This window comes from Metasolibacillus sp. FSL H7-0170, assembly GCF_038593115.1.
GTDB lineage: Bacteria > Bacillota > Bacilli > Bacillales_A > Planococcaceae > Metasolibacillus > Metasolibacillus fluoroglycofenilyticus.
Window position 1 is genome coordinate 2,838,872 of record NZ_CP151964.1, and the last position, 115,343, is coordinate 2,954,214.

Here is a 115,343-nt window from a genome sequence, read left to right on the forward strand (position 1 = left end):
ATATGTCTGAAATAAGTGAGCTTGTACAACGGAGATTTAACTTTCAATCCGTTAGCTCCTGTTTTTTATACGGAGCAGGTCCGAGCTTTCAAGATGCGCTAGAAATGATAAAGAAAAGGGATGCGAAGCAGCTATTCATCGTTCCTTATTTATTGTTTTCAGGTTTGTTAAGCAAGGGGATTGAAAAAAATATAAAGGAGCTACAAGTCGATAGTTCGCATGTGATTTTATGTGCTAGCTTAGGCTACGACGAAAATGTTCGTCAAGTGCTGCTAGAACGGGTACGGGAGCTATTGAATGTGTGAGGAGGGGACATCTATGTCAAAGCAAAAAAGCAATAGTGAGGCTACATTTGAAAGCATTAAAGAAATGCTCGAAACGATAAAGTTTGGAACAATTACACTCATTATTCAGGACGGACATGTTGTTCAAATTGAAAAAAATGAGAAGATTCGTTTGAAATAATTAATTAACCGTAATGATAATTCGTGAGGTGGGAAACTTGACTTTACAAGTATTGAACAGCCCTTTTAATGAGGAGCAAGTAAAACAATTAAATACGCTATTACCTACATTAAATGACTACCAAAAAATTTGGCTAACAGGTTATTTAAGCGTTGCACCCGCTACAGGTGTAGCCGTTGCAGTAGCAGAAGAGGTAAAAGCGATTGCAGCAGAGCCGCAATCAGCAACCATTTTATACGGCTCTCAAACCGGCAATGCACAAGCTTTAGCCGAAAAGCTCGGGGCGGAGTTAAAAGAGGTAGGAGTAGATGTGAAAATTGAATCGATGTCAGCCTTTAAGCCAAATCAGTTAAAGAAGCTAAATAATTTATTGATTGTCACAAGTACGCATGGTGAGGGAACGCCACCAGATAATGCGATTCAATTGCATGAATTTTTACACAGTAAGCGAGCGCCGAATTTAGAGCATGCACAGTTTTCCGTATTGGCACTTGGTGACAGCTCCTATGAATTTTTTTGCAAGACAGGTGCTGACTTTGATGAGCAATTAGAAAAGCTCGGTGCGAAGCGTATTATACCTCGGGTTGACTGTGACCTTGACTATGACAGCTTAGCAGCACAGTGGATTGAGGATGTGAAAAAAGCACTAATTACGACAAGTCCACAAACTGCTTCAATACAGGCAAATACGGAGACAAAAGAAGTTAAGAGTTCGAAGTATTCAAAAAGTAATCCGTTTTATGCCGAGGTGCTTGAGAAAATTAATTTGAATGGGCGTGGTTCAAATAAAGCGACGTATCATATCGAACTTTCGCTAGAAGAGTCAGGTCTGACCTATGCACCTGGAGATAGCATAGGTATTTTACCTGAAAACGATGAGCAGCTTGTCGGAATATTAATCGAAGCACTTGGCTTCAAGCAAACTGAAATTGTAACGGTTGAACAGCAATCTATAACTTTAGCCGAGGCACTACAAAAAAAGCTTGAAATCACTGTATTATCAAAGCCATTGCTGCAAAAAATTCAAAACTATACGCTAAATCGAGATTTTGCAGCGCTTGTGCAAGATGATAAATGGAAGGATTATGTGTATGGACGTGATTTATTAGACGTAGTACAAAGCTTCGGGCCGTTTTCATGGAATGCACAGCAATTTATTGAGTTGCTACGCAAAATTCCAGCACGTTTATATTCCATTGCCTCTAGTCAAGCAGCCAATGAAGAGGAAGTACATTTGACAATTGGGAAAGTAGGCTATGACAAGGATGAGCGTAAGCGTCTTGGCGTGTGCTCAGGTCAGATTGCAGAGCGCGTTGAGGTCGGTCAAAAGCTACCTATCTATATCCATTCCAATCCGAATTTTAAACTGCCACAGAATGATGCAACACCGATTATTATGATTGGTGCTGGTACAGGAATTGCACCGTTTCGCTCATTTATAGAGGAGCGTGCAACGCGTGAGGCACAGGGCAAGGCATGGCTGTTTTTCGGTGAGCAGCATTTTGTTACAGATTTCTTATACCAAACAGATTGGCAGCGCTGGCTACAGGAACAGGCATTAACTAATTTAACAGCAGCATTTTCACGTGATAGTGATAGAAAAATTTATGTGCAGCATCGTTTACAGGAGCATGCGAAGGAGCTATTTGAGTGGATTGAGCAAGGCGCTGTTATTTATGTATGTGGTGATGAAAAGACAATGGCAGCAGATGTTGACCAAACGATTCATGCAATTATTGCTGAACAGGGCGGTAAAACGGCTGAGCAGGCAGTGCAGTATGTAAACGAGCTAAAGCAACAGCAGCGCTATCAACGAGATGTTTATTAAAAGGAAATGAGGTTGAAATAATGACTGAGAAAATAGTATTACCGCCACAGCCTGGTAAGCCAAGTGATGTGGAGCGTATAAAGAGTGAAAGTAATTATTTGCGCGGCACATTGGAAGCGACAATGCAAAATCCTTTAAGCTCAGGTATTCCAGATGATGATAATCGTTTAATGAAATTTCATGGTAGCTATTTGCAGGATGACCGTGATGTACGCAATGAGCGTCAGAAGCAGAAGCTCGAGCCAGCCTATCAATTTATGGCACGTGTGCGTACACCAGGAGGAGCTGCGACACCAGCACAATGGCTCATAATGGATGAGATGGGCAGAAAATATGGCAATGGTTCATTAAAGCTGACGACACGACAGGCTTTTCAAGTACATGGCATTTTAAAATGGAATATGAAAAACTATATGCAGGAAATTCATGAGGCATTATTAGACTGTATCGCGGCATGTGGTGATGTTAATCGTAATGTGATGTGTAATGTCAACCCGAATCAATCACAGCTACATGAGGAAGTGTATACATGGTCTGCTAAATTAAGTGAGCATCTATTGCCGAAAACAAATGCCTACCACGAGCTATGGCTAGATGGTGAAAAGGTTTATGACGGGCAAGAAAAAGAAGTAGAGCCAGTGTACGGCGCACTTTATTTACCGCGTAAATTTAAAATCGGTATTGCCATCCCTCCAAGTAATGATATTGATGTTTTTTCACAAGATATCGGCTTTATTGCTATTGTAGAAAACAATCAGTTAATCGGCTTTAATGTCGCTGTTGGTGGTGGTATGGGGATGACACATGGCGATACAGCTACTTATCCGCAACTAGGACGATTAGTCGGCTATATTCCGAAAGAGCGTTTACTAGAAACAGCAGAGAAAATTTTGACGATTCAACGCGATTACGGAAACCGCTCGGTGCGTAAAAATGCTCGTTTTAAATATACAATTGATGCGCGCGGGCTAGATTGGTTTAAGGAGGAGCTTCATCAACGCTTAGGCTGGAAGCTCGGTGATATCCGTCCATATACATTTAAGCGCACAGGAGATGAATATGGATGGATTAAAGGGGAAAACGGAAAATGGCATTTTACGCTATTTATCCAAAATGGGCGCGTTCGTGATTTTGAAGACTATCAGTTAATGACGGGACTACGAGAGATTGCTAAAGTGCATACTGGTTTATTCCGCTTAACTCCAAATCAAAATCTGCTTATCGCTGATGTAACACCTCAAAAAAAGCGAATAATTGATGCTTTATTGAATAAATATAAAATTACAGACGGTGCTCATTATTCAGCTCTTCGTCGCAATTCAATTGCTTGCGTGTCGTTGCCAACATGCGGTTTAGCAATGGCGGAGGCAGAACGTTATTTACCAACATTAATAACAAAAATTGATGGCATATTAGAGGAGTTTGGTTTACTTGAAACGGAAATAGGCATTAGAATGTCGGGCTGTCCAAATGGTTGTTCAAGAGCTGCAATGGGAGAAATCGGTTTTATCGGAAAAGGGCCAGGTAAATATAATTTATATTTAGGAGGCGATTTTACCGGTCAACGCTTAAATAAAATTTATCGAGAGAATATAGGCGAAGAGGAGATCTTATCCACATTGCGACCAATATTGGAGCGATATGCAAAAGAGCGTGAGGAACAGGAGCATTTTGGCGATTTTGTGATTCGCCAAGGCTATGTAGAGGCAGTAACAGATGGCCGTCAATTCCATTAATGAAAAGGCAAAATAACGCGGCAATTTTATAGTGCAAAAATGATACTAAATACGTTACTATTGTTGTAAACAAAAGGAGCGGATAATATGTACGAGCCGAAAACAAAGGAAACAGATAGCAGCGTTATTGAGTTTATTGAAGGTGTAGACAGTGTTAAAAAGCGCGAGGATGCTTATGCATTAGTAGATATTTTCACGGAAGTAACAGGCTATGAAGCAAAGATGTGGGGACCGAGCATAATCGGCTTTGGCAAATATCACTATAAATATGCTTCTGGTCATGAAGGAGACGCACCGTTAGTAGGTTTCTCACCACGCAAGGCAAAAATTAGCCTATACTTTGCCCCAGGAGACCCACAGCGCGAAACATTGCTTGAAAATTTCGGAAAACATACGACCGGAAAGGCATGTGTATATATTAATAAGCTTTCGGATATTGACGTAACTATTTTAAAAGAATTGATTGGACAGTCTGTAGCATTTTTACGGGCAACATATCCTGAATAAAAAAGGGGATTTTGCAGCGCACTGCAAAATCCCTTTTTTAAAAGCTACTGAACATAGCCCAGATTAAAACTGCTCCAAATGCAAAGAGAATAATGAAAATTATAATCGCTGGAATGACTAAAGTGAAGAAAGCCTTCCAATTTGAAAACTGATGTGCTTCTGCGACTGCACCAACTGATACAACAAATGACCATATCCCTAATACAATTGATAGCAAAATGGCAATCCAAAAGATAGCAGGGATTGGCCCCTCAAAATCAGGAGTTAACAGAAAATCTGGTGATACAACAAACCAAATAAGATAAATTGGCCCAAGCATTGCTGAAGGAATCGATGCAATGCTCGTTGCTCTATACATTTCCGTGTATGTTGCGACACCTTTGAAAAGCTTTCCAACTCCCCATGCTATAAGCGCTGAAATAAACATGCCAACGATGGTTACAATAGGTGAAAAAATAATTGTTGCAATAATGAAGCCCCAGGATAATGGTCCACCATAGTCAAAGAAATTGATAGGCAACGCGATAATCGAACAAATTGTAAGAATAATCATAGCGAAGCCCATTGTTTTATGGTCAATCATATATCGAGCAGTTTGCTTCGGATGTAACCAAACAGATAAAAATGGGTTTAGCGTATTGTTATCCATAATATCCCTCCAAAATAAAATATGTATTTCCCTACCTAGTATACCGAAAAACCAGCTAAAAAGTTTCAAAAATTTACTATAATACTAAAAATGATAAAATGAACCCCCAACAGACTTAATTTTTCCTACAAAAGCTTTAGAAATATTAACTTTATACATAGACCTGAATATTCAGAATTTTCAGTTTTGTTGTATTTACAAAGAAAGAGATTAAGTATATTATTAGTATAATAGGACTTTATTATTAAAATCTGTCATTTATCAATAAAGCCTATGAGATTGCTTGTAGAGAAAATAGTACAGTGAGTAGAGGGGGGAATGGGGAATGAAGCGAATTACTATTAGAAAGAAATTAATTTTTTCTTTTTTACTTATTCTGCTAATCCCAGCAGCTTTGATAGGGTTAATTGCATATCAAAGTGCCAAAAAACAAGTTATAGAAGAGCAGCAGGCAAGTGCTAATGAAAGCGTTCGAATGCTTGATATGAACATTACAAATATGATTGCACCGAAAGTATATGATATTGAATATTTTGCGGGAAAGTTTAATCAACAATCGTTACGACAAGAGGAACGAACTAGAGTAGTTAATTTGTTGACGGAGTATATTAACACACATCCTGAAGTAGAAGCGATTTATATAGGTACAAAACAAGGGGAGATGATTAACGCACCGGAGCTTGATTTACCAAGTGATTACGACCCACGTGAAAGACCGTGGTATACAGATGCAGTAAATAATAATGGTGATGTAGTGCTAACAACACCCTATGTTTCAGCATCAGGTGAAAATAGCATTGTTGTGACAATAACAAAAACTTTACCAGACCAATCAGGTGTCTTCGCAATGGATTTGAATATTTCACTGCTTGATGATGTAGCAAATGATATTAAGATTGGTGAAACAGGTTTTGCAGCATTGTACGATGACCGCCACTATTATATTACGCAAAACGGCAAAGAAAGTGGCACAGAAGTAACGGAATCATATGTTAATGAAATTTATAATAACGAAAACGGGACGATTATTATGAAAGACCGACATATTCGTTATACGACGAATGAACTGACGGGCTGGAAAGTGCTCGGCACAATGTTTACAGTAGAGGCTAAGCAAGCAGCATCAGGCATATTGACGACAATTGTTATCGTCGTTGTGCTCGCTATTATTGCAGGTATTGGCTTCATACTTTTCATGGTTCGTTCAATTGTTCGCCCAATCAAGGAGCTGCAAGTAAATGCATTAAAAATTAGTGAAGGGGATTTAACGACATACATTGATATTTATACGAAGGATGAAATCGGCCAACTTGGCGAAGCGTTCGTAGCGATGAAAATTAGCTTGAAAAAATTACTTCAACATATGGGGCAAAGCGCGCAGCAAGTACAAAGTTCGGCACAAAATTTAGCGGCAAGCGCAGAGCAAAATATAGCTGCTTCTGAGCAAGTAACAGATGCAATGCAGGAGGTTGCAAGCAGCACTGAAAAGCAAACAACTAGCATTGAGCAAAATGCAATTTCCATAGAAGAAGTGGCGAAGGGCATTGTTGAGGTGACAGATAGTACGATGCAAGTGTCTGACTTATCAGGCTTTGCGATGCAGCTAGCGGATGAAGGTGGAGAGGCTGTACAACAAACAGTCAATCAAATGCAATCGATTCACGCATCTGTTGTACAATCAGATGAAACAATCCAATCACTGTATGAGCGTACAAAACAGATAGGCTCTATTTTGGAAATCATTACTGCGATTTCAGACCAAACAAATTTATTAGCATTGAATGCTGCTATTGAAGCAGCAAGAGCTGGGGAGCATGGCAAAGGCTTTGCAGTTGTTGCCGATGAGGTGCGGAAGCTAGCAGAGCAATCACTGCAATCGACAAGTCAAATTTCTGCACTTATTGCTGCTATTCAACAAGATACAGCACAGTCTGTTCAGGCGATGGATAAAGCATCAATAGATGTTGAAGAAGGATTGAAGCTAACAGAGCAAACGAGTGAAAAGTTTGCAACTATCGTAGAAAGCTTGCAAAATATCGCACCAAAAATCGAAGGCATTTCCGCAGCCTCTGAGGAAATTTCAGCCGTAGTGCAAGAAGTATCGGCGACAGCGTTAGAATTATCAGACCACGCAAAATCAAATGCTGCTGCATCTGAGGAAGTCGCAGCATCGACAGAGCAAACGTTGGCATCCATGCATGAAATGGCAGCGGCAGCACATGCTCTACAGGAGATGGCAGGCGAGCTACACGAGTATATGGAAAGGTTTAAACTTTAATTAAACGAAGGCTGTAGGGAAAGCGGGTTGTCGTCTGCACTTCCCTACAGCCTACTTGTTATTATCCGGTTTCTGAGCAAATTGCAATATGGAACAAAACAGACTTCGCCATCGTTTAAAGTGAAAAGGAGTGAGCTAGGTGATTGAAGTTAATGGACGTTTTACTGACGCAAAAATATATACGAATACAGCACAGCCAGCAGCAATTGAGCAAATTAAAGAGCTGACAGACCAAGCATTTATGGAAGGGGCAAAAATTCGTATTATGCCTGATTATCATGCTGGGAAGGGCTGTGTCATTGGCACAACGATACAATTGCAGGAGCGTGTTGTACCGAATTTAGTTGGTGTAGATGTTGGCTGTGGCGTTTTCGTTGCTGAGCTTAATACTTCTGCGATTGATTATGCCAAGCTAGATGCAACCATTCGAGCGCATGTACCGAGTGGTCAGGACTTACATATGGAGCTATCGCCAGCTCGGCAATTTAAGGAATTTGAAAGGGATAATTTTATCGCAGCAGGTATAAAAGACGATTATACAAATTTATCGCTTGGCACATTAGGCGGGGGTAATCATTTTATCGAGCTTGCGAAAGACAACGAAGATAAATATTATTTATTAATTCATACAGGCTCACGCTATATCGGTTCGAAAGTGGCGAACTGGCATCAAAAAAGAGCTTTTGAAGCATTGCGTCATCACGATGTTTCTAAAATTATTGAGCAGCTTAAAAATGAGGGACGCGAACAGGAAATACAAGCAGCAATCGAAGCGTACAAGGGGGAAAACCCTGTTATACCAAAGGAATTAGCTTATTTAGAGGGTCAGCCATTCCACGATTATATTCACGATATGAAAATTGCGCAGCGCTATGCAGTAATGAATAGATGGACGATTGCTGAAACAATTGCACAGCATATGGGGTGGATATATACAGATACCTTTGATACAATTCACAACTACATTGATACAGATACGATGACATTACGCAAAGGCGCTGTGCGAGCGAATAAAGGAGAAAAACTTGTTATTCCAATGAATATGCGTGATGGTTCGCTTATTTGTATTGGGAAGGGCAATGCGGAGTGGAATTATTCAGCGCCACATGGAGCAGGGCGAGTTTATTCACGTCGCGCAGCGAAAAAAGAGCTGAGCATGGTCGATTTCAAGGAAACGATGCAAGGTGTATGGACGACATCAGTAACGGAGGATACGCTTGACGAAGCACCAATGGCTTACAAGCCGATGGAGGAAATTACATCGGTCATTGGCGAAACCGTTGATATTATCAAGGCAATTAAGCCTGTTTATAATTTTAAAGCAAGTGAGGAGCAGAAGCCTTATATGAGGCGGAAATAATCAAAAAGAGATGATTATGGGGAAATTTGGTTGCACCTTTAACTTCTTTCAGCGTGCGTCTCCCACCTCTATAGGTGGCGAGACGCACGCTGAAATCATAAGAACTAAATCGCTTTTTAAGATAAATCATGTTGACCAAACTTGCAGCGGATGTCACAGGTTTTTTAAGAGAGGTGTAATAGACTATCAAGTAGAATGTCTTATGAGTTATCATAGTGCTTCGTTACAGTCAAAGGAAAGGGGGGATTTCGTATGCGTTTACAGGAGCAACGACTTCGGCAGGCAGTGCAAGGCAAAAGTATATTAATTACAGGAGCTAGCTCAGGTATTGGGCGAGATGTCGCCTTGTTATTGGCTCGCTATGAGGCAAATTTAATAATTGTTGGACGTGATGAGGAGCGTTTGCGTGATGTTGCTGTAAAGACAGGTGCTCGGATGTATAGGATGGATTTGCGTGAGGAAGAAAATCGTCGCCAGCTATGCAAGGAAATTGGTCAGCTTGATATTTTTATCAATAATGCAGGTTTGTCCATTCATCGCTCGATATATGATTCCTTAGAGCGCTCGCATGATTTTTCGCGGACAATGGCCATTAATTATTTTGCACCTGTGGAGCTAATGTTACATTTTATTCCGTTATTAGATGCAGCAAAGGGACAGGTTGTAAATGTTTCTACGATTAATACAAAATTTCGCCCTATGGCAAAATGGTCTGCTTATCAAGCGTCAAAGGCTGCCTTTGATACATGGCTACGAGCTGTTGCACCAGAGGTAAAGCATACGGTTTCTACAATCTATTTACCGCTTGTTCGTACACCGATGATTGCACCGACGAAAAAATATAAGCATGTACCAGCAATGGCTAGTGAGGTGGCGGCTCAGCGTATCGCTCGTTTATTGTACACGAAAAAGAAGGAGGATAAACCGTGGTGGCTACCATTTCTACACTATTTGAGACCTTAAAAATTAAAGCCCTTTTACGGATGCCCTTCAGCAAGTTGATGAGAGCTATTAGTAAGGAAGGCTTCTCCATTAATGCATTGCTCGCTTTTTATGCTAAAAAACAGCCGCATTGTCCTATTTTTATTGAAAAGCATTGTACAACTACATATGGTCAATTTTATGACGAGGTTATTTATATGAGTTATGCTTTAAGTGAATATGGTATTCGTGCAGGACAGCGGGTTGGTTTTCAGTGTGATAATAGTATCTCGTTATTACGAGCAGTGTTTGCGACAGAGCGAATAGGGGCGACGGCTGTGTTATTACATACAGGGCGTCCTGTGAAGGGGTATTTTGATTTTTTATTTACAGAGCAGCAGCTTGGAGCTTTACCAACAAGGGCGGCGGCTGTATATTTTCCACGTAGACAAGGAAAAATTGTTTTACAAACAAGTGGCACAACTGGTGAACCTAAAGCTGTACATACAGCAGTGCATACATTGCTTGCCCCATTTTGCGCTTTGCTAGAGCGTATGCATTTTCATACATATCGTTATGTTTATGTCGCCACGCCTTTTTTTCACGGTTACGGACTTGCCTTTCTAACTGCAACAGTAGCTGTTGGACATACAGTCGTCTTAAGCAGACGCTTTGATGCTTCCTTATTAGAAGCATATCCAATTGAAGCAATCACGGTTGTTCCAACTTTGTTAACTCGCTTTAGCAAAACACCATCATTGCGCTGTATTGCAAGTGGTAGCGCACCGTTGCAAAATAGCGAGGGCTTTGAGTCGATTTTATATAATTTATACGGCACATCTGAAGTAGGCTTAATTAGTATTGCAACGCCAGAAGAACGCGCCCTATATCCTACAACAATTGGCTCGCCTATCAATGGGCTAAGCATTAGGTTTAATAAGGGTGAACTAATTGTTAATAATAAACGAACAGGGGATATCGTAGAAGAAAGAGAAGGGTTATTATTCATAAAAGGAAGGCTACATGAAAGGATTATTTCAGGTGGAGAAAATGTTTTTCCACAGCATATTGAGCAAATAATAAAGACGCATCCGAAAATAACGGATGTTGCAATTACAAGTGAGGCAGACTCGCATTTTGGCGAGCGAGTTATTGCTTATGTTGTAGGGGATGGTGTCGGTGAGCGTGATATTCAAGCCTTTTGTAAACAGAATCTAGCAAATTATGAATGCCCGAAGAAAATTTATTTTGTGGAAGCACTTCCCTATAACGAATTAGGAAAAATTAATCGGAAGTTACTACCAAAACCCTTATAAAAAATGTTGTATAAAAATTTAAGTTTACGTATAATTAATTGAAACGGATGGAAAAGAAGTGCAGTTTACTGAAGTTAGGAAGTTATGCATTTGGAGCAATTTTTAAAGTTTTTACTTGTTGGTCTAGCAATTGCTATGCCTGTTGGTGCTATTACTGTCGAAATGACAAAACAAGGATTGAAAAATGGCTTTTTCCACGGCTGGGCAGTTGGCTTAGGCGGTATGACGATTGACTTAATGTTAATCGTAGCGCTCTATTTAGGCTTTGCGCAAGTATTGGCACTACCATATGTACAAATGCCATTATGGATTGTTGGCGCAGGGTTTTTATTTTTATTGGCCTATGATTCGATTAAAAATGCTGACCAAGATATTTCATTGGCAGGAGAAAAGGTCAATAAATCATTATGGAAAACGTATCGCAATGGCTTTCTCGTGGCGTTATCCCCAGGTAATTTAGTATTTTGGGTATCTGTTTTTGGTGTTGTACTAGCAGATTCTTATGCGGCAGATTCTAGTAGCTTTTTAATTGCGGCTATAGGGATATTGGTAGGTATTTTATTACACGATATTGGCCTACTATCAATCGTTGCCCTAACACGTAAGGTGATGAACCGTAAAATGATTCAATGGACGTCGATTATTGCAGGCGTATTGTTGTTTGGCTTTGCTTGTTATTTTTTATACCGCTTCTATGTGGATATTAGAGTTTATATTTAAGTAAAAGACATGTCTGAAAATTACTTTCAGACATGTCTTTTTGCGTAATTAATCGCGATTTCAACTGAAGGGGGAGAGTTTTATTTATTTTCAAAAATGTATGGCTCTACGATAGGGCCTGCTTTAATATATCCAGCGAAAACGGAATAGTTCCCGTCAGCTGTTAATCCTCCATTATAAATATAGCCTGAGTATGTTTTTCCATACCTAGTCTCAGTCACCCACATAGCAGATGTATGAGTTTTAGGTACTGTTCTTGTGACGTAAATTTCGTCCATTGCTTGAGCATTTACTAGCTCTGTATTTTCAGAGGCATAAACATTTGAGAAAGTTGCTGGCATTCCTAAAGTAAAAACTGCAATAACACTCATACATAGCATTTTAAATTTTTTCATTGAAATCTCCTCCATATCAATAGTTTGATTAGTATTTCCATAATTTAATACCTTTGTAATTAATATTTTCATAATAAACAGTTTCCGTCAACTTGAATTGCTATAATGTGAACTTTTCTACCTCTTTTCTTAGCTGATCAGCTATTATATTTAAGTTGCGAGCCCTTTCGGATACCGTTTCAATGCTTTTTAGTTGTTCTTGAGCAGAAGCGGAAACCTGTTCTGTGCCAGCAGATGTTTCAGCGGCAGAGGCAGAAATATTATGAATGACGCTAATGATTTGCTCCTTACTTTGAGTCATTTCTGTTGAAAGATGTTGAACTTCATGAGCGACCTCAATTGTTTCGTCTAATGCAGCTTTAATTGTATTGAAAATATCGCTTGTATCCGTTGCAACTTTCGCATTTTGCTCAACGACTTCAATACTTGTTTTAATTTCTTGTACAGCGCTTTTCGAAATAGCTTGAATTGCTGTAATTTTATTTTTAATATCCTCTGTTGCATTAGAGGTTTGCTCTGACAGCTTTCGAATTTCATCTGCAACAACCGCAAATCCCTTTCCTGCTTCACCGACACGAGCAGATTCAATTGATGCATTCAGTGCAAGTAAATTCGTTTGCGAGGCAATTTCTGTAATCGTATTGACTATACTTGAAATGTCTGACGATGTTTTATCCACCTCTTGGACGATAGCACTAACTTGCTGTGAGGAGTCTCGATTTTTTTCTGACCATATAGAAAGCTGCTGAACTGTGCCTACACCTTGGTTGCTTAAGTCATCGATATGCGCTGTCATTGTGGCAATTTTCTCTGTATGCTCAATCACACGATCAATATTACTTGAAAGTTGGTCTAATTGCTCTGCGCCCTTTTCAGTGTCATGTGCCTGCTCTTCTGTAGAGTTGGCAATTTCGTTAATCGCTAGGTTAATTTCATTGGTTGTTTGCATAGTGTCGTCTGCAATTTGTAAAAGTGCAGTCGATGATTCAACTAGCTTATTACTTGTACCTTGGATATTAACCGTTATATCTCTCAATGCTGAACGCATTGTTGAAATCCCCTTAGCCATATGTCCAATTTCATCTCTATAATTTGCTAGTCTATTTAACTCTGCATTTTCATAGAAATCTAAGTTAGCAGTTTGCTGTAAAGTGGCTTCGAGGTTTTTCAATGCTCGAACGATGCGGTCAATAATCCACCACATTAGCCCCCCAATAACTAAAAAGCTAACACTACCGATAATTATTTGAAAAATTAAAACTGTATCTACGATAGATTTGATTCCGCTTTCAGGAACAGCGATATCCATAACACCGTACAGTTCTCCATTTTTGTAAATGGGCTCCATAATATCATAAGTCCATATACCTTGAACTTCTGCATACCACCTTGTAAATTGCTTTACACCTTTGGTAGCACCGTTGATTGTATATTCGTCTTCATATATTTTTCCTAGTTTTTCAAGGTCACTATGCGCGACAGCTTGAACATTTTTATCAATAATAATTGCATATGTTACATTGTCCTGCTGTACTTTAGCATCTACAAATTTTTGTAATGCGGGAATAGGATCAGCTTCAGAATTTAGAATCGTTTCGGCTTGCTTAGCTATTTCAAAAACTTGTTCTTGTGCTTTCTCAATCAGTACTTCCTGACTCTTTGTGTTTACTATCCAGACGGCTAGGCTAGCATTGAGAACTGAGGAAACTAATAATAGGCCTAAAGTGAAAAAAAGTAGTCTTTTCTTAATGCTTTTCATGATAATATCCCCCTTTATATTTCAGTATTATAGAGGTTTGTCGACAAATAAAAGCATAGACAAACTTTGAAACTTAAAGTTAGTATCATGTAATAATAGGACATTGTCAATATAGATAGTGTCGAAAAAAAGAATATTATGTCTAAAAAGCAGTTCTTTTGATTTACTCATGTGTAAAGCTAGCGTTTAGATTATGTAAATATTCATATAGGTGAGGGGCTGTCCAAAAAGCCGAGCATAGCCGGCATTTTGGACAGTAGCGAGGATGTTTCACAAAATGTTGATTCATCTAAACAGAAAACGCCACTTTTAAAAATGGGATGAACATTGGCTTTAGCAGTGTACTCCTTCAGTAAAAGGGAAGCGACGAAAACATTGATTTCAATGCGATGACAAAACAAAATGAACTTTTCGGACAACTCCTTTAACTTCTTTCAGCAATGTTTACTGCGACGAGTAACTGTAGGAGCAGATGTTTTTTGTACCGATAGCGTGGTGGTGAGTGTCGCAGACTGGGCAGAAAGGCTTGCGAGATGCAGGCCGATTAACCGTTGTCACAGAACATGTCGGTTTTAGGTTAAATTCCAACAAACAACTCAAAAAAATCTGGTCTAAAGTTAGCCGAGGTATCATTGATATTATTTATCTCGCAATAATTCAGTGGGGGATAAGGAAAACCTCCACTGATTGAAGCTTCACTTTATTGCTTTCCTTTAGCCCTAGCCTAATAAATAAAACCCTGATTAAAAGGAAAGTGAAATTTTCATTTAAGCCAATTAGTAAAAAGATAATACTAATCAATAAATAAGCAGAGACATACTGTTGCTATAATTAATTTTCTTCATAGGCGTTGGCATTTTTACTATTGGAATAAAAATAAGCACTCGTCATCAAATAAATCACAATAGAAAGCCCTACAATAAGGTAAAAAGCTTTCATATTGAGCGAATGAATATAGAGTAGATAAATAACAATAAATAATGGCATGACGGCAAATCTTATAAAAGGGTTAGACCATCCTTTTCGTATAAAGACAGCGCCCATTCTAAATGGTAAAAATAAAAGACCAAAAAGAAATACCCCGATTATATTTTGTAGCCATTTCATTTTCAGCACTCCTTTCGTTTGGGTAATAACATCAACAGAACTTAGCTTCGTGTCTAAGGCATTTTCTAATAGTTTTAATGAGATGGTGTCAGGTATACTTTTTTCTAATTCCCATTTAGAAATTGTTTGCCTTGTGACAAATACTTTGTCTGCTAATTGTTGTTGTGTTAGCTGTAATTCCGTTCGTCTGAAGCGAATTTTTTCTCCTAGCTTCATGTTGTACCTCCTTTTTGTACGTTTTCATCGTATATTTCCATATCCTAAAAATACAGCAACAGCAAGCGTTGCGCACGCAACGGAAACAAAAAACATAGAAAAAAGGAACTGTCTGCGGTTATTTCGAGACACTTCCTTTATTATTACTGCCAATATATTTTCACAAAAAATGCCATGAAATATTTGATGCGAGTAGCGTATATAGTTTGATTTTTTAACAAATATTTAATATAGAAATTGAAATATTAAATACCCATTAAAAAAATGTTCTTGCGGTTATTCGTCACAGGGAGCTGTCTAAAAAGAGGGTTTTGTCTAGAAATCGCATGTTAAGGGGGATTTTTGCTTCTTCTCTTTCATTTTGGAGAAACACCGCTAAACCCTGTGTTTCTAGCATTTTCAAAGAAAGCTCTCTCTATTTTAGAGGAGCAAACATTTTCCCAAAACATCATCATTGGCGTCCAAAATGCCGGCTATGCACGGCTTTTTGGACGCCCCTCCCTAATATAATTAGTTATTATTTTAAAATAAATGTAGCGATTTTTTCTACAAGCCCTTCAGTTAATGGCAATGTAGGGTTTGCATATGTTGCAAGATTACTTTCGAGGTCAGCTGGTGCATCCTTTAATACGTGGTTCATCGTTTCAAAATAGAGAACCTCTGCATCGGATTTTGCTGTGTGTAAACGCTCTGCGTCTACTTTTGTTATTTGTAAATCGTTATTTCCTTGAATAATTAATGTCGGCACTTTTAATTCAGCTAGTTTAGCTGCTGGGTCGTATTTTAACCAAGAAATTAAATATGGCTGTACAGATGGGCGGAATAAAGCATATAAATCCTCTGGCACATTATCTACCGTTTCACCTTTTTTCAATTGCTCCAAAATAGTTGAAGCCGTTTCTAATAATGGCTCTGGCAATTGTGCAGTTAGCTGTTCAAACAAAATTTCGTCAATTGGTCGACCAGCGCCGGCAATTGATGTCAGCGATTCAACTGTGGCTGTATGCGCAGCGATAATGCCAACTAATGAACCTTCACTATGACCAATTAAATGGACCGATGAGAAACGAGGGTCTTGTTGAACAAATTCAATAATTTGCTCGACATCCTGTGAGTAATTTGTAAAGCGTAAATCGCCCTCATCTTTAAGTAATTCCATATTATCTCCAACACCGCGTTTATCAAAGCGAATAGATGCGATGCCTTGCTGTGCTAAACCTTCAGCTAGCATTTTTAAGCTGTTGTTTTCACCTATAACGGTGTTGCCGTCCTTAGTTGTTGGACCAGAGCCTGCAATAATAACGGCTACAGGCACTTGTGCAGTCACATTTTTAGGCATTTCTAATGCAACTTTTAATCGTCCATTTTCAACAGGGACTGCTAGTTCCTCGTATGTGACAGCAGGCGGCTCATAAGGCGTTAAAATAAGAGGGAAGGTCATTCCGTTTTGTGAAAAATTCGCTGTAATGCGGTCTTCTTCGATTTTCCCTTCAATGGTCATAGTCGTTCCTGCAATATCGACAACCGCCTGTAATTGCTCTTTATTAGTTGTGAGTGAGCTAACGGGATAGTTTGTTAAACCTTGAGCTGGTACAGAAAAATATGCTTTTCCATCTGCATCAATTTGTAAAATAACCGATAGTGGGCTTTGTGGAATATCAATTTTCCCTGCCCATTGACCGATTGGCAATATGCTTTCCTCCATTTCATTTAATGCTAATATTCTTTCTAAAAACAGAGCGAATTGTCCACGTGTTAACGGCTCGTTTAAGAGAAACTGATTGGAAGTGGTCGTAATATTATTGCTGCTTAATGCCTGTACATACGGATAGCTCCAATGGGATTTCGGAACATCTGAAAAAGATGTTGTTTCGGTTGCTTGTAAATCAAATGCTTGTACTAAAATTTTTGCAATTTGCCCACGAGTAATAGGTGTGTTTGGATTGAAGTTACCATCAGGTTGTCCATCAATTAAGCCAGCCTTATAAGCATTTTGGATTGTTTCATAATAAGAATGCTTCTCTGATACATCAGTAAATTCTTTTCCTTCTCTAATTGAAGGAAGCTCAATTAAGCGCTCTAATACCACTAATACATGCTGGCGCGTAATAGTTTCTTGAGGTCGAAATGTGTTGTCAGAAAAACCTGTAATAGCGCCTTTATCATGCAGTAGATTGATAGCGCTCGCATAAGGGCTTGAAGGTACAATATCACTAAAGTTTGGCTGCTCGGCATACGTCATTGTCGGTAGGACAATAGCGGGTGTAATAGCTGTTGCTGCAATGATTGCTGCAAAATGTTTTTTCTTCATTTCATTCCTACTCCTCTCTATACTTCTATTTTTATGATAAAGGGTTTTCTCTTATGTGAAAAGCAATAGCCATTCATTATTGGAAGATAGGGTCGATATTAATGAAAATAACAATGAGTTTCTATTATAAGTTTAATAGTAAGTAGAAATGGGAAGAGTTAGATGTAAAGGAAGTCTAGGCACAATTCTGCCATAGTTCACAATGTATAGAAGCTTTTCTACAGGGTTATACTTGAAGTAGTTTCTGTAGCCATGCTATGGTTTTAATGTAGGGTAAAAAAATAAAATGAGGTGTTATTATGACAAAGCGTTTAATGCACGTATTGTTAGCAGGAGGGTTAGCGGTATTTGGCCTTGCAGCATGTGGGGGAGATAAGGCGAAGGAAGAGCCATCTACTTCTACAAATGAGCCAGCAGGAGATACTGTAGCAGCTGGAGAAAGTATTGCTAAATCAAAATGTATTGGCTGTCATGGTGGCGATTTAACAGGTGGAATGGGTCCAAATTTACACGGTCTCGCATTGTCTAAAGAAGAAATTGTGGATATTTTAAAAAATGGTAAAGGCGCAATGCCTGCTAATACAGCGCAAGGCGACGAAGAAGCTGTAGCGGATTATATTTTAACATTGAAATAATAAAACGGCAGAACCTAGAAATTGCGGTTCAAGAAAAACCGAACTATGTTACGAAATACTAATTTCTTTAGTCTTTCAGTCATAGTTCGGTTTTTTTAATTCTTCAATTTTAAGAAATACACTTGAATACATTATTTCCATATTCTTTGCACTTTCTTTATCATTATATAAACTAAATTTAGAGGTATATTGTTCTCCGTTAGGTAGTTTTAAATAAAGTATAGCGTATGCTTGTGTTTCTACTTCTTTTGCATCCTTGTAGCTTAGTTCACGCGATATAAATGGAAAATAGGACTTTTTAGATTTGATAAATAAAAAAGGAATTTCTGCTTTTTCGTAAATATCAGCATATTGGGGCTCAGACGCTTCTTCCAAATTTTCTTCAGTAATAAAAATAGCATCATATGATGAAATTCTATTTTTTTGTGCTAGTTGTTCAATTTCAATTTCATCAAAAATAATATTTTTTTCTTGGACATCTAGTGCATTCCCGACGATACCTATTTTTAATGTTTCCCCGCTATAAATTTGGTTTTCATCGTAAGAACATCCCGCAATAACTAAAAATGATATTCCAAATATAAAAATTAAAAGCTGTTTCACAAAACACCTCCCAACCTAACCCATTATACCATTTATGTAAAAAAATCAATTTATATAACGGCTTTAAAAAGTTCCATTTTGTAGTTGATTTAGGGCTCGTCACTTGATAGCGCATCACATTGTGGGGTGACTGTTTTTATTATTTTGAAAAATATGCGAAAGGAAAGCTTAGATGAAACGAATTTTAATGGAACTTCAGTAGAAGAGCCTCTGGCAAACTTTAAAAATTAGGATGTGAGTTTGCTAGAGGCCTAATGGATTACTCTCCGTATGTTAGCGCAAAATTAACCATTGCGGCAATGCCGTATTGGATGGCTTCGTTCTCGAATTCTACTTTATGATTATGCAGTGCGCGGCGTGTATTTTCGTTATCGCTGCCTGTGCCCATTCTGAACATGAAGCCAGGTACTTGCTCTAAAATATAAGAAAAATCCTCGCCTCCCATTGATGGGGCAGGCATATGTACGACCTGCTTCTCGCCTAACAGCTCTGTCGTAACTTGTTCAAACAATTGCAATAACGATGCATCTGATAGAAGTGCAGGGCAGCCATGTTCATAATGTAGGGACGCATTACCACGCATGCTTTCAGCAGTATGTTGAATAATGCGTTCAATAATGGCTGGCATTTGTTCTCTGATGGCTGGGTTTGTTGTACGAACTGTGCCTTTCATTATAACGCTTTCTGGAATAATATTGTGAGCCTCACCACCTTGAATATGCCCAATTGTAACAACAGCTTGCTCTGTTGGTGGGATTTCCCTTGCTACAATTGTTTGTAAGGATGTAAGTACATGACCTGCAATCAAAATAGGGTCAACTGATTTGTGTGGATGTGCAGCATGGCCACCTGTACCTCTAATTGTGATGGTAATATTATCACAGGCAGCGAGCATTGCTCCATAACGAATGCCAATCTCCCCTACTGATAAGTCTGGAGAAGTATGAAGCGCTATGGCTGCGTCAACTTTTGGATTTTCTAATACACCTGCTTGTAGCATCTCTTTTGCTCCGCTCATAATTTCCTCAGCAGGTTGGAACAGTAGCTTAATATTCGCCTTCAGTAAATGCTGATTATCGATAAGCATTTTCGCTGTTCCAAGTAATACAGATGTATGTAAATCATGTCCGCAGGCATGCATAATACCTGAGTGTATAGATTTATAAGGTAAGTTTGTTTCCTCGGAAATAGGTAGAGCATCCATATCTGCCCGTAGCGCTAAAGTTTTTGTTGCATTGGGTGCCTCAATAAAGCCCACAACCCCAGTGCCACTTTCTGCAATTGTATATGGAATACCCCATTTTAATAAATAGCTAGCAACTAGCTTCGTCGTCTCAAATTCCTTATTACTTAATTCAGGATGCTGATGAAGATGTTGACGAACCGAAATCATCTCTTCTGAAATTGTAGATGCTTTTGTGAATAATGACATCGCTTATACCTCGCTTCATAGATTTTGACAAGAATATTATCAGAAGTATAAGAATACTTCAAATTTCCTTGTTGCACGTATTTAGATTTTAACTCCTTTCAGTGGGTGTCCAAACACCGGCTGGCAAAGAGGAGTCTAGTCTAGGCACATCGCATCTTGCGATGTTAGCCCAAGTCTCCGACGGATGTTGCAGATTAGTTAGCCAACGTGTAATTAATAAAAGAATACTGCAATAAAAAATAGCTGTCTGAAAAGACATGTAATAGCGATAGTACATGCTTTTAGACAGCTTTTAATTATAATAATTCTTTGCGTAATTGTGCAGCGGATTTTGGTGATAATAAGCCAAACGGAATGTCAAAAACAGTTTTTGCTCCTTTGTCACCAGCTTTATTTAAGCGGTAGGCTGCACGTGCATATGCAACGATAACACTTGATGTAAAGTTTGGGTTGCTTTCAAGCTTCAAAGAAAACTCTAAAATTTGTTTGTCATTTGCCCCGCTTTCTCCACTGCGAATAACAAATCCACCATGTGGCATCCCCGTATGATTCGATTTGAAGTCCTCTTCCGAAATAAAATGAACTGTTGTGTCATATTCATCAAAATAGTTTGGCATTGTGACAATTTCTTGTTCTATTTTTGCAGCATCAGCCCCTTGTTCTAGTACGACCCAGCATTCACGGGCATGCTTTTCACGTGTCGTTAGCTCGGGATTTTCCCCATTACGTACACGCTCCACTGCATCTTTGATTGGCAATGTATATTGTGCAGCATATTTCACGCCCTTAATGCGGCGCACAGCATCTGAATGGCCTTGACTTAAGCCATCTCCCCAAAAAGTATATGTGGAGCCTACAGGTAAAACTGCCTCCCCGATTAAACGATTTAATGAAAATAAACCCGGATCCCAGCCAACAGAAATAATGCCTATTTTTTCGGATTTTTGTGCAACAGCATCTACAGCATCAAAAAACTGTGGAATTTTTGCATGTGTATCGTAGCTGTCCACGATATTAAACCATTGTGCAAAATATGGGCTTTGCTCGGGTAAATCCGTCGCAGAACCGCCGCATAAAATCATGACATCAATGTCATCCTTATATTCTTTCGCCTCATCTATTAAACATACTTTCGCATTGCTAGCAATCTTCACTGTTGCTGGATCGCGACGTGTAAAAACAGCCACCAGCTCCATATCAGAATTTTGAGATATTGCGTGCTCTACACCGCGACCTAAATTTCCGTAACCTACTATACCAACTCGAATAACAGTCATTTAATATCCTCCTATGTCTGTGTATTTACTAGCAATGAACAAGAAAAACCCGTACTAGCCAAGTAAATGTATGCTTCCAATCATTAAGGATTATACCCTTAATGATTGAAGTTTCACTTTATTATCATACGCTCTGATTTAAAGATTCACAATAGTTCGATTATATTTCGATATTTTTATAAGTCTTAAGTAGCGATTTGCCCAATTAGTAGGTAAGTTCACCCAAAAAATGAATGGATTCGCCCGAATACTCACCTATTTTACCCGCAAAAATCAGCACCCTAATCAAATCGATAAGCGTGTACGACATGTCCATTGCGTCCCGAAGTTGTTTCTGCCTGTGATAAAGAGTTTAAAATGGCTTCTTCAGTCGCTTCTGCTGCCGCGGCAAATAAATGATTCATCACAGGGTGATCTTCACGTAGCTGTGTGCGTGTTTCAAATAACTCATCTGTTTTGTGTGCAATAGTTCGGGCTGTTGTAAAGCCAATAACAATATCTCCACTGCCATGTGAAAAATGGCTGCCTGTTCTGCCAAGACCGATACCGCAGCGTTTAATAACACGTAGCAATTGTCTGCTACTCAACGGTGCATTTGTTGCTAAAACGATGATAATTGAGCCATCTGTTGGGGCAACAGTATTGGTAGCCTGCTGTTGTTTAGGTATGTAATGCGTAGCTAAAAAATCATCCTTGCTCCCAAAATTGCTTAGTACTAAACAACCGACTGTATATTGTATTGCCTCGTTCACTGTGATGATGCGTGATGCTGAACCTATACCACCTTTATAGCCGAAACAAACCATTCCTTTGCCAGCTCCAACAGCCCCTTCGGCAGCAGTGTCTGTCGAAGCGTTGTGAATAGCTTCGATTGCGTGCTTCGGTGTAACAGCACAATGACGAATTGAGTTTAAATTACTATCATTGCATTCGCCAACTACGATATTAATTGTGCCAGTCGTTTTGCCAATAGCTTCATTTGCCTCAAGCATATATTGTAGCGCCCCTTGCGTTACAGCAGGGACGCTCAATGTATTTGTTAACATAATAGGCGACTCTAATATACCAAGTTCATTTACTTGTACAAGTCCCGTTGTTTTTCCAAAGCCATTTAGAACATAGCTTGCTGCTGTTACTTTTTGTTCAAACAGGTTACCAGAATGGGGCAGGATAGCCGTCACACCTGTACAAGCATAATCTCCTTGCTCATTTAAAGGATAATCCAGCGTAATATGTCCAACTTGGACACCATCTACATCTGTAATGCAGTTTTTATCGCCTGTTCGTAATTTTCCAACAATAATACCATGTTCACGCAATTTTTTGCCCATCTCAATGCCCCCTAAATTTTAAACTGATAATAGACTACTATGTTACACATATTTTACAGCATTCAGTTGAAATTGGACGTATCTTTTTGTGTGCTAGGTATAAAGATGAATTTCACGTCAATAATGAAATGTAACACCTAAACTAAAAGCCTCTTTTTCTCTAAATAAAACTAAAATTAAATTTATGCTAATAATGCTTTGGATATAATAGTTATGCACGTTATAATAATGAATAGATAGAGGTGAAATCAGGTCTATTTATTATACAAATATTAGATTTCCGATAAATGGGTAATTAACATATTGGAAGTGGAATAAATTTTTGAATCATGAATACGTTAAGTAATACTAAAATCATAAGTGTCATAGCTACCGAGGAAATACGATAGCTGAAAAAAACTTAAAAACAAAAGGGGAGGTCGCTGCTACTAGACAAGCCACCTATAATTGCATATAGGGCTTTGTCCATATTTTGAGTAGTAGAATGCTCGTGTGGGATTTTTTTAAAAGTCATGGCTTTAAACGCTTTATGATTTTAATAGGTATTGGGGTGGCATTGTATTTAATGCGCAGTATGATTAACCTCATTTTGTTTACGTTTATTATTACATATTTAATGAATCGATTAAGCACAAAGCTAACAAGTGTAATAAAAAAATATGTGCCGATAAAAGAGGCGGTTATTACTATTATTATTTACTTGCTATTTGTAGCAGGGGTTGTTGGTGTTGTTTATAAATATTTACCGATGGTGTCACAGCAACTGACACAGCTTTTCAACTTAATTATGAATTTCAATATTAATCCAAATGAAAATGAAATCACAAAATATTTAGCACCGACAATTGAGAAAATTGAGCTTGACCAATATTTGGAACAAGGTGTTAATTTTATCGTAGAAAATATCACGAATATTGGGAAGCTACTTTTACAAGTGTTAATTGCAGCAATTTTAAGCTTATTTATTATGCTAGATAAAAATCGCATTATTGAATTTACGATGAAGTTTAAAAATAGTAAAATTGCTCCTTTATATGATGAGCTACAGTACTTCTCTAAAGTGTTCATTCGTTCTTTTGGTAAAGTTATTGAGGCGCAGTTTATCATTGCATCGGTAAACTGTATATTATCTGTTATCGTTTTATATTTTATGGGCTTCCCGCATTTAATTGCGTTAGGAATGATGATTTTCGTACTTGGTTTAATTCCAGTAGCAGGTGTAATTATATCTCTAATTCCTTTAACGATTATTGCTTACAGTATTGGTGGCTTCATGTACATTGTCTATATTCTGATTATTGTTACAGTATTGCATGCTATAGAAGCCTACTTCCTAAATCCAAAGTTAATGTCGGCAAAAACAGATTTACCGATATTCTATACGTTTATGGTCATTTTATTTTCCGAGCATTTCTTTGGTGTATGGGGGTTAATTATCGGTATTCCACTATTTATGTTCCTGTTAGATGTGCTTGAAGTGACATCCTCAAAAAATCAGGAGGCTGTCGAAAAAGACTGAGTTAGCGTTTAACAAAACACAAATGAAATGGGGCTGTCCAAAATGCCGTGCATAGCCGGCATTTTGGACAGTAGCGATGATGTTTCACAAAATGTTGATTCATATAAATAGAGAGCGCCTCTTTTAAAAATGGGATGAACATTGGCTTTAGCAGTGTTTCCCTTCAATAAAAGGGAAGCGATGAAAACCTTTATTTCAATGCGGTGTCAAAACAAAGTGGACTACTCCCCTTTATGAAAAACTATGACATAACATGTTCTCTTCCATTTTCAACGTAAGATTCTAGAATAATGCGCCCATCTTTTTTGTAATAAAAATAAGTTTTATGGTCACTTTTTAACTTTATACTAACCATGAAATTTTTACTTCCTTGTAAATTAGAAATAAACGCTTCACTGGAAATAATATCATCCTGCTCTATTTTTTCTTCTGTTATCAAATATTCCACAACATCATCTTCTAAAGTCTTTTTTTGAAGGCTTACGAACAAAAATATACACCCTATTAAAATCAATAAAAAAATCATGAATTTTCTCATACAAATCTCCTTCAATAACAGCAATTAAAAAGTGTGTTGCTCGTTTTCAAATTTTTTAGGCAAATATTTTATAAAAAGCTACCGCTAGCGTCCCAAATATCGGCAACCGCACATCATTTGGGACGCCCATTCTACATAATTTGTTCATACGCTTGAAGTATGAATTGCTTATCGAAAGTATTTTTAAATTCTTTTACCCCATCCATCGCGTACAATATGTCACGCTTGGCATTTTCGTGGTCCCCTTCTTCTAAATAGCATAGCGCACGGACAGCATAGGAACGGTAGAAAATACCTAAATCTGCTGGATGTTGGTGATTTTCAGGGATATACAAATTTTCGAGTAGCTTTTTTGCCTGCGCGAATTGTTGCAACTGTAAATGCGCATAGGCATATTCTCCATTGACAAACATTTTAGCGTCTGCATAAGCTTCCTCAGGTATATCAAAATAATCAATGGCAATCGCTAAAGCTTTTTCATAATCTTGCTCGATTTGATTCGTATAAACGAGCGTTAAAATTTGTGTCGCGATAGCATCGGAGGAATCCTCTAGTGCCGCGGAATAAGCTTTCATTTTCATTAAATAATCATGGCTTTTTTGAGCATCGCCATTGGAGCAATGCAAATAAAATGAAAAGCGATAAAAGTCATTTAAGCGATATAATATTTTTTTCTCTTTCGCTAGTTTTAAAGCGAGTTCTAAATACTCGAATGTTTTTTGGTCATTATATAAAGCAGCATAAACGACAGTAAAATTATAGTAAAAATCAAGCTTACTAAGGTCGTCGATTAAATAATTGTAGCGCTCTAGATATTTTTCCCCTTCTAATAAATAGTCTAACGCTTGCTCGTAGTGATGCATATTAAATCTAATAGCACATAAAAGACTGAAGCAATTGAGCATTTTCGAGTAGGCATGAACATTTTCATACATTTTTGTTAAAGGTGAAAATGGCTCAATAGAAAGGTCAATTTTTAAACGATAGCGTACTCTTAAATAGATTTCTAATAACCGTACTTCCTCATAATGATTTCCCTTCAAGCTCTCGGATTGTATGAATGGCTCAATGAGCTGCAAAAGCTCTTGTCCTTTTATCGTATACTGCTCTTTATTAAATTCCTTTTTTTGCTGCATGAATAGTTGCTCAGCCCGCATGAAAGTATCATGTATTTTTTGGTTATCCTCTGATTGCATGAGTTCAGCAACATCTATCTGAAGCTGGCTGGCGATATAATGTAAGCTCTCCATCGAAGGCTGAGCTTTGCCGTTTTCAATTAAACTGAGCATGCCTTTTGTTAGACGATCTCCTGCTACTTGCGCTAAAGTCATTTTTCGTTCTTTGCGCAGCTCTTTTATTTTTGCACCTATATTCAACATAAGGTCACCTCACTACGTAAGATTATAGCAAATATTATAATGAAAAGGTATTTAATTTAATTAAATTAAACAAATTTGGGTTGATTCGAAGTGTTATAATCGAATAATTTTAAATTTAATTAAACTTATTGTTGAAATTTTAAAAATAATGTTTTAAAATAAGTTTAATCAAATTAAACAAAAGGCGTGATAAAAATGGATGAAAAGTTAAAGTACAAAAAATCAACGTATCATTTGTACACATTCCTTGTGAGTAAAATGATTGGCTCACTTGGTTCTAATGTATATGCATTTGGAATTAGTATGTACATTCTTTCTTTAACGGGTTCTTCTTTGAGCTTCGCAACAAATATTTTATTAAACATTTTGCCAAGAACAATTATTTCCCCTATCGCGGGTCTAATAGGGGACCGCGTACCACGCAAATGGCTTGTAATTGGTGGGCAGGCAGGGGTAGTTTTAACGGTAAGTATTGCACTTTTATACACGTGGATGGTCGATTTATCTTTGACAGTTATTTATTTGGCAACATTTTTTAATAGTGTTTTTAGTTCGTTTTCGGGCGTGGCATTTTCAGCATCTATTGCAAACCTAGTTGATGAAGAACGTCTACAAAAGGCGATGAGCTTTAACCAGTTATCGTACTCTGTTTCAGGTATTGGTGGACCGATATTTGGTGGTATGTTATTTGGTTTTGCATCAATGGAAATGTTTTTACTTATTTTTATTATTGCACAGGCAATTGCCTTGTTATTAGAATCAACAATGAATTTCACACTGCATAAAAAATCTGTGACGCAATCTGAACAGACACAAAAAGAAACAATGCTACAAAGCTTTAAGGCTGGATTTGTTTATTTAAAGCAGAAGCCAGTTGTGCGTGCGATTTTATGGACAGCATTGTGGTTAAATTTATTTTTCACATGTATAAGTGTTGGAATCGGTTTTGTCTTGTTAACAAATTTAAAATTGCAGCCGCAATTAATTGGTATCATCGAGGCGGGAGCCGCAATTGGCATGCTTGTTGCATCGATTTATTTAGCCACTCGTAGCAATTTAAAATTCCCAATGGTTGTTGTCAAACGTTCAACACTATTAATGGCAATTTCAGTTATTATGACAGCAGTACCATTGTTATTTAGCTGGTCCAACACAATAAACTTTATATACTATATAGCATTGATGTTTATCTCTGGTGGGCTTGGTGTTGTGACAAACACGCCAGTAGGGGTGATATTGCAAACATCAGTAGACGAGGAATATAAGGGGCGTGTATTTGGCATTGTGGAAATGATGGCAATGAGCATGATGCCAATCGGAACATTAATATACGGTATTTTATACGATATGCTTCCGGCACAATATATTTTGATTGTAAGTGGGCTGATTTTAGTGCTAATCGTTTTATTATTGCTGCGCCGTTCGGTAATTGAAATGGCACACCCAGAGTTGAAGAATAAAAAGAAATTGAATATTTTAGAGGAAGTAGAAGGGTGAGTAAATGCCCTTCTTTTTTCTTTGGAAATACTTGTATAAAAAGAAGGGTTGAATTATAATATAGAGAACGTATATTCTGTTTGGGGGTTAGTTATGAATCATCAGCAGTTAAAAGAACGAGCGCTATGCATTGCAAAACCACCAAAGAATTTTCAATTAATGTTTGAAGAGGTTGATGCACAGCCTGGGGGAGAATCTTTATTCATTTGGGGAGATGACCAAGAAACTATAAAGGTACAGCTAGATGATGCCGGTACTATAACGAGCTATTTTATTTCAAAGGAAGGTTATAAAGTATCGGTTGGTGATGAAATATCGCTGGAGGAAAGGCGGCAACGTGCTGAGCAATTTTTACTAAAGTACTATCCAAATGCACTCACAGATTTTATCTTTTATAAGGTGGAATCAATTGACGATATTGAGCAATTTTATTATGGGCAACTTGTGATGGATTTACCGCTTGCTAATGCGGGGATAATGGTCGGTCTAGATAAAGCGGGGAATTTGATTGAATTAATGTATATGGGGAAATTACCTGAGCCTAAAATTCCGCATAAGTTAGTTGATACAACGGCATTATACGAAAATGCTAAGAGGCATATACGCATGCGCTTAGTGATTGCTAAAATTGCAGGGCAGCTACGTCTTATTTATGAGTTGGACAATGTGTATCCCGTTTATCAGGCGGATATTTTGGAGCCTGTTATAAATGAGCAGCGAAGCACTATACGCTACAGGGCATTACCGCCATTAGTAGCTACCACTACTAGTTCATTAGAGGAGATACTAGGGATAAATAGCGAGATGCAGATAATTAATGCAACGATATACAACAATGTAAAGAGAATTGTTTGGGCTAAGGAAAAAGTAGCCGGTTTATATGAAGATAACGTGCATGCAAGAATTGATATGAATACAGGACGCCTTCTAAACATAACAAACTTTAAGGCGTATCAAGGTGATTTGCAGCTAAGCGACGAGGAAGCACTGCAAAAGGCAAGCGCATTTTTACAGCTAGCTGTCCCAGAAATATATCCTTATTTACAGTTAGAAATAGATGAAAATAGACAGCCTGCTCAATTTACGTTTCGTATTAGAACAGTGCAAAATATAAATACTCATTTTATGGTCACTGTTATAGTTAATTATTCAACTGGAGATGTGGAATCTTTTCATTGCGGGCGTATTGATTTGGAACAATTACAGCAAGTTTCTAGCATACCAGTCATTTCAGCACAGCAAGCGAAGGACATCTTTTTGGCACATTTGGATTTCCGCTTAGCGTGGGGAATGGGGAATGAAATGGGCAGTTCGATATTATGGTATGACTATTATGATAAAATAACAGGCAATAGGCTGGGGTATATTGATGCGATAGATGGTACGGTCATAACTTTTCAAGATTAGGGAGGGGATATTATGCAGCGTTGCGGCTGGGTAAAATTAGACGAGCCATTGTATGTAGAATATCACGATAATGAATGGGGCAAGCCTGTTTACGATGACCAAAAGCTTTTTGAGATGATTTGCTTAGAAGGGGCACAGGCGGGATTAAGCTGGTGGACGATTTTACAAAAACGCGAAGGCTATCGTGAAGCGTTTGACGGATTTGATGCCGAAAAAATTGTTCGATATACAGATGAGAAATTAGCTGAATTAAAGGAAGATACACGTATTGTACGCAATCGACTGAAAATCGCTAGCGTTGTTACAAATGCACAAGCCTACTTACGCATGCAACAACAGTATGGTTCTTTCTCAAATTACATTTGGCAATTTGTTAATCACGAGCCACTCATTAATCATTGGTCAACGATAAGTGAAGTACCTGTAACAACAGCAATGAGCGATAAAATGAGCAAGCAATTAAAAAAGGACGGCTTTAAATTTGTTGGTAGCACGATTTGCTATTCTTTTATGCAGGCAGTAGGCATGGTGAATGACCATGTACAAGATTGCTTTTGCTATGAAGGAGGAAACAAATGAATAATTTGTATGAACAAGCATTAAATGATTATATATCAGCTACGAATACACATGATTTTACAAATGTTCAACGAATGCTTCATCCAAATGTCGTTTATTGGTTCACAGATAAAAAATGTACAACAATGACTGAAATACAGCATTATTTTGAAAATGCTTGGGAAGCAATTAAAGAAGAAGTATATGAAGCAAGGGATGTTCAATGGCTCATAACAAATCAAGATACAGCCACTTGCTTATATACTTACTGCTATTCCGGTTATTACAATGGGAAGTTTGTTTCAGGGCAAGGGAGAGCAACAAATATTTTTGTGAAAAATAAGAAAAATGAATGGAAGCTAATACATGAGCATTTAAGTAGTGGGCTATAAATAAAGCGCTTGAAATCAAAGTGAAAACAACGATTTCGGGCGCTTCTATTATTAACATTGCATTCAAAAAGACCTTGCTTATGAGTGAAACATTACTTTATTCTCTAACATTTGTATCATATATTATAATTCATAGGTTTAGGGGGCTACGTCATGCTATTGAAGCAACTGAAACAGAATTTCTTAATTATAAATGCAACCGTTTACTTTGATGAGCAGCAATATTTGCGTGAACAAACTAATAATCCTGCTAGAGTTCAGGCATTTATACAGCAAGCAGAGGTACTGCTACAGCAGATAGATAACGAGGAGGAGCAGTACTATTTATTAGGCTCGCTTGGTTATTGTTATCGCATTTTAAATCAAGCTAATAAGGCAATATTTTATTTAGAACAATGCCTAAAAAAAGTAGAGGCAAATCCTGCTCGAAACATGGTTACACTTATTCGATTAGGGGAGGCATATAAATATAACAATCAGCATAAGAAAGCATTAAAATTATTTGAAGATGCACAGGCAATTCAGAGAGCGCACAATATTGAAAATTATGAGGATTTTATTTATCAACACAAGGCAAAATGTTTAATGGAGCTGGGAGACAATGCTCAAGCAAAGGAGCTTTTGAAACTGGCTTTAGCTATTAGAAAGGATAAAGGCATTGACTCGTTAATTACATCTACTGAAAAAGTCCTGCAGCTATTAAAGGAGGAATAAAATGCTACAACGATTGAAAAAAGGGGATGCGATTGGAATTTTTACACCCTCATATCCAGCAACTGTAACAGCAAAAGCGCGTTATGAGAGGGCAAAGGAATTTTTAATCTCAAAAGATTTTCGCATTGTTGAGGGAAATTTAACTGGAAAAGCAGATAGTTATCGCTCGGGAGCACCGAAAGAGCGGGCGAATGAGCTGAATGAATTGATATATAATCCAGATGTTAAGATGATTATGTCAACGATTGGTGGTACAAATTCAAATAGTATATTGCCATATATTGATTATGAAGCATTTAAGAAAAACCCTAAATACGTTGTCGGTTATTCAGATACAACAGCTATATTGCTCGCGCTTTATGCTAAAACAGGGATTTCAACATATTATGGTCCGGCTGTAATACCTTCTTTTGGTGAATTCGAGCCATTAGTAAATGATACATATCGTTATTTTGAAAATTATTTTACCGAGGAAATGCCGTTACCTTATGAGGTACCAATGCCTGCTTTTTGGTCTGATGAGCCTGTTAACTGGCTTGAGAAAACAACTGAAAAAATGCTATTTGCGAATGAATGGATAACAGGGCAATCAGGCGCAGCAGAGGGGCGCTTAATAGGGGGCAATAATAATGCAATGTACGGCTTTATTGGGTCAGCGTATTTCCCGCAAATTCAACACGGAGATATTTTACTCATTGAGGATTGCATGAAGGATGCATCTGTAGTGGAAAAAAATTTCGCGATGTTGAAATTGCATGGTGTTTTTGAGCGAGTTGGGGGCATTATTTTAGGTAAGCACGAGCGTTTTGATGATTTAGGGACGAGCAAAACACCGCTTATGCTTTTATTAGAGCAGCTAGATGGAAAAAAGATGCCGATACTTGCTGATTTCGATTGCTGTCATACGCACCCGATGCACCCGCTAGCAATAGGCAAAAAGATACGGCTTGATGCAACGGCAAAAAAAGTATTTTGTATTGAAGCGTGGTTGTAGAGCTACCAAGCGTGAGGGGCCGTCTCAAAAATTAAACTTTTCTTCAGTGTAGTGAAAAATCAGTTTTGTGCTCATTTAAAATTAAAAGAAAGCTGCCAAATTTAGTGTTTATCCCATTTTCAATGGAACCTTTTTTCTTTTATCCCCCTGATAAAACATCATCAAAAGCGCCCCAAAAGCTGGCAATGTATTGCTTTGGGACGCTTTTTAACATCTATAGTCGAGGGTCTACCGCGTCACTTTCTAGTGCTAATGTAGCTAGTACACATTCATGTATGCGTGCCATGCTTTCTTTTTGGACGAAGCGCTCGATGCCCTCTAAGCCTAGAGCGAATTCTTGCAAGGCATGTTTCATTTTCTTGCTTGGATTGCGCTTTTTTAGTTGGGTTAGCTGCTGCGGGTCTGTATAGTCCATTCCATAAATAATGCGCAAATATTCACGCCCCCGCACTTTAATTGCTGGTTGAATAAGTTTCCCTTTGCTTTTAGGGATAAAGGCTAGTGGCTTAATGACGATTCCTTCGTGACCGACTGCCGTCATTTCCTCCCACCATTCAATCACTTTTTGCTCATCCTGCTCGTTCTCAATGACTTTATACTCTGTTGGAATAAAGATAGTTGAATTTTGAGCAAGCCAATGATTCATTTCCATATGCCATGTATGTGGCTGATGGAAGCACGTTCCGTTGCTATGTGCAAGTATATGGAATGGAGCAACTTGAATGCTTGATAAATCATCTACAGACCAACAATAATTTTGATAAACTGCATCGAAACGTACGGCGTTGCGGAGTAGCTCCTTATATTGCTTTTGCCAATCAGCGACATCGACAAGTGTTGTTTGTAGCTTTGTAGCTAGCTTTTGGCGGTCCATTAAAGCATGTTCTGCAACGTGTGCATACTGCTTATCGATAAGCGACTGAGCCTTTAAGTTCCAAGGTAATATTTCCGCATCTAATAAAACGAAATCTGTTCCCATTTTTTCGAAATAGTTTTTGGCAACTAATTCTGCGTGTAACTTTTGCACGATGATAGCATGAGCTTCTGGTGCGAAAAAGGCTCGCCCAGTGCGTGTTGTAATAATGCCAAGCGTCTCGCTATCGACCCATTCTTTCGCAATTTGCTCATCTTTGAAAAGTAAAAATATAGCGCGACTTCCCATATGCTTTTTCTCCGCAATAAGCTGCGTCAAGCCATGCTTTTTATAATAGGCAAAAGCCTCTAGAGGATGCTCTAAATAATCTTCATGCTGTGATGTTTGTGGTGTTGGGCTCATCGTTGGCGGAATATAAACAAGCTGCTCCATAGGCACAGTGTAGTGTGAAATGGTGTCGATTGCGGCTTTCGCATAGCCGTCGCCAATCCAAACATTTTCGCCATGTGTCGTAGCAACCTCAAAGCCGTTTAAGAAAGCATAAATATTTGGTGCTTGGAAATGCTTTTCTGCTGCTTCTAATAAAGGGTTTTGCTGCTCACCTGCATAATTCTCGTAGGCATCCACTGCCTCGAGGGTACCTTCAGGATAGCGCAGTGCTGTGAGCTGTCCACCGAAGACGACACCTTGGTCGATATTAATTGTATTGTTAATTTTTAAGGGCTTTAGCTTTGGCTCGTGCCCCCAAATAATTAATTCAGATGTTTGGTGATTAGTGTACCAATCTGCACGAATTGGTCGTCCTGTGTCACTTGTTCCAATAACATCGCCGTAACGGCAAAAATCGCGAATGCGCGGTGAGTTTTTTCCAATATAATGGTCTTTGATACCAGCGTGTGTAACGATAGCTTTACCAATTCCATTTTCCAAAATAATATAATGAGAAGGTGCATGCAATAGCATTTTAGCAAGGCGTTCTTTTAATTGCGCTGTGTCATTCGCACCGTGCTGTTGCTCGAAGTGCTGCATTTCTTGCTCAACCATTTCATCTCCATGTGCTAACTGTACGCTTTTTCCATCTAGCCAGCGCGCAATTTTCCAGCCGTGATTACTATCTGTCATATAGCTTAGCCCTGACTCAATTTGCCTCAGCCAAAATTGCATTGTTGCGAGTGATTTTGGACCGCGGCTCATAATATCGCCGACGGAAATCAGCTTACGTCCCTCTGGATGCTTATAAAGGCCGTTTTCCTCGATATAACCTAGCTTTTTGATAAGAGCCATCATTTCATCATAACAGCCGTGAATATCTCCAATAATATCAACCCCTGCGCCAAGCTCAATGTGTAAATCTGAGGGGTGGCGAATTACCTCGACTTGCTCCTCTGGTCGAATTGTATAAAGCTTTGTGAAGGGCTCCTTTTTTAGCAAGCGCTTTTCATCCTTTAGTTTGCGAACTTGTTGTTTAATGCGTGCTGCTCCTCTAGGTCGCTGGCGCTCCTTATCACGTGCTAATAATTGTTCTAGTGGTACGTCAAAGAGTAAACCGTAAATGGCTATATGCTGTCTTTTGGCAATAGCAAAATATATTTCACGCTCCTTGGCGTTCAAATGTGTCGCATCCACAAATGTTAAGCGATTCAGTTTTGCTCTCGCAATAATAATCTGCTCCATTATATGAAATGTTTCTGCTGAAATGGCTGCGTATTGCTCGTATAATAAATCGGCTTCTTGCTTCGAAGCCCCTTGAAAATTGATAAAATCAATGTCTGCGACCGTCATTCGATAATCGTCTGAGCTAACGATTTCGCTTAGTGCAATGCTATTATTGGCAACAAGATTTTGCAAAAATGTTGATTTTCCGCTATTAGATGGACCAATACATAGCACAATGGCTGCATGTGGTAAATGAAGCTGCATTACAGTCCCTCCGTTCGTTTAAAAATGCACATTTGTGTTGGTGTACCGTGCGCTGTGTGTTGTTCGCCAATGCCGTAAAAGGTAGTTGAATAAGGAGTATTCTGTACCATTGCAGCACACCAGCTTTCAAATTGTTGACGCGTCCATTCGAAGCGGTGATCTTCATGACGCATCTCCTCTAGCTTATACACTTTATTGTAATCCGCATTCGGAGTAGTAATAATTAATGCTTTCGGCGCATATTGCTGCAGTAGCATCGACATAATTTTGGGTAAGCGTTCCTCATTAATATGCTCAATCACCTCGCATAAAATTAGAATATCCTTGTGGGCTAAAGTATAGTCATGATAGAATAATGAGCCCCATTGAATGCGTGGCATTATAACTGTGTCAAGCTCCTCAAAGCGCTTTGTTGCTTTTCGAATGGCAGCCTCGCTTGGCTCTACTGCAATGAGCTCTTGAATTGTTGATAGCTCACTTAGTAGCGCTGTTAATTTCCCTTCACCAGCCCCAAAATCGACAACAGATTGATGCGGTAGTTTTTTGACTTGCTCGACAATCGCCTCATAGCGCTGTGTACTGAGTAAAGGCTTTGCTGTAGAAGTAGGCTGTGCATTAATTAGATGACGGAAGCGTAATGCTTTTTTATAAATAAAATCTTTCTCGGGATGCTGCTCTAGCCAGCCCTCACCATAACGCTCCAATCGTTCGCGCTCCGCCTCATCAATAAAATAATGCTTATAATCATCCATTACAGGAATAAGGACAAAAAGTTGTTGCAATGCCTGCTGCAAAGTAGTTAGTGCACTAATTTTAATAAAGCGCGCTCGTTGCGCGGCTGAAATTGCCTCTATTTCAACACTGAAACCAAGTGGTGTAAACAACTGCTGAATTTCTTCGTTTGTGAGCTCCGTAGCTATAGGACCAAATTCAAAGGTGAAAGGGAAAGCCTGTTCAGCGAATGCTACGTACTGCTCCTGTGGTTTACCATTTAGCGCAGTGCCGAGCATTTTGCGAATAAGTGATAAAAAAATACTGCTCGCGGCAAAGCTGCGGTCATTAATATAATGTGTAATATCGTATGCACGTTCATGTCCAACGAGTGTGAGCGGGTCAGGGGTCACAAAAATGGTAGCCTCTACCTCATGCGCTGTTAGCTTATGATAAACGAAGCGTACAGCATGTCCTTTTTCATGTCTTTCATGTAAATTATTTGGATTTTTAGCGAATAAATAAGAAATTTCTTTTGCATATGGGGTTTCGCAATAAATAGTTAATTGCATACAGCCACATCCTTTCTACTTTTAACTATAATGAAAAAACAATCCTTTAGCTAGAAAGTTTCGCGTTTCCAAGTTTTATGAAAAGGTATATATTTATTATAGGAAAGGAGAGGTTTTGATGAAACACAATCCATTACAGCGTTTTGGAGAGATTGTTGGGGGCAAAAAAGGGAGATGGGCATTACTTGGGATATGGCTTGCTCTATTAATTGCTTTAACGATGACATTACCACAAGTAAATAGTGTCGAAAACTTCGCTGGTGATGAATTGCCTACTGATATGATGTCAATCGAAGCAAAGCAAATTATGAAGGAGCAATTTGCATCAGATGCTGGTGTGCCACTATTAATGGTGTGGTATGAGGAAGCGGGCTTAGAACTAGCAGATATAGCCAACATCCAAGCGCTATATGCAAAATTAGAGGCTGGGCCATTAGAGGGGCAGGAGGCTTTACCACCTTTTGCGAAATTGCCTCCTGAGGCGATGCTAGGAGCTCTATCAGAAAACGGACGCTCACTTGTAACACCAGTCTTTTTTGCAACAGATACGAATTCAAAAAGCTTTAAAAAGAGCTTAGAACAAATAACAGCTTATACAACAGAGGTAATGAATGAAAATCCATATGACAAAAGCTTAGATGAAGGTGGCTTACTTGCTCGGTTTTCGGGTCCGGTCGCCATTTCAGTAGATGCAGCTTCACTTTTTGGATCAGCAGACATACAGTTAATGATTGCAACAGTTATTTTAATTTTAGCAATTTTATTGGCGATTTATCGCTCACCAATTTTAGCGTTTATTCCAATTATTGTAGTAAGTATCGCGTTTTTAGTCATTAGTCCATTGCTTGGTTATATGGCGGAAAATGGATGGATTCATAAAGATGCACAGGCAATTTCAATTATGATTGTGTTATTGTTTGGTGCAGGTACAGATTATTGCTTGTTTTTAATTACGAAATATCGCGATAAATTATTAATGGAAAGTAATAAATTTATAGCGATTGCTGAAGCTGTACGTGATTCAGCGGGTGCTATTTTTATGAGTGGCTTTACTGTTGTAATTGGCTTAGCGACACTTGCGTTAGCTGATTACGGTGCTTTTCAGCGTTTTGCTGTGCCGTTTAGCTTTGGTGTGCTCTTAACGATGATTGCGGTATTGACTCTATTACCTGCGCTCCTTTCTGTATTAGGTCGCAAAGCGTTCTGGCCCTTTGTTCCACGGACAGTTGAAGAAGAACAGCTGCTTGCACAGAAAAAGGGGAAGGAATATAAGCCTCGTCAAGAAAGTCATGCTAAAATGCGCAAAATTGGTTTATTTGTTACACGTAAGCCTTGGCTTGTCGTTATAACAGCAGGTATCTTTTTACTGGCATTAGCCTTTACTTCAACAAAAATTCAATATAATTATGATTTACTTTCTTCCTTCCCAGAGGATATACAGTCACGTGAAGGTTTTGCATTGATTGAGGATAATTTTTCGGCAGGTGAATTAGCGCCTGTGCAAATTATTATTGATACACAAGGAAAGTCTGTGGATATTGGAGAGCAGCTTCGTAACTTACCGTATGTAGCAACCGTTCAGGAGCCGCGTGTAGGTAGTGAGAATACAAATATTATATTGTATGAGGTAGATTTGAATAAAGACCCATATTCAAACGAGGCTATGGAAGATGTTGAACAAATGAAGCAGGAAGTAGCAACTATTATAGATAATAAGTTTTGGATTGGTGGCGAAACGAGCGAGCAACTAGATACAAAGAAAGTGCAAAAGGATGATGAAAAGCTCATCCAGCCTGTGATGATTGCTATTATTTTAGCTGTACTTCTTTTATATTTACGTGCAGTTATTACGGCGATCCAATTAATGCTGACAGTACTCGTATCATTTTTTGCAGCCCTTGGTTTAGGCTGGCTTATTATTCATTATGGTTTAGGACACGAGGCGATAGCGAGTGCTATTCCGTTGTATTCGTTTGTATTTATTATTGCATTAGGCAATGACTACAACATTTTTATGATTTCGGATATTTGGAAAAATAGGCATCAAGGGATGGATTATAAGCAAGCGATTACGGAGGGGGTAGCGTCTACTGGTGCAGTCATTACGTCGGCAGGTTTAATTTTGGCAGGTACATTTGCCGTGTTAGCCTCATTACCAATTCAGCTATTAGTACAATTTGGTATCGTTACGGCTGTAGGTGTTTTATTAGATACGTTTATTGTTCGTCCGTTGCTCGTACCAGCTCTTATTACTCTATTTGGGAAATGGTCTTACTGGCCAAGTCGCTTGGGGAAAAAACATAATTAAGCGAATCCATTTAAAGTTGTGTTCTATTATTATTTTATATTATAATAGGGCGAACGCATGTTTTGTCTAATGGAGGATACCGCTTAATGGAAAATTGGAAACGCAATATTACGCTTTTTTTAACGAGCCAAACGATATCATTGTTCGGCTCGGCACTTGTGCAATATGCGATTATGTGGCATGTGACACTAACGACACAATCAGGCATGATGATGACAATCTTTATTATATGTGGTTTTGTCCCAACATTTTTACTTTCACCTTTTGCAGGAGTATGGGCAGACCGCTATAATCGCAAGTGGTTAATTGCGATAGCTGATGGTGTAATTGCACTTTCCACATTAGTATTGGCAATCGTCTTTTTAATGGGCTATGAAGAAATGTGGCTGTTATTTGTTATTGCAGCAATTCGTTCATTTGGGGCAGGGGTACAGACACCTGCTGTTGGAGCCATTTTGCCACAAATTGTTCCAGAGGAGAAGCTAACGAAGGTAAATGGTATTAATGGTAGTATTCAAGCGGGGATTATGTTTATTGCGCCGATGGTGAGCGCAGCATTGCTTAGCTTTGCAACGTTGGAAATTATATTCTTTATCGATGTTGTAACTGCTGCACTAGCAATTTTCACATTATTATTCTTCTTGAAAATAGCAGCTCATGAAAAGGCGATGGGAGAGCAAGTTGGCTATATAGAAGATTTTAAGCAAGGTTTGCGCTATATCCGAGAGCATACATTTTTAAAATCATTCTTTTTATTTTTTGCGCTGTTATTCTTTTTAATTGCACCTATGGCTTTTTTAACACCATTACAAGTGGCACGCTCTTTTGGGGATGATGTATGGCGATTAACGGTGATTGAGCTTACTTTTTCAATAGGTATGATGGTAGGAGGAAGCGTTATTGCAATATGGGGTGGCTTCAAAAATCGAGTACATACAATGATATTTGCTGGTGTTATTATGGCTGTATGTACAATTAGCTTGGGGCTTGTACCAAACTTCTTGCTTTATTCAGTGCTGATGCTAATTTGTGGTGTGGCGATGCCGATTTTCAACACACCTTCAACCGTGTTGCTACAGGAAAAGGTGGAAGGCAATTATTTAGGACGCATTTTCGGTATCTTCGGTATGATTTCTTCATCAATGATGCCGATTGGTATGCTTGTATTTGGTCCATTAGCAGACGTGATTGTAATCGAATGGATTTTAATTGTGACAGGTATTTTGATGATAGCATTACTGTTGCTATTAGCTAAAAACCGAACGCTCATAACGGCTGGTGTGAATGAAGTAAAAGAGCAGAGCGGGATAAACAGATAATTACCTTTCGTTTCAAATGAATTGGGTAATTTCCCTTTCATATAGGAGAAATATTCTTCTATTTTAATTGCGTCAACTTTTTGCCAAAACATTATCACTACTGCCCAATAAACCGTCTAATTGCCGGTTTATTGGGCATTTTTTTTAGGGCACTTAACTTGGACTTTGAGATGAACGTGGAATAAATTCGAAAAAACGTGGAATAAAACTAAAAAAACGTGGAATAAACCTCGAAAAACATGGAATAAATCTGCAATTCAATCAAATGGCGCACGCTAATGTGAGAGAGTGGATGGTATTTCAACCGAATTAGTGAACTGACCACTCAAGCAAGATTCTCTTTTATTCATAGCAACGCCGCCCATTACAATTTCTTAATATAATCTTTACACTTTGCAAAAAAGCATCAGCAGTGCATGGGGGACTAAGGCTAGCAGCGAAATTGCATGCTCGTCATTCACTTGTGTAGTTAGTTAAAACATTTTACGATAAAGTTAGGCTGTAAAATCGTAAAGTAATCATCTAGTAGAGGTGAACAAGGGTGGATCAAGAAGAGTTACGGGTGAAGGATTATTTGCTACAAGGCATTTTGAACGGTACATTTTCATTAGATGATAAAATGCCAAGCGAGCTAGCGTTAGTAGAGCAATTTAAAGTACCAAGAATTAAAATTCGCAATGTCTATCAGTTCATTGAAAAAATGGGCTATATTTATTCGAAGCAAGGTGTGGGACGCTTTTTAAAGCATCAACGAAAAACGCTAGAGGTTGTCATGACAGGCGATGTGAGCTTTAGTGAAAAAATGCGGAAGCAGACAGGCAATTATAAATCAATCGTAACAAAATTAGAGCGTGTACCAGCTAGCCATGCAATTTATAGTAAGCCTCAAATTGTACCTGAGCATACAATTTATTTAGTGGAGCGTTTGCGCTTTATTGACGGTGAACCTGCGGCACTTCATCGGTCCTATGTTATTGCTAATAATTTCCCGCAAATTAAGCAGGCAAATAATCGATTAACGTCGATGTATAGTTTTTATAAAAGTAATGGTATTAATCAATTCCATAGCAGCTTTTCTAATTTATTAGTATCATTTCCAAATGAATTGGAGCGTGCCTTGCTTGGCTGTGAGGTGCTCGTACCACTTGTAAAGGTTGAATCAGACAATTGGGATAAGGAGCAAAATCAATTATTGGAGTACACAGAAATAATTTATCGTACAGACCGTTTTTCTTTCCAACTATGAAAAATAGGTAGGGGCTGTCTGAAAAGTAGGCGAACATGCTACTTTTCAGGCAGTCTTTTTTTAGCGATAAAGGGTCGGCTGAAAAGTTATTTTGAGGCGTTCCCTTCGCGACGAGTAATCGCAGGAGCAACTGTTTTACTGCGACGAGTAATCGCAGGAGCAAATGTTTTATGTGCCGAAAGCGAAGTGACAGGTACAAGCATTTTTTAGCGAATATTTAATATAAGAGATTGTCCAAAAAGCCGTGCATAGCCGGCATTTTGGACAGTAGCGATGATGTTTCGCAAAAAATTGATTTATATAAATAGAGAACGCCTCTATTAAAAATGGGAGGAACATTGGCTTTAGCAGCGTTCTCCTTCAGTAAAAGGGAAGCGATGAAAACATTGATTTCAATGCAGTGTCAAACAAAATGGACTTTTCGGACAATTCCAGCCCTGTGCAATCTTTGACAGGCTGAAAACGTGAACTTTAAAGTTTTTTCCGAAATATCTCTATAGCATTACAGCTTGGCGCCTTTTTTGTAAAGAGTCTTTACATATTCTTCACGAAACCTTTTCACTAGGCAGCTTGGCGACAAGTTAGGATGGTGTTGAAAGGAGCTGACATGATGAAAAGAGCTGAACGAACAAAGTTGTTAATTGAAGTAGGAAGAGAGCTTGCATTACAACTTGCAGCTAATATTTGCGAGCAATATGAGGTGCAGGAAATTAGCCCACCAAAAGAAGGACTTATTATGGTCAAAATGCGTGAAACAGCGCAAAAATCATTGTTTTATATAGGGGAAGTATTGGTTACCGAAACGAAGGTGAGGATTCGGAATGCTTATGGCGTTGGCTTAGTGAGGGAATCTGAGCCAGAATTGTCAAAGGCATTGGCAATTATAGATGCAGCTTATAGTGCGCAGCTACCAGAAACGCTTATATGGGCGTCGCATTTTGAGGTGTTAGCTGAGCAACTTCACACGAAGCAGCAGAAAATTAAACAATCCATCGAGCGAACAAAAGTCAATTTCGATACGATGGCTACTTAAGGAGGAGCAGCATGGAAGCCGTACATTTTACACAACGTGCATTTCGTATATTGCTAAATTGTTTTGCAAGACCTGGTACAGCAGGAAAGTTGGAAAGCAATCATACGGTGAATAACCTATATGGAGAAACGGTGACAGTCTGTAGGTCATTGCTAGACGGTGAAGTAAGCTTTCAAACAGCTAATGAGCATCGAGAAATTAATCAATCATTACGGGCATTGACAGGTGGGCAAATTGAGCCTTTAGAGCAGGCTGACTTCATTATTATTCCTCATGGTGCGGAGCGACAGCAGCTATTAAAGGCGGTTGAGTTAGCCAAAGTCGGTAATTTAATTGACCCTCAAAAATCTGCGACGATTATTATGGAGCTAGATGAGGCGACAGCAACGATTGTAGCACAGCTAACAGGTCCAGGTATTGCTACAGTAGAAAATGTTGAACTTGCTGTATGTAAGGAATTTTTAGCATTACGTGCAAGTAAAAACAAAGAATTTCCGCTCGGTATTGACTGTATTTTTATTGAGCGTAGCGGACGGGTTATTGCTCTCCCTCGCACAACGACTATCAGTGAGGTGACGAATTAATGGCATATGTAGCGGTACGTGGTGGTGCTGAGGCGATTGAGGCATCATTAGAGCATTTACAGTATGAGCGAGTTAAAGATGGGGCCTTTGTGGCTGTTGAAACATTACAGGTGACAATGCGGGGTTTTTTAGACCAAGTGATGTCAGAGAGTAGTCTCTACAGTGAGCAGTTAGCGGCGCTTGCGATGAAGCAAAGCGAGGGCAATGTGGAGGAGGCAATTTTTTTACTACGTGCCCATCGTTCGACATTGCCGAGATTGTATTATTCAACGACTACAGATGCGCGAAGCATGTTTGTTTTACGTCGCATTTCAGCTAGCTTTAAAGATATTCCAGGTGGTCAAATTTTAGGTGCATCTCATGATTATTTACACCGCTTACTGAATTTCGATTTATTGCAGGAAACAGTAGAAGATGTAGCAGCACAAAAGGCTGAATTTGAAGCGATTGAAGTGCCAGACAATAGTGTTTTACAGTTGGAAAAATTACCAAAAGTGATGGATTATTTGCGTCAGGAAGGGTTAATCCGAGAGTTTCCTGAGAATGATGCTGAGCCAAGTGATATTACAAAGGAGAGCATAGCTTTCCCGACAAATCGCTCCCAGCGTTTACAAACATTAACACGTGGGCAAACAGGCACTGTTACATCGCTTGGCTATGCAGGCTTGCGCGGCTATGGTGCATCACATCCAACAGTTGGGGAAGTAAGAGTTGGGTGGCAGTCAATTCACGTTGCGTTAGATGATGGGGACGACCCGTATTATATTGGAGCAATTAAGCTAACAGAGGTAGAATCATTTATTCCAGTGAATGTCAATGGAGAAGATAAGCAAGTAGTGGAATTTGATGTGGGCTACGGTGCATGCTTCGGTCAAAATGAAACGAAGGCAATTGCCATGTCTATCGTTGACCATGCACTAGAGGTCGGGGGAGATACAGCGATTCATGATGAGGAATTTGTGTTACTGCATATAGATACGATTGAGTCGACAGGTTTTATTTCGCATTTAAAAATGCCTCATTATGTCACATTCCAATCGAAGCTTGAGCAAATGAGGGCGATTAAAAGGGAGGGCAAAATGCTATGAGAGAAGTGCCATTCGCATTATTAGATGAGCAGTCGAAAAAGGAAATACGACGTGCGATATTAAAGGGCGTTGCGATTCCCGGTTATCAAGTCCCCTTTGCCTCGCGTGAAATGCCGATTGGGCGTGGCTGGGGAACAGGTGGCCTGCAATTGACATTGGCGCTTATTGGTAAGGAGGATACGTTGAAAGTAATTGACCAAGGAGCAGATGACTCGGTCAATGCAGTTAATATTAAAAAGCTTGTACAAAAAACAACAGGTGTTCAAACGACAACGCACACGCAGGAGGCATCGATTGTTCAATCACGTCATCGTATTCCAGAGGTGCCACTTACAAAGGAGCAAATTCTTGTATTGCAAGTGCCAGAGCCAGAGCCATTGCGTGCAATTGAGCGCAGTGAATATAAAACGAAGCGTTATCATGCAGAAAAGGAATATAGCGGCGCTTATTTAATGCTTTTTGAGCAAATTATGCGTTATAACCAAACATCACAAGGAGCCGATTATCCTGTGCTAGTAAATGGGCGCTACGTAATGAATCCAAGTCCGATTCCGCGCTTTGATAATCCAAAAATTCATCACAACGAAGCGCTTATCCTATTTGGGGCAGGGCGTGAGAAGAAAATTTATGCTGTACCCCCTTACACTAATGTGCAATCACTTGCCTTTGAGGACTATCCATTCGTAGTGGAGCAATTTACAGGAAAAATCTGTCGCGAAACGGGCTTATCGAATGTTTTCTTAGATGAGTTAACAGATGAGGAAACAGGCGAAACTTACTATTTATGTAATGATACGAGCTATATGGAAGAGGTACTGGCGCGAAAGGTGGCGGTAAAGCAATGAGGGAGCAACCAATTTTACAAGTTCACAAGCTATCAAAGCAGTATGGAAAGGGCTGTAGCCATTGTCACGGAGAGAATGTTCAGCTAGAAAAAAACTTTTGTCCAGCTTGTAAAACAGTTTATGCATGTCGCGATATTTCCTTTGAGCTGTATCGTGGCGAAATACTTGGCATTGTTGGGGAAAGTGGTAGCGGTAAGTCGACTTTAATGAAGAGCTTGTATTTTGATGAGCAAATTACGAGTGGTGTTGGTTTATTAAAGGATTTTAAAGATGGTACAGCAAATATTTTTGAGCAATCTCGTCAGCAGCAACGTTTTATTCGTAATACAATACTCGGCATGGTTTATCAAAATCCCATGCTTGGCTTAAATATGGAGTTTTCTTCGATGAGTAATATTGCAGAAAAGCAAATTGCTGCGGGGAATCGTCATGTGCGCAATATGGAAAATCGCAGCTTAGAGCTACTCGGTCATGTCAATATTCCGCTTTTCCGTAGCAAGGAAGCACCTAAAAACTTTTCAGGTGGTATGCAGCAGCGGGTACAAATTGCCAAAGCTTTATCCAATAACCCACCTGTTTTATTGCTTGATGAGGTGACGACAGGGCTAGATTTATCAGTACAGGCAGATGTGCTTGATTTAATTAAGTCAATCCAACGTGAATTAAATATTTCAATGATAGTTGTCTCACATGATTTAGCTGTTATACGTATGCTTGCAGACCGCACAATTGTTATGCTCAATGGTCAAATTATAGAGCACGGCTTGACAGACCAAGTGTTAGAGGACCCACAGCATGCCTATACGCAGCAGCTAGTTTATTCATTGTTATAATAGTTCAATTTTACCCTAGCACAAGCTGACAGATAGAAATTTAATTAATAAGGAGACTTGCCATGATTGCCATTGTAAATGGAGTGATTGTAACAGAGCAGCAATTTTTATATGACCACGTTGTCCTCATTGAAGATGCGGTGATTAAACAAATTGTTCATCAAGCGGATGTCCAGCTAGATGGAGTAGAGGTCATTAATGCCAATGGGGGTTATGTGTCACCGGGATTTGTCGATATTCATTCAGATTATATTGAAACGATTGTTAGCCCGCGTCCCAATTCAGTAATGAACATGAATATTGGCTTGCGTGAAAGTGAGCGTATTTTAATGACGCATGGGATTACAACAATCTTTCATTCATTGTCATACTATGGCGATGATAAATATTCGCATAAGGCGATTCGCAATCCCGAAAATGTGCAGAAATGCGTTGATGCTATCAGTGCCTCGCATGATGAGCCACATTTAATTCGTCATCGCTTACATGCACGCTTTGAAATTGATTCAGTCGGTCAATTACAGCAGTTAGAGGAAAATATTTTAGATGGTAAAGTACATTTACTGTCGTTTATGGACCATACACCGGGGCAAGGGCAGTATCGCAATTTAGAAATATATAAAAACATTATGCGTGGCTATCGCTCAATGACAGAGCATGAGGCAGACACGTTAATTAAAGAGCAAATTGATAAAGAAAAAATTACGTTAGAGGATATTGAGCGTCTAAGTCGTTTAGCGATTTCGCATAATATTGCCGTTGCCTCACATGATGATGACGATATACAAAAGCTAGCACTTGTTCAATCGTATGGCACGACGATTAGTGAGTTTCCAATTACGTTAGATGTGGCGAAGGAAGCGAAACGATTAGGCTTACAAACGATAGCGGGTGCACCGAATATTTTATTAGGTGGCTCGCATACAGGCAATTTAAGTGCGGCAGAGGCCATTCAGGCAGGGGTTATTCATATTATTTGTAGCGACTATTATCCACCGGCGATGCTGCACGGTATTTTCGAGCTTGCTAGTAAATATGAAGAGGACTTACACGCCCTATTCCAGCTTGTGACGATAAATCCTGCAAGAGCTGTTAATATGGGGCATGAAATTGGCTCCATCGCAGTAGAAAAAAAGGCAGACATCATCATTATTGAGCAAATGGCAGATGGCTATCCTGTTGTGACAACAACAATTGTCGACGGTAAAGTTATTTTACGAACGAATTATCGATAAGGATGTGTGAGGATGATAACCGTAGAAAATTTGCATAAAAGCTTTATGATTCATCATTTAAGTAGAACATTACCAGCACTGCAAGACGTTTCATTGCATGTTCCCGAAGGTAGCTTTTTAGGCATTGTCGGGAAAAGTGGGAGTGGGAAATCAACGATTTTAAAAAGCATTTATCGCACATATGAGCCACAGAAGGGCAAGATTTTATTTCAATCTGAGGCGTATGGCACAATTGATTTAGTACAGGCAACAGCGCGTGAAGTCGTTTATTTACGCAAGCATGAAATTGGCTATGTTTCGCAATTTTTAAATGTCATGCCACGTACAACAGCGTTGGAGCTAGTCGAGCAATCGCTGCTTGATTTAGGCGTATCGAGGGCGGAGGCTACACCGAAGGCACAACAAGCACTAAAGCATTTTGATATTGACGAGGCGCTATGGAATAGCTATCCAAATATGTTCTCTGGCGGTGAAAAGCTCCGTTTAAATATTGCCTGTGCTATTGTGAAAGAGCCGCGTTTATTACTGCTGGATGAACCGACAGCAAGTCTTGACCAAGCATCTAAATTGAAGGTGCGAGAGGCAATTGAAAAGCTCAAAGCAAACGGCACGACGTTAATTGGTATTTTTCATGATTTAGAGTTCATGGAAGGCTTATGTGACAACGTCTTTCATATGGAAAAAATGCAAGGAAAGGAGCTTGTGTAATGAAGGTTGACTTGCATATGCATAGCACATATTCGGATGGCTCAAATACGTTAGAGGAGCTTTTTCGACAAGCAAAGACAGTAGGTTTAACGCATATTAGTGTCGTTGACCATGATACGGTACATCATTTTGAAGAAGGGCAGCAGCTTGCCGAGAAGTATAATATTCATTTTATTCCGGGAATAGAGATTTCAGCCTATGATTTTGAGCGTGGTCGCAAAGTGCATATGCTAGGCTATCAATTACAAGGTTCATGTGAGCATATTCGCCGGCTTTGTCAGCCATTGTTGAATCGTCGTCATGAGCATACACTTTGGCAAATGCGTCAAATTCAGGAGGCGGGCTTTGCGATTACAGAGGAGCAGGCATACGAGCGTATAGCTGAAGTAAATGTGCTATACAAACAGCATATTATGGATGTGTTAACGACTGCGTCTTTTGATTCCAAGGATTATCAAACATTGTATAGGTCATTGTTTAAAAATAATGGCGTAGCTGCCAGTGATATTCGCTATGTCGATGTATTCGCTGCATTGCGTGCGATTAAAGCAGATGGAGGTATTGCTGTGCTGGCACATCCCGGTCAACTTGATTCCTATGAAATTGCAGAGGAATTGATTAAGGAGGGGCTAGATGGTATTGAGTTAGTACATCCAGATCATAATGAACACGATTATGAACGAATTGTAACGATGGCAAACAAGCATGGCTTATTAATGACAGGTGGCTCTGATTACCACGGTCGATATGGCACAGAAATCGCGCTTGGTAAATATACGATGCAACATTTGTATATGCCGCAATTTGTAAATGCTTAGTTAATGATTATTAAGAAACTGCCGAACTACTTTTATTATTAGCTAATTATGATTAAATATTGCATGTAGAGCACGTCTACTAAATTTTGTACGAAAAAAGGAGCATAACATGAGCAAAAAATGGATTTTACTATTTTCGATGATTTTATGTGCAATTCTTCTAGTTGCTTGTAATTCAGGGGAAGGTACATCTTCAGGTACAGCGGCTACTAATGAATCAAATGGAAATGCAGCGAAGTCTAAATCGAATGAGCCATTAGTGATGGTATGGTATCCAAATGAATCAGGTTCTGAAATGGCTGGTGCTCGCGATGCATTCGGCAAGATTTTTGAAGAGGCAACAGGTCGCAAAGTAGAACAAAAATTAACGACAGATTATGCGATTGCTATTGAAGCGATTGCTAGTGGTAATGCACAAGTCGCTTTCATGGGTCCACAAGGTTATATTGAGGCGAACAATAAAAGCGCAGATGTGCAGCCAATCGTTGTACCTTCTGGTAGTTCAGGTACATTGGAGGATGCAGTTTATTACAGTTGGTTAGCAGTTCCAAAAGATAAAGCTGATGAATATAAGGTAAATGGTGAATTCTCAATTGATACAATTGCCAATAAAAAAATGTCATTCGTATCCGCATCATCAACATCAGGCTTTAAAGTGCCTTCTAGCTCAATCGTTGCACACTTTTCGAAACAGGATGCTTATAAATCATTGAAACAAGACGATTTAATCGAGTCCAATGCGTTATTCCCAGAAGTGCTATTTGGCGATTCTCACCAAGGTTCAGCGGTGAATATGTTAATGGAGCGTTCAGATGTGTCCGCTTTTTGTGATACATGTGTCTCAGCATACGTAGATTTAGTGGAGGGTGAACCGAATACGGCAGGTGCAGTTTACCGCGTAAAGGATGATGCAGCAGCACCGTTTAATAATTTACCTGGTAAAGAATTTACATTGATTTCGTCTACACCTGTATTAAACTCGCCATTTGTAGTAAACACATCTGCATTAACAGCAGAAGAAATTACGAAGCTAACAGAGCTATTAATTTCGGATGAAACAGCAAATAATAAAACGATTTTCGTACCAAAGGATTCAGGGGAAATTGGTCTGTTTTCTAAATCAGCAGACGAGCGCTTTGTACAAGTAAATGATGCTTGGTTTGACCCAATCCGAAAATTGTCTGAGTAGTTCAACTAACAATCCGTGGGGGATGAGGAAAACCCCCACGGATTGAAGTTTCACTTTATTTTGATAAAGAAGGGAAGAAAATGATGCCAACGATTACGTTAGATCGCCCAGCAGAGCAAGGGGTGACGAAAGAAGCGGCAATTGTCACGCAAACTGTTTTGGAATTGCGCAATATTGAAAAAAGCTATGATATGAAAACGCTAATTATAAAAGATATTGATTTACAGTTAAAGCAAGGGGAATTTGTCTCGATTATTGGACCATCAGGTGCGGGAAAATCAACATTGCTACGTTGCATTAACCGCATGATTGAACCGACGGACGGAGACATCATTTTCGACGGAATGAATATTACACAATTAAATAAAGCAGCACTTCGCAAACAACGCACAAAAATTGGCATGGTGTTTCAGCACTACAATTTAGTTTCGCGCCTAACGGTATTTGAAAATGTATTGCATGGTCGCTTTGGCTACAAATCGACGCTACAAGGTATTTTAGGCTTGTATACAGAGGAAGAAAAAATATTGGCGTTATCCATTTTAGAGAAGCTTGGAATGAAGGACCATGTATATAAGCGTTGTGACCAGCTAAGTGGCGGTCAGAAGCAACGTGTTGGTATCGCACGAGCACTTGTACAGCAGCCGAAATTATTATTATGCGATGAGCCAATTGCTTCGCTCGACCCAAATTCTTCAAAGGTTATTATGGATCATTTAAAGGAAATTTCTCAGTCGATGGGTATAACAGTACTTGTGAACTTACATCAAGTAGATGTAGCGTTGAAATATTCTGACCGCATTATCGGTTTAAATCGAGGCTCAAAATTGTTCGACGATTTACCGAAGCGCTTAAATCAAATGGATATTCGCAATATTTATGGTGCAGAAGTAGATGAGCTTATTTTTGAATAGTGTTAGACGGAGGAAACAATGACAACGACCAATTTTTTAAGAATGAAAAAATGGAAGATGACAGGCATTATTGTGCTCTTATTAGTAATTGTGTACGGCTCTTCGATAATAACTGATTTTGATTTACTTAAAGGAGTCGCATCAATTCCCGGAACGATTACTTGGATTGCTACAAATCTTATACCCGATGCAGCGGCTATGGAAAATTTGCCAAAGGTGCTATCGCGCTTATGGGAGACGATTGTTTTATCCGTAATTGCATCAACAACAGCAGCTATATGTGCTTTCTTTTTTGCCATTTTTGGCTCTAAAACAACACAAATTAATCGTACCATAGCATTTTGTACACGCTTCATTGCCTCTGTATTTCGTAATATTCCTATTGTTGCATGGGCGTTAGTGCTAGTTATTTCATTTGGTCATAATGTGGTAACAGGCTATTTTGCATTGTTTATTTCTACATTTGGCACGTTAGTGCGTATGTTTATGGAAACAATTGACGAGGCAAGCGCAGATGGTGTGGAAGCCTTAAATGCAACGGGTGCTACTTATTTTCAAATGGTCTTTAAAGGTGTTTTACCAGATACGATGCCACAAATGCTGAGCTGGCTCTTTTATATGATTGAAACAAATATACGCAGTGCGACATTAATTGGATTATTAACAGGTACGGGGATTGGTTATTTATTCGACTTGCATTATAAGCGATTAGATTACGGTACACTTGGTTTAATTACATTGTCAATTATCATAGTTGTCATTGCGATTGAATTTGCCTCAAATAAAGTAAGGAGGATGATTTTATAATGGAGCACACATCTTTGTTGCAAGGGATTTATCTTAAAAATGGAAAAATCAAAACGCGCACAATGACAAAGGCGACAATTACGGTACGTGTGGTCATCATTTTTTTATCCATCTTTACATTAGTAGGTCCCTTTCTCTTAAAATATTCGGCAATTGATTGGCCAACAGCGCTTTTTTATACATTGGATAATTTGAAAATGATGTTTTTGCAGCCTGCCTTTAATCAAATTACCTTTGCTACAGCGATTACACAAATTTTGATTACATTGGCATTAGCTTTTTTATCAACGATATTAGGCGCAATTCTTTCTTTTTTCTTAGCAATTAACACAGCGAAAAATTTAGCGCCAGCAGGTCTGTCCAATGCGATTATTGCATTTAACTCTGTTATTCGTGCAGTGCCAACTGTACTTTGGGTATTAATTTTTGCTATCGTTGCAGGGCTAGGGGCTGTGGCAGCAGTGCTTGGGATGATGCTACATACAATGGCTTATTTAACGAAAGCCTATGCAGAATCCTTCGAGGAAATTGAAGAAGGAACAATTGAGGCGCTGCGTGCAGCTGGCGCTAGCTGGTGGCATATTATTTTCCACTGTGTATTGCCACAATCCGCCTCCTATCTTGTATCGTGGACGTTTTTACGTTTTGAAACGAACTACGGTGTAGCTATCGCAATGGGAGCAGCAGCGGCAGCGGGGGGGATTGGCTTCGAGCTATTTATGTCCTCAAGCTTCTATTATGATTTATATGAGGTCGGCATGATAACTTACTGTGCATTGATTGTAGCGATTGTTTTAGAAATCATTGCACTGCAAATCAAAAAGCGCTTGATGGCTAGTTAGAAGAGGATGCCCAAAAAGCCAGGTGGTTGCTGGCATTTTGGGCGCTTTCGGTGATATTTTGATAAAGTGAAGCTTCAATCACTGGGGATTTTTCTCATCCCTCATTGATTGCCCGTAAATGCGGGACAAAATGTTCGCTTGTGGAAATAGAGAGCGACTTTCTTTGAAAATGTGAGAACATATGCTTTGGCGGTGTTTATTTTTCAGCAGCCTTATCTTTTATATTAAATATTTGTTGAAAATGCTTGCTCTTAGGGTGGTCGCAATAAATTATCATTATCCTCGTCGCGAAGTAGTCATCTAAAAATGATTTTTCAGACGCCCCTTTAATGCGTTGGCAAAAGCAAACGAACTTTTAGGTATCTAGTAGAGTACCTTGCATGAACAGAAAGATTTTGCACTTACCAGAAGAACAAGGATGCTAAGGCGATACCTGCGATAGCTCCAATTGCAATGCCGTAGCCGAAGCCTGGGCGATAACCATAGCCCCAAAAGCCTAAGCTATAGCCACCAAATCCTCTGTCGGGCTCAAGCCAAACCATTCTACGGTCGACGTTCGTAATGCGTCCGACATGTACGCGTCCATCCGTATCTGTAATACGTACTCTTTTTCCATGATATTGACAGCATAAATCATATACTTCTGCTCTGCTCATAATTTTTCCCTCCTTTTCCCGTCATACATCTTAATATATGTAGAAATCGTTACTAGACATAAGCTAGTTGACTATGACAAGAAGGGATAAATATAAAAGAAGCTGCTTGAAAGATTGTGTGTTCACACGCTTTTCAAAACAACTTCTTACACTTTTTAAAATGAGTAATTGACTCAATTATACACAATGATAACGCCCAACCGGAACAATTAAAGGTGTTTTTGAAACAGGGTCTTCGATTACCATGCTATCTAAATCGAAGGTTTCTTTAATTAATTCGCTTGTAATAATACTTTGAGGTGCCCCCTCTGCAAGTAAGCGTCCGTTTTTTAATGCAAATAAGTAATCTGCATAGCGAGCAGAAAGGTTAATATCGTGTAGTACCATCACAATGGTTGTACCATATTTTTTGTTTAAATCTGTTAGCAAATCTAAAATTTCGACTTGATATGTAATATCTAAAAATGTAGTCGGCTCATCTAAAAATAAAATATCTGTTTGTTGCGCTAATGCCATCGCAATCCAGACACGCTGGCGCTGACCACCCGATAGCTCATCAATATTTCGGTCGGCAAATTCTGTAATGTTCATCATTTCAAGTGCCTCTGCAACTGCTTCATAATCTTGCTTTGACCAGCCTTTAAATAATGTTTGGTGAGGGAAGCGACCGCGTCCGACTAAATCGGCAACCGTAATACCTTCTGGTACGACAGGTGACTGTGGTAAAAGTCCTAGCACACGTGCTAATTGCTTTGGTGGCATTTGATGAATTGATTTGCCATCTAGTACAACTTGACCGCCTGTCGGTTTAATAAGGCGCGCCATCGTTTTTAATAAGGTTGACTTTCCACAACCGTTGGCACCAATTATAATGCTGATTTTATTGCTAGGAATACCAATGCTGACATCTTCTAAAATCATTTTTTGTTCATAACCAGATACAATATGTTCAGCTAAAAGTGTGTGTGTTGGTTTCATTATATATCTCCCTTTCGATTGATTCGAATTAACAAGTAAATTAAGTAAGGTGCACCAATGATTCCGGTAATAACACCTACTGGATATCTAGCTGTAAATGCGAATTGACCAATTAAGTCTGCAGCCAATACTAAAATAACACCAATTAGACCGGCTGGTAGTATATTTGAAAATCCAACACCAACTAACCTTTTGGCAATTGGTCCAGCAAGGAACGCAACAAAGGCAATCGGTCCTGTCGTTGCTGTGGCAAGCGCAATGATTAATACGGAACAAATAATTAAAATAAATCTCGTTTGATTTGTGTTTACACCTAAAGAGGTAGCCGCCTGTTCACCAAGCTCAAGCATTTCTAACTGTTTTCCGAAAAATAAAAGCACAGGTGTGAAAAGAAGGACAGCAATAATTAATGGAAATAAAGTTTCCATTTTTGCCCCATTCAAACTTCCACTTAACCATCTCATTGCAGCTGGAATATCGTGTGTATTGCCAATTAGCATTAAATAAGAGATGAATGCATTCAACATTGCTTGAATACCAATTCCGATTAAAATTAATCTGCCAATTGAAAAAGAAGAGCCTTTTGATAATGCATAGATAATAAGTACAGTAGCTAATCCACCAATGATTGAAGCAAGGGACACAACAGTATTACTTGCTTGGAGGACAATAATACAAAATACAGCAGCAGCACTTGAACCGGCTGTAATACCGATAACATTCGGGTTGGCTAAAGGATTACGCAGTATTGTTTGGAAAGTATAACCACCTACACCAAATGCAAAGCCAGCAAACACGCCTGCCAGCATTCGAGGGAAGCGAATTGTACCTACAGCGAAAGAGGCTCCTTGCACATCTTGACCTAAGAGCACACGTATAACATCTTGAAGAGGATAAATCGTGTTGCCAAGCATTAGCATTGTGCCGCAAAGTATTACTGAAATAACAGTGAGCACAGACGTTGTTAGCACAAAGCGTCTTTTTCTTCGTTGTCTGCCTTCCATTATAGATTTCAATGTATTATTTATCATAACGCACGCATTTTCGCTTTCATCGTAATTAAAATTAAAATAGGGGCGCCAATAAAGGCTGTTAAAATACCAACCTCTAGCTCACCAGGACTGCCAAGAAGTCGGCCGCAAACATCTGAAAATGTTAAAATAATAGCCCCTGTTAGAGCAGACATTGGAATAATAAAGCGAATATCAGGTCCAATGACTAGGCGGACAACGTGAGTCGCTAATAAGCCGATAAAGCCAATTGGGCCTGCTAGAGCTGTGGCAGCCCCACATAAAAGAACGCCGCCTAATGCTGCAAATATTCGTAATGAACCAGTGCGAACACCTAATCCAGTTGCTACCTCATCACCAAGCGCCAAAGCATTTAATGCTGGCGCGGTAAAGAGGGCAATCACTATGCCTACTACTAAAAATGGAATAAATAATTGAATCGCATCCCAGCTTCCAGAACCGACACTTCCAACTTGCCAAAATCGAAATTGGTCCATGACATTTGTTCGAGGAATCATAACCGCAACGACTAATGAAGACAAAATAGCACTTGTAGCAGCACCTGCAAGTACAAGCTTTAATGGCGTAGCCCCGCTTGCCCCCATAGAGCCTATTCCAAAGACAAAAATAGCAGTAATAATAGCCCCTGCTATCGCTAACCATATATATTGGTTTGCAGAACTAATGTTTAAAAAAGCAATGCCACAAACAACAAAAAGGGATGCCCCTGTGTTTACCCCTAAAATACTTGGATCTGCAATTGGATTGCGCGTAACGGATTGCATCAGTGCCCCAGAAACACCTAATGCCGCCCCACACATTAAACTAAAAATTGTTCGGGCGATTCGTTGTCGAACAACATTGGCCTCATGGGACTCGGCGTCAGGATGGAATAATCCATCCATCAGTCCAGCCCAGCCAATTGTACGAGAACCGAATACAAGTGAAGCAATTATACATACCGCAAGTAAAATGATAAGAAGTATCAAAACCTTACCAAAATGTTTAGGAGCAAATAACTGCTTATTTTCGGTAGCTTGTAACTTATTCATATTATTTCAGATTTTTTGCTACGTCTGAGATTAATGATAAATATTCATCAATTGTATAGGCAATTGATAGCGAGCTCGGTGTACCGGCAGCAGCAAGCGGTGTATTGTCACCGACTACAACAACACTACCATTTTGAATAGCAGGTACTTTTCCTAAAATAGGGTCAGCTTGTAAAGCAGGTAAAGTTGTATCATCACCATAAACAATAAATATTTCCACATCTGATAAAGCATCTGCATTTTCAGCACTTAATTCAATATAGAAGCTGCTTTTATCTGCAATTTGATTTGTAATGCTTTCAGGGTACTCCATACCTAACTCGATTAAAAACTCACCGCGTGGGTCAGCTGGCGTATATACATAGAATTTTGATAAGTCAGTTGCATTAAACATAGCGAACGCGGCTTTTTTACCTTTAATGTCAGCGTGTTGGCTTGCTTTATCTTGGATTAACTTCTCAGTATCCGCGATTAATTGTTTACCTTCTGCTTCCATCCCCATCCCTTTAGAGTTTAACTCAATTTGGTCACGCCAAGAAGTCACCCAAGGAATTTCTTTATAGGCAACAACAGGCGCGATTTGGCTTAGTGTATCGTAATCTTCCTGTGTAATACCAGAATATGCAGCAAGAATAACATCAGGGTTAGAGTCAGCAATCGCTTCAAAATCTAAACCGTCCGTATCTTGATAGATGTTTGGATTTTCTTCGCCAAGCTCTTTTAACTTTTCAGCAGTCCAAGGAAGCATACCGCTACCATCCTGCACACCGTAGTTAGCTGCTGAGAAACCTACTGGAACTACACCTAGTGCTAATGCAACATCATGGTTTGACCAAGCGATTGTCGCTACACGCTCAGGTTTTTCTTTAATAACTGTTTCGCCGAAAGCATGTTTAATTGTAATTGGATATTGTTGACCGTCCGTAGCTTCAGATGGATTATTTGTTACTTGTTCTTCTTCTTTTGCAGGTGTTTCCTCGTTTGATGAATCAGCACATGCAGCTAAAACGAAGACCATTGCCGACATAAGCATTAATAAGAACAAGGAATTTTTAATTTTTTGCATTTTATTTCCCTCACTTAATTTTCTAAGTTGATAATGAGAATCTTTATCACTCAAAAAAATAATACTATTATTTCAGTAAAAGTCAACTGAATTTTTCGTTTTCCCATTGGAAATAGTAGTCGTACGAGAAGGAACATAATAAAATAAAACATTACTATCACTATTTTACAGTGAAAAATTAGCGTGTATTGCAAATTCATTGATAGACACACGCCAATCATTCATCGCATAGGTTAAGGAAAAAGGGTGAGGAATATTGGGCGTAATCGAAACGGCTCCAATGCTTGCAAAGGTAGTTGCATTATGTAGCAAAGAAAACACTACAAAGATGGTAGAAATCCATTGTGATGAGTTATGTATGCCATTGCAAAAGCTATTTCCTTGGGCATCCAAAGAGGCCATTCAATACGAGTTATTAAGCAATGGGCTGTTTCAACCATTTGAATGGCGGCAGGCTAAGCGGTTATTACGAAATAGAGAAATATGGCCGATTGTTGAACAGGAGTATGAGCGCTTGCGTAATTTATGGCATGGCCCTGATATACCAATTTATATTTTTCCAATAACAAAAGGAGCACCAAAGAAAAATGGCATAGCTTATTCGAACGGGCTTTTTTTATTTGTGTCTGAAGCATTGCAGGTAGATGAGCTACACGCACTGTTAGCACATGAATATAATCATGTTTGCCGTCTATACTATTTAAAGCGCAAGCCTAATGAATTGTCATTACAAGATTCACTGGTTATTGAAGGCTTGGCAGAATGCGCCGTAGAGGAACTATATGGTGAGCGATGGTTGTCACCATGGACGAAGTATTATACAGTAGAACAAGTGCTGCCGATTTGGCAGGAGCATTTTATACCAGCTTTACAGCTAATTGATATAGAGAAGCATCAGCCCTATTTATTTGGAAATCATGAGAAATTACCTAGTTGGATTGGTTACTGTATTGGGTATAGATTAGTAAAGTCCTTTCAGCAGAAAAAAGACTTAATATCAGTGGATTTATTGCATTTACCAGCCCAGACAATAGTTGAGGGCTCTGCATTTATCCCGTATTAATAGGCTGTAAGATTTTGGAGTTATCCTAGAAGTCCATTTTGTTTTGCTACCTCATTGAAATCAATGTTTTCAGCGCTTCCCTTTTACTGAAGGATAACACTGCTAAAGCCAATGTTCATCCCATTTTTAAAAGTGACGTTTTCTGCTTAGATGATTCAATATTTTGTGAAACATCATCGCAACTGTTCAAAATGCCAGCTATGCACGGCTTTTTGAACAGCCCCTTGTAAAAAATGATTGATGAAGCTAAATGATTTGCGGTGAGGGAGAAAATCTGGGATTCACCTTATGAGATAAGACAAAGGAGTGGTTTAGATGAAGAAATGGCTATGGATGTCTATATTCGTTTTAATTTTATTAACAGCTTGCTCACAAAATGATGCTAAAAAAGGCCATGAGGCAACACAGGAGCAAACAATTGTAGTTTATGAATCGGATGCCAATGCAGAGTATGTTATTCCTCGCGAGGTTGAGTATCCTGAAGAAATAAAGCAATCCGTCATTCGCTTTATTTTTGACCAAGTTGTCTTTGAACAGGTGAACTTGGTAGATTATAAACTTGCAAATAATGATAGCACGCTTATATTAAATTTAGATGATGGGGTATTACAAGTGCAGGGCTCAGCTGGTGGGCAGATGTTTATGGGTTCGCTCGCTGAATCTTATTTTGAAAATTTCCCTTATGTTCAGGAAATTGTGTTGCTACACAATGGCTCGTCAGAAGCGATATTAGACCATGTTTTTATTGGTCAACCAATTACACGCGAGCAATCATTTAAGAGAGCCGAATAAAAGCTTGCATTTTATTTTATTTGTATGTATGATAAACTTCAAATTGAAACGAAAAGCGTTGAAGAGGAAAGTATAGTAGGGACGTTTGATAGAGAGCTTCTGATGGTGGAAATGAAGCAAACAAACCTAGTGGAAAATGGCCTCGGAGCTGCGTACCGAACGAATAGTAGGCTACGACGAGAAAGGCACTCGTTACAACAGCAGCAGTATCTCGCATGCGACGTACTGAATGAGGCTAATGGTGTGAGCTATTAGTGAATATAGGTGGTATCACGTTAATTCAACGTCCTAATCTTTTTAGATTAGGGCGTTTTTTTACATTTAAAGGAGGATTTATGATGACAATTGTTATTGGGGGAGCTTGGCCGTATGCGAATGGCTCTTTGCATTTAGGGCATATTGCAGCATTATTACCAGGAGATATTTTAGCACGCTATTACCGACAAAAAGGGGAGCGTGTGCTATATGTATCTGGTAGTGATTGTAATGGTACGCCAATTTCCATTCGTGCAAGTCAAGAAAATACAACTGTCTCAGCAATTGCTGAACATTATCATGAGGAGTTTCAAAAATGCTTTACACAGCTAGGTTTTACTTATGATTTTTATACGCGAACAGATGCAATACACCATCACCAAGCTGTTCAACAATTATTTTTACATCTTTTGGAAAAAGGACATCTCTATAGCCAAAAAGTGGAGCAGGCTTATTGTGAAGCAGACCAACAATTTCTACCTGACCGTTTGGTAGAAGGAATTTGTCCAAATTGTGGTGCAAAGGCGAGAGGCGATCAATGTGATGCTTGTTCAGCCATTTTAGATCCGCTCGATTTATTGGAAAAGCGCTGTAAAATTTGCGGTAATAAGCCTGTTATAAAAGAAACGGAGCATTTATATTTTGCCTTTAGCAAATTTCAAACTACTTTGGAGCAATTTGTGAAACGAGCAAAAAGTGAAAAGCGTTGGCGTGATAATGCACTTGCATTAACAGAGCGGTATCTGGCAGAAGGTGTTCCAGACCGTGCTGTAACACGCGATTTGCCAAATGGTGTTGAAGTGCCTGTAGATGGCTTCCGCGATAAAAAAATTTACGTTTGGATTGAAGCGGTCGCAGGTTATTTAACAGCAAGTATGGAGTGGACACGTCAACATGGTGAGGTGTTAGAAAATTGGTGGAATGAGGAAACAACCTCCTATTACATTCACGGTAAGGATAATATTCCGTTTCATAGTGTAATATGGCCCGCAATTTTAATGGGACTGAACAATCCATCATTACCAACGAATATTATTTCAAATGAATATTTAACTTTAGAAAAAAGAAAGCTATCAACTAGTCAAAATTGGGCGGTATGGATTCCTTATATGATTGAAAAATATGATGCAGATTCAATTCGCTACTTTCTAACAGCCAATGCACCTGAAAATCGCGATGCTGATTTTTCATGGCGAGAATTTATTTACAGTCATAACGGAGAATTGCTTGGTGCATATGGTAATTTTGTCAATCGCACATTGAAGTTTATTGAGAAATCGTTTGACGGGATTGTGCCAAATGGGGAAATTGACAAAGTGATTCGTCAGCGTACAGTTGCGCTATATGGTAGCGTTGGTACACTTATTGAGCAAGGACACTTTAAGGAGGCATTAGAGCAAGTTTTTAATTATGTACGTGCTGCAAATCGTTATTTTGATGAGCAACAGCCATGGCTACAAGTAAAGGATAATGCAGGAGGTGCCAGTCAAACAATAGCAACCTGTACGTATATCATCGCAAACTTAGCACAGTTATTACAGCCGTTTTTACCATTTTCAACAGAGAAAATTCGCGCAATGCTACAAATTGAAGAAATTGAGTGGCGGGAACAGACTGTAGTGCAAGTGCGATTGCAAGCTGTTACAGCATTGTTTGAACGCATTGACGTGGCACGAATTGAGGAAGAATATAATACATTGATTACAAATCAAATTGACTTTTAAAAAATAATTAGGTATATTGAAATTACTAAATATCGGAAGTAGGTGTTGTGACATGATGAATATGATTGCGATTGACAAACTGCCATTCAGCTTGTTCTCTTTCACACGCCTACTGTGTACGTATTGACGTATACTTATTTAGCTCTAAATCGATTGAAACTTCAAATAGTGGAATACACTTCTGCTAATTGTTAGTTGAATTCATCGAGCTTTTACGAACGTTATTATCTTGTATTCAGATACAAATAAGTTTCCTGTTCGTTAATGGAGTAAAGCTCCTATGTGTGTAAAAGTCTTGAACTGCTGAATGGCAGCTCAGGACTTTTTTATATACATTTTAGGAGGAATACACATTGGAATTAAGTAAATTAGGATTAACAGCATTTTTTAGTGAGCAAATTAATAATTTGGAAGACAAATACAAAAAATATACACCGGCACGCGTTGTATTAGAGCATAAGCATTCTTACCGTGTAGTTACAGAGCAGGGAGAGTGGCTTGCAACAATCGCAGGTAATTTTGCATACAATGCCTTTGCACGAGAAGATTATCCAGCAGTAGGGGATTGGGTGCTAGTGGAGCAAATGCCGGGAGAGGAAAAGGCCATTATTCATAAGCTGCTAGAGCGCAAGTCCGTCTTTTCACGTAAGGTAGCAGGCTTGGAAATTGGGGAGCAGATTGTAGCAGCGAATGTAGATATTGTTCTACTCGTAATGAGCTTAAACGAGGATTTTAACATTCGTAGATTAGAGCGCTATTTAGTCGCAGCATGGGATTCAGGGGCAAAGCCAGTTATCGTTTTAACGAAGGCGGATTTATGTAAGGATGCTACGCACTCTGTTAAGGAAGTGGAAAGTGTTGCGTTTGGTGTTGAAATTATCGTGACAAGCATGGTTACAGGAATTGGCTTTGAGCGTTTGCGCGAATTATTCCCGGAAGGGGTGACAGGGGCATTGCTTGGCTCTTCAGGAGCTGGGAAGTCTACGCTAACAAATGTACTTTTAGGTACGGAGCGCATGAAGGTTTCGAGCATTCGAGAGGATGATGCTAAAGGGCGACATACGACAACACATCGTGAGCTTGTGATGTTAAGCTCAGGAGGATCTTTAATCGATACACCGGGAATGCGAGAATTGCAGCTTTGGAATCAATCGGATAGTCTTGCATCAAGCTTCCAAGATATCGAACAATTAGCAGGACAATGTCGATTTAGGGATTGTACACATAAGGGAGAGCCGCATTGTGCTGTACAGCAGGCAATCGATGAGGGCATGCTAGAAAAAGCACGTCTTCAAAGCTATTTTAAGCTACAACGCGAGTTAGCCTATATCGAGCGAAAAACAGATATACAAGTAAAACAGAACGAACAACGAAAATGGAAACAAATTTCAAAAGGCTTGAAATCCAAGAGAAAGGGATAACGATAGATAATAAACTGAGAAAACTAACTCGTCTATAATACGGGAGGGTGTGCCGAAAGCCTTGCGGTTGCTGATTTCTTAGGCTTACCTTAGAAGAAACACCACCAGCTACCCTTTCAAATAAAGTGCTCTCTATCATTAACAAGCCGATACTTTAAACAAACATCACCGAAAGTGTCCGCCATGTCGGCAACTGCACGGCATGGCGGACGCCCATTATAATTGTAATTGATTTTGTAGATTAGCGTAAAACCCTTTTTTGCCCATTAACACTTCGTGATTGCCTTGTTCAATTATTGAGCCATCTTGAATGACAAGAATTTGATTGGCATTTTCGATTGTTTTGAGACGGTGGGCAATAACGAAACTTGTACGCCCCTTCATTAAATTGTTAAGCCCCTTTTGGATATGCACTTCTGTCATTGTATCAACACTTGAAGTCGCTTCATCTAATATTAAAATATCCGGGTCTTCAAGAATTGCCCGTGCAATTGCAATTAGCTGTCGCTGTCCTTGACTTAAATTCATTCCCCCTGAAACGAGCATTGTATCGTATTCATAAGGTAAATATTTAATGAAATTATGAGTATAAGCAATTTTAGCAGCTTGTTCCACTTCTTCATCAGTTGCATCTAATTTACCATATCGAATATTATCACGCACTGTGCCAGAAAATAAATACGTATCTTGTAATACAACGCCTATATGGCTACGCAAATTTTCTAACTTATATGTTGTAATCTCTTCATCATCGATAAAAATTTGTCCTTGCTTTGCATCATAAAATCGATTTAATAATTGAATAATTGTTGTTTTACCAGAGCCTGTCGGACCAACAAGAGCGATTGTCTCCCCAGCATTAGCTTGGAACGTAATATTTTTGAGAATTGGCTTTGCCTTGCTGTAGTAAAAGTGAACATTTCGAAATTCAACCTTTCCAACGAATTGCTCTTTTTCAAGTGCATTCGAAATATCTGCTACTTCTTCTTCCTCGTCTAATATTTCAAATACCCGTTCGGCCCCTGCGATGGCAGATTGAAATGTATTTAAAAGATTCGATAATTGATTGATTGGACGGAAAAATTGGCGAGAGTAAGTGACGAATGCTGCAATAACACCGACGGTTACGAGTTGATATACAGCTAATAACGCGCCAACACCGATGATTAACCCGATGCCTAAGTTATTTGAAAGGTTATTAATCGGACCTAAAAAGCCAGATATAATCTCAGCCTTTAAAGCAGAAGCGCGTAATTTTTCATTTTCTAGCTTGAACTTTTCAATTGTTTCCTTTTCCCTTCCAAATAAAGTGATTACATTTGAATTGGAAATTGTTTCTTCGATATAACCATTTAAGTTACCTAAGTCACGTTGTCTTGTTTTATAATTGACACTACTTCTTTTAATAATTTGTTTCGATATAAGTACAATGACTGGGATAATCGTTAGTGACACAATAGCTAAAATCCAATTTAAGTAAAACATCGCAATCGCCGTACCGATAATTGTAAATAATGATGAAACAATTTGGATTACACTTTGAGATAACGCCATATGCAAATTATCAATATCGTTTGTCATTCTACTCATTAAATCGCCCTGTTGTCGTTTATCAAAAAATGAAAGTGGCATTGCTTGAATTTTAATAAATAGCTCTTTTCGCAATCGTTGAATCGACCTTAAAGACACGCGCGTCATGACAAAGGTTTGTAGCCATGAGAAAAGGGAGGAGGCAATATAAATAACCGCTAAAATGATTAACATTCTTACCGTTCCAGATAAATTCCCGGGAATAATATATTGGTCAATAAGAATTCCAATAAGTAAAGGTCCTAATAAATTTAGAATAGAGGATGTAATAACAAAAAGGGTAGCTAAAAGCATACCTAATCGTTGCTGGCGTAAATAACTCCAAATGCGACTGAGAGTAGCCTTTTGATTTTTTGGCTTTACAACAGGTCCGCGAAAGTGCCCTCCACGTTCTAATCCCGTTCTAGTTCCTTGCTTTTGTTGACTAGACATGTCAAATCACTCCCTCTTTTTCTGCCTGTGTTGCTACAATCTCCTGATAATGCTTGCTTAACTTGAGTAATTGTTCATGGCTACCAGACGCTACTAGTCTGCCATCATCTATTACAAGAATTTGGTCTGCTTTTTTTATGGAAGATACTTTTGAGGAGACAATGAATTTTGTGCTCATAGGGAACTTTTCCGCGATAGCCTGCTGAATTTTCCTTTCTGAAATCGCATCAACTGCTGATGTTGTATCATCCAAAATAAGGATAGCTGGTTTTCTAATAAATGCACGTGCCATCGCTAAGCGTTGTTTTTGTCCGCCTGAAAGATTCGTTGCACCTTGTGTAAGCACATGCTGTTCCTTATCTGAAAGCTTATCAACAAATTCGGCTGCGCATGAAGCTTCTAATGCTTCGTTTATTTCCTCGATATTTGCATCCAGTTTGCCGTATTTTAAATTTTCCTCAATCGACATTGAAAACAATGCTGCTTTTTGTGGGGCATAGCCAATTGCATTGCGTAAGTTTTGCAAATCATAGTTTTGGATAGGTTGCTGGTCGATGAAGATTTCCCCACTATCAACATCAAAAACTCTTGGTAGCATTTTTATAATTGTTGATTTTCCGCTACCTGTCATTCCGATGATGCCTATTGTTTCACCAGCCTTCACATGAAAGGAAATATTTTTAAGAACGGGTTCTCCCTGTTTTGTATAAGAAAAGCTTACATTTCTAAATTCCACCTCTCCTTGTGGGCTTGTTATGATTGAATCATTAAAATTGACTATGTCATTGGGCTTCTCTAAAACAGTGACAATACGCTCAGCACTAGGGATTGCACGGGCAATTTGAATGAGTACGTTACTTGAACTCATTAAACCTTGCATAATCATCATTAAATAGTTGATAAATGCTAAAATTACCCCGACCTCAATTGTATTGTTTTCTACTTTGATAGCACCTGTCCAAAGTGCAAATACAAGTCCGATGTTTACAATGAGTGCTGTTAGTGGCATAAGCATTCCGACTACTTGTTCTGCTGTAATATTTCTTTCTGTTAAACGCCCATTAATTTTTAGAAATTGTTTGATTTGATGCGTTTTACGATTAAATGCTTTTATGACATGTATTCCTGCTAAATTTTCCTGTACTTTCGTGTTCATTTGGTCCATTACTTCTTGTACTTTTCTGAAAAATTTTCCAGTAAGCTGTGTAATAACGATTACGCTAATAGCAAGCAATGGCACGACGTAAAGTAACACTGAAAATAATTCACGTGCTGTTAAATAAACGAAAAAGATTGCTCCGATAAATGTAAATGGCCCACGCACGAATATTTTTAATAGCATAAGTAGTGCACGTTGAACAGTTTCAACGTCCATCGTTAAATTAGTAATTAATTTTCCTAAGGTAAAGTGGTCTTTGTTTTTTTCTGAAAAATATGTGATTGTTTCATATAAATCCTGACGTATATCTGTTGCGAAATTAACTGCCGCCTTAGAGCTAAAAATAGAACAGCCAATTGCGCCAATAAATCCTATTACGGCACAAAAAATCATTAGCGCAAACATGCTAATAATATATTTCGTATCGTCATTTGCAATTCCGTTATCAATGACTTTCTGTAAAATAGCAGGCTGTATTAAATCCATTGCCACTTCTATTAGCATCGTTAATGGTGCAAGTATAGCAAAGATAATATATGGATTAATGTATTTTCGAAGCTTCCAAGTAGCTTTCATCTTTAAACACCTCTGATTCCTTATATAACAATATAGTTGATTTGTATACACTTGTATACTTTAAACTATTTAAAATACATATTCAACCACATATAAAAATTTTCCGTTTTCACTCATAATGGCATTGGTCTTCAATACGATGCCACCGATTTATATTTAGCTAATACATTAAGCATTGAATAAGACCTTTGCTCTTGCGTTTAAACTTTGCAAGAAATCCCCTCTTTAATAAAAGCTATTACTTAAAAGATACGAGTAAAAGTAGCGTGTTATTTCAATTGATTTTATGTATACATTTGTATACAATTTAATTTAGTCAGTGTAGAAGATTAAAAATTAGGAGTGATTAATTTGAGAAGAGATAGACTCATTAGACAATTTGAAGGTTTACAGCGTGGTGAAAGAAGAGAACATGGCCGTAGGAGACAGCATCATGGAGAACGTGGGGGAGGTGCACAGACATTTCGCCGAAAACGCATTGTACAGTTTTTGATTCAGCTAGAAACGAGAAAAGCTTCACTTCAAAAACAACTTGAAACGCAAGAACTACAAAATTTAAATTCCGTTATATTAGGGGAGCTTAAAAATACACAAGCAATTATTGATGAATATATATCATTATTCGAGCTTTATGAATTCGAGGGCGATATAGATTTGGATGTACAAAGCATTGAAGAGGAAAATAAAGATGATGATGGGGAAAAATAAACGACATAAAATTAGATAGTAGAAGATAAGCTAGCAGTTATTACTTAATGAATCAAAATAGTATCATATAAATTTTAATGAAACAGCGAAAATTGTCTGAAAGATAGTGCTTTTTGGACAATTTTTTTTATATTTATTTAAAATAAACTTTATATTTATGTAGAAGGGTTGATTTTTATTAAAAATTCGGATAATATTTAAAAAAGTTAATTTTCTGAAAGTTAGCTTATAAAGGGAGGCTTTGAGAATGAAGAAAAACAAATTATGGTTATTGCTATTAGTATCTGCACTTATCCTTGTGCTTGCAGCATGCGGTGGGAATGATGATAAAGGCAAAGAAGCAGAAAAAGAAACAGATAAAGAAGGCGGCACAACAAATACTGATAATCAAGGTACAGTAGCGGGTGGCGAACTTGTTCTAGAAGTATTATCCGAAGCAGTCGAGCTAGACCCACATGGTTCGAATGACGTACCATCTGCTAACGTTCAAAGTAATATTTATGAGACATTAGTAGCTCGTAATTTTGATACAGGAGAATTTGAGCCGAAACTAGCAGAATCTTGGGAGTATGTTGATGATTTAACGTTACAGTTAAAATTGCGTCAAGGTGTTAAATTCCATGATGGAACAGACTTTAATGCAGATGCTGTAAAAGCTAACCTAGATCGTCTATTAGACCCTGAAGTAGCTTCACCACGTGCTACTAACTTTGAGCCAATCGACTCAGTTACAGTTGTAGATGAGTACACAGTTCAAATTAAAACAAAAGCACCTTATGGGGCATTATTAGCAGCATTAACACATCCGGGTTCTTTAATGATTAGCCCGGCTGTTATTGAAGAGGATTACAATCAAGCGGGTAGCGATTCATCGAAGCTTCGTGCTTATGTAAACGCAAATCCGGTTGGTACAGGCTTCTTAAAATTTGATAAATGGACGCCAGGTCAAGAAATTCGTTTAGTAAAAAATGATGACTATTGGGGCGACAAAGTAGCATACGATTCAGCGGTATTTAAAACTGTTCCGGAAAGTGCAACACGCGCTGCCGACTTAGAAGTTGGGAATGCACATATTATTGACCCTGTACAACCAACGGAAGTTCCATTAGTTGAATCATTTGCAACGGTTACGCAACAGCCATCTATGTCTATTGCTTATATCGGATTCAACAGTCAAAAGGCACCATTTGATGATGTAAAAGTACGACAAGCAATTTCAAAAGCGATTGATCGCGAAGAAATTTTACAAGGTGTTTTCGATGGCTTTGGTGTAGCTGCTAAAGGTCCATTATCACCAATGATTTGGGGCTATAGTGATGATATTACACCTCAAGATTACAACATCGAAGAGGCAAAAGCATTGCTTGCTGAAGCTGGTTACCCAGATGGCTTCAAAACGTCAATTTGGACAAATGATAACCCACAACGTCAGCAAATTGCAGTTGTTTTACAAGAAAAATTAAAGCAATTGAACATTGAGGTAAGCATTGAAGTAATGGAATGGGGCGCATACTTAGAGAAAACAGGTGCTGGTGACCACGATATGTTCATTTTAGGATGGTCTGCGTCAACAGGTGACGGAGATGGAGCTTTATATCCATTATTCCATACATCAGATATTGGCAACAATAACCGTACTCGTTTCTCAGATTCTGAAGTAGATAAATTATTAGATGCGGCTCGCGTAGAAACAGATAGCGATACACGTCTAGGTTACTATAAAGAATTACAAAATCTATTAAATGAAGCATCTCCTGCGGCGTTTATTCATCACCAATCTTATTTGACTGGTGTAAGCAAAAAAATTACTGATTTCTCTATTGATGCAACAGGTATTTACAAAATTCAACATGTGAAATTTACAGAATAATTAGGATGTAGGCAAAGTCTAAGTTGACTTTGCCTACAATTGTTTTTACATTTAATTTATTTAAGCAATTTTTTTCTGCGACGAGGATAATATAATTTATTGTGCTAGCGAAGGTTAAAATTCTTTATGTATCGAAAGCAGGGCTATAGGTAGAGGTGCATAAATTCCACATTTCTATAGGGGGGCAAAATCCCTGCTGAAAAAGAGGAAGTCAGTCTAAGAACATCGCATATTAAGATAACGATTGCGTGATTAATGTCATGTTGGTCTAGGCCTCTTGCGGATGACACAGATTTGGAAGAAATTTTCTTGCAAGCTCGAAAAAATATTGTCGAGAGTTAGCTGAGATGTAATTGATTTTAGGTAATAAAGGAAGAAGGTGAGTGCAATGCGACAAAATAGTTTGTTACCAATTATTGATGACGACACCCAAGTGCTTATTCTTGGCTCAATGCCAAGCGTTCAGTCATTAGAGAAGCAGCAATATTATGGCAATGCACGCAATCATTTTTGGCCAATTATCGCTGCAATTACTGGGGAAAATATAACAGAGGATTATGCGCAACGTATTGCATTATTGAAAGAGCAGCGAATCGGTTTATGGGATGCGATTCAATCGTGCGAAAGGCAAGGAAGCTTAGATGCGAATATCCGAAATGAAGTAGCAAATGATTTCTCATCGCTATTTCAGCGTTATCCTCAAATCAAAGCTGTATTATTTAATGGTGCTAAGTCGTTTGATGTATTTAAGAGGCATGTAGGGCTGGAAATATTAGCTGGGCGTGATTATGAAAAAATGCCATCAACAAGCCCAATTCCGGGAAAGAATATTAAAACTTTTGAACAGAAAATTGAAGCATGGCGCACTTTAGAGCAATATCTCAAATAAGCTAGCAAACTGTTTGAAATTTGTTGTTTTTTTGATTATGCTGTACATAAAGTGAAACAAGACATTATCTCATAAACAGAATAGGAGGAAGTTTTGATATGTATCGTACAGTGGAAGATTTTTCAAAGGATTGGCATGTATCCTCAAAAGGTACATTAAATGTATTAAAGGCAATTACAGATGAAAAAATGGGTCAATCAATTGTAGAAGGACATAATTCATTAGGCTGGTTAGCTTGGCATTTAGTTGGAACTGCAGGTGTGTTTGGTCAATTTGCAGGCTTGCAAATTCCTGCACCTGGGCCAGATATGGCGATGCCTAATACTGTGGCAGACATTGTGGAAGCATATGAAATGGTCATTGAGGCATATAAAAAAGAAATTCCAGCACTAACAGATGAGCAACTAACAGAAGATGTACCTGCATTTGGAGGTTCTATGCCACGTGGTGCATTGTTTAGAGTATTAATTGACCATCAAACACATCACCGTGGTCAAATGACGGTTTTATTGCGCCAAGCAGGTTTAACAGTACCTCCAGTAATGGGACCAACTGCTGAAATGAGCTAATTGACGGGGGAATTTCAATGTCACAACCAATCTACTGGACAAGCTTCTATTATGGAGATATTCAGTTTGTTATTGCAGCGATGGAGCAAGGTTTATGCTATACTGGCTCACTACATGAAAATGAAGAAGAATTGCTTGTATGGGCTAAGAAGCATTATAAAGACAGTGAAGTGAAAGAAGACGCTAGTAAGCTAGCGCTTTATATACAACAGTTCACTGAATATTTTCAAGGTCAAAGACAGCAATTTGATTTTCCTGTGTATTATAAGGGTACTCCTTTTCAGGAAAGTGTATGGAGAGAATTACAGCAAATTCCTTATGGTGAGACATGCACCTATTCTGATATTGCTATGCGCATCGGGAATCCAAAGGCAGTACGAGCAGTGGGCGGTGCTGTCGGTGCGAACCCTGTAATTATCATCGTGCCATGTCATAGAGTAATTGGAAAAGATGGCTCTTTAACAGGCTTTAGCGCAGGGATTGAGCTGAAGAAGGCATTACTAGCGATTGAAGGGCAGTAATACGTATAAAATCAAGCATGTTGCATCTCAGCATGCTTTTCATTTATCTTGTTTCCAGTTTTGACTAGGGCCTGTGCAAACTTGTGACTTCAGCTAAGAGGTTCAATATTCAATAATTGCAGTGTAATAGAAAGCTAAGGAGAGGGTTTTCATGCCAATAAACGATTTTGATCAGAGGCTTAACGAAGTCAGACAATTAGTTTTTATTGATGAAAATGATTTTTTACGTGAAAAATGCTCAGATACAGATAAGCTCTATGCTGCCCTTCGCTTAGGTGATTTTCTTCTACTACAGCCAACTACGGAAGGCGATATAAAGTTTAGAACATATCGCAATATCGGCTATCTAAACAGGTTAGTAGGATGTATCGCAACGTCATTATATTACATAAAAGAAGCGCTTGATTATTTTGAACCAAAAGGCGGAGTAGAGTACATACTAACATTGATTAACTATGGAGAAACAATTAAACATACAAAAGACTATGAAAAAGCACTAAATATATTTGAACAAGCATTAATTTATTGTGATGCTCATAATTTACAGCAATTTGAGGACAGTATATGGCAGTTTAAAGGGAAATGTTATTTAGAGCAAGGCAATGTTGATAATGCGGAGCGTTGTTTTTATAAGGCCTATGCAATTCGCAAAAAACGCAATGACAAAAGGATGCTTGTTCCGTCTGAAAATGCATTAAAGTATATAGGAAGAATAAAGCGCTAAAGAAGGGAAATTGTCCGGAAAGTCTATTTTTTTGACAGCGCATTGAAATAAATGTTTTCATTGCTTCCCTTTTATTGAAGGATAACGCTGCTAAAGCCCATGTTCGTCCCATTTTAAAAGAGGGGGGTTCTCTGTTCATATGCATCAACATTTTGTGAAACATCATCGCTCCTGTCCAAAATGCCGGCTATGCACGGCTTTTTGGACAGCCCCCTGCTTCTCTATTAAATATTCTTGTATTAGCCAAAATAAATTGTCGCTAGCCTTTACGCAAAGGGGACGTCTTAAAATGACTTTTCAGACAACCCATTTCCTATTTTAAAAAATCATAAGCATTTTTAGCGAGCAATGTAATAGTAACGATGATAAATAATATGCGGACATAGCCGCTACCTCGCTTTATTGCGTATTTCGAGCCACATATAGCCCCGGCAATTTGTGCCACCCCCATAATTAGACCGTATGTATAATTTACTTGTCCCAGTGACATAAACATAAGCAATCCACCGATGTTGCTACCAAAGTTTAAAAATTTTGCATTGCCTGCTGCCTTCAAAAAATCAAAGCCAACGATAAGAAAGGCAAAAATTAAAAATGAGCCAGTTCCAGGACCTAAAAAGCCGTCATAAAAGCCAATAATAAAGAGCACGCACAAAAAGATTAAAAGCTTTTTCGGTGACAGGCTTTTATAGGTAGAAAGATGTCCCCAATCCTTTTTAAAAATCGTATAGGCAGCTACAGTTGCTAGCATAACAAGCATTAATGGCTTTAAAATTTCTGGATTGATTAAATGGACAGTCCATGCACCAAGCATGGACCCGAAAAATGATAATGGAAACCATTTATAGACCGATTTAATATCGAGCTTTCCAGAGCGATAAAATGTAATAGTGCTCGTCATAGAGCCTAGTGTGCCTGCTAGCTTATTTGTCGCTACAGCAGAGGCAGGACTAAGCCCCGTAAATAACAGGGCTGGTAGCATAATAAGCCCCCCGCCACCTACAACAGAATCAACAAAAGCAGCTAAAAAACCAAAGAAAATTAAAATAATAATAAGTGATATATCTAAATCAAATGGCATTGGCTAACCTTCCTTCTACTATACAACTGAATTATAACAGAAGTTTCAATTAATCAACCATGCGTTTTTTACAAAGTATAATTGCAATGACCCAAGCAGCAATTGTCCATATTAAAATTCCTATAATTGGTATTGAAATATCGCCTTGAGCTAAGTCTGCTAATTGGGAGCTAGGTAACCATTTAGCAATATTTAATACAGAAAAGCGCTCTGCAAACATTAAAAGCATAGGACCAAATGGGAAAATAATTACTACTGGTAATACTGTGAATGTTGTTTCAAGTGTTGATTTTGCGAATAAGCCACAAATTGTTCCTAGAGCAGCATAAAATAATGTTGATAAAATTAGGGCAACTATCATAGCAACGCTAGGCATATAGCCTATGATATAACAGCATAGTCCAATGATAATCGCTGTTATAGCGGAGACAAGTGCACTCTTACCAATTAAAATATCTGCAAGTGAAGCAGGCGACAATAATAGACTGCGCAATGTGTTGCGTTCCTTTTCCTCGGCGATTAAGGCAGCCTGTATAAAGGCTGTAACCATACCGAAAGTAATAGCCAGAGGGAACATTAACTTTTGTGCTACATCTATCCCCATATCACGATAGAGAAAGGTCATAATAAGTGGAACAAATATCATTACTGAAATGGCATAGTTGCGTGAAAACTCCTTATAATCTTTCATGAAAATCGCTTGAATGCGTGTAAATGAAATGTTCATCATTGTAAGTCACTCCCTGTAATTTGCATAAAAATATCACCTAAAGTCGGTTCGTTTGAAAAGATACGCGAAATTTGATTGTTTGTCATCCAATCGTATATCAATTGGGCATTTTGTGCGTCGTTTTTAATAATCTGAGATGTACCATCATGTAATTCAACAGTTATCGTTTGCTTGCTATATTGTTTTTTTAATTGTGCTGGTGAACCAATTGCTTGAATTTTGCCCTTATTTAAAAAGGCTACACGGTCGCACAATGTTTCAGCCTCCTGCATATCATGAGTAGTTAGAAAAATTGTTGTACCAAGCTCATTTAAAGCGCGTAGCCCTTTGTAAATATGTGCTGTATTAACAGGGTCAAGTGCAGAGGTTGGCTCATCTAAAAATAGTAGGTCAGGTTTGTGCAAGATAGCTCTAGCTAATAAAACGCGTTGGGTCATCCCTTTTGACAGCATGCTCACTTTTTTCTTTCTTTCTCCATATAAATTGACAAATTCAAGGGCTTCTTTAATCGCTGTTGTAGGCACATCATACAGCTTGCAATAAAGTGCTAAATTTTCTTCAATAGATAAACGTGAATAGAGACCACTGTTATCTGTTAAAATGCCGAATTTTTTCCTATTTTCACTATTTTGCATAGCGCTAACAGGCATATTGAAAACAAATGCTTCGCCACCATCTTTATGGAGCTGTGCAGTTAAAACTTTAATTGTTGTTGTTTTACCTGAGCCACTAGGACCAAGAAAACCAAAAATTTCTCCTTTTTGAATAGAAAATGTAACATCTGCTAAAGCATTGGATTGTTGGAATGCTTTTTTTAAGTGACGAACATCAATAATCGTTGTCATATTTGTATTTCCCCTCCGTATTCGTTATGTTCTTAATGTAATGTATCGGAAGAAAATGAGCATTAAGTTTATGACGAAAGGAGGAGAAATAAGGGTAATAAGAGGAATAGAAAGGTTGAATGGAGCAAATTATTTCCCCGGAAATTCGCTAAATTCCGATAAGCTCTTTTAAAGAGGCAAGCTTGTTTTTAGATAAAGGCACCGTAGTTTTAGTTGTTGTATGAATGGATAAGCTATAGCTATTTTTAGTCCATGTAATAATTTCACGCACCTTTTGTAAATTGACAATATAGGAGCGGTGGCATCGGAAAAAGCCAAGAGGTAAAAGTCGTTGCTCGAGCTCTGTTAAAGTTAATGAACAGGGATATGCCTCCCCAGCCACATAAATTGATACTTCTCCTTCCACACTTTCTATATAGTCAATTTCAGGTGGATTAAATAAAATAATTTTGTCATTTTTCTTTGTTGGGATTTTTTCAATTTTTATTGGAGAGAATACGGCTGTGTCATTTGGTGCTATATCTTGTCCTACAACATCCAATAATCGCAAACCATCTGCATCCAAGCGACTTGTTTCATGACAGGAAATAAATAAATCCTCTAAATTATTAGAAAGTAATAAAATCATTTTCTGTGCCATTTTTTCAAATAATTGAACAATTAATTGTTTTGAAAAATCTTCCATGTTCTGAAGGGGTTCTTCAATTACAAGGATGGAGGCAGGTGTTAAATAAAGCTTTAAGAAATGAAGTAATTGACGATTGCTATTTGAAAGCTTATCTATCTTAATATTCTGGCAATCAAATAGGTTAATAAGCTGTAATAATTCCTCGACTGATTCAGTTGAGTTGAACAGCTTTTTGAAGAACGCGACATGCTCCTTCACTGTTAAACGCTCATAAAGACTGTCATCTTTTAAATGAATATACGTATTTGGCTGTTTCATAAACGCCTTTAGTACATGTTGTATTTTAGCTTGGTCTGTATAAATACCCATTATAAAAGCCTGTTTATAGGGAATTGCTAGCTGGGGACAAATAATATTGCCAGCTTCAACATATGCGGAAATGTCGATTGTCTTTGTTTGCATGTAAAAAAACCTCACTTTAAGTACGCTACTGTTATTATATAATAGGATATAGCATGTTAAAATAAATAGTTCGTGTTACTGTAATAATAAGATTTTTTAATAAAGGAAGTGTTAGAATGATGACTCCATTTTTAACTGTTGCGGAAGTTCGTTTAATTGAACAGCAATTAGTGAAAATAGTAAACGCCAAAGCCTCATCAAAGGATATGAATATATTATCGACAGTTAGAGAGCTTGCTATAGTAGCATTGAATGAGAAAATGCCATTTGTAGAAAATCAAGAAACGTTGCGAAAAGCTATTGAAACAGTAGAGGATCGTCTAGATGTAACATTATTTATTGAAAACCTACAAATATATACGATTCCATTTAAGCAAATTTCTGAAAAGGATATTGAAAAGCTGTTTAAAAAAGAAAAGAAGCTTAAAATGCCAAATTTGAGCAAAATTGATTGGAGAGGCATAAGCTACTTATCATGGCAGGATTCCGGTACACACCGCCAATATATTATTATTGAGCATGAGAATGATTTTATAGGCTTGAGAGGGACAATTAGCGATGCAAATACGAAGGGAGTTTGTGCGATTTGCAACGAGCATTCAAATGTTCATCTTTTTACAGCAAAGGTAAAAGGACAAGCGGATGCTTATAAATCATATAGTCAGTACATTTGTGCTGACGCGGCATACTGTAATCGCCATTTAAAGGATTATAAAAAACTTATTCAATTCGTCGAAAGTAATTTAGTCTAAAATTTAAGGGTCATTGATGTAAGTGGAATTGATAGAAGGAGAAAACATAATGAATAAAGCTATTCTTTTGCTCATATCTGTGCAATTTTTCGTTTATGTAGGATTTGGTTTAATTATTCCTGTTTTACCAGAGGTCATTGTGAAGCAAGATTTTCATCCGATGCATGTAGGTGGCTTGTTGACGATTTATTCACTTGCTAGCTTTTTTACAGCTCCTTTATGGGGGCGTTTATCTGATAAAGTAGGGCGCAAAAAATTAATATTAGTCGGCTTACTTGGCTTTAGCTTAAGCTTTATGCTTGTCTCGGTGTTTATCCATTCACTGCCAATGCTCTATGCTTCTCGCATTGTTGGTGGTTTGTTTTCTGGAGCTTTATATACAGCTGTAACAGGTTTTATTGGAGACATTTCTAATGAAGATAACCGCAATAAATATATGGGCTTTATGGGGATGTCTATTGGTCTAGGCTTTATTTTCGGACCAGCAATCGGTGGTTTACTTGGTGAAATAAGTATTCGGATGCCGTTTACAGTATCGGCAATATTAATTTTTGCCCTGTTTTTTTATGCATTAGCCGTATTAAAAGAGCCAGATACGTACCGTAAAACAGAGGGGCGTGCAATTATTCCAATGGCTGCTGGCAAGCTATTTGGCTACCGTATTCGTTATTTATTTATCTTTTCATTTGTAGTGACATTTTTGTTAGCAGGTGTTGAATCGACATTGCAGCTCTTCCAGATGGATGCAATTCAAATTACATCTGCACAAATTGGCTCGCTGTTTTTATTTAGTGGCTTTGTCGACTTTTTTATTCAAGGAATGGTTGTTCGCAAAGTGAAAGATGGGCATGAGCCAAAGTGGTTGATGGCTGCACAAATTATTACAGCAATTGGTCTATTCATGCTGCCGTTTACGAATAGCTTATTTTTTGCAGGAGTAGCTCTTTGTGTCTTTACGGCAGGTAATGCACTTGCCCGCACTTTGAATACATCGCTAGCCTCAAAGGAATCAGGGGGAATGTATGGTACAGCAGCAGGAGTTGTTTATTCAATGGACAGTTTAGGGCGCATTATCGGACCGTTATTCTTTACTTGGTTACTGACAGCTAGTGGTGGGAAGACGTACTATTTATCCGCGAGCATTGCTGTTGCAAGTGTTTTACTACTATGGACATTCAAAAAAAGCATGAAATCATTGAGAACTGTAAAATAGGACATTTCAAAAGGAAGGCACTGAAAAGTCGATTTGTCATAAGGTTTGTGGCGTAAATTTCCTTTTTCATTTGCTAAATCCGAAAGGGGGCGTCCAAACAGCAGGCGAAGCACTGCTGTTTGGACGCCCCTATTATTTTTAAATTAGTACCTTGCATTGAACAATAGTAGATGCTATACTACTAATTAATAAATAATAGTGGAGGGGGGAGCGAAGTGAATCCACAGTTTAAAAAGGGTGTACTGAATTTATGTGTGCTTGCATTGTTGGAAAAGCGTGATATGTATGGCTATGAGCTTGTACAAGCGATTTCTAGCAAAATCGATATTTCTGAAGGAGCGGTTTATCCGTTACTTCGCAGGCTAACTGCGGAAGGTTATTTTACAACGTATATGATGGAATCGACAGAAGGACCTGCGAGAAAGTATTATCAGTTAACTAGTGCAGGGAAGGAACAGCTAGACACACAAAAGTTGGAGTGGCAACAATTTTATCAGGCGGTAAACGATTTAGTAAATAAGGGGGAACAATAATAATGGAACAACAATTTTTGAGCAAGCTAGAGCAAGCGTTAGCAAAGTTAAATAATAATGAGCGTCAAGATATCATTCGGGATTTCAAGGAATATTTTGCAAGCGGTCAGGCAGAAGGAAAAACAATCGAGGAAATGATTGACTCATTAGGTGATATAAATGAATTAGCCGAGGAAATATTGAAGGCTTATTCTGAGCAGGAGTTTGTACAAACAGCGAATGTTGTGAAGGAGGAGGCGTTTGATCATATTAAAATTGATAGTGAGCTTGCCTCTATACAGCTATTACCGTCTCCGACGGGCAGATTTTATACGGAAGTGAAAAGTAAAGGTGAGCAATATACAACGGATGTAGAAATTGTTAATAACACATTAACTGTAAAAATTGAACGAGCTGAAAGTACATTTAAAATTTTTGGCTTGAAAATTAATTTTAACTTTAATACAGAAAGCGCAGCTACTGCAATGATTTATGTACCAGAAAAGCTGTATCAAAGCATCGTGATTAAAAATGAAATTGGTGGTTCTGTTATAGAAAGGCTACAGGCAAAAGAAATCAAATGTCATACAACTGTCGGCAAGGCAATGTTGAAAAATGTTTTAGCTGGGGAGTTAAATGTAAAGTCGAGTGTTGGCAAAGCAGAGCTTCAATCTGTTCACGCAACGACAGCTATTGTAAAAAGTGAAGCAGGAAAAGTTATTATTGAAAATAGCATTGCAGAAACTTGGAATGTGAAGTCTGAAGCCGGACGTGTAGATTTAATTAATATTCAGGGGGAAATTGATGCGCGCTCTGAGGCTGGCAAAATTAATATGGATGTCGAAAGCATCACGAAGCCGCTAAAGCTAAAAACAAGCGTAGGTAGAATAGATGTTTTAACAAAGAATGCGATTGATAACGCTACAGTTGAAGCAAAATCAGAGCTCGGTAAGATTTCTGTTTATGGCGAAAGTGGCAAGCGTATTGTTTATGGTACAGGGGAAAATCTTGTTAAATTAAAAACGGAGCTAGGCAGCATTACGATTGCACAAAAATAATTGGCTGCTATAGTTCGAATGGTGCGTAGTCAAGTAGTTGTAAGTTTGTTACAATGACAGTAATAGACGATTGATACATGGGGTGACACGCTAAATGTTTTGGATGCTACTATTTGGTTTTTTATTAATTAGTTTAGTCATGATTGTTATTTATAAATATGATGATTCTTTGTTTAGTAAAGCGACATCATATTCTATTTTCGAAGTATTAAGTAATAGTAGAGTTCGCTCACTATATAAATTGACAGAGGAATTAAAGGCCACACAAGAAAAGTATGATATTTTATTTGATGTTCAGCTAGTTCCAAATGAACAGCCTGTAGATGCCATTATTATGCACTCCACAGGGGTTTATATAGTAAATGTTGAACAGAAAAAAGGTTGGATTGCTGGACGCGAACAGGATATTGAATGGACACAGCTACTATATAAGGGAAAAAAGGAATCTTTCCCAAATCCAATCCATCTAACGCAGCGCTATACTTATCAATTACGTGATTTGCTGCCGACTATACAGGCAGATGCATATAAGACAATCGTTATTTTTACAAATGAGTGCTCCTTCCAAAAAATTGAGTTGCACTCTACAAAAGTAGATGTATTGAAGACCAAAGATTTAAAAGGCTGGATTGCTCAATTCCGAGGACAAGAGGAGCTAATCTCTCCAGAAAATATACAGGCAGCATATGATGTATTGAAGGATAGAAGGACTGCCACGCATTTAGCAATAGAAACAGCTTGAAAAAATCCGGATGTAATTACACCGAGGCGTAATTGATTATAGGAGTCAAGGCTATCTGAAAAGGAACACCTTTTCGGATAGCCTTTTTTATTTCAAAAGTGTCAAAAATGTTTATAAAATGTGTTATATGTGTGTTATATGATAGAAGAAAAAGTGAAATAAGGCTAGCTCACATTGACATCTCGATTGGCAATGACCAATACTTATGATGATGTTAGCCACCTTGATTTACCAGATTTTTAAAGAATAAAAAGGTATAAATTTTTGACATTTCAACAGCGTCAAGACTAAACGTGGGCCTCGCTTTCCTCACATTGTGAAAGCAAAATGACTAAAGACGACAGATATAGAATAACGCCAATTTCTATACGAATGCTTAATTAGTGTTTGACTTCTTTCGGAAGGCGACAGGACACAGGCTGACAAAGAAGGACTCAGCCTAAGCACATCGCGTCTTGCGGCGAATGTCACAGGTCATGACGGTTTTAGGAGGTTAACTTCCACCTATTAGCTCAAAGAAATTTAAACACACTTACGCCGAGGTGTAACTTATTTGAATGAAAGGTAGTGAAAATATTGCCAAAAAAATTATTAGTTTCAGTATTTCTATTAACTATTTTATTGCTAGGCTGTAGTCAGCAAGTGAAAAATCCGCTTAATTGGGAGTTAAAAGAGTTTATATTCACAAATCAAGAAAATCAGGAGTTTGGATTAGCGGATTTAAAAGGCAAGATATGGGTAGCCGATTTTGTGTTTACAAATTGTGCGACAGTTTGCCTCCCGATGATGGCGAATATGACTGAGCTACAAGAAAAACTTCATGAGGAGAACTTGGATGTAGAATTAGTGTCTTTTAGTGTTGACCCAGAAATAGACACGCCAGAAGTTTTAAAAGAATATGCTTTAAGCTATGGTGCAGATTTAACTAGCTGGAGCTTATTAACAGGTTATTCACAAGAAACAATCGAACAGTTTGCATTAGAAAACTTTAAAACGATTGCTAGAAAGCCTGCTGATGACACACAAGTAATACATGGCACATCTTTTTATTTGATTAATGAAGATGGCATCGTTATTAAGGATTATAATGGGCTTAATGTGCCGTATGAAGAAATGATTAAAGATATAAAATTGCTATTTAAGGAGTGAGTTTATGCGATTGAAAAAAAGTAGAGGAGTAGCCATGCTTACTGCTTTAATTATTGTTGTTATTTTAATAAGTTTCATTATACCTAGAGAAACTCTTCCATCTGCACATACTAGAGTTATTTTAGAGCATACGATTAAAACATATATTGCACCTCAATGCTTTGAGGATGCCAATGCGACAAATTTTCTTGAAGAATCCACATTAGGGGAAGCGAAAAAATTAAACTATGCATCTCACTCGGCTTGTACTGATGAAGCGTTACAGGGCGAAAAAGATAGACTAATGGTTAGTTTACTAAAGGAAATTGGCTTGCTAAAGACAAAATGGGATAGTTGGTAATGCTCAACGCGACTAGCTGATAAGATTTTGCTTAAAAGTATGAAACAAAATAGTCGTTTGCAAAAAATAGCTGAATTTGGCTTTTGGAAAGAAGCAAATCGTCCTTCTTTTCAAAACAATTTCCTGTACAATAGAGAAAAAGATTGCAGGAGAAGATGATGAAACAATTATCAAAAAAGGAAGCAAGTATTTATTATATAAAGCAATATATTAGCATATTTGCATGTCCATTTTGTCAGATGGAAATGCAACTAAATGATACGGGAACTATGAGTTGTGTGAATAAACATTCATTTGATATGGCAAAGCAGGGCTATATGAATTTTATGACAAAACCAGTAGTATCAATGTATAGCAAAGAATTATTTGAAGCGCGTCAGCAGGTGATTGCGAGCGGTCTTTATGACCCGCTACAGCAGGCAATTGCAGATTTACTAACTGGTGAGCAACGGATTTTAGATACAGGCTGTGGTGAAGGCTCGCACTTAGCACGAATTTGTACACAGTTACCGAATGCACTTGGTGTTGGTATCGATATTGCGAAGGAAGGTATTTTAGCTGCTGCGAAATTTTATAGCGAAAAAATATGGTGTGTCGGTGATTTGGCAAATAGTCCATTTCAGTCAGAAAGCTTTACGACAATTTTAAATATTTTGTCACCAGCTAATTATGAGGAATTTAAACGCCTGCTTAACCCAAATGGCAAAGTAATTAAAGTCGTGCCACAGACAGATTATTTAAAAGAGATACGCGTCCAAGCATTTGCTGATTCTGAAAAAGAAAGCTACTCTAATGCACAGACAGTCGAACGATTTAAAGAAAGCTTTGCTAAAGTAAATGTGCAGCGTATTACTTACACAGTGCCATTAGCAACAGAGCTTGCACCAAAGCTATTGCAAATGACACCTATGGGTTGGCATATTGAAAATATAGCGGCAGTGGAGTTGCCACAAATTACGATAGATGTGGATATTTTAGTTGGGGAAGTATAACAAGGGGGGAGTATTGTATGAAAAATATTTTAGTATTAGGTGGAACGCGATTTTTCGGTCGTAAATTAGTTGAGCTTTTAATAGCTGAAGGACACCAAGTGACAATTATAACGCGAGGAAATTCAAGTAACCCATTTGGGGACAAGGTGGAGCATGTCATTGTCGATCGAACAAAAGAGCCTCATTTACAGTCATTTATGGAAAATCGCATGTTTGATATTGTATATGATAATATTTGCTACTCTCCAAATGAGGCGAAGGCTTTTTGTGATATATTTAACGGGAAAATTGGGAAGCTTGTTTTCACATCAACTCTATCAACATATGAAATTGATGGCAATGTCAAAGTTGAGCATGACTTTGACCCATATAATTATACGATTCGTATGGGGGATTCGGCAGATTTCACTTATGGAGAGGGCAAGCGTCAAGCCGAGGCTGTATTTTTTAAATATGCTGAATTTCCAATTGTAGCAGTGCGTTTTCCAATTGTTATGGGTGTCGATGATTATACGGAGCGATTACACTTTCATGTGAAGCGGGTAGCGCAAGAAGAACCGATTGGCTTTGTTAATATGGATGCTGAAATGTCCTTTATTCAAGCGGATGAGGCAGCAAGATTTTTGTTATGGGCTGGGCAAGCGACTATAGAGGGACCTTTTAATGCGACGGCAACGGGGGCTGTGACGTTACAGGCATTAATGACCTTAGTCGAGCGGGTTACAGGCAAACGGGCAAAAATCGCACTTTTGGGTGATGATGAAATACGTTCGCCGTATGCTGTCCCTAAATCATGGTATATGAAAAATGATAAAGCAGCAGCGGCAGGCTTTCAGTTTTCAAAACTTGATAGCTGGCTAGAAAATTTAGTACAGGACATCGCAAAACAATACACTTAATTGAAAGTACGCCTCTTTTTTATTAAAATAAAAGTATTAAAAAATAAGGTAGGGCAATGATGTGTATAAATTAGCAGCGAATATTTGTAAGGTAATTTTGAAAATAAATGGTGCAAAGGCGAAGGTTTACGATGCAGGGAATTTACCTAAGGACGGGGGCTTTGTCATTGCGTGTACGCATACCGGTTATATTGATATTATTAATTTAGGTGTATCCGTGTATCCTCGCGAAATTCATTTTATGGCGAAAAAGCAGTTGTTTGAAATGAAAGGGCTTGGTTGGTTAATTGACAAATTAAATGCTTTTCCAGTGGACCGAGATAATCCAGGACCAAGTGTTATTAAAATTCCACGACAGCTTATTAAGGAAGGCAAAGTTGTCGGGATTTTCCCAAGCGGCACGCGTTCTACGGAAAATAATGATTTAAAGCAGGGGGCAGTAACGATTGCCCAGCTAGCGAAGACGCAAATTGTACCAGCTGCTTATATCGGTCCACGTAATGTAGGTGAGGTATTGAAACGCCAAAAGGGTTATTTAATTTATGGTAAGCCTTTTACAGTAGAGAGCGGTAAAGAAGCTCGCGATGAGGCGACGAAGTTTTTAGAGCAGGAGTTTCAGCGTCTAACAGAAGAATTACAAGCAAAAATATAGGGTGGTGCTCAGTGGGTGCGGATATTATTTGTATGCTTAGGCAATATTTGTAGGTCACCTATGGCAGAGGCTGTTATGCGCGATTTACTGACGAAGCGTGGTTTAAGTGAGCAAATTACAGTGGATTCAGCAGGTACAAGTAATTGGCATGTCGGTGAACCGCCACATAAGGGAACACAGGCAAAGTTAGCTGAATATGGTATTGCAACAGCAGGGATGCAATGTCGCCAACTAAAAATTGGTGACTTTGCGGATTTTGATTATATTGTTGGAATGGATATAAGCAATGTGGACAATATTCGTAAAATGCTTAAACAGCCAAATGATGCAAAGATTTTCCGTTTCTTAGATTTAACTGCACATCAAAAAGATGTACCAGACCCGTGGTATACAGGCGATTTTCAAGAAACATATAATCTTTGCTTAGAGGGCTGTGAGGCATTGTTGGAGAAGGTTTTAGCAGATATGCAGAAGAGCTAGTAGCCAAAATATAAGTCGATTTACACTGAAGGTTTTGGTGTGAATCGGCTTTTTTTCCAGTGTACTCTTATTGGCATCAGTTATTTTGTTGTTATTTATAAATCTTTTTTCAAATGACACGATAAAATGAGTATCTTATTATCGTTATATTTTTTAAAAAAAGGGTACAAATAGAGCAAAGGATATGTCGGAGGAGGGATAAATTATGGATGTTAAAGGAAGGCGGAAAAGCAGCAATGTTGAGGACCGCCGGGGGATGAGTGCTGGAAAAGTTGGCGGTGGCTTAGGTGGTGTTGGAATTATTATTGTCATTATTTATACATTGATTAGTGGTGGAGATGCTGGTGATGTATTAAACACTGTAACGAAAAGCATTACACAAAACGGACAAATGACAGAGGAATACACACCAAGTCGTGAGGAGGAGGAGCTGGCAGAATTTGTAGCAGTTGTGCTTGCAGATACCGAGGATGTATGGGCACAAATTTTTGCAAACAATGACATGACTTATAAAAATCCAACACTCGTGTTATTTACGGATAGCGTTAGCTCGGGCTGTGGTTTGCAAAGCGCTGCAGTCGGACCATTTTACTGTCCAGCTGACTATAAACTGTATATCGACTTAAGCTTCTATAGTGAATTGAAAAATCGTTTTAAAGCCCCCGGAGATTTTACGATGGCATATGTGATTGCACATGAGGTAGGTCACCATGTACAAACGTTATTAGGCTATTCCCAAAAAGTACATTCATTAAATGGCAAAGTTTCAAATGCAGAATACAATGAGCAGGTGAAGCGCCTTGAATTACAGGCTGATTATTTAGCGGGTGTGTGGGCGCATCATGTGCAAAACAAAGGCTACTTAGAAGAAGGCGATTTTGCAGAGGCATTAACCGCCGCAAATGCTATAGGAGATGACACATTGCAAATGAAGGCCCATGGTTATGTGGTGCCAGAAAGCTTCACACATGGTACGAGCGAGCAACGTATGCGCTGGTTTACGAATGGTTATAAAAATGGTACATTGCAGGGCGGCGACACATTTAATGCAACAAATTTATAGCATAATATGAAGCGCAGTATTTTAAATTTCTTTACTTATTATGTATAATAGATAAGTTAAAACATTATTTCGTTTCATAAATGAATTTAGATATGATTGAAAGAGAGTGAATCTGATGGGGCGTAAATGGAATAATATTAAGGATAAAAAAGCAGGGAAGGACGCAGCGAATAGCCGTATTTATGCGAAATTTGGTCGTGAAATTTATGTTGCGGCAAAATCTGGCGAACCAAATCCAGAATCTAACCGTGCATTAAAAACGGTTTTAGAGCGTGCAAAAACGTATTCTGTACCGAAGCATATTATTGAAAAGGCAATTGAAAAAGCAAAGGGCGGCGGAGATGAGCAATTTGATGAGTTACGCTATGAAGGGTTCGGCGTAGGTGGCACAATGGTCATTGTTGACGCTTTAACGAATAACGTCAATCGCACTGCTTCTGAGGTGCGTGCGGCATTTGGGAAAAATAGCGGTAATATGGGTGTAAGTGGCTCAGCGGCGCATATGTTCCAAAGCACAGCCGTATTTGGTGTTGAAGGCAAAACAGAGGACGAAATACTAGAAATTCTAATGGAAGCAGACTTGGATGCACGTGATATTATAGATGAGGAAGGGACAATTATCGTTTACACAGAACCAGACCAATTCCATGCGACGCAAGAAGCGTTAAAAGCAGCAGGTATCGAAGAATTTGCTGTGGCAGAATTGACGATGCTTCCAATGACAGAAGTAGCATTAACAGGCGACGATTTAGTAAAATTCGAAAAAATGATTGATGCTCTTGAAGATTTAGAGGATGTGCAACGCGTCTACCACAACGCTGATTTAGGTGAATAGAAAATAAGCGTCTTATAGCTTTACTGTGGCATCTTTTTGTTAGCAAAGCTTTTTAACGGATATGTGATATAGAGATTAAGGCTGTCAAGAAAGTAATTACTTTTTTGGCGGTCTTTTTCATTGCCTTATTGTGAAAGGTTGAAATGCAAGTTTTTTTTGCTATTGTGAAATTTGTCGAAATAAGCCACAATATTGATTAACTATAAAAAAATATGAAAGGAGACTACTTATGAAACGAACAAATAGATTAGCGAGCCGAATTATAGCAATTATTATTGCAGTATTTATTGTGCTAATTGTCTCTAATATTTTTATGATGAGCTACAACACGAAGAAATCTGTAAAGGCAACATTAGGAGAACATAGTGTGACAGTAGCACAAAATATGGCTCAATATATGGATGTTGAAGGCTATAAGCAACTAGCGAATTCACCGCAAGAAAATGAACTATATTGGAGATTACGTGAGCAATTAAATGATTTGCGTGAAAAGAACGGCGTATTATATGCATATACATTTGCTGCACCTACAAATGGAAAAGAAGGTAATGGCGTCTTTTTAGTGGATGGCATGCCGGCGGATGACCATGAAAATGCAGCTACTATTAGCAGTGAATCAAGTGCGACATCCAATGCAGATCTTTTGCGAGCTTTGGAAGATGGTTACTATTATACAGATGTAATCGAAAGCGAGTTTGGGCAATTTATTTCCGGAACAATTCCCGTAAAAGATGCAAATGGTGAGGTAGCTTTTTATTTAGGAATAGATATAGATGCAGATTATGTTGATGTAGTAAGTAGTCTAATTTCAAAAGAAATTATACCGACTGTTGTTATTATATTTAGCCTTATTTCCATTTTAGGCTTAGCTATACTTTATTACTATATTAATAGCGCATTGCGCCCTTTAAAATCCTTAAAGGAATCAGCAACGTATTTAGCAGAAGGCAATATTAAAGATGCTAACGAAGTAGTATCTCATATCAATATGTCAAATGGCAATGAAATCTCGCTATTCGCAAGAGATTTCACAGATGCACTGGGACAGCTTTCAGCAACATTTGAAACAATTCATTCGAAAACAAATAGTTTAGAGCAGGTCGTTGAAGATATTAATGCGACAGCTCATCATGTAAGTGAGTCTAATAACACAATTGCTGCAAGTGTCACACAAATTGCAGAAGGCAGTGGAAAGCAACAAATTAGCAATGATGAGGTTATGCAGGCGATGAGTGAAATGGCAATCGGCATTCAAAGATTAGCTGATACAACGAGCGATATTGCAGAATCCTCAAGTGATATGACAGAGCTTGTTGAAAAGAGTACGACAAATTCAAAGCAAGTGGTGCAGCAAATTCATAATGTAGAGTCTTCAGTTGTAAGGACGTCAGAGCAAGTACGCGAAATGGGAGCACGATTCCATTCAATAGAAGAAATGGTAACTGTTATTACAAGCATTGCCGATCAAACTAATTTACTTGCATTAAATGCGGCAATTGAAGCGGCAAGAGCAGGAGAGGCAGGTAAAGGCTTTGCTGTTGTTGCAGATGAGGTACGTAAATTAGCAGAGATGTCTCGAACTTCCGCGGACGATATTCACCATCATTTACAAAGCTTTTTAGAAATTGCAGAGCGTGCTTTAAGTGAAATGGCTGTAAGTACGGAAGAGGTAAAAGAGGGAAGTTTAGCAGTTACAGCTATCGGTGAAAACCTAGAAAGTATTTTACAATCTGTTCTGAGAGTAAATAACAATATTCAGGAAAACTCAGCGGTTATAGAGCAAATGTCGGCAAGTTCTGAGGAGATATTAGCATCTGCTGAAGATATGAACCAACTTGTCACTAATACAACGACGCAAACACAGGAAGTGGCACAATCAATCGATATCCAAGTAGATATGGTTGAAAAATTAAGCGAGGTAGTAGAACAGCTCGATACTACTTCAAAGGACGTTATCACAGAAATAGAGAAATTTAAATTATAAGGTTGGTTAACTTTTTTCAGCGAGGTTTACTGCGGTGAGTAACCGTAGGAGCAAAATCTTTTTGTAGCAACAGCTACAGAAGACTCATGCTAATAAAAAGGAACTCGGTCTAAAAACATCGCATCCTGCGGTAACGGCTAAGTAACCAACATCGTGTTGGACAAACTTACAGCGGATGTCACAGATATTGGAGGGGCCGTGTGATGCAGGTCAGTTAACCGTTGGCGCGTGACATGACGGTTTTAGGTTAATTTCTATCAAATGGTTCGAAAAAATCTAGACACAATTACAATGAGGGGTAATTGATAAAATCATTTTAGGACATAAAATGAATAATGAGTAGGGGAGGTGTTCATATTTTGGACAACCTCCCTTTCTTTTAAATTAATCATCATCAGTCCTATACCTTCGTGTAATAAGTAGGGGCTATTCAGAAGTACAATATTTTCTTGTTAACAATACTTGTTGTAATGAATATAAGTTAAGAAGCCTTTGTCTTTAGAGTTGCTCACCTCTTTATTCGAATCAAATATTTGTTATTGTGAAATTTTCACTTTATGTAATAATTATATATTATTAGGGAGAAAGACAGGGGGATGGTTAAAATGATACGCTTTTTGCAATCGATACAGGGAAAATTATTAATATTTTCTTTCTTAATTTTTTTTATCCCAAGCTTAATTATTAGCATTGTAAGCTACTCGACAGCAAAGCAAGGGATGGACGAAGTAGGAAAGACAGTTATTAAAAACAGCGTAGAAACATCATTAGAATTAATTGCAATTGCTGAGACTGAAGTTCAAAACGGAATGGTTACATTAGAGGAGGCACAGGAACGTGTTAAATCGCAGTTAATTGGTGCCCTAAATGCGGAAGGACAGCGTCCAATAACTTATCCAGCAGACTTGGGTGAAAATGGCTATATTTATATTCTAGACCATGATGGAACAGTATTAGGTCATCCTACTCGCGAGGGAGATAATTTATGGGATAGTCAGGATAGCTCAGGTCAATATTTTGTTCGTGAAGTAAAAGAAAAGGCATTAGCAGGCGGGGGTTTTACATATTATGATTTTGAGCTACCAGGTCAAACTGTTATTGCACCGAAATTGATTTATTCAAAGTTAGACCCGCATTGGAATTGGATTGTCGCTTCAGGTACATATATGCAAGATTTCAATTCTCCCGTGAGTCATTTAGTGAAAGTAATTATCGTGACACTTATTTTGTCAATTGCAGCAGGTGGGATTGTTGCCACTTTATTCTCACGTCATTTAGCAACTCCATTAGTAAAATTATCACAAAGTGTGAGTCAAGTAGCAGATGGTAATTTAACAGTTACAATAGATAAACTGCAGCGACAAGATGAAATAGGTGTTTTAAATAATGGCTTTAATAATATGGTCGTGCATTTAAAAACACTTATTACAGATGTGGAGAATGCCATTTCTGAAATTCAAACGACCTCTAGCAATTTATCCGCTGTTGCGGAAGAAACGACTGCATTAGGTGAAAATATTGTTAACGCAGTGGAAGAGGTTGCAAGTGGAGCCACACAGCAAGCGCTAGATACGGAGCAAACAAATCGTTCGACAGCTGATTTTGCAGCTCAAATTGATGTACTGCATGAAAAAAATGAATTAATTTTAACTTCTTCCGTAGAAATGCGAAAATCGAACGAGCAAGGATTAACTAATTTACAGCATTTACAGCAAAGCTCTGAGGAATCTAATAAGCTTATGACACAAGTGCAAGATGTGTTCAATAATTTAATGCAAAAGTTAGCTGAAATTGAAGGCATTGTTGGCACGATTAATGAAATCTCAGACCAAACAAATTTATTGGCACTGAATGCCTCCATTGAAGCTGCTAGAGCGGGTGAGCATGGCAAAGGCTTTGCGGTAGTGGCAGAGGAGGTGCGCAAGCTAGCAGACCAAACGAACCAGGCGACTAGCTCCGTACGTAATACATTAAGAGGGATTGAAATGGAAACAAATGTTGTGACGCATGAAATGGAGAAAGCATCATTGATTGTACAACAACAGCGTGAATCAGTGGAAACAACACAAAGCTCATTTGAGGCAATTGAAAAAGCGGTTGAGCATATTACAGCTATAATAAACGATATGTCTGCGAGTGTGAATCAATTGAACACTTCTAAAAATGCAATGCTTATTTCGATGGATAGCATTGCCCATATTAGTGAGAAAAACGCAGTTGTTACACAGGATGTAACGGCTTCTGTAGAGGAGCAGCAACGAGCTATAGAGCTTGTGACAAATTCGTCGAATGAGTTAACAGGCGAGATTAATAGTTTACAGGAGGCTATTAATCAATTTAAAGTATAGGTGCCTGGCACGCAAACAATTCTGACAATTTACTACAATTAATATTCTTTCAGAATAGTTGCAAAATTGAAGGTGGTAGTAAATAATTAATAGTGAATTTGTTTATCGTGATTTAGTAGTGCGTTGTGTGCGAAGGCGAGGGCGATGGGGGCTCGCAAAATCGTGATAGGTCGTCGGTGGATGTGATAGGAAGAGAGAAAAGATGGAAGCCGAGGGGTAGTGGATTCAAACATAATTTAAAGGTAGGGGACATCATGGGAATAACATTTAAAGATTATGAGTATAAGCGCCCGAATTTAGATGAAATGAAGGTGGCGGTGCGTGCGTTAATTGAGGATTTTAAAAGCGCACAAAATGTGGAAGAACAGAGCGTGGTAATTGAGAAAATTAATGCGTATCGTAATACCTTTTCAACACAGGGGAACTTAGTTTATATTCGTGCATCAATTGACACAAACGATGCATTTTATCAAGCTGAGCGTGATTATTTAGATGAAATAATGCCGCAAGCAGAGGAAATTATTTTTGAGTATTATCAGGAGCTAGTAAAATCGTCGTTTCGTGAACAGCTTGAGGAGAAATGGGGTAAGCAACTTTTCGCATTAGCGGAAAATCAAATTAAAGGCTTTTCGCCAGAAGTAATTGAATTAATGCAGCAGGAAAATAAACTTGTTTCAGAATATAATAAGCTTGTAGCCTCTGCGCAAATCGAATTTGATGGTAAAACATTGACGCTTGCGCAATTAGGACCGTACGGAGAATCGCTAGATCGTAATGTGCGTAAAGAGGCAAGAGAAGCGAACTTTAACTTCTTTGCACAGCATGGTGATAAGTTCGACGAAATTTATGATAAATTAGTAAAGTTGCGCCATGAAATCGCGACAAAGCTAGGCTATAAAAATTACGTGGAGCTAGGCTATATTAAGATGAATCGCATTGATTATAATGCTGAGATGGTGGAAAAATTCCGTAATCAAGTGCGTGATTTTATCGTACCTGTAGCGACAGAGCTATATAAACGTCAGGCGAAGCGTATCGGTGTTGAAGATTTTAAATATTACGATGAAGGATTAAATTTCTTAACAGGCAATGCAAAGCCACAAGGTTCTCCTGAATGGATTATAGACAATGGTAAGAAAATGTATGAGGAGCTATCAAAGGAAACGGGTGAGTTCTTCAACTTTATGATTGACCGTGAGCTAATGGATTTAGTTGCTAAGACGGGGAAGGAAAGTGGCGGCTATTGCACATTTATCGACGACTATAATTCACCATTTATTTTCTCGAATTTCAATGGAACATCAGGTGATATTGACGTATTAACACATGAGGCAGGTCATGCATTCCAAGTATACTCAAGCCGTGATATAGGTATCCCAGAGTATTTATGGCCGACGCATGAATCTTGTGAAATTCATTCTATGAGCATGGAGTTTTTCACTTGGCCGTGGATGGAGTTGTTCTTTAAAGAGCAAACAGATAAATATAAATTTACACATTTGAGTGGCTCGCTAATATTCTTGCCGTATGGTGTGGCAGTAGATGAATTCCAGCACGTTATTTATGAAAATCCAGAAATGACGCCTGCTGAACGTAAGGCAGCATGGAAGAAAATCGAGGAAAAATATTTACCACATCGTGATTTCGATGGCAATGCATACCTAGAGGCGGGTGGCTTCTGGCAACGTCAAGGTCATATTTACTCCGTACCGTTCTATTATATCGACTATACATTGGCACAGATTTGCGCATTCCAGTTCTGGAAGCGTTCACGTGAGGACTTTGACAGTGCATGGAAAGATTATGTACATTTATGTGGTTTAGGTGGCTCACAATCATTCACAAACTTAGTTCGCGAAGCAGGCTTAATTTCGCCATTTGAAGAAGGCTGTGTGGAGTCAGTTATTGATACGATTAAAGATTACTTAAACTCAATCGATGATGCAAAATTGTAACTTCCTTTAGCAATGTTTTTTGCAACGAGTAACCGCAGCAGCCAAATTGTTTTTGTATCGAAAGCGAAGCGACAGGTACAGGAATCTTCTATCTCGATAGGTGGCGAGACGAATGCAAGCATTATAACGATTTCAGCAAGTGTCCAAACACTCACCAACTGCTCGAGCTTTGGTGGGTGTCACAGGACGTGGCGGTTTGAGGTTAACTTCTGTCAAATAACTAGGAGAAATCTAGAAGAAATTAGGCCTTGGCATAATTGACATAAAAGAGGTATAGGAAAGCGAATCATTTGCTTTTCTATACCTTTTTGTATTTTAGATGAATTAAGCTACCATATTAATGTGTTTTTTAGCTATCAAAGATTGTATTTTTTTGGTCTATATGCGATTATTGCTAATAGATAGATGATGATTGGGGTGGAAATATGACAAAGAAATTATGGTTTCAATTAGCAATCGGTTTGCTACTATCACTGCTTATTGTGAAGTATTTTATAGAAATTCGTGCTATTTTTAGCCCGTTTATAATTATTTTAAAAACAGTCTTTATTCCTTTGTTGTTGGGGGGCGTCCTTTATTATGTTACAGAGCCGCTACAACGCCTTGTTGAGAAGCGGGGTGTACCGAGATGGGGGAGCTTAATTATTATTGTTGTGCTATTAGTAGCAGGGCTTTCAGGCTTTTTATTGTTAATTGGTACACCAATCTCAAAGCAAGTGAATAATTTAGTTGATAATGCACCGTATATTGGAGAAAAAATCCAAGAAACGACAGACTATGTACTTGCAAATAAAGACCATTGGCCACCACAAGTCGAACAGTTTGTTGATTCCATTTCTAACTCTGTGCAAGATATCGCTGTAAAGGGCAGCAAAATGATTGTAACTGTTGTCAGTGGCGCGGTATCTGCGACATTTACGCTTATTCTTGTGCCGTTTTTCTTTATTTTTATGTTGAAGGACCATGAAAAGTTTGCTCCTCGTCTTTATGGATTATTTACTGGAGAGCGTCGTTCTTGGATTAAGAAGACGTTAGAAGATATCGATTCAGTATTGCGCAGCTATGTACAGGGACAAGTATTAATTAGCTTTTTACTCGCATTAATGATGTATATTGGCTATTTAATTATTGATTTAGATTACTCGTTACTACTAGCAATATTGGCGTTCTTTATGAATATGATTCCATTCATTGGCCCATGGATTTCACTTATACCAGCACTTATTATTGCGCTTATTCAAAAGCCAATCTTAGTTGTTTGGGTAGCTGTTATTACCCTCGCAGCGCAGCAAATTGAGAGCAATTTGATTACACCTAATATTATGGGGAAATCGCTTGACATCCATCCGTTAACAGTAATTACAATCATCTTAGCAGCAGGAAATATTGCTGGATTTATCGGCATTTTAATTGCTATCCCAACATACGCGGTTATAAAAGTAATTGTAAAAAATATTTATGAAGAGCGCACTAAAATTAAGGATGCGGCAACGAAAACATTATAACCTTTCAAAAACTTTTATTAAAAGGAGCATATTATGCTGACATTTGAACAAAAGCAGGCGATTATTGAAACATTTCCTGAGTTAACGAAAAAAGAAATATCATTAAAAAGATTGAATTATCACTTTGAAAATAGCCTGTATGAAAAGACAATCGTTGTTGAAAAATTGCATCCAAACGGCAATGGCTTTGTGTTTGTTGGCGATTTATTACAGTATGAAAAAGAGGCGAATGATAAAGGGCTTGTCAACATTCGTGACTACGGTGAACAAGCATTACGTACTATTATTGCAGCCTCTATCGCCTATTTATCTGAAGATGCAGAGGAAGAGCCGATTGTTGAGCTATGGCGTTCTCGTGAAGGCACACAATTAGAGCTAATTTATGAAAATCGTTCATGGGCTGTGTATCATCAAAATAATTTAGAGGAAGCTTTTGGTACACGCGAGGCGGCAGAGGAGTATTTACGCGAAGAAGGATTTAGACCTTCAAAGTAAGGAGGAGCTATAAATGGATGGAAAGAAATTTGCACTGATGCTTGTCAGCATAATTGTTGGTGCTTCATTACTTGTGGCTATTGTTATGCTATTGTTCTTTAACTTTTATGAGGCGCCGAATCAAGATGGTGAACCAATATCAACAGACGAGTCAAGTTTATTGACGCCAGACAAAGCACCAACTATAATTGTCTTGAATTCGAGATAATGAAAGGGTGGAGAACATGCAGCATATTTTTGAGCATGGCACAAATGGACGTACATTATTATTGCTACATGGTACAGGTGGGACAGAGCAAGATTTAATTGGCTTAGCGAAGGAAATTGATGTGAATGCGAATATATTAAGCGTTCGAGGCAATGTGTTAGAAAACGGCATGCCACGTTTTTTCCGCCGAGTTGCGGAAGGTGTATTTGATATGGAAGATTTATTATTCCGTACAAAGGAATTAAAGGATTTCGTACAGCAGGCATCGGTAGACTATAAATTCGACCAAAATCAAGTCATTGCGATTGGCTATTCAAACGGAGCAAATATTGCAGGGAGCTTATTGTTCCATCACGAAAATGTGTTGCGTGCAGCAATTTTACATCATCCAATGGTACCAAATCGCGAGGCAAAAATTCCAAACTTGTCCAATGTAGATGTCTGGATTGGTGCTGGAACGAATGATTTCATGTGTCCGCCACAGGAATCAGAGCAATTACAGCAAATGTTACAGGCGCATGGTGCAAATGTCGAAACTGCATGGTTCAACCATGGTCATCAGCTTACGATGCCAGAGGTACAAGCAGCGAAAGCTTGGTATACAAATATTTTTGAATAAGAAAAGGTTAGAGGAAGCTGTCCAAAAAGCCGTGCAAAGCCGGCATTTTGGACGCTTTTATTGTTGCTTCGATAATAGCGGTGAAAAGAGAAGCGACTAAAAACCCGATTCGCTCATAAAGCATGTGAATTCGCTCATAAGTGAGGCAAATTCGCTCATAAAAGAAAGCAATTCGCTCGTAAGCAGACAACTTTCCCCTATTTGCCACGCTTCGTGAATGGCAACCACCAATTCCAGTCCCCGAATAATTTCATTAAGCTTGGTACGAGCATTAAACGAATAATTGTTGCATCAATGGCGATTGCAATCGCTATACCGACACCGATTTGTTTAACAGGCATTACGTCTGTAAAAGCAAAAGCACCTGTAATAACAATCATAATCAATGCTGCGGACGTAATAATTTTGCTTGTCGAGACAAGCCCATCGACAGTTGCTTTCGTGTTATTCGCACCTTTTAAATATTCCTCTTGAATACGTGAAATTAAAAACACCTCATAGTCCATGCTTAGCCCAAACACTAGGCAGAAAACAATTACAGGCATAATGAGCACAACAGTGCCTGCCTCTATTCCGAAATGCCCATATTGGAATATATAAACGATGAGACCGAATGTCGAAGCAAGCCCAATTACATTCATAATAATCGCCTTGACCGGAATTAAAATCGAGCGGAATGCAATCATTAAAATAATGAATGTAGTAATCATAATAATAATTAATGCAAGCCCGATTTTATTAGCTATTTCATCGAAAATTTCTTGATTGAATTTCGGTGCACCAGCCAATGAGAAGGAGACATCTAAATCTTTATTCTTCCATTCACGTACGAAATCTTGTGCTTCAGTTGATGCACCATTTGTATCTAAGTGAACAGCCATATACATTTTATCATCCTGAATAAAATGACTTTGTGCAGCAAGGAGTAGACCTTGACTATTTGGATCAGCGTTAGCTGCTTGCCATATTTCCACAGAATCTATCTGTGTTGCTGTAAACAGCGAATCAACTTGTTTGACAAGCGCTTCCTGCTCTAGCTGCTGTTGAATAGCAAGGATTTTCGTTAAGCCATCCTCATTATCCCAACCATCTTCGCGTTCTGCCAGTAAGTAAACGACCGCATCTGCACCGAAATCAAATGCCTCTTCCATTTTGTCAAAAGTTGCGCGGGATTCATACGCACTTGGTAAAGATTCCTTAGATGGAATCGTTAAGTCCATGTCTTTCACTGGAATCATTGCAGCACCTAGTAATGCAAATGCGACAACGATAATAAGCACTGGTTTACGCATAACGAAGGCTGCAAATGCTTGCCACTTTGATGTGGCCTGTGTGACGCGTATTAATCGCCATTTATTTAAGCGGTCACCTAGCAAAACAATTGTTGCTGGCAGTAATGTTAAGCCTGAAATAATAGCTAAAAAAACGACAACAGAGCCACCTAATGCGATATTTTGGAAAATTTCTACCTCGATAACGACCATTGCACCTAGCCCAATCATTACGCATAATGCTGAGAAAACGATGGAACGACCAGCTGTTTGAATCGCAATTTGCACAGCTTGTGGGATGCTTTTCGTATGGCGCTCCTCACGGTAACGATTAATAAATAATAGGGCAAAGTCAATGCTTAAAGCGAGCCCAAGCATTGGCACGATATTTAATATGAAGATGGACAAATCAAAGGTACCACTAAATAAGGTTAAAACACCGAATGCTACAATAACTGTTGCAGCTCCTATAATAATAGGGAGGAGCGAGGCAACGACAGTACCAAATGCCAATAAGAGAATGATTAAGGCGATAGGTAAACCGATTGCCTCCGCCTGCATCAAATCTTTTTGGCTAGCCACATTAATATCCTTTGAAATAGCTGGCTCACCTGTAATAGATATGTGATTGTCATATGCTAAAATATCGCGGATTTCATCGACTACTGGAAAATAGTCGCTAACATCATTGCCAAAATGCAACATCGCATAGGCATAATTATCTTTTCGCAATTGCGAAATGCCAATAGGGGAGACAATTTCTTTAATTGTCTCGACTTGTTCTAGCTTCTCGAGTGCTACTGTAATTTCATCATTTGTTTTATTTTCAAATAGGACGAAAATCGTTTTAGCTGGTAAATCGAATGTCTCACTTAATTCCTGCATTGTTCTACTATGGTCATCTTTTACAAAGAAGCCATCGCCCTGTAGTTTACCTGGTAGTTGTAGAGCAAAGTAGCCCATAATGAGGAAAAAGACAATCCAAATGCTAACAATCGCTTTCGCATGTCTAGTAACGAAAATAGAAAATTTCTGCATAATAGAAACCCCTTTCTTACTTAAGAGTTTACAAGGTTTTGAGGTTGAGTACAATTTCTATAAAATAAAAGGTGTGTGAAAAGGCTGAGAGGTTTTAAGGCAATGGAAAATTCACAAGAAAAGCTGTTGAATTTGGTGTTATTATCTTTTGAAACAAGTCGCTTACTTTTATATGGCTATTATTTCATAAAACACGAACAAAACGTCCGAAAAGCAGTGCTTTCGGACGTTTCAATAGTATTCGTTAAAAGAAAAGATTTAGTAGGAAGTAGAAACCTGCTGCCATAATTGCTGAAATCGGCATTGTAATTACCCATGTAATAACAATTTTACGAGCAGTTCCCCATTTTACGTCCTTTACACGTTGCGCAGTACCTACACCCATAATCGCAGATGAAATAACATGTGTTGTTGAAACTGGTAAATGTAGTAGCGTTGCACCAAAAATAACAGTTGCTGATGATAAGTCAGCTGCTGCGCCGTTAATTGGACGAATTTTCATAATTTTACCGCCGACTGTTTTGATGATTTTATAACCACCAACAGAAGTACCTAGACCCATTGCAAGTGCACAGGCAAAACGCACCCAGCCTTGTACCTCATCGTGTGATTGGATGCCTCCAGCGATTAAAGCCATCGTAATAATACCCATTGCCTTTTGAGCATCGTTTGTACCGTGGGTAAATGCTTGTAATGCCGCTGTACCAATTTGCATTGTACGGAAGCCTTTGTTCGTTTTATAAAGGTTCATGTTTTTAAAGATTACTTTAAACAATGACATCATTAAAAAACCAACTGCTAACGCAATAAATGGTGAGAATATAAGCGCTTGAATAATTTTAATGAAGCCTTGATAGTTTAAAATATTAAAGCCAGCAGCAGAAATCGCTGCCCCAGCGATTGAACCAATTAGCGTATGTGATGAGCTGGATGGAATACCGTAGTACCAAGTTAATAAATTCCAAGTAATCGCTGCACATAATGCTGCTAAAATAACGACAGAACCGATTAAGGGTGCTTCAGGTGTCGATAATGCGAATGGATCGACGATATCGCTTGCAATTGCTTTTGCAACACCAACGAATGTAATCGCTCCAACAAAGTTCATAATGGCAGCCATTAATACCGCAGTACGAGGTGGTAATGCACGTGTCGATACTGAAGTAGCAATGGCGTTTGCTGTATCATGGAAGCCGTTAATAAAGTCAAATGCTAGCGCAAAAATAACGACTAAAATTGTAAGGATTAATATTGTTTCCATTAGTTATTTCTCCTGCTTTTACGCGTTGCGCATAATAATTGTTTCGATAGTATTCGCTACATTTTGGCAGTGGTCTGCAATTTCTTCTAATTGCTCATAAATATCTTTAAATTTAATTAGACGAATTGGATCTTTTTCGTTTAGGAATAACTTTTTAATGGATGAGCGTAATACTTCATCACATTGGCGTTCATAATCCTTTACTAAAATAGCATGTTGACGCATACCAACTAAATCTTTTTTATTTAAAAGCGTCATTGCTTTGACAATTTCATCTGCGCTTTTTACGATATATCCTAAGAAATTGCGCATTGAATCATCAATTTCATTTAATGAGAACATTTCGAAGTGAGCAATACAGCCCTCTGTCCCATCTAAAACATCATCCATACGGATTGCTAATGCTAAAATATCTTCACGCTCAATGGGTGTCATAAATGATTTATTTAACATAACGATTAATTCATGAATTAATTTATCGCCATCTGTTTCGTATTGCTTCATACGAATGCTGATTTCCTTTAAATCTGCCACTGTCTCAATGCGGTAGTCATTTGCATAATGAACTGCTTCTCTCATATTTTCAGCAATTTTATGAAGTGCTGCGAAAAATGGATCTGATTTTCTTGAACTAAACATGGAATGCCTCCTAAGCATATATGAAAATTTTCTCTCCTAATAATAACAAAATCTTAATGAAATCAATATATTTTTATTTTCTATTTACAATTTTTACACTGCTGTAATATTTATTTTGTTCATACTTGAATATATATTCGGAGTCATTAGCAAAAATATGTGCGAGAAATATTGATAGAATAAGGTTTTCGTTCATATTGTATGCAGCAACAACATAGTGTATACAATAAACAAATTTTGATTGTAAAGGTAATGTAAATTGCAATTAAAGCGGAAAATGGTGATTTATATTGTTATTTTACAAATTTTGTTATGTTTAATGGAGGATATTACTGTAACAAATCCCTAATTGCGGTTATAGATTCAAAAATATTAAACCGCAGCTGACGTTACACAAGGATTTTACCAATAATTCGAAAATGATAGTCCGGCTCCTATAATCAATGGCGTCTTAACTAACTCTAGTCTAGTGTCCCAAATAAAGTTGTTCAGTTAGAAGTTATGCATGTGTGCGATAGTCTCCTCATTGTCAGCGGGCGTCTAGGAGCCCGCTGACAATGAGTGTAATACTCACCGCCTATAAAGGTGAGAGACTTCTATATAACGTTATGCTTGGTTCAAAAGAATTTGCTTCTAAGGTGGTCAAAATACATTGCCGCCATCCTCATCGCAAAGAGTGCTACTTAAAATGGTTTTTCAGAGAAGTCCTTGTAGTTCATTTTGTAAAAATGGCTTAGCGCTTAAAAATTGGATGAAGTCATCGTATTTAGTCCGGTCGTCAGCACTTGGTTTTTTGCCCGTATAGTAGGCACGAATCAAAATATTTTTTGGTGTGTTTTCCATATCAATAAATTCGAGCAATTGTGCCTCGTAACCAACGAGTGACAATAATTGGGCGCGGATAGAATCAGTTGCCAATGCAGCAAAGCGTTCACGAATTAAGCCATGCTGTGTCATAATTTCTAATGCAGGTGACAGCAATTGGCGATTCAACTCGTGCTGGCAGCAAGGAACACTTAAAATAACTTTTGCTCCCCACTTTACCGCTCGGGCAAGTGCCATATCTGTCGCAATGTCGCAGGCATGTAATGTGACGACCATATCGACAGCTGTTTCATCATTAAAATCTTGAATATCTCCAACTAAAAATTGCAAGTCGGTGTAGCCTAAATCTTGGGCAATTTGATTACATTCTTCAATTACTTCCTTCTTTAAATCAAGACCTGTCACGTGAATATCTAAATTTTTTACTATTTTTAAATAATGATACAGGGCAAATGTTAAATAAGACTTGCCTGAGCCAAAGTCTAATATTCGGATAGTGCGGTCTTTTGGCAAGTAATCAAGCGCATCATCAATAAATTCTACAAAACGATTGATTTGCTTGAACTTATCGTATTTTTGTTTTTTTATTGCACCGTTTTCAGCCTGAACACCAAGACGCACAAGAAATGGATGAATTGTTGTCTCTTCTAATAAATATTGCTTTTGGCGATTATGTGCTAAATTGACCTTCTTATTTTCCTTCGTTTGCTCAGATTTCCATAATACTTTATTTTTCTTTGATAGCTGAATATGCAGTGTTTGGTCAGTAAATTGTGCATGAATTTGGCGAAATTGCTCCAACAACTGTTCAAGCTTTGCTGCAAATAAATCTACAGGTATATTTTCATGCTTCAAAATACGTTCATATTGATATTCAAGCTGAATCGTATAAATACCCTTAAGCTCGATAGGCTTTAGCCGCACTCGCCTTAAATCATTTGACTTTAAACGAGGCTGACTAATAGTTGCGGCTATTAATGATTGATTATTTAAAAGTGTTAAAAATTTTTCCTTCATATCTTGAAATTCCATAACATAACCTTCTTTATTTATAAAATTGACATTAGTGTATCATAATTATTTGTGTGAAAGCTAAAGATAGTGGGTATAACAATAAAGTAAACTTTCAGCTCAGGAGGATTTTCTTCATCCCTCACTTAAAGCACTTTGACCATCCTTGAAGTGTTAAAGTAGGGTTAATACGGAATAAAAGCATTTATATTTTAAATACATCAAAAAGGCAGAGTGGGGGAATTTTCTGAATAAGGAAGTTAAGTAAATCAAACGAAAAACTACTTGTTTTGCTATGCAATAAATTATATGTTTATTATAAGACTTTTTGATAGTAATCTTCTATTAAAAAGCATTTTTCAAAAGGAGGGGTATTATGTCAGATCACAGCTTTCAGTTATTAGCTATTATTATTTACATGGTCGCAATGGTAGTGATCGGATGGTATGCGTTTAAGAGAACATCTAACTTAAACGATTATATGCTTGGCGGGCGCGGACTTGGCCCTGCTGTAACTGCATTAAGTGCAGGAGCGGCTGATATGTCAGGCTGGTTATTAATGGGGTTACCAGGGGCAATTTATTTATCAGGAATGGTAGAGGCATGGATTGCCATTGGTTTAACAATCGGTGCTTATTTAAACTGGTTAGTTGTCGCACCTCGCTTGCGCGTTTATACGCAAGTTTCGAATGACTCGATTACGATTCCGAGTTATTTAGATAACCGTCTACGTGATAATACAAAATTAATTCGTATTGCATCAGGTATTATCATTTTAGTATTCTTTACGTTCTACGTATCGTCAGGTATGGTAGCAGGAGGAAAATTCTTTGATAGCTCTTTCGGCTATGATTATCATGTAGGCTTGCTTGTTGTTGTAGCTGTAACAGTAGGATACACATTATTCGGTGGATTTTTAGCTGTAAGTTACACGGACTTTTTACAAGGATTAATCATGTTTTTAGCACTAATTTCAGTACCGCTTTTCGGTATCTTTTACACAGGTGGTATTGGAGAAACAGTGGAAGCAATTAAATCTGTTAATCCAGAGCATTTAAACTTATTTGCGTCAACTGCTACGGTAGCGGGTGTCGTATCTTCACTTGCATGGGGCTTTGGTTATTTTGGTCAGCCACATATTATTGTGCGCTTTATGGCGATTAAATCTGTTAAAGAAACGAAGGAAGCGCGCCGTATCGGTATTGGCTGGATGATTTTAAGCTTAGCTGGTGCTATCGGTACAGCATTAGTTGGTGTTGCCTATTATCAGCAAAATGCGGCAACTCTAGGGGAATTAAAGGACGCAGAAACAGTATTTATCGTTATGGGTCAATTATTATTCCATCCATTCATTGCAGGTATTATGCTTGCTGCTATTTTAGCTGCAGTTATGAGTACGATTTCTTCACAATTAATCGTAACATCTTCTGCTCTTGTAGAGGATATTTACAAAGCATTATTTAATAAATCAGCGTCTGATAAGCATTATGTATTTATGGGACGTTTAGCCGTATTAGCTGTATCAGTTGTTGCTGTTATTTTAGCATGGAATCCGGAAAACTCTATTTTAAAACTAGTTTCATTTGCTTGGGCTGGGTTCGGTGCAGCGTTTGGACCTGTAATTTTATTATCTCTTTATTGGCGCAAGCTAACGAATATTGGTGCATTAGCGGCGATGATAGCGGGTGCTGTGACAGCGTTCGTATGGGGGAAAATTCCTGCATTATCAAGCGCTCTATATGAGATTGTACCAGGCTTCTTCGTCTGCTTAATCGTAGCAGTCGTTGTTTCTCTTGTAACATACAAGAAAGACCCTCAAATTGAAGCTGAGTTTGAGCAAACACTTGAATTACTGAAAAAAGAAAAATAGTAGAGGGCGTTCAATTAGCTGTGTGGTTGCCGGCTAGTTGAACGTTTTTTTAAACAAACAATCTTTAGTGAAGATAATCCCTTTTTAAAATCAATACATAAAGTTACTTCAAAATTTTAGCGATTGTACTGTAGCCATTTTGGACAATGCCCTTGAATATGTATTGAATGTCCAAACTGTTAAAGGTTGGCTATCTAGTATTATTTCGCTTCAATATCGATCTCCTTTTTTATAAAATGTTACTTAGTTAATAGCTATCTTTTCCGAAAAAGCCTCTATTAGAAAAGCCTCTTTTTAAAACTTTACAACATAATGGCTTTTCACATATTTGTTATGTTAGGATTAGGGCAACTAGGAGGAAGATTATGTCGATGAGAGAAATTGAAAGCATAGAAGAACGCGGAATATTAGTTGGTGTAAATTTAAAAAATGATGAGCATTTTGCTTATTCAATGGAGGAGCTTGCCAATTTAGCGGAGGCGTTGGATGTCGAAGTAGTAGGGAGCGTCACGCAAAATTTAGAGCGTGTTACGCCTTCTCACTATGTAGGGACAGGGAAGATTGAGGAAATACGGGCATTTTACGAGGAGGTGGATGCCAATATCATTATTTTTAATGATGAGCTATCGCCATCACAAATTCGCAACTTAGAGCGTGACCTCGAATGTAAAGTGATTGACCGTACAATGCTAATTCTCGATATTTTTAGTCGTCGTGCAAAAACAAAGGAAGCGCAAATGCAGGTAGAACTTGCGCAATTACAATATATGCTTCCTCGTTTAGTAGGCTTACATGCCTCTTTATCACGTCAAGGTGGTGGTACAGGAGGTGGCTTTAAAAACCGTGGTGCGGGGGAGACGAAACTAGAGCTTGACCGTCGAAAAATCGAGGACCAAATTGCTAAATTACGTCGTGATTTAGAGCATGTCAAGGCACAGCGTGAAACACAGCGCAAGCAACGACGCAAAAATGCCGTACCTGTCGTATCAATTGTTGGCTATACGAATGCTGGTAAATCTACAATTATGAACCAGTTATTAGCGAAAGTAGGGCAGCAGGAGGACAAGCAAGTATTTGAAAAAGATATGCTCTTTGCTACGTTAGATACTTCTGTACGCAATATTGAACTAGAGGACCATAAATCATTTTTACTAACAGATACAGTAGGCTTTGTTAGCAAGCTGCCGCATCATTTAGTGAAAGCCTTTCGTTCCACGCTTGAGGAGGCACGAGAGGCAGATTTACTATTACATGTTGTAGATGTATCAAATGAGGAATATCGCTTTATGATGGATGTGACAAATACAACCTTAAAAGAGGTTGGAGTAGAAGAAATCCCGACAATCTACGTCTACAACAAGTCAGACTTAGCGGGTGTGGAGTATCCATTAATGAGTGGAGATAATCTGTGGATTGCTGCAAAGGAGGGTACGGGCTTAGAAGAACTCCTGACAATGATTCGCGCACATATTTTTGCGGATTATATCGCATGTAAAATGCTCATCCCCTATGATGAAGGGGCAGTCGTTTCCTATCTAAATGAGCATGCGACAATTTTTAACACCGCATATGAGGAGCAAGGGACATTACTAAGCCTTGAGTTAAAGGAAGCAGACTACCAAAAGTATGCCAGCTATGTAGTAGAATAATGAAATTACAAATGAAAAGGGTGTCCAATAAGCCGGCTATGCACGACTTATTATTGGACACCCTCTTTAAATTTAAAGGAATACTTTTTGCCTTCTTAGTGCAATAAAAATGATAATTAATAATGTTGTTAAACCTTCAACTACAGGGAAAGTCCACCAAATGGCCTGTGCGCCAAAAATTTGAGGTAAAAGCAGGAGCACTGGAATAAATAATATGAAGCTACGTAGTAGCATAATTATTGTCGCAAGGCGAATTTTTTCAATGGATTGGAAGAATTCTGCAAACACCATATTGACACCAAGGAATACATAGCCAATTGCAAACTGTGCGAAGCCTTGAATTGCCATATATTGTATTTTTTCCGTGCTATTATTGCCAAATACACTCATTAGCTGTGCTGGGAATAGCATAGCGATAATTGCTGTTAATAAACCAAAAATAATGGCTGTTTTAACCCCGATTTTCAGTAATGCAGCTAAGCGTTTCGTCAGTCTGGCACCATGATGATAGCTGACTAAAGGCTGTAGTGCCATCCCGATACCGAAAAATACTGTTAATAATACAGCATGAATATAATTCACCATCGCATAGGCTGTCACACCGTTTGAGCCTAAATAATGTAAAAATGTAATATTGAAAAGAATGATGATAAGCGCCATAGAGGCTTCAACGATAAAGCTTGGAAAGCCAATTGTCATAATTTTTTTCATTGTGCCAAAATGGAAGAAACGGCGTACGAACTTAAGTTCAGATTTCTTATTAAAAAAATGCAGAAACAATACAAGCATGCCGACGATTGTTGAAAGTGCTGTTGCTAAAGCACAGCCTTTGACGCCATAATCAAGCATAAAAATGAAAATATAGTTAAAAATAATATTTAGTACCGATGTTGTAATAAGTCCTACCATTGCGAGTTTCGGACTACCATCATTGCGAATGAAAATGCTTAATAAATTTTCAATTGTATAAAATAGACCAAACACTAAAATAATATGCAAATATTGTTGGACATAAGGATAAGTTGTATGGTCGGCTCCAAAAATATAAGCAACTTCCTTTAAATTCAGTAAAAGCAAAGCGATGATTGCTGTTACAATCGCAATCATCATCGTAAAAGAAAGCGTGAATACTTGATGTGCACGCTGTTTATTTCCTTCGCCGAGGGATATTGAAAAGAGCGTAGCACCGCCCATCCCAATCCAAAGAGAAATAGATAGTAAAACAGAAAAAATAGGAACCGCAATATTTACTCCTGCTAAAGCTGCTGCACCAACACCTCGGCTAACAAAAATGCCATCAACTAAAATATTGACTGACATAAGTAACATCCCTATCAATGCTGGGTATAAGTAAGAGAAAAATAATGGTCTTACGGGTCTTGTTTCGATTGCATTAATGGTAGTCATAGGAAATGACCTCCCTTATCAATCGCTTTTTCTCCTTTAATATTTAGCTCTCTAGTAAAGCTAGTTGTCAGTGGACCATACAAACAAATTGTTGTATGGCAATTTGTGGTGGGTGAAAATAAAAAATTACCTATAGTAAACATCCTATCAAAACCTTTCTATTTTGTTTCGTAAACAAATATAATGTATATAGTAACTATATAGTCAAGGAGGATGGAAATGTTTAATAAGAACGTAAAATACTTTACAACAGGCGAGTTTGCTAAAATATGCAAGGTCAATAAGCAAACGCTTATTTATTATGATCAAATTGGTTTGTTATCACCGGTGTTAAAGGATGACAAAGGGTATCGCTATTATTCCATTGCACAGTATGATTTTTTTAGTGTAATTGAGCTTTTAAAAACGCTTGGCATGTCTTTAAAAGATATTCAAAACTATTTAGCAGAGCAATCGCCTGAAACATTTTTAGCTTTAATGCATCAACAACAAGAAATTGTCGCTCATAAACGACGGGAGCTAGAATTAATAGAAGAAATTATTAAAGTTAAAATTGCTACGCTTAAAGAAGCTGCTACTATTAGTTTTGATGATATTACAGTCGAGCATTATCCTGAGGCAATATTTTATTTAAGTAGGAATATAGAAAATACCACAGAGGAGCAATTTGTCAAAGATGTTGCGGATTTTATCGATGAGTTAGACCGTTCCCAATTAGATACAGGCTACCCGATAGGAGGAATGACAAAGAGGGAGCAGGTGCTTGCGGGCAATTATACAAACTATAGTCATTTATATATAGAGCAGCCTTCCCCGAGGGAGGGTCACCCATACTTTAAGGCAATTGCCGGGGATTTCCTTGTAGGCTACCATAAAGGGACGACAGCCACCTTGCATCAAACATACGAAAGATTATTTAAAGTGATGCATAAGCAAGGCTATGAATTGGGACAATACGTCTATGAGGAATATATTTATGATGCGGTTGTCAAAAAACGTGAGGAGGACTATGTGACAAAAATTATGATGGAAATTACAGCTAGATATTGATTGCTTATCGGCGGGGGAAGTTATTTTACAATAGGGAATACGGGTATTATAATTATATTATCAAATAGTTTAAATAATAATTTATTTTCGGAATATATATAATATACGATATATAATCAAATTTCTAACAAAAAACATTATGCTTGAAAAACAAATTCATATGCTTTAATGTAGTAAATTGAAGTTGTCTGATGATTGCAATTATGCTATTAATATTTTCGTTAGAAGTCTCCCATCTCCATAGGTGGCGAGCTGCATGTCATCATTAAAGACATGTTTCAGCGGGTAGCAGGACACTCACTGATAAAGAGGAACTCAGTCTAAGAGTGCCATGCTCTGCTTCAGCGACTGAGTAATCAACATCGTGTTGGCCTAAGCCTCCGGCGGATGTCACAGATTTTGAAAAGAGGCCTGCATGACACAGGTTAGTTAATCGTTGTCACATGACATGACGGTTTTCATCCATTTGCTCGGTAAAATCTGGACAAGAGTTAGTCGAGGCGCAATTGATTGTCAGAAACTTTAGAAACATTAAACGGAAGAAGGCATTTTTATGTATAGTAAGGAAGAAATAGTTAAGTCTGTTCCGCAAAAAGGTTTCTTTGGCCATCCTAAAGGTTTGTTTACATTATTCTTTACAGAGTTTTGGGAGCGCTTTTCTTATTATGGAATGCGTGCCATTTTAATCTTTTACATGTACTATGAGTTACATGAAGGCGGGCTTGGTTTAGATCGTGTCACAGCGAACTCGATTATGGCGATTTACGGATCGTTAGTTTATATGTCAGGCGTGATTGGCGGTTGGTTAGCTGACCGTGTTTGGGGAACAAGGAAAGCTGTATTTTATGGCGGTATTTTAATTATGCTAGGACATATTATTTTATCATTCCCAGGGGCTTTAACCTCATTATTTATTTCGATGTTCTTTATCGTTATGGGGACAGGGTTATTAAAACCGAACGTATCAGCAGTTGTTGGTGATATGTATGCGCCAAACGATAATCGCCGCGATGCAGGTTTCAGTATTTTTGTTATGGGTATTAACATGGGAGCATTTATTGCGCCATTAATTGTTGGTGCTGTCTCTAAAAAATTGAATTTCCATTACGGCTTTGCGATTGCAGCTATCGGGATGTTACTTGGTTTAATCATGTTCTGGATGACTGCTAAGAAAAATTTAGGTCTAGCTGGCAGTGTACCAACAAATCCAATGGATAAAGAAGATAAGAAAAAAGCTATTCGCAATTTTGCAATAGGAATCGTAGTCATTATTGCACTTGGTGCTGTTGCATATGCAACAGATAATTTAACGGTTGCAGCATTTAGTTTATTAATTACAACGCTAGGGATTGCGTTGCCAACTGCATTCTTTATTATTATGTACCGCAGTCCAAAAACAACAGAAGATGAAAAATCACGTTTATTAGCATATATTCCGTTATTTGTTGCAGCGGTAATGTTCTGGGCGATTCAAGAGCAAGGTGCAACGATATTAGCTACATATGCCGATACACGCACAAACTTATTGGTGGGGAATTTCGAAATTCCAGCAGCATGGTTCCAATCTTTAAACCCATTATTCGTTATTGTGCTAGCACCTCTGTTTGCATTATTGTGGGTAAAATGGGGAGATAGAGGCCCATCTACACCAATGAAATTTGTCTTTTCATTATTTTTCGCGGGTCTATCGTTTTTCGTAATGGTGATTCCATCTGTTTTATCTGGTGGTGAAACATTAATTAGCCCTTGGTGGTTAGTATTATCATTCTTCTTAGTAGTAGTTGGTGAAATGTTACTATCGCCTGTTGGTCTATCTGCAACAACAAAGCTAGCACCAGCGGCATTCGCAGCACAAACAATGTCATTATGGTTTTTAGCAAGTGCGGCAGCACAAGCGATTAATGCACAGCTTGTTCGCGTTTATGAAGTTGTGAGCGATGCCACTTATTTTGGTATGATTGGTGGGGCATCCATTGTTTTAGGCTTAATTTTATTAATATGTACACCGCTTATTTCTAAAGCGATGCGCGGTGTGAAATAATTTTCTAAGATGGCGTCTGAAAAGTGTGCAAAGCACTGCTTTTCGGACGTTTTTTGCTTTACTAATAACCGTTTAAAAGGAATTATAGAATCTAGGCTATTTGAAATGCATAGCAGTAGTATATAATTAAATTTACAAAATATTAAGAAAAGGGGTATGATTTGTAGAAGGAAGCAGATAGGGGGACGAAACGGCCTATATTGTGGTGTATTCTGTAGAGCGACATATGATAAGCAATGAAGTATGACAAAGGGGGAAGAAGAAATATGTTGAAATCATTGACGATAAAGGAATTAACTACAATTGAGCAAATTGAGGAAGTGCGCATGCTAGAATATGAAATTTGGGCTGTAAGTAGTATTACTGTTCATCAAACGATTGCGACGATTCGCAACGGTGGAATCGTGTTAGGTGCTTATTTAGGTGAGGAGCTAGTTGGTTTTAATTATAGCTGTCCGGGTTATATGGACAAACAGGTTTATTTGTACTCCCATATGCTAGGTGTGAAGCGTAATTATCGTGAGCAGGGGGTAGGCGAGTTATTAAAAATCTATTTAAAAGATATGGCGATTGAACGTGGTTACCGCAATTGTCGTTGGACATTTGATCCGCTAGAAGCACGCAGTGGATTTTTGAATTTTTCAAAACTACGTGGTCACAGTGATACGTATATTGAAAATTGCTATGGTGAAATGGAGGACGTGTTCAATCGCGCACTATCAACCGACCGCTTATATGTAGAATGGCAGCTTGTTGATAATGATTATTTACGCTGGGATGCGAAAGTAGAGGAATTGCTAGACGAAGCAAAGCCAGTTGTTGACTGGAATTTGAATGTTGCAGGTCTACCGACGCTTGACTCGGAGCGTAAATTTCAAAAAGGGGAAACATTTATTCAAGATGCTTATTTATTGCCGATTCCAACTAATTTCCAAAAAATAAAAATCGAAAGCCCGGCTCTAGCAGAAGACTGGCGCTATAAAACACGTCACATTTTGCAGGAAATGTTCGAGCAAGGTTATAAAATAATTCATTTAATGAAGAAAGACGAGCAGATTAGTCATTATTTACTTGTGAAGCGTTCTTTATTTGCCCTGTGAATATTGTATTTTGAAGAACTTTGATATGTTCAAAAAATCTACATACTTTCAGAGGGGCTTACCTACTCCTTTATTAAAAATGATAAGGAATTTTTAAAAAACAATAAGGGAAAAGGGGGGCGTCTGAAAAGCTATTTTGAGACGCCCTCTTTGTTATGAGTAGCTGTAGATAGCCAATTTTTTTTGTATATGGATATGAAAAATGAAAGGGATAAAATTATTTAGTTATATAGAATAAATATTATACATACCTGTAATTTTGCTCGGTTTTTATCACATATTATTGCTTTTTAAAAATAGAGAGTTTGATTTTCACTATTGGTAACTATATAATAATGGATGGAAAAATGATTCTCATTTTCAGTGAGAACAAAAATATAAATATAGAATAGTGGGAGAATGAAATGAGACTTTGGATGCTTGTAGTGGCAACCATCATCTTATCCTTTATATCACTATTTATCGGAGCTATCGACATTAAACCGTCTGATTTATTAGATTTGGATTCAGATAAAGCACAAATTTTCTTAATGAGTCGAGTGCCACGATTAATGGCGATTATTCTTGCAGGGGCAGGGATGGGGATTTCAGGTTTAATTATGCAAAGTTTAAGCCGTAATAAGTTCGTATCTCCGACGACATCGGGGACGCTGGACGCCGCTAAGCTAGGCATAGTTGTATCGATGGTGTTTTTCACAAGTGTTGGCTATATGGAGAAAATTATCTTCAGCTTTGCATTCGCACTTATCGGCATGATGATTTTCATGCGACTGCTTGAAAGCATTAAATTTAAGGATGTAATTTTTGTTCCGCTTATCGGAATTATGTACGGAAATATTATCGGAGCTATTTCAACATTTATTGCTTATGAGGCAGAAGTTCTGCAAAGTGTGGATACATTTTTTTTAGGAAGCTTTACACTTGTCGTATCAGGTCGCTATGAATTACTTTATGTAGCTGTACCAGCAATTATATTAGCTTATTTATATGCGAATAAATTCACTGTTGCTGGAATGGGCGAGGATTTCGCTAAAAACTTGGGATTAAGCTATCGCACTGTATTAAATTTAGGTTTAGTGATTGTAGCGATTATTTCAACAACAGTTGTACTCACAGTTGGGATTATTCCATTTCTAGGGTTAATCGTGCCTAATTTAGTTTCATTATATTTAGGAGACAATTTAAGAAAAACGATTCCCCATACGATTTTTTTAGGCGCTGCATTTTTATTAATGTGTGATATTTTAAGCCGTCTTATCGTCTATCCTTTCGAAATACCAGTCAATACAACGGTTGCAGTAATTGGCAGTGCAATCTTCTTAGTGATGTTGTTTAGGGGGAAAGCATATGCGAAAAAATAGTACGAAACTCATAATCTTAGCAGTTATTGCGATTATTTGTATATTGTTATTTGCCTTTTATAATATTCAAGGCGGCTTTAGCTACGCCTTTCCGAAACGCTTAGAGCGCATCGCAGCAATGGTCATTACAGGTACAGCGATTGCTTACGCGACTGTCACATTCCAGACTGTTACACATAACCGTTTATTAACACCTTCTATGATGGGTGTTGACTCGATGTATGAAGTTGTGCAAACAATTATTTTCTTTACTGCTGGCTCTGCATCCATTTTTGTGGTAAGCCGCTATTTAAACTTCGGTTTATCAATTCTCGCGATGGTGCTATTCGCATTGATTTTATATCGCTTTCTATTCCGTGCCGATAAATACCCAATTTTCTTGCTGTTATTAGCAGGGATGATTATCGGAACGTTACTCGGTAGTTTAGTAACATTTTTGCAAGTGATTATTGACCCAATTGAATATGAAAGTTTACAAGCGCGTTTATTCGCCAGTTTTATGAATGTGAAAACGGAGCTTTTACTTATTGCTGTAGTCATTTTAGGTGCAGCCTTTATTTACGGGTATCGCTTGTTACGCGATTTAGACGTAATGACACTAGGTCGTGAAAATGCGATGAATCTAGGAATTGATTACGATAAAATTGTATTAAAAGTATTAATTTTATCCTCTGTTTTAATTGCGACTTCTACAGCTCTTGTTGGTCCGATTACATTTTTAGGGTTAATCGTGTCGAACTTGGCATACCAATATTTTGCAACGTACAAGCATTCCGTATTAATTGTGGGGGCGAGTTTAATTAGTATTATCGCGCTTGTCGGTGGGCAATTCCTAGTACTTCATGTCTTTCATTTAAGCACGACGATAAGTGTCATTATAAACTTTGTCGGAGGTCTATACTTTATTTATCTAATACTGAAAGAAAGTAGGAGAGCAGCATGATTGAAATAAAAGGACTTTCTAAAAGCTTTGGAAAAAAGCCAGTCGTGGAAGATGTCACGTTAAAAATTCAACCGAAAGCCATCACATCATTTATCGGCCCTAACGGTGCAGGTAAATCAACATTATTATCAATGGTAAGCCGCTTACTTGCTGCCGATACTGGAGAAGTATTATTAGATCAAAACGATGTGAAAAAAATGAAATCGAATGATTTTGCGAAACGTGTAGCGATTTTACGTCAATCAAACCATTTAAACGTTCGTTTAACAGTGCGTGAGCTAGTGGCATTTGGTCGTTATCCATATTCAAAGGGGCGTCTTACAGCAGAGGACGAGGAGCATATTGATCGTGCGATTGAATATATGACATTAGGCGATATGCAGGACAAATTTTTAGATGAATTGTCAGGTGGTCAAAAGCAACGTGCCTTTATTTCAATGGTGATTGCGCAAGATACGGAGTACATTTTATTAGATGAGCCATTAAACAACTTAGATATGAAGCATTCCGTACAAATTATGAAGATTTTGCGAAAATTAGTAGACGAGCTAGGCAAAACAGTTGTCATTGTATTGCATGATATTAACTTTGCCTCGGTCTATTCTGACCGTATCGTAGCTTTAAAAAACGGACGACTTGTAAAAGATGGTCCAACACATGAAATCATTAACTCAGAAGCATTACGTGAAGTGTATGACATGCATATTCCTGTTCAAGACCAAGATGGCTGTCGTATTTGCGTCTATTTTAATTCTCATACTTAATTGTGTAAAAAATATCACTTATGCAGTGATTTTGTGAATTAAATGAGAATGAGTATTAATTTCAGAAAAACAATTGACAACATTAAACAGTTGGGGTAGACTAGTGATTGTTCAAATGAAAACGATTATCACTATCACTCAATGGTAGGCAAAATAGGAGGAAATAGTAGAAATGAAAAAATGGAAGTTTTTAGCTGTGCCAGCATTGGCATTAATGTTAGCAGCATGTGGTGCTGATGAGGAGTCCTCAAAAGACGAAACAAACAACCAAGCTGCAACAGGACAAACTGAGGAAACTGAAAATACAGAAACTGTGGAAGCTTCTGCATTCCCAATGACAGTATCTTCTTTATCAGCAGGTCGTGAAACAGAAGATGGTAAATCAGTTGCCTTCGAAGATGTAACATTTGAAGAAATGCCTAAAAATATTATCGTATTCGATTACGGTTTCTTAGATACATTAGATGCTTTAGGTGTTGAAGGTATTGTTGGTATCGCTGCAAACGGCGGTAAAGGAAATATCCCAACACATATTAAAGAAAAATATGTTACGGATTCAGTAGCAGACGTTGGTTCTTTAAAAGCAATCGACTTTGAAAAAGTAGCAGCTACTAACCCAGATGCAATTTTCATTTCTGGTCGCCAATCTACATTCTATGAAGAGTTAAAAGAAATTACACCAAACGTAGTATTCATTGGTTCTGATAACGAAAACTATGTGAACGGTGTATTCGAAACAGTAGATTTAGCTGCTAAAATCTTCGACAAAGAAGAAAAAGCGGAAGAGTTAAAGGCAAACTTACAAGCTAAAGTTGATGCTGTGAAAGAAAAAGCTGCTGGCTATGAGAATGCTTTAGTAGCAATGTACAATGACAAAAAAATCTCTGGTTTCGATAATGGTCCAGAATCTCGTTTTGCATACGTGTACAATGACTTCGGTTTTAAACCAGTTACAACTGACATTAAATCATCTTCACACGGTTCGGATTTCTCTTATGAGTCAATCCTTTCTGTTGACCCAGAAGTATTATTAATTGTTGACCGTACAGCTTCTGATGTAGAAACAATTAAAGCTGATATCGAAAATGATATTATCAAACAAACTCGTGCTTACAAAGAGGGTAAAATCGTTTACCTTGATGGTGTAAACTGGTACTTCTCTTCTAACGGTGTAACGACTGAGTCAGACAAGTTAGATGAAATCTTAAATGAATTAAACTAATAATAAGCGTCCAAAAAGCCTTGCAGTAGCTGGCATTTTGGACGCTTTCTTTTTGATTTTAGCAAGACATTAAAAAAGCCTATCCCACATTACTGCTAAACCTAATGTCTACTACAAAGGAAGCCTTCTCCACTACCTCAAGCAATCACTTTACTCCAACACCAAACAAAGCGCGAAACCGGCCGGCAACTGCACGGCTGGTTTCGCGCAACCTACTTCACATTTGGATAAATCATTGTTGCTGGGTCGACATATTCGTCAAACTGTTCTTCTGTTAATAAGCCAGTGGCAATAGCAGCTTCTTTTAATGTTGTGCCTTCCTGATGAGCCTTTTTGGCGATTTTTGCTGCGTTTTCATAGCCGATATAAGGATTTAATGCTGTGACAAGCATTAAAGAGTTTTCTAAATTATGCTGTAGCACTTCTAGGTTTGGTTCGATGCCTTCAGCGCAATGATTGTTGAAGGATTTCATTGCGTCTGCTAGTAGCTGTGTCGATTGTAGGAAATTATATAAAATAACAGGCTTAAAGACATTTAACTCAAAATTTCCTTGTGAGGCAGCAAAGGCTATAGTTGCATCATTACCAACAATTTGTGTGACAACCATTGTTAATGCCTCGCTTTGTGTTGGATTGACTTTACCGGGCATAATAGATGAGCCCGGCTCGTTTTCTGGAATAGTAATTTCTCCAATCCCTGAGCGTGGTCCACTCGCTAGCCAGCGTACATCATTGGCAATTTTCATTAAATCTACAGCGAGTGCCTTCAATGCGCCGTGTGCAACAACAGCTTCATCATGGCTTGTTAAGGCATGGAATTTATTTGCAGCAGATATAAATGTTCGGTTTGTTAATTGACTAATCTCCGTCGCTACACGCTCACCGAATTCTGGATGCGCATTAATACCTGTACCAACTGCTGTACCGCCGATAGCCAGTTCCTTCATGTATTGAATATTGTGTTGAATCATATGCTCGGATTTTTCAAGCATCGCTACCCATCCACTAATTTCTTGACCTAATGTTAAAGGAGTAGCGTCCTGTAAATGAGTTCGTCCGATTTTAATAATATCTTTAAATTGCTCCGCCTTATTTGCAAGTGTTGTTTTTAATAGGCGTAGACGAGGTAGTAAATAATCCTCTACTTTTAAAACAGCCGCGATATGTAGTGCTGTTGGGAAAGTATCATTTGAGCTTTGTGATTTATTGACATCATCATTCGGGTGAATAATAGCGCCTTCATCAGTCTCTTCTAATAGTTGATTTGCTCGATTGGCAATAACCTCATTGACGTTCATATTCGTTTGTGTTCCACTACCTGTTTGCCAAACAACAAGTGGAAATTGGTCATCCCATTGACCATATAAAATTTCGTCGGCAACTTGTCGAATTGTTTGTGCTTTTATAGGAGAGAGTTTGCCAAGCTGCTCATTGACAGTAGCTGCACTTTTTTTCAGAATTGTCATTGCTTGAATAAGTTCAATCGGCATCTGTTCCGTACCGATTTGGAAATTCTCTTTACTGCGCTGTGTTTGCGCCCCCCATAACTTGTTTGCAGGTACTTTAATTTCTCCCATTGTATCTCTCTCAATACGGTAA

At 38.2% G+C, this 115,343-nt stretch carries 102 protein-coding genes and 1 other annotated feature (2 of these 103 running past the window's edge); of the genes, 72 read left to right on the forward strand and 30 right to left on the reverse strand.

The window, feature by feature from the left end; translation table 11 throughout:
* The 5 genes from MHH70_RS13355 to MHH70_RS13375 all read left to right on the forward strand — a co-directional run.
* Nucleotides 1-305, forward strand: the 3' portion of a protein-coding gene (locus MHH70_RS13355; protein ID WP_066169400.1) for a sirohydrochlorin chelatase. 430 nt of this gene lie to the left of the window's left edge; 305 of the gene's 735 nt are visible here — the last part of the coding sequence; the start codon falls outside the window, past its left edge; the stop codon is at nt 303-305.
* A gap of 13 nt (nt 306-318) precedes the next feature.
* Nucleotides 319-465 carry a YezD family protein gene (locus MHH70_RS13360; protein ID WP_066169398.1) on the forward strand — a complete coding sequence of 49 codons (147 nt, stop codon included), beginning with the start codon at nt 319-321 and terminating at the stop codon, nt 463-465.
* A 37-nt stretch (nt 466-502) separates the two neighbouring features.
* Nucleotides 503-2,293, forward strand: coding sequence for an assimilatory sulfite reductase (NADPH) flavoprotein subunit (locus tag MHH70_RS13365; protein WP_342471730.1), 1,791 nt, complete (start codon nt 503-505; stop codon nt 2,291-2,293).
* 20 nt (nt 2,294-2,313) lie between these two features.
* A complete protein-coding gene (cysI, locus tag MHH70_RS13370) occupies nt 2,314-4,029 on the forward strand; it encodes an assimilatory sulfite reductase (NADPH) hemoprotein subunit (protein ID WP_066169395.1) in 1,716 nt (571 codons plus the stop codon).
* Nucleotides 4,030-4,116: 87 nt separating this feature from the next.
* A complete protein-coding gene (locus tag MHH70_RS13375) occupies nt 4,117-4,536 on the forward strand; it encodes a DUF1801 domain-containing protein (RefSeq protein WP_342471731.1) in 420 nt (139 codons plus the stop codon).
* Nucleotides 4,537-4,573: 37 nt separating this feature from the next.
* On the opposite strand, the gene MHH70_RS13380 is transcribed toward MHH70_RS13375, so the two are convergent.
* Nucleotides 4,574-5,185, reverse strand: a complete 612-nt coding sequence (locus MHH70_RS13380; protein WP_107943409.1) for a Yip1 family protein — start codon at nt 5,183-5,185, stop codon at nt 4,574-4,576.
* 325 nt (nt 5,186-5,510) lie between these two features.
* Here MHH70_RS13380 and MHH70_RS13385 point away from each other — a divergent pair, with 325 nt between their 5' ends.
* The 5 genes from MHH70_RS13385 (at nt 5,511) to MHH70_RS13405 (ending at nt 11,780) form a co-directional block, all read left to right on the forward strand.
* Nucleotides 5,511-7,463, forward strand: a complete 1,953-nt coding sequence (locus tag MHH70_RS13385; protein ID WP_342471732.1) for a methyl-accepting chemotaxis protein — start codon at nt 5,511-5,513, stop codon at nt 7,461-7,463.
* Between the two features lie 139 nt (nt 7,464-7,602).
* Entirely contained in the window at nt 7,603-8,823 is a 1,221-nt protein-coding gene (locus tag MHH70_RS13390) for an RtcB family protein (protein ID WP_342471733.1), read from the forward strand.
* Nucleotides 8,824-9,075: 252 nt separating this feature from the next.
* Nucleotides 9,076-9,786: an SDR family NAD(P)-dependent oxidoreductase gene (locus MHH70_RS13395; RefSeq protein WP_107943406.1), complete on the forward strand. Its 711-nt coding sequence runs from the start codon at nt 9,076-9,078 to the stop codon at nt 9,784-9,786.
* Nucleotides 9,753-11,060: an AMP-binding protein gene (locus tag MHH70_RS13400; protein ID WP_342471734.1), complete on the forward strand. Its 1,308-nt coding sequence runs from the start codon at nt 9,753-9,755 to the stop codon at nt 11,058-11,060. Before MHH70_RS13395 ends, MHH70_RS13400 begins: the two co-directional genes overlap by 34 nt.
* A 90-nt stretch (nt 11,061-11,150) precedes the next feature.
* On the forward strand, nt 11,151-11,780 hold the full coding sequence (locus MHH70_RS13405) for a LysE family transporter (RefSeq protein WP_107943404.1): 630 nt from the start codon (nt 11,151-11,153) through the stop codon (nt 11,778-11,780).
* An 80-nt stretch (nt 11,781-11,860) separates the two neighbouring features.
* Here the strand turns inward: MHH70_RS13405 and MHH70_RS13410 are convergent, their stop codons facing one another.
* The 4 genes from MHH70_RS13410 to MHH70_RS13425 form a co-directional block, all read right to left on the reverse strand.
* On the reverse strand, nt 11,861-12,175 hold the full coding sequence (locus MHH70_RS13410; RefSeq protein WP_153061606.1) for a hypothetical protein: 315 nt from the start codon (nt 12,173-12,175) through the stop codon (nt 11,861-11,863).
* 100 nt (nt 12,176-12,275) lie between these two features.
* The gene (locus tag MHH70_RS13415; RefSeq protein ID WP_342471735.1) at nt 12,276-13,934 is read right to left on the reverse strand and encodes a methyl-accepting chemotaxis protein; all 1,659 of its coding nucleotides are present in this window, start codon (nt 13,932-13,934) and stop codon (nt 12,276-12,278) included.
* An 831-nt stretch (nt 13,935-14,765) separates the two neighbouring features.
* Complete coding sequence (locus tag MHH70_RS13420; RefSeq protein WP_066169379.1) at nt 14,766-15,257, reverse strand: helix-turn-helix transcriptional regulator; 492 nt, start codon at nt 15,255-15,257, stop codon at nt 14,766-14,768.
* A gap of 517 nt (nt 15,258-15,774) precedes the next feature.
* Entirely contained in the window at nt 15,775-17,568 is a 1,794-nt protein-coding gene (locus tag MHH70_RS13425) for an alpha/beta fold hydrolase (protein ID WP_342471736.1), read from the reverse strand.
* A gap of 299 nt (nt 17,569-17,867) precedes the next feature.
* Here MHH70_RS13425 and MHH70_RS13430 point away from each other — a divergent pair, with 299 nt between their 5' ends.
* On the forward strand, nt 17,868-18,203 hold the full coding sequence (locus MHH70_RS13430; protein WP_066169377.1) for a cytochrome c: 336 nt from the start codon (nt 17,868-17,870) through the stop codon (nt 18,201-18,203).
* A 75-nt stretch (nt 18,204-18,278) separates the two neighbouring features.
* On the opposite strand, the gene MHH70_RS13435 is transcribed toward MHH70_RS13430, so the two are convergent.
* The 4 genes from MHH70_RS13435 to MHH70_RS13450 all read right to left on the reverse strand — a co-directional run bounded on the left by MHH70_RS13435 (nt 18,279) and on the right by MHH70_RS13450 (nt 22,846).
* Entirely contained in the window at nt 18,279-18,806 is a 528-nt protein-coding gene (locus MHH70_RS13435; RefSeq protein ID WP_342471737.1) for a hypothetical protein, read from the reverse strand.
* 259 nt (nt 18,807-19,065) lie between these two features.
* Entirely contained in the window at nt 19,066-20,238 is a 1,173-nt protein-coding gene (locus MHH70_RS13440; protein WP_107943399.1) for a M20 family metallopeptidase, read from the reverse strand.
* A gap of 296 nt (nt 20,239-20,534) precedes the next feature.
* Nucleotides 20,535-21,515: a diaminopimelate dehydrogenase gene (locus MHH70_RS13445; protein WP_066169373.1), complete on the reverse strand. Its 981-nt coding sequence runs from the start codon at nt 21,513-21,515 to the stop codon at nt 20,535-20,537.
* A 281-nt stretch (nt 21,516-21,796) separates the two neighbouring features.
* Nucleotides 21,797-22,846, reverse strand: a complete 1,050-nt coding sequence (locus MHH70_RS13450; RefSeq protein WP_342471738.1) for a P1 family peptidase — start codon at nt 22,844-22,846, stop codon at nt 21,797-21,799.
* A gap of 484 nt (nt 22,847-23,330) precedes the next feature.
* Between MHH70_RS13450 and MHH70_RS13455 the strand changes: the two genes are divergently transcribed.
* Nucleotides 23,331-24,365 carry an AI-2E family transporter gene (locus MHH70_RS13455; protein ID WP_066169369.1) on the forward strand — a complete coding sequence of 345 codons (1,035 nt, stop codon included), beginning with the start codon at nt 23,331-23,333 and terminating at the stop codon, nt 24,363-24,365.
* A gap of 241 nt (nt 24,366-24,606) precedes the next feature.
* On the opposite strand, the gene MHH70_RS13460 is transcribed toward MHH70_RS13455, so the two are convergent.
* A complete protein-coding gene (locus MHH70_RS13460; RefSeq protein ID WP_342471739.1) occupies nt 24,607-24,903 on the reverse strand; it encodes a hypothetical protein in 297 nt (98 codons plus the stop codon).
* A 131-nt stretch (nt 24,904-25,034) separates the two neighbouring features.
* A complete protein-coding gene (locus MHH70_RS13465) occupies nt 25,035-26,282 on the reverse strand; it encodes a helix-turn-helix transcriptional regulator (protein ID WP_066169366.1) in 1,248 nt (415 codons plus the stop codon).
* Between the two features lie 195 nt (nt 26,283-26,477).
* Between MHH70_RS13465 and MHH70_RS13470 the strand changes: the two genes are divergently transcribed.
* From MHH70_RS13470 to MHH70_RS13495, 6 genes are all read left to right on the forward strand, one after another.
* Nucleotides 26,478-27,779 carry an MFS transporter gene (locus tag MHH70_RS13470; RefSeq protein ID WP_107943395.1) on the forward strand — a complete coding sequence of 434 codons (1,302 nt, stop codon included), beginning with the start codon at nt 26,478-26,480 and terminating at the stop codon, nt 27,777-27,779.
* A gap of 93 nt (nt 27,780-27,872) precedes the next feature.
* On the forward strand, nt 27,873-29,186 hold the full coding sequence (locus MHH70_RS13475) for a YcdB/YcdC domain-containing protein (protein WP_342471740.1): 1,314 nt from the start codon (nt 27,873-27,875) through the stop codon (nt 29,184-29,186).
* Between the two features lie 12 nt (nt 29,187-29,198).
* Nucleotides 29,199-29,765: a DNA-3-methyladenine glycosylase I gene (locus tag MHH70_RS13480; RefSeq protein ID WP_066169360.1), complete on the forward strand. Its 567-nt coding sequence runs from the start codon at nt 29,199-29,201 to the stop codon at nt 29,763-29,765.
* Nucleotides 29,762-30,136: a nuclear transport factor 2 family protein gene (locus MHH70_RS13485; RefSeq protein ID WP_342471741.1), complete on the forward strand. Its 375-nt coding sequence runs from the start codon at nt 29,762-29,764 to the stop codon at nt 30,134-30,136. The genes MHH70_RS13480 and MHH70_RS13485 overlap by 4 nt, the downstream gene beginning before the upstream one ends.
* 153 nt (nt 30,137-30,289) lie before the next feature.
* Nucleotides 30,290-30,850, forward strand: coding sequence for a tetratricopeptide repeat protein (locus MHH70_RS13490; protein WP_342471742.1), 561 nt, complete (start codon nt 30,290-30,292; stop codon nt 30,848-30,850).
* A 1-nt stretch (nt 30,851) separates the two neighbouring features.
* Nucleotides 30,852-31,844, forward strand: coding sequence for a S66 peptidase family protein (locus MHH70_RS13495; RefSeq protein ID WP_342471743.1), 993 nt, complete (start codon nt 30,852-30,854; stop codon nt 31,842-31,844).
* A 214-nt stretch (nt 31,845-32,058) separates the two neighbouring features.
* On the opposite strand, the gene MHH70_RS13500 is transcribed toward MHH70_RS13495, so the two are convergent.
* Together MHH70_RS13500 and MHH70_RS13505 are read right to left on the reverse strand one after the other, a co-directional pair.
* The gene (locus tag MHH70_RS13500; RefSeq protein ID WP_342471744.1) at nt 32,059-34,638 is read right to left on the reverse strand and encodes an AAA family ATPase; all 2,580 of its coding nucleotides are present in this window, start codon (nt 34,636-34,638) and stop codon (nt 32,059-32,061) included.
* Nucleotides 34,638-35,921, reverse strand: coding sequence for a methyltransferase domain-containing protein (locus MHH70_RS13505; RefSeq protein ID WP_342471745.1), 1,284 nt, complete (start codon nt 35,919-35,921; stop codon nt 34,638-34,640). The genes MHH70_RS13500 and MHH70_RS13505 overlap by 1 nt, the downstream gene beginning before the upstream one ends.
* Nucleotides 35,922-36,039: 118 nt before the next feature.
* On the opposite strand from MHH70_RS13505, the gene MHH70_RS13510 reads away from it, so the two are divergent.
* From MHH70_RS13510 to MHH70_RS13580, 15 genes are all read left to right on the forward strand, one after another.
* Nucleotides 36,040-38,229 (forward strand): MMPL family transporter, encoded by a 2,190-nt coding sequence (locus MHH70_RS13510; protein WP_342471746.1) that lies wholly within the window; start codon nt 36,040-36,042, stop codon nt 38,227-38,229.
* An 86-nt stretch (nt 38,230-38,315) separates the two neighbouring features.
* Nucleotides 38,316-39,548, forward strand: a complete 1,233-nt coding sequence (locus tag MHH70_RS13515) for an MFS transporter (protein WP_342471747.1) — start codon at nt 38,316-38,318, stop codon at nt 39,546-39,548.
* Between the two features lie 541 nt (nt 39,549-40,089).
* A complete protein-coding gene (locus MHH70_RS13520; protein ID WP_066169348.1) occupies nt 40,090-40,794 on the forward strand; it encodes a GntR family transcriptional regulator in 705 nt (234 codons plus the stop codon).
* Between the two features lie 607 nt (nt 40,795-41,401).
* Nucleotides 41,402-41,827 carry a phosphonate C-P lyase system protein PhnG gene (phnG, locus tag MHH70_RS13525; RefSeq protein WP_342471748.1) on the forward strand — a complete coding sequence of 142 codons (426 nt, stop codon included), beginning with the start codon at nt 41,402-41,404 and terminating at the stop codon, nt 41,825-41,827.
* A gap of 11 nt (nt 41,828-41,838) precedes the next feature.
* Nucleotides 41,839-42,411: a phosphonate C-P lyase system protein PhnH gene (gene phnH / locus MHH70_RS13530; protein WP_342471749.1), complete on the forward strand. Its 573-nt coding sequence runs from the start codon at nt 41,839-41,841 to the stop codon at nt 42,409-42,411.
* Nucleotides 42,411-43,499, forward strand: coding sequence for a carbon-phosphorus lyase complex subunit PhnI (locus tag MHH70_RS13535; RefSeq protein ID WP_342471750.1), 1,089 nt, complete (start codon nt 42,411-42,413; stop codon nt 43,497-43,499). Before phnH ends, MHH70_RS13535 begins: the two co-directional genes overlap by 1 nt.
* Complete coding sequence (locus MHH70_RS13540; RefSeq protein WP_342471751.1) at nt 43,496-44,344, forward strand: alpha-D-ribose 1-methylphosphonate 5-phosphate C-P-lyase PhnJ; 849 nt, start codon at nt 43,496-43,498, stop codon at nt 44,342-44,344. The genes MHH70_RS13535 and MHH70_RS13540 overlap by 4 nt, the downstream gene beginning before the upstream one ends.
* Nucleotides 44,341-45,177 carry an ATP-binding cassette domain-containing protein gene (locus MHH70_RS13545; protein WP_342471752.1) on the forward strand — a complete coding sequence of 279 codons (837 nt, stop codon included), beginning with the start codon at nt 44,341-44,343 and terminating at the stop codon, nt 45,175-45,177. Before MHH70_RS13540 ends, MHH70_RS13545 begins: the two co-directional genes overlap by 4 nt.
* A 62-nt stretch (nt 45,178-45,239) precedes the next feature.
* Complete coding sequence (gene phnM, locus MHH70_RS13550; RefSeq protein WP_342471753.1) at nt 45,240-46,412, forward strand: phosphonate metabolism protein PhnM; 1,173 nt, start codon at nt 45,240-45,242, stop codon at nt 46,410-46,412.
* Between the two features lie 6 nt (nt 46,413-46,418).
* A complete protein-coding gene (gene phnL, locus MHH70_RS13555) occupies nt 46,419-47,120 on the forward strand; it encodes a phosphonate C-P lyase system protein PhnL (protein WP_342471754.1) in 702 nt (233 codons plus the stop codon).
* Complete coding sequence (locus MHH70_RS13560) at nt 47,120-47,938, forward strand: PHP domain-containing protein (protein ID WP_342471755.1); 819 nt, start codon at nt 47,120-47,122, stop codon at nt 47,936-47,938. The genes phnL and MHH70_RS13560 overlap by 1 nt, the downstream gene beginning before the upstream one ends.
* A gap of 109 nt (nt 47,939-48,047) precedes the next feature.
* Nucleotides 48,048-49,127 (forward strand): PhnD/SsuA/transferrin family substrate-binding protein, encoded by a 1,080-nt coding sequence (locus MHH70_RS13565; protein WP_342471756.1) that lies wholly within the window; start codon nt 48,048-48,050, stop codon nt 49,125-49,127.
* 80 nt (nt 49,128-49,207) lie between these two features.
* The gene (phnC, locus tag MHH70_RS13570) at nt 49,208-50,041 is read left to right on the forward strand and encodes a phosphonate ABC transporter ATP-binding protein (RefSeq protein ID WP_342471757.1); all 834 of its coding nucleotides are present in this window, start codon (nt 49,208-49,210) and stop codon (nt 50,039-50,041) included.
* A gap of 18 nt (nt 50,042-50,059) precedes the next feature.
* Nucleotides 50,060-50,848, forward strand: coding sequence for an ABC transporter permease subunit (locus MHH70_RS13575; protein WP_066169328.1), 789 nt, complete (start codon nt 50,060-50,062; stop codon nt 50,846-50,848).
* Nucleotides 50,848-51,690 carry an ABC transporter permease subunit gene (locus MHH70_RS13580; protein ID WP_342471758.1) on the forward strand — a complete coding sequence of 281 codons (843 nt, stop codon included), beginning with the start codon at nt 50,848-50,850 and terminating at the stop codon, nt 51,688-51,690. Before MHH70_RS13575 ends, MHH70_RS13580 begins: the two co-directional genes overlap by 1 nt.
* 401 nt (nt 51,691-52,091) lie before the next feature.
* On the opposite strand, the gene MHH70_RS13585 is transcribed toward MHH70_RS13580, so the two are convergent.
* The 5 genes from MHH70_RS13585 to MHH70_RS13605 all read right to left on the reverse strand — a co-directional run bounded on the left by MHH70_RS13585 (nt 52,092) and on the right by MHH70_RS13605 (nt 56,452).
* Nucleotides 52,092-52,346 (reverse strand): hypothetical protein, encoded by a 255-nt coding sequence (locus MHH70_RS13585; RefSeq protein WP_066169324.1) that lies wholly within the window; start codon nt 52,344-52,346, stop codon nt 52,092-52,094.
* Between the two features lie 177 nt (nt 52,347-52,523).
* Nucleotides 52,524-53,324: an ABC transporter ATP-binding protein gene (locus tag MHH70_RS13590; RefSeq protein ID WP_066169320.1), complete on the reverse strand. Its 801-nt coding sequence runs from the start codon at nt 53,322-53,324 to the stop codon at nt 52,524-52,526.
* Nucleotides 53,324-54,355 (reverse strand): iron chelate uptake ABC transporter family permease subunit, encoded by a 1,032-nt coding sequence (locus MHH70_RS13595; RefSeq protein ID WP_066169318.1) that lies wholly within the window; start codon nt 54,353-54,355, stop codon nt 53,324-53,326. Before MHH70_RS13595 ends, MHH70_RS13590 begins: the two co-directional genes overlap by 1 nt.
* Nucleotides 54,352-55,386 (reverse strand): iron ABC transporter permease, encoded by a 1,035-nt coding sequence (locus tag MHH70_RS13600; protein WP_342471759.1) that lies wholly within the window; start codon nt 55,384-55,386, stop codon nt 54,352-54,354. Before MHH70_RS13600 ends, MHH70_RS13595 begins: the two co-directional genes overlap by 4 nt.
* A gap of 1 nt (nt 55,387) precedes the next feature.
* On the reverse strand, nt 55,388-56,452 hold the full coding sequence (locus MHH70_RS13605; protein ID WP_066169314.1) for an iron-siderophore ABC transporter substrate-binding protein: 1,065 nt from the start codon (nt 56,450-56,452) through the stop codon (nt 55,388-55,390).
* 256 nt (nt 56,453-56,708) lie between these two features.
* Here MHH70_RS13605 and MHH70_RS13610 point away from each other — a divergent pair, with 256 nt between their 5' ends.
* The 4 genes from MHH70_RS13610 (at nt 56,709) to rsgA (ending at nt 61,707) form a co-directional block, all read left to right on the forward strand.
* Nucleotides 56,709-57,515 (forward strand): DUF2268 domain-containing putative Zn-dependent protease, encoded by an 807-nt coding sequence (locus MHH70_RS13610; RefSeq protein ID WP_235616072.1) that lies wholly within the window; start codon nt 56,709-56,711, stop codon nt 57,513-57,515.
* Nucleotides 57,516-57,830: 315 nt separating this feature from the next.
* Complete coding sequence (locus MHH70_RS13615; protein ID WP_066169312.1) at nt 57,831-58,307, forward strand: hypothetical protein; 477 nt, start codon at nt 57,831-57,833, stop codon at nt 58,305-58,307.
* A gap of 49 nt (nt 58,308-58,356) precedes the next feature.
* Nucleotides 58,357-58,601, forward strand: a binding site (T-box leader).
* Between the two features lie 44 nt (nt 58,602-58,645).
* The gene (gene metG / locus MHH70_RS13620) at nt 58,646-60,286 is read left to right on the forward strand and encodes a methionine--tRNA ligase (RefSeq protein WP_342473205.1); all 1,641 of its coding nucleotides are present in this window, start codon (nt 58,646-58,648) and stop codon (nt 60,284-60,286) included.
* Between the two features lie 353 nt (nt 60,287-60,639).
* Entirely contained in the window at nt 60,640-61,707 is a 1,068-nt protein-coding gene (gene rsgA, locus MHH70_RS13625) for a ribosome small subunit-dependent GTPase A (RefSeq protein ID WP_107943381.1), read from the forward strand.
* 216 nt (nt 61,708-61,923) lie between these two features.
* On the opposite strand, the gene MHH70_RS13630 is transcribed toward rsgA, so the two are convergent.
* Together MHH70_RS13630 and MHH70_RS13635 are read right to left on the reverse strand one after the other, a co-directional pair.
* Nucleotides 61,924-63,729 carry an ABC transporter ATP-binding protein gene (locus tag MHH70_RS13630; protein WP_342471760.1) on the reverse strand — a complete coding sequence of 602 codons (1,806 nt, stop codon included), beginning with the start codon at nt 63,727-63,729 and terminating at the stop codon, nt 61,924-61,926.
* Between the two features lies 1 nt (nt 63,730).
* A complete protein-coding gene (locus MHH70_RS13635; RefSeq protein WP_342471761.1) occupies nt 63,731-65,464 on the reverse strand; it encodes an ABC transporter ATP-binding protein in 1,734 nt (577 codons plus the stop codon).
* Nucleotides 65,465-65,815: 351 nt separating this feature from the next.
* Here MHH70_RS13635 and MHH70_RS13640 point away from each other — a divergent pair, with 351 nt between their 5' ends.
* The 6 genes from MHH70_RS13640 (at nt 65,816) to MHH70_RS13665 (ending at nt 70,745) form a co-directional block, all read left to right on the forward strand.
* Nucleotides 65,816-66,172, forward strand: coding sequence for a hypothetical protein (locus MHH70_RS13640; RefSeq protein WP_082799084.1), 357 nt, complete (start codon nt 65,816-65,818; stop codon nt 66,170-66,172).
* 247 nt (nt 66,173-66,419) lie between these two features.
* Entirely contained in the window at nt 66,420-68,042 is a 1,623-nt protein-coding gene (locus MHH70_RS13645) for a glutathione ABC transporter substrate-binding protein (protein ID WP_066169299.1), read from the forward strand.
* Between the two features lie 388 nt (nt 68,043-68,430).
* On the forward strand, nt 68,431-68,931 hold the full coding sequence (locus MHH70_RS13650; RefSeq protein WP_201261948.1) for a DNA-deoxyinosine glycosylase: 501 nt from the start codon (nt 68,431-68,433) through the stop codon (nt 68,929-68,931).
* Nucleotides 68,932-69,029: 98 nt separating this feature from the next.
* On the forward strand, nt 69,030-69,500 hold the full coding sequence (locus MHH70_RS13655; RefSeq protein ID WP_066169295.1) for a DinB family protein: 471 nt from the start codon (nt 69,030-69,032) through the stop codon (nt 69,498-69,500).
* Nucleotides 69,501-69,517: 17 nt separating this feature from the next.
* Complete coding sequence (locus MHH70_RS13660) at nt 69,518-70,021, forward strand: methylated-DNA--[protein]-cysteine S-methyltransferase (protein ID WP_107943377.1); 504 nt, start codon at nt 69,518-69,520, stop codon at nt 70,019-70,021.
* Nucleotides 70,022-70,172: 151 nt separating this feature from the next.
* A complete protein-coding gene (locus MHH70_RS13665) occupies nt 70,173-70,745 on the forward strand; it encodes a tetratricopeptide repeat protein (protein ID WP_066169291.1) in 573 nt (190 codons plus the stop codon).
* A 313-nt stretch (nt 70,746-71,058) separates the two neighbouring features.
* Here MHH70_RS13665 and MHH70_RS13670 read toward each other — a convergent pair whose 3' ends face one another.
* The 4 genes from MHH70_RS13670 to MHH70_RS13685 form a co-directional block, all read right to left on the reverse strand.
* Nucleotides 71,059-71,826 (reverse strand): TSUP family transporter, encoded by a 768-nt coding sequence (locus MHH70_RS13670; protein WP_342471762.1) that lies wholly within the window; start codon nt 71,824-71,826, stop codon nt 71,059-71,061.
* A gap of 49 nt (nt 71,827-71,875) precedes the next feature.
* Nucleotides 71,876-72,556 carry an ABC transporter permease gene (locus tag MHH70_RS13675; RefSeq protein ID WP_342471763.1) on the reverse strand — a complete coding sequence of 227 codons (681 nt, stop codon included), beginning with the start codon at nt 72,554-72,556 and terminating at the stop codon, nt 71,876-71,878.
* Nucleotides 72,553-73,401, reverse strand: coding sequence for an ABC transporter ATP-binding protein (locus MHH70_RS13680; protein ID WP_342471764.1), 849 nt, complete (start codon nt 73,399-73,401; stop codon nt 72,553-72,555). Before MHH70_RS13680 ends, MHH70_RS13675 begins: the two co-directional genes overlap by 4 nt.
* 148 nt (nt 73,402-73,549) lie before the next feature.
* Nucleotides 73,550-74,491, reverse strand: a complete 942-nt coding sequence (locus MHH70_RS13685) for a LytTR family transcriptional regulator DNA-binding domain-containing protein (RefSeq protein ID WP_066169285.1) — start codon at nt 74,489-74,491, stop codon at nt 73,550-73,552.
* A gap of 116 nt (nt 74,492-74,607) precedes the next feature.
* Here MHH70_RS13685 and MHH70_RS13690 point away from each other — a divergent pair, with 116 nt between their 5' ends.
* The 20 genes from MHH70_RS13690 to MHH70_RS13785 all read left to right on the forward strand — a co-directional run bounded on the left by MHH70_RS13690 (nt 74,608) and on the right by MHH70_RS13785 (nt 94,292).
* A complete protein-coding gene (locus tag MHH70_RS13690; protein ID WP_066169284.1) occupies nt 74,608-75,243 on the forward strand; it encodes a FusB/FusC family EF-G-binding protein in 636 nt (211 codons plus the stop codon).
* 49 nt (nt 75,244-75,292) lie between these two features.
* Entirely contained in the window at nt 75,293-76,456 is a 1,164-nt protein-coding gene (locus tag MHH70_RS13695) for an MFS transporter (RefSeq protein WP_342471765.1), read from the forward strand.
* Nucleotides 76,457-76,671: 215 nt separating this feature from the next.
* Nucleotides 76,672-76,989 carry a PadR family transcriptional regulator gene (locus MHH70_RS13700; RefSeq protein WP_066169278.1) on the forward strand — a complete coding sequence of 106 codons (318 nt, stop codon included), beginning with the start codon at nt 76,672-76,674 and terminating at the stop codon, nt 76,987-76,989.
* 2 nt (nt 76,990-76,991) lie between these two features.
* The gene (locus tag MHH70_RS13705; protein ID WP_066169277.1) at nt 76,992-78,026 is read left to right on the forward strand and encodes a DUF4097 family beta strand repeat-containing protein; all 1,035 of its coding nucleotides are present in this window, start codon (nt 76,992-76,994) and stop codon (nt 78,024-78,026) included.
* Nucleotides 78,027-78,120: 94 nt separating this feature from the next.
* Entirely contained in the window at nt 78,121-78,768 is a 648-nt protein-coding gene (locus tag MHH70_RS13710) for a nuclease-related domain-containing protein (RefSeq protein ID WP_342471766.1), read from the forward strand.
* A 576-nt stretch (nt 78,769-79,344) separates the two neighbouring features.
* Nucleotides 79,345-79,917: an SCO family protein gene (locus MHH70_RS13715; protein WP_342471767.1), complete on the forward strand. Its 573-nt coding sequence runs from the start codon at nt 79,345-79,347 to the stop codon at nt 79,915-79,917.
* Nucleotides 79,918-79,921: 4 nt separating this feature from the next.
* A complete protein-coding gene (locus MHH70_RS13720) occupies nt 79,922-80,257 on the forward strand; it encodes a hypothetical protein (RefSeq protein WP_201261947.1) in 336 nt (111 codons plus the stop codon).
* 158 nt (nt 80,258-80,415) lie between these two features.
* Nucleotides 80,416-81,249 (forward strand): putative RNA methyltransferase, encoded by an 834-nt coding sequence (locus MHH70_RS13725; protein WP_066169270.1) that lies wholly within the window; start codon nt 80,416-80,418, stop codon nt 81,247-81,249.
* A gap of 17 nt (nt 81,250-81,266) precedes the next feature.
* The gene (locus tag MHH70_RS13730; RefSeq protein WP_342471768.1) at nt 81,267-82,148 is read left to right on the forward strand and encodes an NAD-dependent epimerase/dehydratase family protein; all 882 of its coding nucleotides are present in this window, start codon (nt 81,267-81,269) and stop codon (nt 82,146-82,148) included.
* Nucleotides 82,149-82,209: 61 nt separating this feature from the next.
* Nucleotides 82,210-82,800 (forward strand): lysophospholipid acyltransferase family protein, encoded by a 591-nt coding sequence (locus tag MHH70_RS13735; RefSeq protein ID WP_066169265.1) that lies wholly within the window; start codon nt 82,210-82,212, stop codon nt 82,798-82,800.
* Between the two features lie 15 nt (nt 82,801-82,815).
* A complete protein-coding gene (locus MHH70_RS13740) occupies nt 82,816-83,280 on the forward strand; it encodes a low molecular weight protein-tyrosine-phosphatase (protein ID WP_342471769.1) in 465 nt (154 codons plus the stop codon).
* A 205-nt stretch (nt 83,281-83,485) separates the two neighbouring features.
* The gene (locus MHH70_RS13745; protein ID WP_342471770.1) at nt 83,486-84,343 is read left to right on the forward strand and encodes a neutral zinc metallopeptidase; all 858 of its coding nucleotides are present in this window, start codon (nt 83,486-83,488) and stop codon (nt 84,341-84,343) included.
* 115 nt (nt 84,344-84,458) lie between these two features.
* Nucleotides 84,459-85,178 carry a YebC/PmpR family DNA-binding transcriptional regulator gene (locus MHH70_RS13750; protein WP_342471771.1) on the forward strand — a complete coding sequence of 240 codons (720 nt, stop codon included), beginning with the start codon at nt 84,459-84,461 and terminating at the stop codon, nt 85,176-85,178.
* Nucleotides 85,179-85,407: 229 nt separating this feature from the next.
* Complete coding sequence (locus MHH70_RS13755; RefSeq protein ID WP_066169258.1) at nt 85,408-87,162, forward strand: methyl-accepting chemotaxis protein; 1,755 nt, start codon at nt 85,408-85,410, stop codon at nt 87,160-87,162.
* A 605-nt stretch (nt 87,163-87,767) separates the two neighbouring features.
* Nucleotides 87,768-89,510: a methyl-accepting chemotaxis protein gene (locus MHH70_RS13760; protein WP_235616069.1), complete on the forward strand. Its 1,743-nt coding sequence runs from the start codon at nt 87,768-87,770 to the stop codon at nt 89,508-89,510.
* A 254-nt stretch (nt 89,511-89,764) separates the two neighbouring features.
* Complete coding sequence (locus tag MHH70_RS13765; RefSeq protein ID WP_066169256.1) at nt 89,765-91,465, forward strand: M3 family oligoendopeptidase; 1,701 nt, start codon at nt 89,765-89,767, stop codon at nt 91,463-91,465.
* 425 nt (nt 91,466-91,890) lie between these two features.
* Nucleotides 91,891-92,970, forward strand: a complete 1,080-nt coding sequence (locus MHH70_RS13770) for an AI-2E family transporter (RefSeq protein ID WP_066169254.1) — start codon at nt 91,891-91,893, stop codon at nt 92,968-92,970.
* Between the two features lie 33 nt (nt 92,971-93,003).
* On the forward strand, nt 93,004-93,465 hold the full coding sequence (locus tag MHH70_RS13775; RefSeq protein ID WP_066169251.1) for a hypothetical protein: 462 nt from the start codon (nt 93,004-93,006) through the stop codon (nt 93,463-93,465).
* A 13-nt stretch (nt 93,466-93,478) separates the two neighbouring features.
* Nucleotides 93,479-93,673 (forward strand): hypothetical protein, encoded by a 195-nt coding sequence (locus tag MHH70_RS13780; protein ID WP_066169249.1) that lies wholly within the window; start codon nt 93,479-93,481, stop codon nt 93,671-93,673.
* A gap of 16 nt (nt 93,674-93,689) precedes the next feature.
* The gene (locus MHH70_RS13785) at nt 93,690-94,292 is read left to right on the forward strand and encodes an alpha/beta hydrolase (protein ID WP_342471772.1); all 603 of its coding nucleotides are present in this window, start codon (nt 93,690-93,692) and stop codon (nt 94,290-94,292) included.
* 197 nt (nt 94,293-94,489) lie between these two features.
* Here MHH70_RS13785 and MHH70_RS13790 read toward each other — a convergent pair whose 3' ends face one another.
* The 4 genes from MHH70_RS13790 to MHH70_RS13805 form a co-directional block, all read right to left on the reverse strand.
* Nucleotides 94,490-96,601 (reverse strand): MMPL family transporter, encoded by a 2,112-nt coding sequence (locus MHH70_RS13790; protein WP_066169245.1) that lies wholly within the window; start codon nt 96,599-96,601, stop codon nt 94,490-94,492.
* 244 nt (nt 96,602-96,845) lie between these two features.
* Entirely contained in the window at nt 96,846-97,862 is a 1,017-nt protein-coding gene (locus MHH70_RS13795; protein WP_342471773.1) for an inorganic phosphate transporter, read from the reverse strand.
* 18 nt (nt 97,863-97,880) lie between these two features.
* Entirely contained in the window at nt 97,881-98,501 is a 621-nt protein-coding gene (locus MHH70_RS13800; protein WP_066169239.1) for a DUF47 domain-containing protein, read from the reverse strand.
* Between the two features lie 696 nt (nt 98,502-99,197).
* Nucleotides 99,198-100,358 carry an SAM-dependent methyltransferase gene (locus tag MHH70_RS13805; protein WP_342471774.1) on the reverse strand — a complete coding sequence of 387 codons (1,161 nt, stop codon included), beginning with the start codon at nt 100,356-100,358 and terminating at the stop codon, nt 99,198-99,200.
* Nucleotides 100,359-100,713: 355 nt separating this feature from the next.
* Between MHH70_RS13805 and putP the strand changes: the two genes are divergently transcribed.
* Nucleotides 100,714-102,207 (forward strand): sodium/proline symporter PutP, encoded by a 1,494-nt coding sequence (gene putP, locus MHH70_RS13810; protein ID WP_107943367.1) that lies wholly within the window; start codon nt 100,714-100,716, stop codon nt 102,205-102,207.
* Nucleotides 102,208-102,578: 371 nt separating this feature from the next.
* Nucleotides 102,579-103,856 carry a GTPase HflX gene (hflX, locus tag MHH70_RS13815; protein WP_342473208.1) on the forward strand — a complete coding sequence of 426 codons (1,278 nt, stop codon included), beginning with the start codon at nt 102,579-102,581 and terminating at the stop codon, nt 103,854-103,856.
* Nucleotides 103,857-103,928: 72 nt separating this feature from the next.
* Here hflX and MHH70_RS13820 read toward each other — a convergent pair whose 3' ends face one another.
* A complete protein-coding gene (locus MHH70_RS13820; protein ID WP_342471775.1) occupies nt 103,929-105,263 on the reverse strand; it encodes an MATE family efflux transporter in 1,335 nt (444 codons plus the stop codon).
* A gap of 219 nt (nt 105,264-105,482) precedes the next feature.
* Here MHH70_RS13820 and MHH70_RS13825 point away from each other — a divergent pair, with 219 nt between their 5' ends.
* The 7 genes from MHH70_RS13825 to MHH70_RS13855 all read left to right on the forward strand — a co-directional run bounded on the left by MHH70_RS13825 (nt 105,483) and on the right by MHH70_RS13855 (nt 113,744).
* A complete protein-coding gene (locus tag MHH70_RS13825; protein ID WP_342471776.1) occupies nt 105,483-106,313 on the forward strand; it encodes a MerR family transcriptional regulator in 831 nt (276 codons plus the stop codon).
* A 553-nt stretch (nt 106,314-106,866) separates the two neighbouring features.
* A complete protein-coding gene (locus tag MHH70_RS13830; RefSeq protein ID WP_342471777.1) occupies nt 106,867-108,354 on the forward strand; it encodes a peptide MFS transporter in 1,488 nt (495 codons plus the stop codon).
* A 266-nt stretch (nt 108,355-108,620) separates the two neighbouring features.
* The gene (locus MHH70_RS13835) at nt 108,621-109,454 is read left to right on the forward strand and encodes a GNAT family N-acetyltransferase (protein WP_342471778.1); all 834 of its coding nucleotides are present in this window, start codon (nt 108,621-108,623) and stop codon (nt 109,452-109,454) included.
* A gap of 404 nt (nt 109,455-109,858) precedes the next feature.
* Nucleotides 109,859-110,815, forward strand: a complete 957-nt coding sequence (locus MHH70_RS13840; RefSeq protein ID WP_066169225.1) for an ABC transporter permease — start codon at nt 109,859-109,861, stop codon at nt 110,813-110,815.
* Nucleotides 110,802-111,758: an iron chelate uptake ABC transporter family permease subunit gene (locus MHH70_RS13845; RefSeq protein ID WP_066169223.1), complete on the forward strand. Its 957-nt coding sequence runs from the start codon at nt 110,802-110,804 to the stop codon at nt 111,756-111,758. The genes MHH70_RS13840 and MHH70_RS13845 overlap by 14 nt, the downstream gene beginning before the upstream one ends.
* Nucleotides 111,755-112,522, forward strand: a complete 768-nt coding sequence (locus MHH70_RS13850) for an ABC transporter ATP-binding protein (RefSeq protein WP_066169221.1) — start codon at nt 111,755-111,757, stop codon at nt 112,520-112,522. Before MHH70_RS13845 ends, MHH70_RS13850 begins: the two co-directional genes overlap by 4 nt.
* Before the next feature lie 172 nt (nt 112,523-112,694).
* On the forward strand, nt 112,695-113,744 hold the full coding sequence (locus MHH70_RS13855; RefSeq protein ID WP_066169219.1) for a siderophore ABC transporter substrate-binding protein: 1,050 nt from the start codon (nt 112,695-112,697) through the stop codon (nt 113,742-113,744).
* Nucleotides 113,745-113,956: 212 nt separating this feature from the next.
* Here MHH70_RS13855 and fumC read toward each other — a convergent pair whose 3' ends face one another.
* Nucleotides 113,957-115,343: the 3' portion of a class II fumarate hydratase gene (gene fumC / locus MHH70_RS13860; protein ID WP_066169217.1), read on the reverse strand. It continues 5 nt past the right edge of the window; 1,387 of the gene's 1,392 nt are visible here — the last part of the coding sequence; its start codon lies beyond the right edge, outside the window; it ends in the stop codon at nt 113,957-113,959.

What these genes read in the sequence shown, in the direction of transcription:
- MHH70_RS13360 (WP_066169398.1), top strand. Translation starts at nt 319, where the DNA reads ATGTCAAAGCAAAAAAGCAATAGTGAGGCTACATTTGAAAGCATTAAA.
- cysI (WP_066169395.1), top strand. Translation starts at nt 2,314, where the DNA reads ATGACTGAGAAAATAGTATTACCGCCACAGCCTGGTAAGCCAAGTGAT.
- MHH70_RS13375 (WP_342471731.1), top strand. Translation starts at nt 4,117, where the DNA reads ATGTACGAGCCGAAAACAAAGGAAACAGATAGCAGCGTTATTGAGTTT.
- MHH70_RS13380 (WP_107943409.1), bottom strand. Translation starts at nt 5,185, where the DNA reads ATGGATAACAATACGCTAAACCCATTTTTATCTGTTTGGTTACATCCG.
- MHH70_RS13385 (WP_342471732.1), top strand. Translation starts at nt 5,511, where the DNA reads ATGAAGCGAATTACTATTAGAAAGAAATTAATTTTTTCTTTTTTACTT.
- MHH70_RS13395 (WP_107943406.1), top strand. Translation starts at nt 9,076, where the DNA reads ATGCGTTTACAGGAGCAACGACTTCGGCAGGCAGTGCAAGGCAAAAGT.
- MHH70_RS13410 (WP_153061606.1), bottom strand. Translation starts at nt 12,175, where the DNA reads ATGAAAAAATTTAAAATGCTATGTATGAGTGTTATTGCAGTTTTTACT.
- MHH70_RS13415 (WP_342471735.1), bottom strand. Translation starts at nt 13,934, where the DNA reads ATGAAAAGCATTAAGAAAAGACTACTTTTTTTCACTTTAGGCCTATTA.
- MHH70_RS13420 (WP_066169379.1), bottom strand. Translation starts at nt 15,257, where the DNA reads ATGAAGCTAGGAGAAAAAATTCGCTTCAGACGAACGGAATTACAGCTA.
- MHH70_RS13425 (WP_342471736.1), bottom strand. Translation starts at nt 17,568, where the DNA reads ATGAAGAAAAAACATTTTGCAGCAATCATTGCAGCAACAGCTATTACA.
- MHH70_RS13430 (WP_066169377.1), top strand. Translation starts at nt 17,868, where the DNA reads ATGACAAAGCGTTTAATGCACGTATTGTTAGCAGGAGGGTTAGCGGTA.
- MHH70_RS13440 (WP_107943399.1), bottom strand. Translation starts at nt 20,238, where the DNA reads ATGTCATTATTCACAAAAGCATCTACAATTTCAGAAGAGATGATTTCG.
- MHH70_RS13445 (WP_066169373.1), bottom strand. Translation starts at nt 21,515, where the DNA reads ATGACTGTTATTCGAGTTGGTATAGTAGGTTACGGAAATTTAGGTCGC.
- MHH70_RS13450 (WP_342471738.1), bottom strand. Translation starts at nt 22,846, where the DNA reads ATGGGCAAAAAATTGCGTGAACATGGTATTATTGTTGGAAAATTACGA.
- MHH70_RS13455 (WP_066169369.1), top strand. Translation starts at nt 23,331, where the DNA reads ATGCTCGTGTGGGATTTTTTTAAAAGTCATGGCTTTAAACGCTTTATG.
- MHH70_RS13460 (WP_342471739.1), bottom strand. Translation starts at nt 24,903, where the DNA reads ATGAGAAAATTCATGATTTTTTTATTGATTTTAATAGGGTGTATATTT.
- MHH70_RS13465 (WP_066169366.1), bottom strand. Translation starts at nt 26,282, where the DNA reads ATGTTGAATATAGGTGCAAAAATAAAAGAGCTGCGCAAAGAACGAAAA.
- MHH70_RS13470 (WP_107943395.1), top strand. Translation starts at nt 26,478, where the DNA reads ATGGATGAAAAGTTAAAGTACAAAAAATCAACGTATCATTTGTACACA.
- MHH70_RS13475 (WP_342471740.1), top strand. Translation starts at nt 27,873, where the DNA reads ATGAATCATCAGCAGTTAAAAGAACGAGCGCTATGCATTGCAAAACCA.
- MHH70_RS13480 (WP_066169360.1), top strand. Translation starts at nt 29,199, where the DNA reads ATGCAGCGTTGCGGCTGGGTAAAATTAGACGAGCCATTGTATGTAGAA.
- MHH70_RS13485 (WP_342471741.1), top strand. Translation starts at nt 29,762, where the DNA reads ATGAATAATTTGTATGAACAAGCATTAAATGATTATATATCAGCTACG.
- MHH70_RS13490 (WP_342471742.1), top strand. Translation starts at nt 30,290, where the DNA reads ATGCTATTGAAGCAACTGAAACAGAATTTCTTAATTATAAATGCAACC.
- MHH70_RS13495 (WP_342471743.1), top strand. Translation starts at nt 30,852, where the DNA reads ATGCTACAACGATTGAAAAAAGGGGATGCGATTGGAATTTTTACACCC.
- MHH70_RS13500 (WP_342471744.1), bottom strand. Translation starts at nt 34,638, where the DNA reads ATGCAGCTTCATTTACCACATGCAGCCATTGTGCTATGTATTGGTCCA.
- MHH70_RS13505 (WP_342471745.1), bottom strand. Translation starts at nt 35,921, where the DNA reads ATGCAATTAACTATTTATTGCGAAACCCCATATGCAAAAGAAATTTCT.
- MHH70_RS13510 (WP_342471746.1), top strand. Translation starts at nt 36,040, where the DNA reads ATGAAACACAATCCATTACAGCGTTTTGGAGAGATTGTTGGGGGCAAA.
- MHH70_RS13515 (WP_342471747.1), top strand. Translation starts at nt 38,316, where the DNA reads ATGGAAAATTGGAAACGCAATATTACGCTTTTTTTAACGAGCCAAACG.
- phnG (WP_342471748.1), top strand. Translation starts at nt 41,402, where the DNA reads ATGATGAAAAGAGCTGAACGAACAAAGTTGTTAATTGAAGTAGGAAGA.
- phnH (WP_342471749.1), top strand. Translation starts at nt 41,839, where the DNA reads ATGGAAGCCGTACATTTTACACAACGTGCATTTCGTATATTGCTAAAT.
- MHH70_RS13535 (WP_342471750.1), top strand. Translation starts at nt 42,411, where the DNA reads ATGGCATATGTAGCGGTACGTGGTGGTGCTGAGGCGATTGAGGCATCA.
- MHH70_RS13540 (WP_342471751.1), top strand. Translation starts at nt 43,496, where the DNA reads ATGAGAGAAGTGCCATTCGCATTATTAGATGAGCAGTCGAAAAAGGAA.
- MHH70_RS13545 (WP_342471752.1), top strand. Translation starts at nt 44,341, where the DNA reads ATGAGGGAGCAACCAATTTTACAAGTTCACAAGCTATCAAAGCAGTAT.
- phnM (WP_342471753.1), top strand. Translation starts at nt 45,240, where the DNA reads ATGATTGCCATTGTAAATGGAGTGATTGTAACAGAGCAGCAATTTTTA.
- MHH70_RS13560 (WP_342471755.1), top strand. Translation starts at nt 47,120, where the DNA reads ATGAAGGTTGACTTGCATATGCATAGCACATATTCGGATGGCTCAAAT.
- MHH70_RS13565 (WP_342471756.1), top strand. Translation starts at nt 48,048, where the DNA reads ATGAGCAAAAAATGGATTTTACTATTTTCGATGATTTTATGTGCAATT.
- phnC (WP_342471757.1), top strand. Translation starts at nt 49,208, where the DNA reads ATGATGCCAACGATTACGTTAGATCGCCCAGCAGAGCAAGGGGTGACG.
- MHH70_RS13575 (WP_066169328.1), top strand. Translation starts at nt 50,060, where the DNA reads ATGACAACGACCAATTTTTTAAGAATGAAAAAATGGAAGATGACAGGC.
- MHH70_RS13580 (WP_342471758.1), top strand. Translation starts at nt 50,848, where the DNA reads ATGGAGCACACATCTTTGTTGCAAGGGATTTATCTTAAAAATGGAAAA.
- MHH70_RS13585 (WP_066169324.1), bottom strand. Translation starts at nt 52,346, where the DNA reads ATGAGCAGAGCAGAAGTATATGATTTATGCTGTCAATATCATGGAAAA.
- MHH70_RS13590 (WP_066169320.1), bottom strand. Translation starts at nt 53,324, where the DNA reads ATGAAACCAACACACACACTTTTAGCTGAACATATTGTATCTGGTTAT.
- MHH70_RS13595 (WP_066169318.1), bottom strand. Translation starts at nt 54,355, where the DNA reads ATGATAAATAATACATTGAAATCTATAATGGAAGGCAGACAACGAAGA.
- MHH70_RS13600 (WP_342471759.1), bottom strand. Translation starts at nt 55,386, where the DNA reads ATGAATAAGTTACAAGCTACCGAAAATAAGCAGTTATTTGCTCCTAAA.
- MHH70_RS13605 (WP_066169314.1), bottom strand. Translation starts at nt 56,452, where the DNA reads ATGCAAAAAATTAAAAATTCCTTGTTCTTATTAATGCTTATGTCGGCA.
- MHH70_RS13615 (WP_066169312.1), top strand. Translation starts at nt 57,831, where the DNA reads ATGAAGAAATGGCTATGGATGTCTATATTCGTTTTAATTTTATTAACA.
- metG (WP_342473205.1), top strand. Translation starts at nt 58,646, where the DNA reads ATGACAATTGTTATTGGGGGAGCTTGGCCGTATGCGAATGGCTCTTTG.
- MHH70_RS13630 (WP_342471760.1), bottom strand. Translation starts at nt 63,729, where the DNA reads ATGTCTAGTCAACAAAAGCAAGGAACTAGAACGGGATTAGAACGTGGA.
- MHH70_RS13635 (WP_342471761.1), bottom strand. Translation starts at nt 65,464, where the DNA reads ATGAAAGCTACTTGGAAGCTTCGAAAATACATTAATCCATATATTATC.
- MHH70_RS13645 (WP_066169299.1), top strand. Translation starts at nt 66,420, where the DNA reads ATGAAGAAAAACAAATTATGGTTATTGCTATTAGTATCTGCACTTATC.
- MHH70_RS13650 (WP_201261948.1), top strand. Translation starts at nt 68,431, where the DNA reads ATGCGACAAAATAGTTTGTTACCAATTATTGATGACGACACCCAAGTG.
- MHH70_RS13655 (WP_066169295.1), top strand. Translation starts at nt 69,030, where the DNA reads ATGTATCGTACAGTGGAAGATTTTTCAAAGGATTGGCATGTATCCTCA.
- MHH70_RS13660 (WP_107943377.1), top strand. Translation starts at nt 69,518, where the DNA reads ATGTCACAACCAATCTACTGGACAAGCTTCTATTATGGAGATATTCAG.
- MHH70_RS13665 (WP_066169291.1), top strand. Translation starts at nt 70,173, where the DNA reads ATGCCAATAAACGATTTTGATCAGAGGCTTAACGAAGTCAGACAATTA.
- MHH70_RS13670 (WP_342471762.1), bottom strand. Translation starts at nt 71,826, where the DNA reads ATGCCATTTGATTTAGATATATCACTTATTATTATTTTAATTTTCTTT.
- MHH70_RS13675 (WP_342471763.1), bottom strand. Translation starts at nt 72,556, where the DNA reads ATGATGAACATTTCATTTACACGCATTCAAGCGATTTTCATGAAAGAT.
- MHH70_RS13680 (WP_342471764.1), bottom strand. Translation starts at nt 73,401, where the DNA reads ATGACAACGATTATTGATGTTCGTCACTTAAAAAAAGCATTCCAACAA.
- MHH70_RS13685 (WP_066169285.1), bottom strand. Translation starts at nt 74,491, where the DNA reads ATGCAAACAAAGACAATCGACATTTCCGCATATGTTGAAGCTGGCAAT.
- MHH70_RS13690 (WP_066169284.1), top strand. Translation starts at nt 74,608, where the DNA reads ATGATGACTCCATTTTTAACTGTTGCGGAAGTTCGTTTAATTGAACAG.
- MHH70_RS13695 (WP_342471765.1), top strand. Translation starts at nt 75,293, where the DNA reads ATGAATAAAGCTATTCTTTTGCTCATATCTGTGCAATTTTTCGTTTAT.
- MHH70_RS13705 (WP_066169277.1), top strand. Translation starts at nt 76,992, where the DNA reads ATGGAACAACAATTTTTGAGCAAGCTAGAGCAAGCGTTAGCAAAGTTA.
- MHH70_RS13710 (WP_342471766.1), top strand. Translation starts at nt 78,121, where the DNA reads ATGTTTTGGATGCTACTATTTGGTTTTTTATTAATTAGTTTAGTCATG.
- MHH70_RS13720 (WP_201261947.1), top strand. Translation starts at nt 79,922, where the DNA reads ATGCGATTGAAAAAAAGTAGAGGAGTAGCCATGCTTACTGCTTTAATT.
- MHH70_RS13725 (WP_066169270.1), top strand. Translation starts at nt 80,416, where the DNA reads ATGAAACAATTATCAAAAAAGGAAGCAAGTATTTATTATATAAAGCAA.
- MHH70_RS13730 (WP_342471768.1), top strand. Translation starts at nt 81,267, where the DNA reads ATGAAAAATATTTTAGTATTAGGTGGAACGCGATTTTTCGGTCGTAAA.
- MHH70_RS13745 (WP_342471770.1), top strand. Translation starts at nt 83,486, where the DNA reads ATGGATGTTAAAGGAAGGCGGAAAAGCAGCAATGTTGAGGACCGCCGG.
- MHH70_RS13750 (WP_342471771.1), top strand. Translation starts at nt 84,459, where the DNA reads ATGGGGCGTAAATGGAATAATATTAAGGATAAAAAAGCAGGGAAGGAC.
- MHH70_RS13755 (WP_066169258.1), top strand. Translation starts at nt 85,408, where the DNA reads ATGAAACGAACAAATAGATTAGCGAGCCGAATTATAGCAATTATTATT.
- MHH70_RS13760 (WP_235616069.1), top strand. Translation starts at nt 87,768, where the DNA reads ATGATACGCTTTTTGCAATCGATACAGGGAAAATTATTAATATTTTCT.
- MHH70_RS13765 (WP_066169256.1), top strand. Translation starts at nt 89,765, where the DNA reads ATGGGAATAACATTTAAAGATTATGAGTATAAGCGCCCGAATTTAGAT.
- MHH70_RS13770 (WP_066169254.1), top strand. Translation starts at nt 91,891, where the DNA reads ATGACAAAGAAATTATGGTTTCAATTAGCAATCGGTTTGCTACTATCA.
- MHH70_RS13775 (WP_066169251.1), top strand. Translation starts at nt 93,004, where the DNA reads ATGCTGACATTTGAACAAAAGCAGGCGATTATTGAAACATTTCCTGAG.
- MHH70_RS13780 (WP_066169249.1), top strand. Translation starts at nt 93,479, where the DNA reads ATGGATGGAAAGAAATTTGCACTGATGCTTGTCAGCATAATTGTTGGT.
- MHH70_RS13785 (WP_342471772.1), top strand. Translation starts at nt 93,690, where the DNA reads ATGCAGCATATTTTTGAGCATGGCACAAATGGACGTACATTATTATTG.
- MHH70_RS13790 (WP_066169245.1), bottom strand. Translation starts at nt 96,601, where the DNA reads ATGCAGAAATTTTCTATTTTCGTTACTAGACATGCGAAAGCGATTGTT.
- MHH70_RS13795 (WP_342471773.1), bottom strand. Translation starts at nt 97,862, where the DNA reads ATGGAAACAATATTAATCCTTACAATTTTAGTCGTTATTTTTGCGCTA.
- MHH70_RS13800 (WP_066169239.1), bottom strand. Translation starts at nt 98,501, where the DNA reads ATGTTTAGTTCAAGAAAATCAGATCCATTTTTCGCAGCACTTCATAAA.
- MHH70_RS13805 (WP_342471774.1), bottom strand. Translation starts at nt 100,358, where the DNA reads ATGGAATTTCAAGATATGAAGGAAAAATTTTTAACACTTTTAAATAAT.
- putP (WP_107943367.1), top strand. Translation starts at nt 100,714, where the DNA reads ATGTCAGATCACAGCTTTCAGTTATTAGCTATTATTATTTACATGGTC.
- hflX (WP_342473208.1), top strand. Translation starts at nt 102,579, where the DNA reads ATGAGAGAAATTGAAAGCATAGAAGAACGCGGAATATTAGTTGGTGTA.
- MHH70_RS13820 (WP_342471775.1), bottom strand. Translation starts at nt 105,263, where the DNA reads ATGACTACCATTAATGCAATCGAAACAAGACCCGTAAGACCATTATTT.
- MHH70_RS13825 (WP_342471776.1), top strand. Translation starts at nt 105,483, where the DNA reads ATGTTTAATAAGAACGTAAAATACTTTACAACAGGCGAGTTTGCTAAA.
- MHH70_RS13830 (WP_342471777.1), top strand. Translation starts at nt 106,867, where the DNA reads ATGTATAGTAAGGAAGAAATAGTTAAGTCTGTTCCGCAAAAAGGTTTC.
- MHH70_RS13835 (WP_342471778.1), top strand. Translation starts at nt 108,621, where the DNA reads ATGTTGAAATCATTGACGATAAAGGAATTAACTACAATTGAGCAAATT.
- MHH70_RS13840 (WP_066169225.1), top strand. Translation starts at nt 109,859, where the DNA reads ATGAGACTTTGGATGCTTGTAGTGGCAACCATCATCTTATCCTTTATA.
- MHH70_RS13845 (WP_066169223.1), top strand. Translation starts at nt 110,802, where the DNA reads ATGCGAAAAAATAGTACGAAACTCATAATCTTAGCAGTTATTGCGATT.
- MHH70_RS13850 (WP_066169221.1), top strand. Translation starts at nt 111,755, where the DNA reads ATGATTGAAATAAAAGGACTTTCTAAAAGCTTTGGAAAAAAGCCAGTC.
- MHH70_RS13855 (WP_066169219.1), top strand. Translation starts at nt 112,695, where the DNA reads ATGAAAAAATGGAAGTTTTTAGCTGTGCCAGCATTGGCATTAATGTTA.